120 protein-coding genes, 5 pseudogenes and 3 riboswitches (2 of these 128 cut by a window edge) are annotated in these 115,343 nt (G+C 34.9%); of the genes and pseudogenes, 112 read left to right on the forward strand and 13 right to left on the reverse strand.

The annotated features are described in order from the left end of the window. The 12 genes from RHP64_RS04475 to RHP64_RS04530 form a co-directional block, all read left to right on the forward strand. On the forward strand, positions 1-514 hold the final stretch of the coding sequence (locus tag RHP64_RS04475; RefSeq protein ID WP_025268039.1) for a TIGR03111 family XrtG-associated glycosyltransferase. The gene continues 833 nt to the left of window position 1, outside the view; the window shows 514 of its 1,347 coding nt (coding positions 834-1,347); its start codon lies beyond the left edge, outside the window; its stop codon occupies positions 512-514. Then, a complete protein-coding gene (locus RHP64_RS04480; RefSeq protein ID WP_010295278.1) occupies positions 511-891 on the forward strand; it encodes a 6-carboxytetrahydropterin synthase in 381 nt (126 codons plus the stop codon). The genes RHP64_RS04475 and RHP64_RS04480 overlap by 4 nt, the downstream gene beginning before the upstream one ends. Positions 892-894: 3 nt before the next feature. Continuing rightward, entirely contained in the window at positions 895-2,451 is a 1,557-nt protein-coding gene (locus RHP64_RS04485) for a TIGR03766 family XrtG-associated glycosyltransferase (protein WP_025268040.1), read from the forward strand. Positions 2,452-2,657: 206 nt separating this feature from the next. Continuing rightward, the gene (locus tag RHP64_RS04490; RefSeq protein WP_025268041.1) at positions 2,658-3,479 is read left to right on the forward strand and encodes an oxidoreductase; all 822 of its coding nucleotides are present in this window, start codon (positions 2,658-2,660) and stop codon (positions 3,477-3,479) included. A gap of 27 nt (positions 3,480-3,506) precedes the next feature. Continuing rightward, entirely contained in the window at positions 3,507-4,244 is a 738-nt protein-coding gene (locus RHP64_RS04495) for an NUDIX domain-containing protein (RefSeq protein WP_025268042.1), read from the forward strand. 65 nt (positions 4,245-4,309) lie between these two features. Further along, complete coding sequence (locus RHP64_RS04500) at positions 4,310-5,476, forward strand: MFS transporter (protein ID WP_011679673.1); 1,167 nt, start codon at positions 4,310-4,312, stop codon at positions 5,474-5,476. Between the two features lie 158 nt (positions 5,477-5,634). Then, positions 5,635-6,684: a 2,3-butanediol dehydrogenase gene (locus RHP64_RS04505; protein WP_025268043.1), complete on the forward strand. Its 1,050-nt coding sequence runs from the start codon at positions 5,635-5,637 to the stop codon at positions 6,682-6,684. A gap of 158 nt (positions 6,685-6,842) precedes the next feature. Next, on the forward strand, positions 6,843-7,604 hold the full coding sequence (locus tag RHP64_RS04510; RefSeq protein WP_025268044.1) for a hypothetical protein: 762 nt from the start codon (positions 6,843-6,845) through the stop codon (positions 7,602-7,604). A gap of 16 nt (positions 7,605-7,620) precedes the next feature. Further along, positions 7,621-8,208, forward strand: coding sequence for an ATP-binding cassette domain-containing protein (locus tag RHP64_RS04515; RefSeq protein ID WP_462785073.1), 588 nt, complete (start codon positions 7,621-7,623; stop codon positions 8,206-8,208). Between the two features lie 70 nt (positions 8,209-8,278). Next, positions 8,279-8,854 carry a uracil-DNA glycosylase family protein gene (locus tag RHP64_RS04520; RefSeq protein WP_025268045.1) on the forward strand — a complete coding sequence of 192 codons (576 nt, stop codon included), beginning with the start codon at positions 8,279-8,281 and terminating at the stop codon, positions 8,852-8,854. A 65-nt stretch (positions 8,855-8,919) separates the two neighbouring features. Beyond that, complete coding sequence (locus RHP64_RS04525; RefSeq protein WP_011679677.1) at positions 8,920-9,426, forward strand: ECF transporter S component; 507 nt, start codon at positions 8,920-8,922, stop codon at positions 9,424-9,426. Positions 9,427-9,787: 361 nt separating this feature from the next. Beyond that, positions 9,788-10,558, forward strand: a complete 771-nt coding sequence (locus tag RHP64_RS04530) for a Cof-type HAD-IIB family hydrolase (RefSeq protein WP_038534126.1) — start codon at positions 9,788-9,790, stop codon at positions 10,556-10,558. A 16-nt stretch (positions 10,559-10,574) separates the two neighbouring features. Here RHP64_RS04530 and RHP64_RS04535 read toward each other — a convergent pair whose 3' ends face one another. Then, positions 10,575-11,771 carry an MFS transporter gene (locus tag RHP64_RS04535; protein ID WP_223825251.1) on the reverse strand — a complete coding sequence of 399 codons (1,197 nt, stop codon included), beginning with the start codon at positions 11,769-11,771 and terminating at the stop codon, positions 10,575-10,577. Positions 11,772-11,902: 131 nt separating this feature from the next. After that, positions 11,903-12,409 carry a type 1 glutamine amidotransferase domain-containing protein gene (locus tag RHP64_RS04540; protein WP_025268049.1) on the reverse strand — a complete coding sequence of 169 codons (507 nt, stop codon included), beginning with the start codon at positions 12,407-12,409 and terminating at the stop codon, positions 11,903-11,905. Positions 12,410-12,707: 298 nt separating this feature from the next. Here RHP64_RS04540 and RHP64_RS04545 point away from each other — a divergent pair, with 298 nt between their 5' ends. From RHP64_RS04545 to RHP64_RS04570, 6 genes are all read left to right on the forward strand, one after another. Further along, on the forward strand, positions 12,708-13,106 hold the full coding sequence (locus RHP64_RS04545) for a pyridoxamine 5'-phosphate oxidase family protein (protein ID WP_025268050.1): 399 nt from the start codon (positions 12,708-12,710) through the stop codon (positions 13,104-13,106). Then, positions 13,099-14,325 carry a pyridoxal phosphate-dependent aminotransferase gene (locus RHP64_RS04550; protein ID WP_223319792.1) on the forward strand — a complete coding sequence of 409 codons (1,227 nt, stop codon included), beginning with the start codon at positions 13,099-13,101 and terminating at the stop codon, positions 14,323-14,325. Before RHP64_RS04545 ends, RHP64_RS04550 begins: the two co-directional genes overlap by 8 nt. Before the next feature lie 78 nt (positions 14,326-14,403). Continuing rightward, a complete protein-coding gene (locus tag RHP64_RS04555; RefSeq protein ID WP_025268052.1) occupies positions 14,404-15,174 on the forward strand; it encodes a glucose 1-dehydrogenase in 771 nt (256 codons plus the stop codon). Between the two features lie 27 nt (positions 15,175-15,201). Next, positions 15,202-16,536: a gluconate:H+ symporter gene (locus RHP64_RS04560; RefSeq protein WP_025268053.1), complete on the forward strand. Its 1,335-nt coding sequence runs from the start codon at positions 15,202-15,204 to the stop codon at positions 16,534-16,536. Between the two features lie 56 nt (positions 16,537-16,592). After that, on the forward strand, positions 16,593-18,020 hold the full coding sequence (gndA, locus tag RHP64_RS04565; RefSeq protein WP_025268054.1) for an NADP-dependent phosphogluconate dehydrogenase: 1,428 nt from the start codon (positions 16,593-16,595) through the stop codon (positions 18,018-18,020). 93 nt (positions 18,021-18,113) lie between these two features. Then, entirely contained in the window at positions 18,114-19,094 is a 981-nt protein-coding gene (locus RHP64_RS04570) for a S66 family peptidase (protein WP_025268055.1), read from the forward strand. A 463-nt stretch (positions 19,095-19,557) separates the two neighbouring features. On the opposite strand, the gene RHP64_RS04575 is transcribed toward RHP64_RS04570, so the two are convergent. Then, positions 19,558-20,064, reverse strand: coding sequence for a GNAT family N-acetyltransferase (locus tag RHP64_RS04575; RefSeq protein ID WP_025268056.1), 507 nt, complete (start codon positions 20,062-20,064; stop codon positions 19,558-19,560). Between the two features lie 201 nt (positions 20,065-20,265). Between RHP64_RS04575 and RHP64_RS04580 the strand changes: the two genes are divergently transcribed. The 18 genes from RHP64_RS04580 to RHP64_RS04665 all read left to right on the forward strand — a co-directional run bounded on the left by RHP64_RS04580 (position 20,266) and on the right by RHP64_RS04665 (position 37,317). After that, positions 20,266-21,702, forward strand: a complete 1,437-nt coding sequence (locus RHP64_RS04580; protein WP_025268057.1) for a 6-phospho-beta-glucosidase — start codon at positions 20,266-20,268, stop codon at positions 21,700-21,702. 14 nt (positions 21,703-21,716) lie between these two features. Continuing rightward, positions 21,717-22,034, forward strand: a complete 318-nt coding sequence (locus tag RHP64_RS04585; protein ID WP_010280592.1) for a PTS cellobiose transporter subunit IIB — start codon at positions 21,717-21,719, stop codon at positions 22,032-22,034. Positions 22,035-22,069: 35 nt separating this feature from the next. Continuing rightward, positions 22,070-24,061, forward strand: coding sequence for a BglG family transcription antiterminator (locus RHP64_RS04590; protein WP_014324664.1), 1,992 nt, complete (start codon positions 22,070-22,072; stop codon positions 24,059-24,061). Further along, positions 24,058-24,417, forward strand: a complete 360-nt coding sequence (locus RHP64_RS04595; RefSeq protein WP_010284241.1) for a PTS cellobiose transporter subunit IIA — start codon at positions 24,058-24,060, stop codon at positions 24,415-24,417. The genes RHP64_RS04590 and RHP64_RS04595 overlap by 4 nt, the downstream gene beginning before the upstream one ends. Beyond that, complete coding sequence (locus RHP64_RS04600) at positions 24,374-24,928, forward strand: hypothetical protein (protein WP_011679690.1); 555 nt, start codon at positions 24,374-24,376, stop codon at positions 24,926-24,928. Before RHP64_RS04595 ends, RHP64_RS04600 begins: the two co-directional genes overlap by 44 nt. A 17-nt stretch (positions 24,929-24,945) precedes the next feature. Then, positions 24,946-26,280 (forward strand): PTS cellobiose transporter subunit IIC, encoded by a 1,335-nt coding sequence (celB, locus tag RHP64_RS04605; protein ID WP_025268059.1) that lies wholly within the window; start codon positions 24,946-24,948, stop codon positions 26,278-26,280. A gap of 175 nt (positions 26,281-26,455) precedes the next feature. Further along, a riboswitch (TPP riboswitch) is annotated at positions 26,456-26,545 on the forward strand. Positions 26,546-26,627: 82 nt separating this feature from the next. Then, a riboswitch (TPP riboswitch) is annotated at positions 26,628-26,727 on the forward strand. A gap of 78 nt (positions 26,728-26,805) precedes the next feature. Continuing rightward, positions 26,806-28,092: a solute carrier family 23 protein gene (locus RHP64_RS04610; RefSeq protein WP_025268060.1), complete on the forward strand. Its 1,287-nt coding sequence runs from the start codon at positions 26,806-26,808 to the stop codon at positions 28,090-28,092. Continuing rightward, entirely contained in the window at positions 28,085-29,197 is a 1,113-nt protein-coding gene (locus RHP64_RS04615; protein WP_025268061.1) for a LuxE/PaaK family acyltransferase, read from the forward strand. Before RHP64_RS04610 ends, RHP64_RS04615 begins: the two co-directional genes overlap by 8 nt. Before the next feature lie 11 nt (positions 29,198-29,208). Further along, complete coding sequence (locus RHP64_RS04620) at positions 29,209-30,675, forward strand: acyl-CoA reductase (protein ID WP_025268062.1); 1,467 nt, start codon at positions 29,209-29,211, stop codon at positions 30,673-30,675. 12 nt (positions 30,676-30,687) lie between these two features. Then, complete coding sequence (locus tag RHP64_RS04625) at positions 30,688-31,455, forward strand: SDR family oxidoreductase (protein ID WP_025268063.1); 768 nt, start codon at positions 30,688-30,690, stop codon at positions 31,453-31,455. 60 nt (positions 31,456-31,515) lie between these two features. Further along, a complete protein-coding gene (gene thiW / locus RHP64_RS04630; protein WP_011679696.1) occupies positions 31,516-32,025 on the forward strand; it encodes an energy coupling factor transporter S component ThiW in 510 nt (169 codons plus the stop codon). Positions 32,026-32,032: 7 nt separating this feature from the next. Then, complete coding sequence (thiM, locus tag RHP64_RS04635) at positions 32,033-32,854, forward strand: hydroxyethylthiazole kinase (RefSeq protein ID WP_011679697.1); 822 nt, start codon at positions 32,033-32,035, stop codon at positions 32,852-32,854. A gap of 19 nt (positions 32,855-32,873) precedes the next feature. Beyond that, the gene (locus tag RHP64_RS04640; protein WP_014324673.1) at positions 32,874-33,179 is read left to right on the forward strand and encodes a PTS sugar transporter subunit IIB; all 306 of its coding nucleotides are present in this window, start codon (positions 32,874-32,876) and stop codon (positions 33,177-33,179) included. A 14-nt stretch (positions 33,180-33,193) separates the two neighbouring features. After that, entirely contained in the window at positions 33,194-34,432 is a 1,239-nt protein-coding gene (locus RHP64_RS04645; RefSeq protein ID WP_242490537.1) for a PTS sugar transporter subunit IIC, read from the forward strand. A gap of 5 nt (positions 34,433-34,437) precedes the next feature. Next, entirely contained in the window at positions 34,438-34,767 is a 330-nt protein-coding gene (locus RHP64_RS04650; protein ID WP_218925553.1) for a PTS sugar transporter subunit IIA, read from the forward strand. Continuing rightward, entirely contained in the window at positions 34,760-36,184 is a 1,425-nt protein-coding gene (locus RHP64_RS04655) for a glycoside hydrolase family 1 protein (RefSeq protein ID WP_025268065.1), read from the forward strand. The genes RHP64_RS04650 and RHP64_RS04655 overlap by 8 nt, the downstream gene beginning before the upstream one ends. Before the next feature lie 169 nt (positions 36,185-36,353). Further along, positions 36,354-36,458 (forward strand): putative holin-like toxin, encoded by a 105-nt coding sequence (locus RHP64_RS04660; protein WP_011679702.1) that lies wholly within the window; start codon positions 36,354-36,356, stop codon positions 36,456-36,458. Positions 36,459-36,750: 292 nt separating this feature from the next. Next, positions 36,751-37,317 carry an NADPH-dependent F420 reductase gene (locus RHP64_RS04665; RefSeq protein ID WP_025268066.1) on the forward strand — a complete coding sequence of 189 codons (567 nt, stop codon included), beginning with the start codon at positions 36,751-36,753 and terminating at the stop codon, positions 37,315-37,317. An 86-nt stretch (positions 37,318-37,403) separates the two neighbouring features. Here the strand turns inward: RHP64_RS04665 and RHP64_RS04670 are convergent, their stop codons facing one another. After that, positions 37,404-37,763: a winged helix-turn-helix transcriptional regulator gene (locus RHP64_RS04670; RefSeq protein WP_011679704.1), complete on the reverse strand. Its 360-nt coding sequence runs from the start codon at positions 37,761-37,763 to the stop codon at positions 37,404-37,406. 192 nt (positions 37,764-37,955) lie between these two features. Here RHP64_RS04670 and RHP64_RS04675 point away from each other — a divergent pair, with 192 nt between their 5' ends. Genes RHP64_RS04675 through RHP64_RS04690 form a run of 4 tightly spaced genes read left to right on the forward strand, consistent with a single transcriptional unit; the run spans position 37,956 to position 41,085 of the window. Continuing rightward, entirely contained in the window at positions 37,956-38,423 is a 468-nt protein-coding gene (locus RHP64_RS04675; RefSeq protein WP_011679705.1) for a MarR family winged helix-turn-helix transcriptional regulator, read from the forward strand. Next, positions 38,413-39,753 carry a dihydrolipoyl dehydrogenase family protein gene (locus RHP64_RS04680; protein WP_462785077.1) on the forward strand — a complete coding sequence of 447 codons (1,341 nt, stop codon included), beginning with the start codon at positions 38,413-38,415 and terminating at the stop codon, positions 39,751-39,753. The genes RHP64_RS04675 and RHP64_RS04680 overlap by 11 nt, the downstream gene beginning before the upstream one ends. A gap of 16 nt (positions 39,754-39,769) precedes the next feature. Continuing rightward, positions 39,770-40,708 carry an NADP-dependent oxidoreductase gene (locus RHP64_RS04685; protein ID WP_014324680.1) on the forward strand — a complete coding sequence of 313 codons (939 nt, stop codon included), beginning with the start codon at positions 39,770-39,772 and terminating at the stop codon, positions 40,706-40,708. A 17-nt stretch (positions 40,709-40,725) separates the two neighbouring features. Beyond that, positions 40,726-41,085 (forward strand): DUF1304 domain-containing protein, encoded by a 360-nt coding sequence (locus tag RHP64_RS04690; RefSeq protein WP_011679708.1) that lies wholly within the window; start codon positions 40,726-40,728, stop codon positions 41,083-41,085. A gap of 70 nt (positions 41,086-41,155) precedes the next feature. On the opposite strand, the gene RHP64_RS04695 is transcribed toward RHP64_RS04690, so the two are convergent. Beyond that, complete coding sequence (locus tag RHP64_RS04695; protein ID WP_038534127.1) at positions 41,156-41,980, reverse strand: glycosyltransferase family 8 protein; 825 nt, start codon at positions 41,978-41,980, stop codon at positions 41,156-41,158. 407 nt (positions 41,981-42,387) lie between these two features. On the opposite strand from RHP64_RS04695, the gene RHP64_RS04700 reads away from it, so the two are divergent. From RHP64_RS04700 to RHP64_RS04710, 3 genes are all read left to right on the forward strand, one after another. After that, positions 42,388-43,131 (forward strand): metal ABC transporter ATP-binding protein, encoded by a 744-nt coding sequence (locus tag RHP64_RS04700; protein WP_025268068.1) that lies wholly within the window; start codon positions 42,388-42,390, stop codon positions 43,129-43,131. Beyond that, the gene (locus RHP64_RS04705; protein ID WP_014324683.1) at positions 43,124-43,966 is read left to right on the forward strand and encodes a metal ABC transporter permease; all 843 of its coding nucleotides are present in this window, start codon (positions 43,124-43,126) and stop codon (positions 43,964-43,966) included. The genes RHP64_RS04700 and RHP64_RS04705 overlap by 8 nt, the downstream gene beginning before the upstream one ends. Before the next feature lie 82 nt (positions 43,967-44,048). Further along, on the forward strand, positions 44,049-44,987 hold the full coding sequence (locus RHP64_RS04710) for a metal ABC transporter substrate-binding protein (RefSeq protein WP_025268069.1): 939 nt from the start codon (positions 44,049-44,051) through the stop codon (positions 44,985-44,987). A gap of 87 nt (positions 44,988-45,074) precedes the next feature. On the opposite strand, the gene budA is transcribed toward RHP64_RS04710, so the two are convergent. Beyond that, a complete protein-coding gene (budA, locus tag RHP64_RS04715; protein ID WP_014324684.1) occupies positions 45,075-45,785 on the reverse strand; it encodes an acetolactate decarboxylase in 711 nt (236 codons plus the stop codon). Positions 45,786-45,924: 139 nt separating this feature from the next. Beyond that, positions 45,925-47,271 (reverse strand): hypothetical protein, encoded by a 1,347-nt coding sequence (locus RHP64_RS04720; protein ID WP_462785074.1) that lies wholly within the window; start codon positions 47,269-47,271, stop codon positions 45,925-45,927. A gap of 189 nt (positions 47,272-47,460) precedes the next feature. Here RHP64_RS04720 and RHP64_RS04725 point away from each other — a divergent pair, with 189 nt between their 5' ends. The 14 genes and pseudogenes from RHP64_RS04725 to RHP64_RS04790 all read left to right on the forward strand — a co-directional run bounded on the left by RHP64_RS04725 (position 47,461) and on the right by RHP64_RS04790 (position 60,830). After that, entirely contained in the window at positions 47,461-48,132 is a 672-nt protein-coding gene (locus tag RHP64_RS04725; protein WP_025268071.1) for a response regulator transcription factor, read from the forward strand. Continuing rightward, positions 48,133-49,200 carry a HAMP domain-containing sensor histidine kinase gene (locus RHP64_RS04730; protein ID WP_025268072.1) on the forward strand — a complete coding sequence of 356 codons (1,068 nt, stop codon included), beginning with the start codon at positions 48,133-48,135 and terminating at the stop codon, positions 49,198-49,200. Positions 49,201-49,285: 85 nt separating this feature from the next. Continuing rightward, positions 49,286-49,807 (forward strand): hypothetical protein, encoded by a 522-nt coding sequence (locus RHP64_RS04735; RefSeq protein ID WP_025268073.1) that lies wholly within the window; start codon positions 49,286-49,288, stop codon positions 49,805-49,807. 225 nt (positions 49,808-50,032) lie between these two features. Continuing rightward, positions 50,033-50,266: a hypothetical protein gene (locus RHP64_RS04740; RefSeq protein ID WP_011679717.1), complete on the forward strand. Its 234-nt coding sequence runs from the start codon at positions 50,033-50,035 to the stop codon at positions 50,264-50,266. Between the two features lie 180 nt (positions 50,267-50,446). Beyond that, positions 50,447-51,055, forward strand: a complete 609-nt coding sequence (locus tag RHP64_RS04745; protein ID WP_025268074.1) for a PepSY domain-containing protein — start codon at positions 50,447-50,449, stop codon at positions 51,053-51,055. A gap of 170 nt (positions 51,056-51,225) precedes the next feature. Further along, positions 51,226-52,458: an LCP family protein gene (locus RHP64_RS04750; protein WP_011679719.1), complete on the forward strand. Its 1,233-nt coding sequence runs from the start codon at positions 51,226-51,228 to the stop codon at positions 52,456-52,458. 349 nt (positions 52,459-52,807) lie between these two features. After that, the gene (locus tag RHP64_RS04755) at positions 52,808-53,251 is read left to right on the forward strand and encodes a MarR family winged helix-turn-helix transcriptional regulator (protein WP_025268075.1); all 444 of its coding nucleotides are present in this window, start codon (positions 52,808-52,810) and stop codon (positions 53,249-53,251) included. Continuing rightward, positions 53,241-54,590 (forward strand): MFS transporter, encoded by a 1,350-nt coding sequence (locus RHP64_RS04760; RefSeq protein WP_025268076.1) that lies wholly within the window; start codon positions 53,241-53,243, stop codon positions 54,588-54,590. The genes RHP64_RS04755 and RHP64_RS04760 overlap by 11 nt, the downstream gene beginning before the upstream one ends. Positions 54,591-54,787: 197 nt before the next feature. After that, a complete protein-coding gene (locus RHP64_RS04765) occupies positions 54,788-57,478 on the forward strand; it encodes an HAD-IC family P-type ATPase (protein ID WP_025268077.1) in 2,691 nt (896 codons plus the stop codon). 198 nt (positions 57,479-57,676) lie between these two features. Then, complete coding sequence (locus tag RHP64_RS04770; RefSeq protein ID WP_025268078.1) at positions 57,677-58,108, forward strand: hypothetical protein; 432 nt, start codon at positions 57,677-57,679, stop codon at positions 58,106-58,108. A 172-nt stretch (positions 58,109-58,280) separates the two neighbouring features. Further along, positions 58,281-59,159 (forward strand): annotated as a pseudogene (locus tag RHP64_RS04775) (aldo/keto reductase). Between the two features lie 20 nt (positions 59,160-59,179). Then, positions 59,180-59,566, forward strand: coding sequence for a MerR family transcriptional regulator (locus RHP64_RS04780; RefSeq protein WP_014324695.1), 387 nt, complete (start codon positions 59,180-59,182; stop codon positions 59,564-59,566). A 168-nt stretch (positions 59,567-59,734) separates the two neighbouring features. Continuing rightward, positions 59,735-60,199, forward strand: a complete 465-nt coding sequence (locus RHP64_RS04785; RefSeq protein ID WP_025268080.1) for a YbaK/EbsC family protein — start codon at positions 59,735-59,737, stop codon at positions 60,197-60,199. Between the two features lie 58 nt (positions 60,200-60,257). Further along, a complete protein-coding gene (locus tag RHP64_RS04790; RefSeq protein WP_014324697.1) occupies positions 60,258-60,830 on the forward strand; it encodes a LysE family translocator in 573 nt (190 codons plus the stop codon). Between the two features lie 39 nt (positions 60,831-60,869). Here the strand turns inward: RHP64_RS04790 and RHP64_RS04795 are convergent, their stop codons facing one another. After that, positions 60,870-61,829 (reverse strand): D-2-hydroxyacid dehydrogenase, encoded by a 960-nt coding sequence (locus RHP64_RS04795; protein WP_025268081.1) that lies wholly within the window; start codon positions 61,827-61,829, stop codon positions 60,870-60,872. 298 nt (positions 61,830-62,127) lie between these two features. On the opposite strand from RHP64_RS04795, the gene RHP64_RS04800 reads away from it, so the two are divergent. The 16 genes and pseudogenes from RHP64_RS04800 (at position 62,128) to RHP64_RS04875 (ending at position 77,723) form a co-directional block, all read left to right on the forward strand. Then, positions 62,128-62,991 (forward strand): oxidoreductase, encoded by an 864-nt coding sequence (locus RHP64_RS04800; RefSeq protein ID WP_025268082.1) that lies wholly within the window; start codon positions 62,128-62,130, stop codon positions 62,989-62,991. Between the two features lie 268 nt (positions 62,992-63,259). Then, entirely contained in the window at positions 63,260-64,651 is a 1,392-nt protein-coding gene (locus tag RHP64_RS04805) for a hypothetical protein (RefSeq protein ID WP_462785075.1), read from the forward strand. Then, on the forward strand, positions 64,632-66,302 hold the full coding sequence (locus RHP64_RS04810; RefSeq protein WP_014324700.1) for a lectin-like domain-containing protein: 1,671 nt from the start codon (positions 64,632-64,634) through the stop codon (positions 66,300-66,302). Before RHP64_RS04805 ends, RHP64_RS04810 begins: the two co-directional genes overlap by 20 nt. A 115-nt stretch (positions 66,303-66,417) precedes the next feature. Next, on the forward strand, positions 66,418-67,464 hold the full coding sequence (locus RHP64_RS04815) for an acyltransferase (RefSeq protein WP_111303367.1): 1,047 nt from the start codon (positions 66,418-66,420) through the stop codon (positions 67,462-67,464). Beyond that, a complete protein-coding gene (locus RHP64_RS04820; protein ID WP_174202637.1) occupies positions 67,461-68,672 on the forward strand; it encodes a glycosyltransferase family 2 protein in 1,212 nt (403 codons plus the stop codon). Before RHP64_RS04815 ends, RHP64_RS04820 begins: the two co-directional genes overlap by 4 nt. Positions 68,673-68,674: 2 nt before the next feature. Continuing rightward, positions 68,675-68,950 carry a hypothetical protein gene (locus RHP64_RS04825; protein ID WP_240742584.1) on the forward strand — a complete coding sequence of 92 codons (276 nt, stop codon included), beginning with the start codon at positions 68,675-68,677 and terminating at the stop codon, positions 68,948-68,950. Position 68,951: 1 nt separating this feature from the next. Continuing rightward, a complete protein-coding gene (locus RHP64_RS04830; protein WP_462785076.1) occupies positions 68,952-69,860 on the forward strand; it encodes a polysaccharide deacetylase family protein in 909 nt (302 codons plus the stop codon). Between the two features lie 472 nt (positions 69,861-70,332). Then, the gene (locus RHP64_RS04835) at positions 70,333-70,578 is read left to right on the forward strand and encodes a hypothetical protein (RefSeq protein ID WP_014324705.1); all 246 of its coding nucleotides are present in this window, start codon (positions 70,333-70,335) and stop codon (positions 70,576-70,578) included. Then, positions 70,562-71,346 (forward strand): annotated as a pseudogene (locus tag RHP64_RS04840) (alpha/beta hydrolase). The gene RHP64_RS04835 and the pseudogene RHP64_RS04840 overlap by 17 nt, the downstream one beginning before the upstream one ends. A 409-nt stretch (positions 71,347-71,755) precedes the next feature. Beyond that, positions 71,756-72,175: a Type 1 glutamine amidotransferase-like domain-containing protein gene (locus RHP64_RS04845; protein WP_242490539.1), complete on the forward strand. Its 420-nt coding sequence runs from the start codon at positions 71,756-71,758 to the stop codon at positions 72,173-72,175. A gap of 212 nt (positions 72,176-72,387) precedes the next feature. Further along, positions 72,388-73,038, forward strand: a complete 651-nt coding sequence (locus RHP64_RS04850; protein WP_025268087.1) for a YczE/YyaS/YitT family protein — start codon at positions 72,388-72,390, stop codon at positions 73,036-73,038. 103 nt (positions 73,039-73,141) lie between these two features. Further along, complete coding sequence (locus RHP64_RS04855; RefSeq protein ID WP_025268088.1) at positions 73,142-74,464, forward strand: Y-family DNA polymerase; 1,323 nt, start codon at positions 73,142-73,144, stop codon at positions 74,462-74,464. After that, positions 74,457-74,837, forward strand: a complete 381-nt coding sequence (locus RHP64_RS04860) for a hypothetical protein (protein ID WP_014324710.1) — start codon at positions 74,457-74,459, stop codon at positions 74,835-74,837. The genes RHP64_RS04855 and RHP64_RS04860 overlap by 8 nt, the downstream gene beginning before the upstream one ends. Further along, on the forward strand, positions 74,824-75,075 hold the full coding sequence (locus tag RHP64_RS04865; RefSeq protein ID WP_014324711.1) for a hypothetical protein: 252 nt from the start codon (positions 74,824-74,826) through the stop codon (positions 75,073-75,075). The genes RHP64_RS04860 and RHP64_RS04865 overlap by 14 nt, the downstream gene beginning before the upstream one ends. 252 nt (positions 75,076-75,327) lie before the next feature. Continuing rightward, positions 75,328-77,148, forward strand: coding sequence for a pyruvate oxidase (gene spxB, locus RHP64_RS04870; RefSeq protein ID WP_025268089.1), 1,821 nt, complete (start codon positions 75,328-75,330; stop codon positions 77,146-77,148). A 152-nt stretch (positions 77,149-77,300) separates the two neighbouring features. Beyond that, the gene (locus RHP64_RS04875; RefSeq protein WP_025268090.1) at positions 77,301-77,723 is read left to right on the forward strand and encodes an Hsp20/alpha crystallin family protein; all 423 of its coding nucleotides are present in this window, start codon (positions 77,301-77,303) and stop codon (positions 77,721-77,723) included. Between the two features lie 138 nt (positions 77,724-77,861). On the opposite strand, the gene RHP64_RS04880 is transcribed toward RHP64_RS04875, so the two are convergent. Next, the gene (locus tag RHP64_RS04880) at positions 77,862-78,497 is read right to left on the reverse strand and encodes an NAD(P)-binding oxidoreductase (protein WP_025268091.1); all 636 of its coding nucleotides are present in this window, start codon (positions 78,495-78,497) and stop codon (positions 77,862-77,864) included. 457 nt (positions 78,498-78,954) lie between these two features. Here RHP64_RS04880 and RHP64_RS04885 point away from each other — a divergent pair, with 457 nt between their 5' ends. The 3 genes from RHP64_RS04885 to tenA all read left to right on the forward strand — a co-directional run bounded on the left by RHP64_RS04885 (position 78,955) and on the right by tenA (position 81,724). Further along, complete coding sequence (locus RHP64_RS04885) at positions 78,955-79,467, forward strand: DUF6622 family protein (RefSeq protein ID WP_025268092.1); 513 nt, start codon at positions 78,955-78,957, stop codon at positions 79,465-79,467. Between the two features lie 143 nt (positions 79,468-79,610). After that, positions 79,611-79,699, forward strand: a riboswitch (TPP riboswitch). A gap of 88 nt (positions 79,700-79,787) precedes the next feature. After that, positions 79,788-81,053 (forward strand): acetylornithine deacetylase, encoded by a 1,266-nt coding sequence (locus RHP64_RS04890; protein ID WP_025268093.1) that lies wholly within the window; start codon positions 79,788-79,790, stop codon positions 81,051-81,053. Between the two features lie 2 nt (positions 81,054-81,055). Then, positions 81,056-81,724, forward strand: coding sequence for a thiaminase II (gene tenA / locus RHP64_RS04895; RefSeq protein ID WP_025268094.1), 669 nt, complete (start codon positions 81,056-81,058; stop codon positions 81,722-81,724). Between the two features lie 608 nt (positions 81,725-82,332). Here tenA and RHP64_RS04900 read toward each other — a convergent pair. Further along, a complete protein-coding gene (locus RHP64_RS04900; RefSeq protein WP_164907644.1) occupies positions 82,333-82,488 on the reverse strand; it encodes a hypothetical protein in 156 nt (51 codons plus the stop codon). A 50-nt stretch (positions 82,489-82,538) separates the two neighbouring features. Further along, positions 82,539-83,048: a Type 1 glutamine amidotransferase-like domain-containing protein gene (locus tag RHP64_RS04905; RefSeq protein ID WP_025268096.1), complete on the reverse strand. Its 510-nt coding sequence runs from the start codon at positions 83,046-83,048 to the stop codon at positions 82,539-82,541. Between the two features lie 139 nt (positions 83,049-83,187). Here RHP64_RS04905 and RHP64_RS04910 point away from each other — a divergent pair, with 139 nt between their 5' ends. The 3 genes from RHP64_RS04910 (at position 83,188) to RHP64_RS04920 (ending at position 86,067) form a co-directional block, all read left to right on the forward strand. Next, positions 83,188-83,598: a GNAT family N-acetyltransferase gene (locus RHP64_RS04910; RefSeq protein WP_038534130.1), complete on the forward strand. Its 411-nt coding sequence runs from the start codon at positions 83,188-83,190 to the stop codon at positions 83,596-83,598. A 226-nt stretch (positions 83,599-83,824) separates the two neighbouring features. Next, positions 83,825-84,676 carry a PhzF family phenazine biosynthesis protein gene (locus RHP64_RS04915; protein ID WP_025268098.1) on the forward strand — a complete coding sequence of 284 codons (852 nt, stop codon included), beginning with the start codon at positions 83,825-83,827 and terminating at the stop codon, positions 84,674-84,676. Between the two features lie 566 nt (positions 84,677-85,242). After that, a complete protein-coding gene (locus tag RHP64_RS04920) occupies positions 85,243-86,067 on the forward strand; it encodes an alpha/beta fold hydrolase (RefSeq protein ID WP_025268099.1) in 825 nt (274 codons plus the stop codon). A gap of 17 nt (positions 86,068-86,084) precedes the next feature. Here the strand turns inward: RHP64_RS04920 and cls are convergent, their stop codons facing one another. Further along, complete coding sequence (cls, locus tag RHP64_RS04925; RefSeq protein WP_051394927.1) at positions 86,085-87,530, reverse strand: cardiolipin synthase; 1,446 nt, start codon at positions 87,528-87,530, stop codon at positions 86,085-86,087. Between the two features lie 536 nt (positions 87,531-88,066). Here cls and RHP64_RS04930 point away from each other — a divergent pair. The 32 genes and pseudogenes from RHP64_RS04930 (at position 88,067) to mobP2 (ending at position 112,250) form a co-directional block, all read left to right on the forward strand. Beyond that, positions 88,067-88,501: an SRPBCC family protein gene (locus RHP64_RS04930; protein WP_025268101.1), complete on the forward strand. Its 435-nt coding sequence runs from the start codon at positions 88,067-88,069 to the stop codon at positions 88,499-88,501. Then, a complete protein-coding gene (locus RHP64_RS04935; protein ID WP_025268102.1) occupies positions 88,485-88,955 on the forward strand; it encodes a MarR family winged helix-turn-helix transcriptional regulator in 471 nt (156 codons plus the stop codon). The genes RHP64_RS04930 and RHP64_RS04935 overlap by 17 nt, the downstream gene beginning before the upstream one ends. Positions 88,956-89,155: 200 nt before the next feature. Next, positions 89,156-89,565: pseudogene (locus tag RHP64_RS04940) on the forward strand (hypothetical protein). A gap of 104 nt (positions 89,566-89,669) precedes the next feature. After that, the gene (locus RHP64_RS04945) at positions 89,670-90,833 is read left to right on the forward strand and encodes an IS30 family transposase (RefSeq protein ID WP_025268104.1); all 1,164 of its coding nucleotides are present in this window, start codon (positions 89,670-89,672) and stop codon (positions 90,831-90,833) included. 104 nt (positions 90,834-90,937) lie between these two features. Next, entirely contained in the window at positions 90,938-91,162 is a 225-nt protein-coding gene (locus RHP64_RS04950) for a helix-turn-helix transcriptional regulator (protein WP_025268105.1), read from the forward strand. Next, on the forward strand, positions 91,146-91,553 hold the full coding sequence (locus RHP64_RS04955; protein ID WP_025268106.1) for a hypothetical protein: 408 nt from the start codon (positions 91,146-91,148) through the stop codon (positions 91,551-91,553). The genes RHP64_RS04950 and RHP64_RS04955 overlap by 17 nt, the downstream gene beginning before the upstream one ends. Positions 91,554-91,655: 102 nt before the next feature. Continuing rightward, the gene (locus RHP64_RS04960) at positions 91,656-91,820 is read left to right on the forward strand and encodes a hypothetical protein (protein ID WP_155246462.1); all 165 of its coding nucleotides are present in this window, start codon (positions 91,656-91,658) and stop codon (positions 91,818-91,820) included. Positions 91,821-92,074: 254 nt separating this feature from the next. Beyond that, the gene (locus RHP64_RS04965; RefSeq protein WP_025268107.1) at positions 92,075-92,605 is read left to right on the forward strand and encodes an alpha/beta hydrolase; all 531 of its coding nucleotides are present in this window, start codon (positions 92,075-92,077) and stop codon (positions 92,603-92,605) included. 368 nt (positions 92,606-92,973) lie between these two features. Continuing rightward, positions 92,974-93,465 (forward strand): hypothetical protein, encoded by a 492-nt coding sequence (locus RHP64_RS04970; RefSeq protein WP_128739635.1) that lies wholly within the window; start codon positions 92,974-92,976, stop codon positions 93,463-93,465. Between the two features lie 717 nt (positions 93,466-94,182). Continuing rightward, positions 94,183-94,383 (forward strand): helix-turn-helix transcriptional regulator, encoded by a 201-nt coding sequence (locus tag RHP64_RS04975; RefSeq protein ID WP_025268109.1) that lies wholly within the window; start codon positions 94,183-94,185, stop codon positions 94,381-94,383. Further along, complete coding sequence (locus RHP64_RS04980; protein WP_025268110.1) at positions 94,373-94,888, forward strand: DUF3278 domain-containing protein; 516 nt, start codon at positions 94,373-94,375, stop codon at positions 94,886-94,888. The genes RHP64_RS04975 and RHP64_RS04980 overlap by 11 nt, the downstream gene beginning before the upstream one ends. A gap of 6 nt (positions 94,889-94,894) precedes the next feature. Beyond that, positions 94,895-95,497: a hypothetical protein gene (locus RHP64_RS04985; RefSeq protein WP_025268111.1), complete on the forward strand. Its 603-nt coding sequence runs from the start codon at positions 94,895-94,897 to the stop codon at positions 95,495-95,497. A gap of 829 nt (positions 95,498-96,326) precedes the next feature. After that, positions 96,327-96,827 (forward strand): GNAT family N-acetyltransferase, encoded by a 501-nt coding sequence (locus RHP64_RS04990; protein WP_025268113.1) that lies wholly within the window; start codon positions 96,327-96,329, stop codon positions 96,825-96,827. Between the two features lie 390 nt (positions 96,828-97,217). Then, positions 97,218-98,012, forward strand: coding sequence for a CPBP family intramembrane glutamic endopeptidase (locus tag RHP64_RS04995; RefSeq protein WP_025268115.1), 795 nt, complete (start codon positions 97,218-97,220; stop codon positions 98,010-98,012). A 255-nt stretch (positions 98,013-98,267) separates the two neighbouring features. Next, a complete protein-coding gene (locus tag RHP64_RS05000) occupies positions 98,268-100,229 on the forward strand; it encodes an aggregation substance precursor (RefSeq protein WP_242490540.1) in 1,962 nt (653 codons plus the stop codon). 316 nt (positions 100,230-100,545) lie between these two features. Further along, a pseudogene (locus RHP64_RS05005) lies at positions 100,546-100,707 on the forward strand (serine-rich aggregation substance UasX); the annotation flags it as partial. A gap of 242 nt (positions 100,708-100,949) precedes the next feature. After that, positions 100,950-102,131 carry a multidrug effflux MFS transporter gene (locus RHP64_RS05010; RefSeq protein ID WP_025268117.1) on the forward strand — a complete coding sequence of 394 codons (1,182 nt, stop codon included), beginning with the start codon at positions 100,950-100,952 and terminating at the stop codon, positions 102,129-102,131. A gap of 81 nt (positions 102,132-102,212) precedes the next feature. After that, positions 102,213-103,095: pseudogene (locus tag RHP64_RS05015) on the forward strand (conjugal transfer protein). Between the two features lie 11 nt (positions 103,096-103,106). Continuing rightward, complete coding sequence (locus tag RHP64_RS05020; RefSeq protein WP_025268121.1) at positions 103,107-103,430, forward strand: hypothetical protein; 324 nt, start codon at positions 103,107-103,109, stop codon at positions 103,428-103,430. Positions 103,431-103,736: 306 nt separating this feature from the next. After that, entirely contained in the window at positions 103,737-104,135 is a 399-nt protein-coding gene (locus RHP64_RS05025) for a hypothetical protein (protein ID WP_025268122.1), read from the forward strand. Beyond that, on the forward strand, positions 104,132-104,596 hold the full coding sequence (locus RHP64_RS05030) for a MarR family winged helix-turn-helix transcriptional regulator (RefSeq protein WP_025268123.1): 465 nt from the start codon (positions 104,132-104,134) through the stop codon (positions 104,594-104,596). Before RHP64_RS05025 ends, RHP64_RS05030 begins: the two co-directional genes overlap by 4 nt. Positions 104,597-105,151: 555 nt before the next feature. After that, on the forward strand, positions 105,152-105,385 hold the full coding sequence (locus tag RHP64_RS05035) for a helix-turn-helix transcriptional regulator (protein WP_106810515.1): 234 nt from the start codon (positions 105,152-105,154) through the stop codon (positions 105,383-105,385). Beyond that, positions 105,375-106,346 (forward strand): replication initiator protein A, encoded by a 972-nt coding sequence (locus RHP64_RS05040; protein WP_106810514.1) that lies wholly within the window; start codon positions 105,375-105,377, stop codon positions 106,344-106,346. The genes RHP64_RS05035 and RHP64_RS05040 overlap by 11 nt, the downstream gene beginning before the upstream one ends. Positions 106,347-106,373: 27 nt before the next feature. Beyond that, a complete protein-coding gene (locus RHP64_RS05045) occupies positions 106,374-106,649 on the forward strand; it encodes a hypothetical protein (RefSeq protein ID WP_106810513.1) in 276 nt (91 codons plus the stop codon). Further along, on the forward strand, positions 106,618-106,974 hold the full coding sequence (locus RHP64_RS05050; protein ID WP_106810512.1) for a hypothetical protein: 357 nt from the start codon (positions 106,618-106,620) through the stop codon (positions 106,972-106,974). The genes RHP64_RS05045 and RHP64_RS05050 overlap by 32 nt, the downstream gene beginning before the upstream one ends. Continuing rightward, positions 106,964-107,398, forward strand: a complete 435-nt coding sequence (locus tag RHP64_RS05055; protein ID WP_106810511.1) for a single-stranded DNA-binding protein — start codon at positions 106,964-106,966, stop codon at positions 107,396-107,398. Before RHP64_RS05050 ends, RHP64_RS05055 begins: the two co-directional genes overlap by 11 nt. Before the next feature lie 4 nt (positions 107,399-107,402). Next, the gene (locus RHP64_RS05060) at positions 107,403-108,371 is read left to right on the forward strand and encodes a coiled-coil domain-containing protein (protein ID WP_106810510.1); all 969 of its coding nucleotides are present in this window, start codon (positions 107,403-107,405) and stop codon (positions 108,369-108,371) included. Positions 108,372-108,576: 205 nt separating this feature from the next. After that, a complete protein-coding gene (locus tag RHP64_RS05065) occupies positions 108,577-108,954 on the forward strand; it encodes a ribbon-helix-helix protein, CopG family (protein ID WP_102753283.1) in 378 nt (125 codons plus the stop codon). A 15-nt stretch (positions 108,955-108,969) separates the two neighbouring features. Further along, the gene (locus tag RHP64_RS05070; RefSeq protein ID WP_420302064.1) at positions 108,970-109,764 is read left to right on the forward strand and encodes a DNA/RNA non-specific endonuclease; all 795 of its coding nucleotides are present in this window, start codon (positions 108,970-108,972) and stop codon (positions 109,762-109,764) included. Next, a complete protein-coding gene (locus tag RHP64_RS05075) occupies positions 109,765-110,478 on the forward strand; it encodes a hypothetical protein (protein WP_349531136.1) in 714 nt (237 codons plus the stop codon). Next, positions 110,468-110,806: a hypothetical protein gene (locus tag RHP64_RS05080; RefSeq protein ID WP_102753280.1), complete on the forward strand. Its 339-nt coding sequence runs from the start codon at positions 110,468-110,470 to the stop codon at positions 110,804-110,806. The genes RHP64_RS05075 and RHP64_RS05080 overlap by 11 nt, the downstream gene beginning before the upstream one ends. Further along, the gene (gene mobP2 / locus RHP64_RS05085) at positions 110,766-112,250 is read left to right on the forward strand and encodes a MobP2 family relaxase (RefSeq protein ID WP_102753279.1); all 1,485 of its coding nucleotides are present in this window, start codon (positions 110,766-110,768) and stop codon (positions 112,248-112,250) included. Before RHP64_RS05080 ends, mobP2 begins: the two co-directional genes overlap by 41 nt. A gap of 167 nt (positions 112,251-112,417) precedes the next feature. On the opposite strand, the gene RHP64_RS05090 is transcribed toward mobP2, so the two are convergent. Continuing rightward, complete coding sequence (locus tag RHP64_RS05090) at positions 112,418-113,431, reverse strand: LacI family DNA-binding transcriptional regulator (protein ID WP_102753278.1); 1,014 nt, start codon at positions 113,429-113,431, stop codon at positions 112,418-112,420. A gap of 212 nt (positions 113,432-113,643) precedes the next feature. Between RHP64_RS05090 and RHP64_RS05095 the strand changes: the two genes are divergently transcribed. After that, positions 113,644-115,343: the 5' portion of a beta-galactosidase gene (locus RHP64_RS05095; RefSeq protein ID WP_102753277.1), read on the forward strand. 352 nt of this gene lie beyond the right edge of the window; 1,700 of the gene's 2,052 nt are visible here — the first part of the coding sequence; it begins with the start codon at positions 113,644-113,646; the stop codon falls past the right edge of the window.

Genomic DNA, 115,343 nt, shown 5'->3' on the forward strand with positions numbered 1-115,343 from the left:
GAATAAATTATATACGCAACGACAACGTTGGCAGCGTGGCCAAATTGAAGTATCGCAAAAGTATTCTGGAAATCGTTTGGGATTAAAATCATTTTTCTCAAATTTTTTGGTGAGAAGACTAATCATTGATCACACATTTATGTTTCTAAAAACAATATGGCTCTTCGCAAGTATTGCGCTATTGTTTTTAAACTATTCACCATTATTGCTACTACTATCATATGTTGCCATTTATCTTCTGTATGTTTTTATGAGTACAATGGTTTTTGTTAATGTAAACATGATGCTAAAAAAATTTAGTGATGAGCGAACGTTTTATTTTTCGCTATTCGATTGTGTATTTTGGATGCCCATATATAATTTTATTTTGTCTTGGGTACGCTTAATTGGCGTAATTAATACAGAATATCTTTCTGCTAAGTGGGCTACGAAAAATTATCATGAAGAATTCAAAACAGTAGGAACAATTGTTAAGCAGGACTTTATTAAAATTAAAGGAGGTAGAAAAAAATGAATTTAGTAGGTACCTATCATCTGAAATATTACATCCATGCTAGCCATGCAATTAGATGGGAAAATGGCGAAGGTGACGAACACGCACATTCTTGGGAAATAGCGGTAGAGTTCCGTTCAACCAACGAAAACATGATTGTATTTGATAAAATTGAGAGCTCTCTAGATGATCTTTTTAAAGCATATTCTGGAAAATTTTTGAACACGGTTGAACCTTTTACCACAATAGATCCTACTTTAGAAAATATAACAAAGTTCTTTTTTACGTTAGTTGAGAAGCAAATTTTACCTATGCACGCACAATTAAACAAAATTGAGCTCGGTGAATCGCCAATGAGATTTTATTATGTGACCCGAGATGACATGAGTGGTGAATAGGATATGAAAAAGAAGATATTTTCTTTGGGAAATGCTACTATTCTGATTTTATTTTATTTACTTTTTGGTGTTACCTATCTTTCAGCGATTCTATCAGATAATTTTACTATCGGCGATAACTTAAAAAGAGGCACAACAACTACGTTGGGATTGCTTGTCTTTATTAGCATAATACTATTGTTCATAAGCCTAATTTATTTTTTACCTAAAATCAAAAAGGCTGTTGTATTTGTTTTTAAACAACATAAAAATATTACATCAATTGCGTTATTTGTATTGTTAGTTTTATTACAATTTTTGTTTGTAACAGTATTTCATCCTAAAATTGGCTGGGATCCTTCGGCATTAATTAATACACTAGATCATGTAGATGATGTAAATAATCGAGCATATTTTAGTTTGAATTCAAATAACTTGCCCATTCTGTTGTTTATGTCGTTTCTTTCAAATGTTTTTCAGTTGAAAACATGGTTGTTTTTTGATTATCTGACCATAGTCATGGTTGATCTATCGATTATTTTTTCGGTTGCCACCTCTTATATGATCGACAGACGTTACTTTGCAGTTTCTTTATATATTCATATATTAGTATTTGGTTTCTTTCCTTGGATAGTTATACCCTATACCGATACATGGGTCCTACCATTTGTATCAGCATTTTTATTTTTCTATTTCAGCGCAAAGAAAGTATCTAAACTATGGCAAAAAAATATATTAATGACACTCTTTGCTTTACTTGTGTGTGGAACGTATTTCATTAAACCATCCGCAATTATTCCCGCTATCGCAATCGGTTTAATTGAGGCACTTAGCTTGTTTAAAGAAAAACGTGTGTTATTACCCGAAGTACTCAAAAAAACCAGTACAGTTTTGATAGTTATGTTTTCTTTTATTTGTTTATACACGATAACTCAAAATAAAATTGAGCATCAAACATTAATTCACGTCAATCGAGAGCGGGCTATCCCAGCGGTGCACTTTATGAACATGGGTATTTCTGGTGATGGTGGATATAATGCGCAGGATACTTTAAAAATGGGTGAGTTAGCAACTAAGTCCGAAAAAATTGAGTATTCGAAACAAATGTATGTTAAACGATTAAAAAAGTTAGGTGTCATTGGCTATTTTTATTTTATAATTCAAAAGCAAATAAACAATACGGCCGATGGCTCGTTTGCATGGGGAAAGGAGGGGCATTTTATTCAGGGAGACCAAATTCCAAAATCCCATGGATTAAAAGGGGTGCTGGAAAATCATCTGTATATATATGGGAAAAATGTGGCCAACTTTCGGTTTATTGCCCAATTCATTTGGTTGATTATCTTAAGCTGTATATTTTTTGGTTGGCATAATAAATCACAGACAACACAAACAATCAGATTAGGTATCACGGGAGCCTTTCTGTTTCTTCTTTTGTTTGAAGGAGGTAGAAGTAGGTATATTATCCAATTTTTACCACTATTTTTATTGGGCGCCAGTCTCTTGGTTAATGATTCGAAACAAATTATTAAAAAAATTATTGATGCTACGTTATTAAAACGAACAAACTACGAATCATAATAATTACAATTTTGATAGTATGATGTCACTGGTAACAGTGGCTTTTTAATTATGAAAGCGTGAAAATTAAGGTTATAATTATTTTGTTGGAAAACACAGTACGCAGTAAAGTTAACAGATTAATAAGTTTGTTAATTGTCAAATCATATTTTGAAACTTTACGTCAATATATGAGTCATCGAACGAAAAATGGAGAACATAAACTTATGACCAAACAAAAGATAGTATTAATAACTGGTGCTAGCAGCGGTATTGGGTATCAAGCAGCAGAAAAACTAAGCGCGTATGGCTTCAAAGTTTATGGTGCAGCACGCCGAATTGAAAAAATGAGTCCACTGTCTTCATTAGGAATTATTCCTCTTAAGATGGATTTAACTGATGAACATTCAATTAAATCAGCTGTAGCACACGTTATGAGTCAAGAGGGTCAGATTGATATTTTAATTAATAATGCTGGATATGGTTCATATGGTGCTATTGAAAATGTCCCCATAGAAGAAGCTAAAAAGCAATTTGAAACTAATTTGTTTGGCCTTGCAACTCTTGTTCAACTGGTTTTACCACATATGCGTCATCAAAAATATGGCCGTATTGTTAACATTTCATCTATGGCAGGACGTATGACAACATATATGGGCGCTTGGTATCATGCCACTAAGTATGCTCTCGAAGGATTTAGCGATGCGCTACGCATGGAAGTCAAACCATTTGGCATTGATGTTATTCTTATTGAACCAGGTGGAATTAAAACTGACTGGGGTACTATTGCTGCAGAGAATCTTCGAAAAACTTCGGTTGATACACCTTATGCTGAACATGCTTTAGCAGCGTCCAAAAGAATGCATCAACTTTATACATCTAGCAGGCTAACAGATCCAGATATAGTTGCTTCAACAATAGTAAGGTCAGTGACTACTAAACGACCAAAGCCTAGATACTTAGTGGGTTATGGCGCAAAGATATTGGTTAGTTTGCATGCCATTTTACCTACACGAATGTTTGACAAATTAATTCAAAAGGTTGTTTAAATTTTAGTCAACTACAAGGAGGTAGTTATGGATTCATTTCCTTTGGAAAGACCTTACATCACTATTACTAATGTCATCTGGAGCTTTGATTATGACACGCAACAGGTCAAAGTACTATTAATCAAGCGTGCCGATGAGCCATTTAAAAATTTTTGGGCGTTACCAGAAATATTGTTGCGAGAAGACGAAAGTGCACACGAAGCATCCTTACGGCTAATAAAAGAGAAAATAGGATTATCGCTTTCTGATGTTCATGCAGAGCAACTAGCAACGTTTACAGCACCAGATAGAAATCCTGATTTTCGGGCGCTGTCGCTGAGTTACATGATATTTTTGCCAAAATACGTGAATCTTGTTCCTGGATCTGGTGCAATCGAAGCAGAATGGTTTACGCTAGAAAAGATTAAAAACAATTATTTTGGCCTAAAAAAGGGTGATTTGTTTTTTAAAACGTTAGCTGAAAATGAGTACGTAACAGAACTAGATTCTCAAAAGCGATTGGCCTTTGATCATAATTGGATTTTAACTGTGGCTTGCCACCGGATAGTCAACAAACTGAACTACCAGCCGACTATTTTATTAACATTGGGATCTTCCTTTACGCTGAAAACAGCTCGGCACGTCTATGGTATTTTTGGACAAGATGAGACTGATAATTCTAATTTCTTACAAAACAACAAAAAAATATTTGAATTAGTTGGAGAAGTTGATAAAAAAGGGCCGGGGAGGCCAGCAAAAAAGTTTCGCTTGCTAATTTCATTTTAAAGATGTAGAATCTCTTTATAAATAATAAAAGTAAAAAATACTTTTATAAGGAAGAGGTTCTTTTTATGGATAAAAAGAGACACTTATTGTTCATTATTGGCACGGCATGGATGATTGACGCATTGGATGTTGCTTTGCTATCGTTTATCATGCCATTGATTAAAAATGAGTGGGACGTCGGTAGTACAGAATTAGGATTGGCCGCCGCTGTCACATCGATTGGCATGATTGTTGGGTCAATTGTTTGCGGTAAATTAGCTGATAAATATGGTCGTAAAAATATTATCATCGGAACGCTACTCATTTTTTCATTGGGTAATTTGGCGTTAATATTTGCGCCAAACATCTTGTGGTTTATGGTGATTCGTTTTATAACAGGCATTGGATTAGGTGGGGAGTTACCAGTAGCAGCAACGATTATTGCTGACAACTACACTGGTACAAAGCGATCACAAATGCTGTTATTAGCTGATAGTTTTTGGGCCTATGGTTGGATTTTAGCATCTTTGATTTCTTTTCTAATTATTCCTCGTTTTGGCTGGCGCGCTGCCGTTGCCCTTGCGGCTTTGTTTGCTTTTTATGCCCTAGCATTGCGTAAGCACTTACCAAATGAACCAATCAATAAGAAAAGTCACGAAGGCACTTTTAAAGAGCTTCTTTCCAGCAAACATCGATCACGGTTAATTGTTTTAAGTATAATGTGGTTTATTGTGATGTTGACCTATTATGGGATCTTTTTGTGGCTTCCTACTGTCCTAACCATGCGTGGTTTTTCAATCGTTAATTCATTAGGATACACGCTTATCATGAGTATAGCTCAGTTGCCTGGGTATTATTTAGCTGCCTACTTAATGAATAAGATGAGTCGGAAAAAGATTTTGGCAATTTATCTGTTGGGCACGTTGATTTCGAGTTTCGTTTTTGGCTTTGGTACTAATATAGCTTTAATACTAGTGGCCGGTGCCTTTATGTCTTTCTTTGACTTAGGTGCATGGGGGACATTAATCTCCTTGACTCCCGCACAATTTCCTGAGAAAATACGGGGTACAGCCATGGGTACCGCACAAGCAGTTGGGCGTGTTGGTGCCACGGTTGGACCATTCCTTGTCGGTTGGTTATTTGATTTCAAATTAGGCATTAGTGTCATATTTAGTGTCTTTGCAGTATTGCTGATTATTGCGATAGTGGTGTTATTGATAGGTGTAAAAGACAATCTAGAGGACGAGTATTGATTGTTACCATAGTATTACTTAGTTGTGTTGTACAAATTCATATGTTTTATACAAAAAACAATGAAATTTATATACACAAATTGTAAGCGTTGACATATAATATAATAAAGATAATTTATGTCTTTCAAAATTTAAACTGATAGTCAGAAGGAGAAAAAATGAAAGCAGCTGTATGGCATGGCGTTAAAGATGTTCGTGTGGAGGATGTTGAACTCAAACCAACAAAATCTAATGAGGTAGTAGTGCGTGTTGCTTATGCTGGGATTTGTGGCAGCGACTTACACGAGTACCTTGAGGGTCCTGTATTTATTCCCGTTGATCAACCAGATGAATTGACTGGCGGTCAAGCACCATTAACGATGGGGCATGAGTTTTCTGGCGTTATCGAAAAAGTAGGTCCTGATGTGGCTAATTTTAAAGTTGGGGATCACGTTTCAATTAATCCAACTGTCACAAAGGGAATTTCTTCTGATGATTTGGATGTTTACGATGGCTATAGCTTTATTGGTTTAAGCACGGATGGTGGCTTTACATCATACGTGAATGTACCAGAAGATAACTTATATCATTTACCTGAAGAATTCTCATTGAAATTAGCAGCTACTATTGAGCCAACTGCAGTTGCGGTCCAAGCTATCAAAGAGGCTGATCTTCGATTTGGCGAAAAAGTTGTGATTTTTGGTGCTGGACCAATAGGTGTATTAGTTGCTGCTGCTGCGAAGGCGGCAGGGGCTACTAAAATCGTGGCTGTAGATTTGTCAGAAGTTCGCTTGAGAAAAGCGCTTGAAATGGGCGCAACAGACGTGATTAATCCAAGTCAAGTGCCAGACACTATTGCAGCTATTAAGAACATTATTCCTGGTGGAGCGGATGCATCATTTGAAGTTGCCGGGGTACAACCAACCTTTGAACAAGCAATAGATGCAACACGTCCGCGCGGAAGTGTCGTTATTGTTTCAATTTTTGCAAAGCCAATCAGCTTTAACCCAATGCAATTGATGAATGCAGGTGTTAAACTGACCACAACAATTGCTTATTCAAAAGAAACTTTCCAACAAACTGTTGATCTTGTTAGCAGTGGGCAAATTAATGTAGAACCAGTTATTACGGATACAATTTCATTGGACAGTATTGTTTCTGATGGTTTTGAGTCATTAACAAGCGATAAATCGCAGGCCAAGATTTTAATTGATTTAAGTAAAGATTAACTACTTTAAAATATCGAAGCATACAAGTTGCTACTATTCTTACTTTTGTTTAGGATAGCGGTAGCTTTTTATTATGATTTACACATTTAGCTAATTAATATATAATGAAAAGAGTTTAACTTGTTTTTTAGAATTTATAACAGTTATGGGGAAGAGTAATGGACGATGTTAAAAACTTATCCAGCGTATATTGGGTTAATATGCTGAGCAACAAATTTGTTTTTATTTTTAATTTGGTTATTCCGACTATTTATTTTCTATATATAAATATCAATTCTTTCATGCGTGACAGCGTGACGTTTAACCACGAAACTTTCAAGGTCATTGGTTATTTTTGGGCTTACATCATTTTAGTCACAATTTTAAATAATGTGATTGTTGGGATGATATCTCAAAGGGAAAGCGGATTTTACAAACAAACTTTCTTCATTGTCGGATCTAAATACAAAATACTGGGTGCTAATTTTCTTGTCCAGTTATTAGTGTTGAATATTGAATTACTGATCTTTAATTTTGTGGTCATGTTTACTGCTCATTATTGGAGCATAAAGCTATTATTAGCTGGCATAATGGCTTCTATCGTTGTTTCATTACCGATTGCTTTTGCTGGTAGCATATTATTTATGCTTAAAATTAAAATAGAGTCAATAAATATCCTGGTGAGTATGTTATTATTTGGTCTATTTATTGGGATGCATGTTCCAAACAATAGGGAAAACTTAATTACTACCTTTACTTCGCTAATTAATCCGCTTTCATATATTACTGAAGTGAGCTATCAAGTGCTATTATTTTTATTTAATGCTAAATTGTATTATTCGGAGATTGTCGTTTGTCTATTAGTCACACTTATTTATGTTTTAATTGGTTGGTACTCTATTTCAAAATTATCAGTAAACGCAGTGGCCGATCGAGTCTAAGCGGGGAGAGTAAGTTATGCAAATAAAAAAATATTCACTCCATTTTGGGAAAAGGATTCTTGCAAAAAATCTTGATGTTATATTAGCCGAAGATAAAATAAATATTATCTCCGGTGGTAACGGTGTTGGAAAAACTACTTTTTTAGATTTTCTTGCTGGTGTCGGGCCCAAGACAGCGACTGGAGAAAAAATTTGTGTTCCTGCCCAACGCGATATTGCTTACCAACTTCAGAACATACATTTTTTTCCAACACTAACCGTCAAACAAACTATTGAAATGTATCGTCGATTCGGTAATTCGTTGTTAGAAGATAATGAAAGCTTTAAAGAAATTAAGCAGACAGTTTTAGACAGTATCTGGCATTTAAAAGTTGGCCAACTTTCTGGCGGAGAAAGAAAAATTGTGTTGACTTATGGACAGTGTCTACTCAATAAAAAATTGTATATTTTTGATGAACCGACAAGCGGGGTAGATACTACAAACGCTAAAATTATATTAAAGCTTATTGCAGCTTTAGTTGTAAATAATGAAAAAACAGTGGTTATGACATCGCACAATTTGGACCAATTAGACGGCCTCCCATTTTCTAAAATAGATTTTTAACACAGTTGGATGCTATTAATATGGTAATATAAAGTTAGATTATGTAATTCATAACAAATGGGAGAAATACATGACTATCTTTGAGGACATTAAAGCAGATAAGGATAATTTAACTTACACAGAAAAAGGCTTAAATCCTGTATTTTACACACCTCAGAGCGCGAAAATTCTGATTATTGGTCAGGCTCCTGGTAAAAAAGTGCAAGAAACAGAAATCATGTGGAATGATGCTTCTGGAGATAGACTACGCGAATGGTTGGATGTTGATAGAAAACAATTTTACGATTCTGGTAATTTTGGATTTATTTCGATGGACTTTTATTACCCGGGGAAAGCAAAATCAGGTGATAAGCCACCGCGTGGTAGTATAGCAAAAAAGTGGCATCCAAAGCTTATTGCTTCAATGCCTAATTTGCAGTTAATTGTTTTAATCGGGTCATATGCTCAAAAATACTATCTACACTTGGCTCGCACAGAGAAAATAACTGATGTTGTTAAAAATTATAAATCTTATTTGCCAAAATATTTTCCTATCATTCACCCATCGCCAAGGAATAATATTTGGCTTAATCGTAATCCTTGGTTTGAAAAAGAGGTAGTACCTCGCTTGCAAGCCAAAGTTAGTGACACAATTAAAGAAAAGTGAAATTGTGCGACTATCTGACTGAAGTATAAAAAGATATTTATTTAAAATAAAAGGAAACAAACAATATGATAGAACAAAAAAATCATACAAAGCAGATCACTATTTTAGCAACCATCATTGCTTTCAATATTGCATTATCTTATATTGTTAAGATACCTGTCCCAGCGACAAATGGATTTGTTAACTTGGTTGAAGCTGGGATATTTTTAGCTGCCCTGCTTGGTGGTGCACGTAGTGGATTGATCGTCGGTGGCTTAAGCGGTCTGCTGTTAGATTTGCTTGCTGGTTATCCACAGTGGATGATTTTTTCTTTAATTATTCATGGGATAGAAGGATTAATCGTGGGCTATTTTGGCTATAAGAAACATATTACCAGCCAAGTCATTGGCTTAATTATTGGATCATTTATTATGGTGGTTGGGTACATGTTAGCTGGTGCTATGTTGTATAATTGGACAGCGGGATTGGCGTCAATTATCGGGAATATCGCACAAGCAGTGATGGGATTAATCGTTGCATTAGTTCTTGTTCCAGTATTTAAAAAGCTACCACAGGTTGATTTGAAAATTTAAGCTTTTTTGGTTAGCTATTGCTTTTTCCGGTTGATTGAAGACCTTGTATAAGAAGAACAACAAAAGTTACATTTATATGATATAATTACAAACGAACTGGAAAACTGGAGCTAGGGTTCCGCAATATGGTCAGTGACCGAGGGCTCCATCTTTTGAAATATTCAAAAGGCACCTATTGATATAAAAAATCCGAGGGGAAAGGTTTAGCGTTTTTACTGTACGCTGATTCTTTCCTCTTTTTTGTTGTTTTTGATTTCGACAGAGTAATAGCTGAAAAATAACGTAAAATTCAAAACTCAATATTTTTGTTATATTGAAAAGTGCAATAAAAAAACATTAAGAGAATACGAAGAGGTAAAAGATGATGAGAAAAATTGCTTTTTTTGATTTAGATGGGACGCTTTGTTCAGGTGGCGATTTACATGTCTCTTTGGAGATCAAACAAGCGTTTCAAAGCATGCGTGAGAATGAAATTGAACCTGTTATAGCAACGGGCAGAAGTTTTTACGAGGTACAGCATTTACTGACGTTTTTAGAAGTAGAAAATTACATTCTGTCTAATGGTTGCTATGTCAAATTCAAAGGAAAGCTAATTCAAAATGCGACTATGTCGATTGTTGAAATTCAGCATATATTAGCAATAGCCAATGAGTACAATATTGGTACAGGTTTTTTTAACCAGAACGGTTTTGCTCTAACAATGGATAATCCTATCGTGCAACAACATATGAGAAGTATGGGCAGTATGGATATCGAGTTCAATGAGAAGTTTTTTGTAGAACAACCTGTTAACTTTATGAATTTATATTTAAACGCCAAAACCGAGAGGGTCATTAGAGAGAAAATTATTGCAGTTTCAGATATTGAACGCTATGCGCCGTTGGCCATCGATATCCTACCTAAAGGAGTTTCTAAGGGGCAAGCAATTAATTTGTTGCTAGAAAAGGTTAGTGACAGTAGGGTGACAACTTATGCATTTGGTAATCAAAACAATGATATTTCCATGTTCAAAACGGTGAATTATGGGATGTCTATGAAAGAGTCTACAGCGGAATTAAAGCAGTTATCTAGCTATATTGCAAAAACAGATAATGGCGTTTTGGAAGGCTTAAAACATTTTAAGTTAATATAAAAAAACTTTCGAATAATCATTCAAAAATTTTACGGTTAAAAAAATAAATGAGGCCGAACAGTGATAAAGTTAAACTACCTAAAACACTGTAGGTCCAACTACCCCAAGTGCTTACAAAAAAGCCAAAAACAAATGAACCTACCGGTTGAATGCCATCAAAAAATAGAAATGTTAGTCCAAAAATTCTCCCCAAAAATGAGATGTCCGTTTCTTCTTGAATAAAAGTAATCATACTGCCAAAGAAACGTGATTGTATCAAACCATATACTAGTGCAATGGTAATCCAACTATATATCGAAAATTTTAGGCTACCTAGAATAAGAATAATACCATAACAGATTTGTTCAGCAAAAATACGATTTGAAGAAATTTTTTGTTTTTGTACTGTTAACCACAGACCGCCTACCAGACCACCGACAGCTGCACAGATCAAAAACAAACTATAACTAGAAGTGATTTTGGAAAAGTAGTGGCTACTTATATAAGGTGTGGTGAGTAGGAAGCCAGCGCACACAAAGTTAAAAATACCCATAGAAGTCATATATAGAAGTAATTTTTTGTGTTCGAGCACATATTTGAACCCGCTAATGGTACTTATTAAAAAAGATTCAGATTGATGGTTCTTAACTGATGGTGTTGGCTGGTAAGTTATTAATAAATTAAAAAATAGTGCTATAAAATATGAAGCAGCATTAATTAAAATAAATTCACTAAAATCAATGCCATTTATTGCCAATAAAACGCCACCAATAACTGGGGCGATAATATTTGCAAGACCAAAGAAGGTATTTGAAAGTGCGTTGAATTTTTGCAAATAATTCCCGTTGATTACTTCAGGTACAATTGATTTAGCGGCTGGATAGTTCAGGGCCAGCATTACATTTAGTATAAAAGTAATCAAAATTAAAAGCCATATTTGGGGAGTGTTATTATTAATTAGAAAACTACTGACGACACAAACCAAAGTAGCAATAATATCAGTCCATATTAAAACATATTTTCGATTGTGTTGATCTACTAGTAAACCGACTAATAAATCGCCGATCAAGAACGCAAAGCCACCAATTCCCTCGATGATACCCAGTAGTTGCGTAGTGCCAGTAGATTTTACTATTAGCCAGTTTAGCCCTAAAACATATATAGCTGAGCCGATTTGTGAAAAAAATGGGCTTAACATTAATGAAACGTGGGTTCTTTTCAAATGATTTGTCATAATAAAATCCATTTTAAACAAATACTTTCAGTAAAACAATATAAATTAGATATGTTCTCTTTATGCAAATAAAAAAGACCATCTTTCCTCAGGAATTAATGATCAATGGTAAGATAATTTTTATTGTGTTTCTAATTTAAAGCATCAACTATAGCTTCATTAAATGATGGAATGTCTTTTGGTTCTCGGCTAGTGATGAGATTACCATCAATAACCACTGGCTTATTCTCTATACGGGCACCGGCGTAATAAAGATCTGGTTGTACTGTTCGATATGCTGTCATGGTTCGACCCAATACTAAGCCAGTAGGAATCATCAATTGTGGACCGTGGCAAATACTAAATAATGACTTATTGGTTGCCAAGAAATGTTTTGTAAAATTAACAAAGCGTTCATCGGCTCGCAACTGATCTGGAGAAAAGCCCCCGGGAATAAACAATGCGTCAAAATCAGATGGCGCTACATCGCCGATTGATTTATCAATGTCAATTTTGGTGCCATGTTTTCCTGTAACAGCTTCAGCACTAAAACTGATTGTTGTAACTGAGGCACCACTTTCTTTTAGTGCTTTGACGGGGTCAGTGAATTCAATATCTTCGACTAAGTCGGTTACGAGAACAGCAACTTTTTTACTCATGACTAATTCCTCCTTCTATAATTAATTCAATTGTAACGATAATTGATATAGAATGAAAACGATATGTCTTGTAAATAATGAATAAGTCATTATCTTTGTAAACGTTTTCTGTTGGTGGTATATTAACATCAACAAATTGAATGTGTCACTTTGTTGAGAAAAATTTCTTTTTTTTATATAGAATATTCAAATCGACTGCTAGCACAACAATTGCGTGTTGTGCTTTTTAATTTAAAAAATTTAAATTTTAAAGATATAGTAGTGAGCATTCGGCACGCACTCAAAAGGAGATGGAACAATGGCATTATTATCTGAAGAAATGAAAAAAATGATTGACCAACAGCTACCATTTTTAGCGACTACCGGAGGAGATGGATCGCCACAAGTCGGTCCTAAAGGATCAACTCGTGTGTATGATGATGAACATCTGATTTACTATGAACATACATTCAAACAAGCTTATGCAAATTTACAACAAAATGGTTATGCGGCAGTTGCAGTTGTGGATTCTAATGTAGAGAAAGGGTTCCGCTTTGAAGGAACGGCCGTTATTCATGAAGATGATGACTTTGCTAATGACATTTTAGCCAAAACAAGCATATTCGATCGTTTTCCAAGAGCGGCCGTCGTCTTGATAAGTATTGATCGCATCTATAAATTGGATAATACTCTGGAAGCTGGAGATCGCATTGCCTAATAGTCAAGAGAATATGGAAAAGGAAAATGTCATGACAAAGCCTATTAACCATCAAGTGATCAAAACAGAAGCCTCAGGAATTCGTCTTGTCTTGGACTTAGTAAAGAAACCTGCTGACCAAATGATTGAATTAACGGTCGGCGAAATCGATTTACCTACGCCCGCAGCAACTAAAGAAGCAGGTAAGCAAGCAATTAGTAATAACGTGACAAAGTATACCGAGAATATGGGATTCCTGTCGCTTAGAAGAGTGATATCTGATTACATTAAAAAGTTTTATGAAGTAAGTTATTCCCCAGAAAGCGAGATACTTGTGACTGTTGGTGCCAGTCAAGGTATTGACCTCACGGTTCGTGCGCTCATTAACGCCGGTGACGAAGTCCTTCTAATTGGGCCTGCCTATCCAGCTTATATACAAGCAGTAGTTCTAGCTGGGGCAATTCCTGTCGTGGTTGATACTCGTTCTACTCATTTTAGATTATCTCCAGAGCAACTTGAGTCAGCAATTTCAAGCAAAACAAAATTAGTTATTTTGAACTACCCAAACAATCCAACAGGTATTGTGTTGTCGAAAGAAGAATTGAGTTCACTAGCGTCAGTTATTCAACAAAACGATTTATATGTGCTGACAGATGATGTTTATCAAAGACTAACATATGATCAAGATTGTGCGCCATCAATTGCCAGCGCATCATTAATGAAAGAGAGAACAATAATAGTCAACGGTTTGTCGAAATCGCACAGCATGACAGGCTGGCGTATCGGCTATTTAGCTGGTCCTAAAGTACTAATTCAAGAAATCTATAAAATACAGCAAGCTAATGTTGGTTGTGCATCAAGCATCTCACAAATGGCTGCCCTAACAGCTTTAACCACCGATATTGAAGCACCAAAAACATATATTAGGGTGTTTAGAAAGCGTAGAGACTATGTTTTGCAGCGCTTAGATGAAATGTCCTTAAACTATACTAAACCTGATGGTGCTTTTTATGTGTTTATCGATGTAAAAGCATTTGGCATGTCGTCTTGGGATTTTGTTGCATTCACTATCAACGAATCTGATCTTGTTTTAGTACACGGTTCTGCTTTTACGGAGGCCGGTGAAGGATACGTGCGGCTATCTTTTGCAAATGAAATGCAAGTACTCGTTGAAGCGATGAATCGTTTAGAGAAAACTGTAGATGTTTTAACGACAAAAAAATCCGCTCATTTAAGTTGACAAAATAAATACAAAAGACTATCATTGTAAGCGGTTACACGTAGTGGTTTATCGGTACACTAAGAAAGGAAGAAAATGATGGATAGTCTATCTAATTTATTTGATCTTACAGGTCGAGTTGCGATAGTTACGGGTGGTGCTTCAGGATTGGGAAAATATTATTCTCAAGCTCTATTAGATGCAGGAGCTGATGTTTTTATAGTTAGCAGAAGTGAAAGAGGCTGGCCAGAGTTAACGCAGTTTGCTGAAAATCGTAATCGAAAAGTGCGATTTATGAGCATCGACATAACTGAAAGTGGCGCGGCAGAAAAAATTGTCAAAAATTGTGTTACAACTTTTGGTCAATTAGATATTTTAGTTAACAACGCTGGTATCCAGATTAGAAATAACGTGCTGGATTATAAGGATGAGGATTGGCGTAAAGTTATTGATATCAACCTAAACGCATTATACTTTTTGTCACATGAAGCCGCAAAATTCATGACAAAACAAAAATCTGGGAAAATAATTAATATTGGATCAATGCAATCGTTTCGAGCTGGAAAGTTTATTTTTCCTTACGCTGCCAGTAAACATGCAGTAGTCGGACTAACAAAAGCTTATGCAGATGCTTTAGCGCCCTATGGGGTTCAAGTCAATGCGCTGGCTCCCGGATATATTGATACTGAAATGACAAAGGCTCTCCAAAATGATCCAGAAAGAAATACCGAAATTCTAAACCACATTCCGGCAGGACATTGGGCAAAGCCATCGGAATTAATGGGTACGGTTATTTATTTAGCTAGTGATGCTTCAAATTATGTGAATGGCGCAACAATCCCTGTTGATGGCGGCTATTTACTAAGGTAAGGTTCGTATTTAAAAGGAGAATTAATTATGCCATTGTTAACAGTTTTGATTGGTGTCATTTTACTCGTATTCTTGATTACTAAATTTAAGTTGAACACTTTTTTATCGTTAGTCATTACAGCGTTTGTTGTCGGCTTAATTTTAGGTATTCCAGTTTCTGATATTTCAACAAGTATTGAGACAGGAATAGGTGGTCAGTTAGGCCACTTAGCGATTATATTTGGATTTGGATCGATGCTTGGAAAGTTAATTTCCGACGCGGGTGGTGGCTTTCGAATTGCGCACCAGCTCATTGCGACTTTTGGAAAAAAACGCATTCAAATTGCTGTTATTATTACGTCGTTTATTATTGGTTTGGCTTTGTTTTTTGAAGTTGGATTAGTCGTGTTATTGCCAATTATCTTCGTCATTGCGCGTGAAGTAAATATGCCTCTTTTGTACCTTGGTATTCCAATGGCTGCGACATTAAATGTTGCACACGGTTTCTTACCACCGCATCCTGCACCGACTGCTGTATCACAGGTGTTGAATGCGCCTTTGGGGCACGTTTTACTAATTGGTATTTTAGTGTCAATTCCCACGATCATTATTTCTGGTCCGGTGTTCAACTATTTTTTGCATCGAGTATATCCGCAAGTTTATAAAAAAGATATTAATATTTCTGTTTTAGGTGAGTACAAAGAATTCGAGTTGAAAGATACACCAAAGTTTGGTATTAGTGTTTTGACAGCATTATTACCAGTAATATTGATTAGTATTGCAACCATCTTATCATTTGTTTTGCCAGCTAAGTCAGTTATTTATCAAATCGTCACATTTATCGGTGCACCTGATGTAGCTATGCTCATATCATTAATTGTTGCGATTTTCACCATGGGTATTTTCCGTGGATTGAATATCAAAGAAATTGGTGACGCAATGTCTGAATCGGTTAAACAAATTGCTATGATGTTGTTAATCATTGGTGGTGGTGGTGCCTTCAAACAAGTATTAGTTGATGGTGGTGTTTCTAAGTATATTGGCGATTTATTCGGACAAACTAATTTGTCCCCAATTCTTGTTGCTTGGTTAATCGCTGCCTTACTTCGCGTCAGCCTAGGATCATCTACTGTTGCTTCGATAACAGCAGCCAGTTTAGTTACTTCAGTTGTGTCCAACTCAAGTGTGAGTTCTGTATTAGTAGTTTTGGCAATTGGTGCTGGAAGTATATTTGCTGATCATGTTAATGATGCTGGATTCTGGATGATAAAAGAATATTTTGGTTTAACATTGAAAGAAACGTTCTTATCTTGGACGACATTAACCAGTGTCATCTCCGTTTCGGGTCTGTTATCGATTCTACTCGTGTCATGTTTTATGTAGTGCAGTAAATTAATTATGTATGAAATAAGTTTAAATTAAGGAAAGTGGGTAATAAAATGGAACAAGCAGATTTTGGTGTTGTTGGATTAGCTGTAATGGGACGTAATTTAGCGCTCAATATTGAATCCCGGGGTTATCGAGTTGCTGTTTATAATCGTTCTCGCGAACGAACTGATGATTTAGTCCAAAAGCATGAAGATAAGGCATTTATCCCAAGCTATACTACAGAGGAATTTGTGGAGGCTATCAAAAAACCTCGCCGAATTTTGCTGATGGTAAAAGCTGGAAAGGGTACGGATGCTGTTATTGATGAATTATTACCACATCTAGAAAAGGGCGATATGCTGATTGATGGCGGTAATACTTACTTCGAAGATACGATACGCCGCTCAGATAAATTAGCTCAAGAAGGCATTAACTTTATTGGTATGGGTGTATCAGGTGGTGAATTGGGTGCACTGCAAGGACCGTCATTAATGCCAGGTGGTCAACGCGAAGCATATGATTTGGTAGCTCCTATTTTGACGCAAATTGCAGCAAAAGCCCCAGAAGATGGTAAACCAACCGTTACGTATATTGGCCCTAATGGCGCAGGACATTATGTGAAAATGGTGCATAATGGCATCGAATATGGTGATATGCAATTAATTGCAGAGTCCTATGATATTTTGAAGCGTGTCTTACATCTCAATCAAGAGCAGTTATCTCAAACTTTTTCTGGTTGGAATGAAGGAGAACTGAACTCTTATTTGGTTGAAATAACTGCTGATATTTTAACTCGAAAGGATGATTTAGGTACTGACAAGCCAATTGTTGATGTTATCTTAGACCGGGCCGGAAACAAGGGCACAGGCAAGTGGTCTTCTCAATCAGCGCTTGAAGTTGGAGCGCCACAGTCATTAATAACTGAATCAGTTTATGCACGTTATATATCAGCAATGAAAGATGATCGTGTTGCGGCTGCAAAAACATTGCAAGGACCAGACTATTCGTTTTCTGGTGATGAGCAAAGTAGCGTAGAGGATATTCGAAAAGCTTTGTATTTTGGAAAGATCATGTCATATGCACAAGGATTTGATCAACTTCGTATGGCATCAGAGCACTATGATTGGCATTTACCATTTGGAGAATTAGCACAATTATGGCGTGCAGGGGCGATTATCCGTGCCCAATTCTTACAACGCATTACGGACGCTTTTACAACGCAAGCGGATCTGCATAATTTGCTCTTAGATCCTTACTTCCAACATATTGCTGAAGAATACCAAAATGCTGCTCGTCGTGTAGTAGCACTAGCTGTTACCGCTGGTGTGCCAACGCCTTCATTGTCTGCTGCTGTAGCTTACTACGATTCATATCGTTCAGCTGTTCTACCTGCTAATCTCACACAAGCACAACGTGACTATTTTGGTGCGCATACCTATGAGAGAACGGATAAGCCTGCTGGAGAAATGTACCATTATCCTTGGTATGATGAAGCATGAAAAAAACCGTCCAAGACGGTTTTTTATTTGAATGTACTTTCTTATTGAAAATGTGCTACAATTCTCTACAAATATGATTTGTGGGGTGAAATAATGGAAACAATTTTTCCTAAAAAAATACAAAAAGACGATGAAATAAGGATAATATCACCAAGTTCTTCAATCAAGCGAGTTGGTGGGTTTGACCAAAATTTAGTGGCCAAGGAAAGATTGGAAAAATTAGGCTATAAAGTAACATTTGGGGATCATATACTTGAGAATGATCTGTTTTATTCTAGCTCAATTACTGCGCGTATTCAGGATTTACACCAGGCCTTTATTGATGATAACGTGTCAGTAGTGATGACGACCATTGGTGGCTTGAATTCAAATGAATTGCTGCCTTATATTGATTGGGAGATAATTAGAAGCCATCCAAAAGTGTTTATTGGCTATTCGGATATAACAAGCTTACACAATGCTATTCGTGCCCAGACAGGATTAGTAACATATTATGGGCCATGTTACTCATCTTTCAAAATGAATGAATTACAGAAGTATCAAACAAACGAATGGATAAAAGCATTAGGTCAGTCAGAGTATGATTTACAACCAAGTAGGCTTTGGACAAGCGATATGTGGTTTGATCCTAATATACCAAGAAAGCCAATGCCTAATTCGTGGCAAGTATATAACTCGGGCCAAGCAACGGGGATAAGCACTGGTGGTAATATACAAACGTATGGGCTCCAAGCTGGGACAAAGTTTTTGCCCGCCGTCACAAAACCTATTATATTTATTGAACAAGCTGAGGGCGGAGAACCACTTGAATTTTCTAGAGAATTATCTCAAATGCTACAAATTCATCCAGATATTGCCGCATTAATTATTGGAAGGTTCCCAGTTGAAAATAAAATGTCAGAACCCAATCTTCACAGCATATTAGCTAAATTTCCTGTTCTCAATACTATTCCGGTGGTTTATCATGTTGATTTTGGTCACACTCAGCCTATATTCACTTTCCCTCTTGGTGGCATGATTACTGTTCGTGCTAAGAATAATGCCGATGTTACGATAGAAGTGTTAAAAGGATAGCATTTATGCCAGAAACAAAAATGATGACGATGTAAACATGGTATAATTATAGAAATAATATATTTTGTGGGGAACTCGACTACATTGATTAATGACAGTTAAGTTGAAAAAATATATTATTTTATTCTTAATTCAGGGGGTATTGATTATTGAGCGGGAATAATCAAAAAGTCTCTAACACATTTATTTATTTAACTTTCATTATTTGTGTTTGGCTTATTTATTTTATATTTACGGTTGCTATATTAGTTTTATTCTGCAATTTTAGTCGAGCAATCTTTCTTGCTATGATAATATCTAGCATCCTAACATTATTGTTTGTCATAATACAGACTTCATTTAAACATTTGAATTCAATCAATAACGAAGATGATTAAATTTAAAAAGCTGCCTTAACAGGGCAGCTTTTTTTGTCGTATTTTTCAAGAAATAAAAACAACTTTCTGGATGATAATATTTATTACTAACTATTCAAATCAATCCAGTATCGACAAAATAATTTTCCTGTGCTGGGTTCTTTGATGATATTTTCAAGGACGCCACCATTGGATTCAATTGTTTTGCGGCTAGCGATATTCCATTTTTCAGCGGCAATCAAGACAGGTGAAATTTTACGTTGCTGATAAATGTTTAGTGTTAATTCTAACATTTTCTTAGCTATTCCCTGTTGACGCCAGGCAGGGGCAACGCCGTATCCTATATGGCCTCCAAAATTAAGCAAGTGGTCATTTAACTGCCAGCGAGCTGATACGCCGCCTTTTATCAAACCATCCTCAATAAAAAAATAATTGCTGGCGGGAACAAAATTATTAATACTATTATTTTTCATTTGCTCTAGATTAGCTAAATGTTCAGCGAAACTGCCGGTAATGGGTTTGGCTACAGAAACAATTACTGATTCAGTGGTCCAACTTTTTATCCAGTCGTTAAAAATTTTTTCATCTGATTGTTTTAATTCTCTAAAAGTCATTTGTTTCCCCTGATGTGACCATAATCATTGAATGTATTTACCAATAATTTTATCATAGTAATTTATGTGGTTTTATATATTTTTAATAATCACCATAAAAATTACTCTTGTAAGGTAATTTCCGCAAGTATGAGGAAAACAATTCAATGGCAATGTAAGCGCTTACTTGATAAAATGTGAGTAGTTAAAGGAGGACTAAATATGTCTAAACGTTTATCTGAAGATTTTCTTTGGGGTGGTGCTGTTGCAGCTCACCAATTAGAAGGTGCGTGGCAAGAAGGAGGTAAAGGAGTTAGTGTCGCTGACGTCATGACGGTTGGTGGACCAGACAAAGAGCGAAACATTACGAAAGGAGTTGTTTCAGGAGAATATTATCCTAATCATGAAGCGATTGATTTTTATCACCGTTACAAAGCAGACATTGCCTTATTTAAAGAAATGGGATTTAAATGTTTTCGAACTTCAATTGCATGGACAAGAATTTATCCTACTGGTGAGGAAAGCGAGCCAAATGAGGCAGGTTTAAAATTTTATGATGACTTATTTGATGAACTTATCAAAAATAATATTGAACCAGTCATCACGTTATCTCATTTCGAATTACCGTACCACTTGGTTACAAAATATGGTGGTTTCCGTAATCGAAAAGTAATCGATTTATTCGTTAAGTTTGCAACGACTTGTTTAAAGCGATACAAAGACAAGGTCAAATATTGGATGACGTTTAACGAGATTAACAATCAGGCTAACTATGATAATGATTTTCTGGTTTTCACAAATTCTGGGCTGCATTTTAACCCTGGTGAAAATCGTGAGGAGGGTATGTATCAAGCTGCTCATAATGAATTAGTAGCTAGCGCACGTGTTGTTAAAATGGGTCATGACATCAATCCCAATTTTCAAATTGGCTGTATGATTGCTATGGGACCAATTTATCCAGCATCTATGAATCCAGATGATGTTCTGGCAGCTCAAAAGAGCATGGAAAAAAATTATTTCTTTGCAGACGTGCATGTCAATGGTCAATATCCAGCATTTTTAACAAAATATTGGACTCGGAAGGGATTTAACATTGATGTTACCCAAGAAGACCTGGCAGACTTACAAGCTGGTACCGTTGATTATATTGGTTTTAGTTACTACATGTCACATGCAGTTAAAAAGCCAGAAGGTTTAAACTTTGATGACATGACACCAGAAAATAGCCAAGTACGTAATACCTATTTAGCAGCAAGTGATTGGGGATGGCAAATTGATCCTAAGGGGCTGCGTTACGCCCTGAACTGGTTTACAGATAAATATCATTTACCATTATTTATTGTTGAGAATGGATTTGGCGCATACGATAAAGTTGAAGAAGATGGTACAATACATGATTCTTATCGCATTGCATATTTACAAGAACACATTCGGGAAATGAAGTTGGCGGTAGTTGAAGACGGCGTTGATTTGATTGGATATACACCTTGGGGATGTATTGACTTGGTTTCAGCCGGGACTGGAGAAATGGACAAACGATACGGATTTATCCATGTAGACAAAAATAACCAAAATGAGGGTTCATTGAAACGTAGCAAAAAGGATTCCTTTTATTGGTTTAAAGACGTTATCGCAACGAACGCTGAAAATATTAATTAAAAAGGAGAAACACGATGAAAAAAGCTTTAATTATTTGTGCAGCTGGTATGTCATCCTCCATGATGGCAAAAAAAACAACTGACTATTTCAAAAATAAAAATATAGATATTGAAGTGGATGCGATTACTGCTACAGAAGGAGAAGATGCTATTCGTAATAGTGATTTCGATCTATTTCTGGTCAGCCCACAGACAACAATGTATCTTGAAGGTTTTGAAAAGATTGGAGATGAGGTTGGTAAACCTGTTGTTTCTATTCCCTTTAAAGCCTATATACCCATACCAACAGGTATTGAGGGCATGGCGAACTTAGTACAGGAACATATTAGTTAGCAATTTGCATGGTAAAGGTTGTGTGAGGTGTGATGATGAGGAAAAAAGAGCGTGATTTACTAATCTATTTAGTAGATAATTCAGATCGTTTCGTAACCAGTGAAGAATTATCTACTCTTTTGTCACTGACGCCTAGAACAATTCGTAATTATATCAAAATTTTAAAAGAAACCTTAGTTTCACAAGGTGCCCTACTTGATGCAAAACCCAGTTTAGGTTATCGGTTGCACATATCTCATCCCGTTACATTTGACTTATTTTTAAATAAAAATTATGAATTATCCCAGTGGTTAATTAATGAGGACAGCAATAATATTTCGGACCGTCAAAAGTATATTTTGAACAAACTTATTATTGAAAATCAAAAATTTTTAATTGATGACTTGGCTGAAAAATTATTTGTTACAAGGACCACACTTTCAAAAGATTTATCGATCATTCGCAAAGTGTTAATGCCATATCGAATTAGTGTCGAAAGCAAAGCCAATATTGGTGTCTTCATTACGGGTTTAGAGCGCGATAAACGTCACTTTATTCTAGATTACTTTTTCAGTCATAGTGAAAATTCTATTCAACATTATATGAAAAATAAATCTTTCTTTAAGGCAATTAGTTTTGATCAAATTACGATTATTGTTCTTGATGAATGTCGAGAAGCTGGCATTCATTTAACGGACTTTACTATACAAAATATTGTTTTATACATTGCACTAAGCGTTCAACGATTGAAATGCGGCTTTGAATTACAGGCTGCTCCAGTTGACATTAATCCTGAAATCAGAAATGTTTGTGATGTTGCTAGAAAAATTTTTTCTCGTATTGAAAGTGGCTTAGCATTAAAATTTCCGGAAAGTGAAGTAGATTATTTAACCATTCAATTAATGGCACAAGGGAAAAATATTAATATACAAAATGATGGTCCCTTGCAACGGGATTTAGATATGATCTTGCAACGAATTGAATTAGAAACCGATTATCCAGTTACTAAGGATTATGCTCTCAAGAAAAATATCATTGAACATCTAAAACCCATGATAGTTCGGCTTGAGCAAGGTATTCAATTGAAAAATCCTTTGTTACAGGAAATAAAAACGAATTATTTAAGTGAGTTCATGGATACCAAGCGCTATATAAAATGGTCGCCTTATTTATCTCAGTTTGACATTAATGACGATGAAGTCGCTTATCTAGCACTTCATTTGATGGCAGCAGCAGAAAAATACAAAAATTTAAATAAACCAAGAGCCTTAATTATCTGCGCAACAGGGTATGGATCGGCACAGTTACTCAACAATCGTGTCGAAAAAGAATTTGGCATGTATTTAAACATTGTTGATATTAAAGGATATTATGAAGTTGATGACACTACTTTAAGTAATGTTAATCTCATTATCAGTGCTATTGATCTGTCAACACGTGTTTTCAAGGTTCCAGTCATACAGGTAAGTATTTTTTTAACCGAAGCAGATGTTCAAAAAATAAATGAATTTTTAGATAATGAGCAAGTCCGAAATAAATATATTGCTGTAGAGAAAAAGCAACCAATTAATAGTGTTTTAAATCATTTTGATCAATTTATTGATCAGTCAAGTTTTAAAATATGGCAGGTATCGCCTCATCGAAAGGAATTACTACAAGAGTTAACTAATATGCTGATGTCCAATGAACCTACCGAATTAAAACATGAATTTTTGGAACAAATCGATCAACGTGAACAACTGAGCTCAATCGTTTTTAGTGATACTATCGCCGTTCCACATCCTGCTATGCCGATGAGTCGAGTACCCAAAATTGCTATTGGAATTATACCAAATGGTGTCAGATGGTCTGACGAGCATCCAAACATTCAGCTAGTTTTCCTGCTATCACCATCCTATCGGAGCAATAAGGGTTTGACAGAAACGACGCAGGCAATTGTAAAATTTACAGAAAATACTGAAGAACAGGGTCGGTTGGTTGCCTCAAGAAATTTTTCAGAATTTCGGCATAATTTTCTGTTAATGATGAAAGGAGGTAAGTATATATGAAATCAGAAGACATTCAAGTTGTCGCTTTTGAAATTATTTTACACAGTGGAAATGCGCGCACAATGGTTCATAAGGCTTTTGAAGCCATGAGAGAAAAAAACTTTAAGTTATCTAACGAAAATCTAAAATTATCAAATGACGAGTTACTATTAGCTCATAAATCGCAAACAAACTTGTTACAAGAATACGCTGAGGGTAGTCATATTGATATGGAAATTATATTAGTCCATGCACAAGACCACTTAATGACAACGATGACTTTACGTGAGATGGCTATTGAAATGCAGACTCTTTATGAGGAGGTACAAGACATTGAAAAAAGGAATCAAACGAGGGCCAAAAAAGCCACAGGATAAACAGCACGGTTTAGAGGTCGCAATCGAAAAAAATCGTACGGAAATGAGCCTTAAAAGCATGCAGTTTAATCGATTCATGTTAATCCGTTATGCCACGGCATTCTTTCTGTTCGTAAACTTGTATTGGGCCATAATTATGTGGCAGACCCTAGTGGCACTAATACCTGTTGCTTTAATGTTTATCGCTTCGCTAGCAATTATTGAACAAATTAAGTTATTTGGACATCATACGAACCAACTGATTTATTCAAAAGTGTTCTTCAGATCACAGCTTATCGTGAATATCATTTTAATGGTGAGCATCCCAACATCGTTATTTACATTTTTTTACCAATTTATACAAAATACTGGTAGTAACCGCTTAGTGGTACTAATCCTGTTATTACTCAGTAGTAGCATACTTCTCATAGTTAACAAAAGGTTAGGCTTGATTGCAACAAATCACGATAAATATTACGCACGTTTGACAGCCTATCAGTCCGTTCTTAAAAATAATAAGGAGATGAAATAGTTATGGAAAATGGACCTATGTTTAACTTCCTACAAAAAGTGCTTTTGAAACCAATGACCAAAGTTTCCCAATATAGAATTGTGAGAGCTATCATGGCTGCTGGTATGGCTTCAATTCCTTTTACAATTGTGGGATCTATGATATTAGTTTTGAATATATTACCGACAGTATTTCCGTTCTTAAATGATTTTTTCGACGCAACATTCTTTAAGTTTAGCGATTTGTACATGATTGCCAACACAGCAACCATGGGTATCTTAGCCATGTATTTTAGTTTAGCAATTGGTTTTGAATTAACTCGTATTATTCAAACAGAAGATAAACTAAAAGTAGCGCCATTAAATGGTGCCTTCTTATCACTATTTGCATTCTTTATGTGCTTGCCAGAATTGGTTTTAAAAGGCGGAAAAATTGTTCTGCTAAATACTATATCCAAGGACGAGACAGTTATCAACGGATTTAGAATGACTAGCACAATCGACCGTGTTGGAACAAGTGGTATTTTCACAGCGATTATTATGGCTATTTTAGCAGTTTGGTTGTATTCATTCTGTGTGAAACATAACTGGACGATTAAAATGCCGGATGCTGTACCGGAAGGTGTATCAAGATCATTTACGGCATTGATTCCAACTTTCGTTATTGCTTTTGTTGTACTGGGTATTAATGGTTCCTTAGTGTTACTCGGTACTGACATTTTCAAAATGATTGCAATACCATTTAGCTTCGTTACAAGCATGACTAGCACCTGGCTAGGAATTATGGTGATTGAGTTCTTGATTCATGCCTTGTGGATTGTTGGTATTCATGGCGCTAACATTATTTCCGCATTTATTACGCCTATCTTCTTAGCAAATATGGTAGCAAATTCAAATGGGGCTAACATACCGTTTGCTGGAGAATTTAATAATGCCTTTGCTATCTTAGGTGGCTCTGGTGCGACACTTGGATTATGCATATTTATTACTTTACTAGCACGTTCCGAACAACTAAAAGTTTTAGGCCGAGCTTCAATCGTACCATCACTTTTTAATATTAACGAGCCGTTAATATTTGGATTACCAATTGTTTATAATCCTTATCTAGCTATTCCATTTTTCTTGGCACCAATGGCAACAGCTTCCGTTGCTTATGCAGCCATTAACTTCCATATCATTCGGCCAATTGTTATTCAAGCACCATGGCCATCCCCAGCCGGAATCGGTGCATTTATTAGTACCGTTGATTGGAAAGCAGCAGTCTTAGCAATAATCTGTGTTGTAATAGCTTTCATTATTTACTTACCATTTATCAAAATATATGATACTAAGTTGTACAATGATGAGCAGGGGAAAACACAAGTACAGCCTTAATGACGAGGCATCAAAATACTGGTCTGTGTTTAGTAACAGACTGGTATTTTTTATATACTCGACTGGCTGATTTGTGAAAGGTAAATTTCATCAGTAAGGATATCACTTAATGACAAACTTATGTGAAAAATAGAATGAATTACTTACATTTAATAGAAAATTTATGATACAATAATGCTTGTGCTAGGGGCGCCAAAATGGCTGAGAAGAACCCTTCGAACCTGAACTGATTAACATCAGCGTAGGAAAGTGCTACATTTTTTAACGTAGCATTTTTCTCTAGGTGAGAAAAATGTTTTTTTATTGCATAAAATGACTTGTTGAGAGGATTTTTTTGAAAAATGAATAATAATCACTAGGGGCGTCGCAAAGACTGAGATGATGTATATCGGTCCCTTTGAACCTGATCTAGTTAATACTAGCGTAGGAAAGTGACCAATATTTGATAACGACATGTACTGTTGTCAAAAGTGTCCTTTTTTATGTATTTAAGGGCACTTTTTTTATTGGAAAAGGAATTTAATTATGATGACACCAAAACATAATCGAATCATGGATCATGGCCTAGCTGGAATACAGCACGTGTTTGTTTCTAACGTATGGTTAGATCCAATTTATGTTGCCGCTGCCGCAGGGCTCTCACTGAACTTATCAACTAATCTTGTGAACACGATTTTTATTGTTTCAGGATTAGTCACGCTTACACAGGCAACAAAATTAGCGAAGCTGCCTATTGTTCAAGGGCCGTCAGCTGCTTTTGACGCGTTAATGATTAATGCTGGTAAAGCTGGTCAGTTAGCAACGGCGAGTGGTTCAATTTTACTGAGTGCACTCATTGTATTTTTATTGTCCGTTACAGGACTTATCAATAAACTAATCAAATTATTGACACCAGCAATTACCGGAACACTAATATTTTTGGTTGGTATTTCTTTATCTGGATTCACACTATCTGAATTCTTAGGTGGTTATCCAGGTGATAAAGGTTTCTCTTCACCAACAACACTTATTTTGTCTGTTACTACAGCAACTATTGTCATTCTATTGTCGATATTTGGTAAGGGATTTTGGAAGCGTTTTTCCTTTTTAATCGCGCTAATTGTTGGTGATATTCTAGCAGTTTCGTTAGGTGTCGTAGATTACAGCGTATTATCAACAAAATCATGGTTTGGCATGCCTCATTTATTGCCTTATGGATCGCTAAAGTTTAATTGGGTCATGTTTTTGACATTCTTTGTTGCCTATGTGGTTGCAGTGGTAGAGGCTTTAGGTGTCTATCAGGCAGCTGGCGATACTTTAAAAGAAAATATTTCACCAAGGCGCATTCAAAATGGTCTAATTGGCGAATCTGCGGGATCAATGTTTTCATCCTTGTTCGGAGCCTTTCCAACAACTGCTTTTGCGCAGAATGTAGGGATTTTAAACTTAACTGGTAATGTTTCGAGAATACCAGTAATTATTGCAGGAATTTTGTTTGTCGTACTAGGTTTTGTTCCTAAAATTGGTGCGTTTTTGGCAATAACGCCTAGTCCAGTGATTGGGGGCATATTTTTGCCCGCAGCAACAACTTTAATTCTGACTGGATTCAACATTTTGAAAAGAGCGCCTGACAACAATGAAAATAACATGATTATTGGATTGTCTATCATACTAGCGATTGCTCTGCCCAACTATGCAACCGGCTGGTCAGGTGTTACAGGTGAATTATTATCTAATAGCATATTAGTCGGTGCGTTGTCTGCCATCATCTTACAGTTTGCCTTGGTTAACTTACCACGAATGATAAAAAATATAAGAGGATCTCATGATTGAAAAATCTAAAAAAATTCAAAGCGACATTTTAACTTTCATTAATAAATACAAGGATCATCAAACAGAGCGATATGAATCGGACTTCAATCAGCTAGCTATGCGCATTTTTGCTTATCAATTTCAAAACAATTTACCATATAAAAAATTTGCCCAATTACGACATAAAAACCTCTTGACCGTAAAAAACTGGCGCGAGGTTCCGCTAATTCCGATTCAAGCGTACAAAGAATTAATTCTGTCAACCGAAGATATTAATCAAGCTGCGGATGTTTTTTATTCGAGTGGCACAACAAATATTAATCATAGAAGCAAACATTATATCTCGAATTTAAATATTTGGGAAGAATCTATGCGGGCAGGATTCAAGAAAAACGTTTTGCCTAATACGGATAAAATTAGAATACTTTCTTTGTTTCCGGGTATGGCAGATAACCCTAACTCTTCTTTATCTCGCTATATATCAACCGCTATACGAGAATTTGGTACTGAAAATAGCCATATCTTTTTTGAAAATAACCAACTAAACTATTCGGAACTAATCGTTGCTCTTCAAGAAGCAGAAAAAAATCATGAGTCCATATTACTTTTGGGTGCTTCGTTTTCTTATGTTCATCTATTGGCATACTTACAGCAACATCATCAATCCTTTAATCTGGCAAAAGAAAGCATTATTTTTGATACTGGTGGATTTAAGGGCAAGTCAAAAGAAGTGAGTATGACTGACTTATATGCTGATTTGGAGAGCACATTTAAGGTGACACGCGAACAAATTATAAATATGTACGGCATGACAGAGATTAGTTCTCAATGTTACGATCGAAATTTAATGGATCATTCAGAAAATAAAACAGTTTATTTTGATAAAATAGCACCTGCTTGGGTAAAAACTCAGGTCTTGGATACTGAAACGTTACAGCCTGTTGCACAGGGTCAACGTGGCCTATTGGCATACTATGACTTAGCTAATTGGGATTCCTGCGTATCAATTCTAACTGAAGACATTGTTATCAAAAACAATCATGGATTCACAATCATTGGTAGAGCAAAAGGATCGGTGGCTAAGGGTTGTTCCATCACCGCTGATGAGCTTTTACAACTGCAATAAAGGTGTCAATAATGTCTAATAAAGAAATGACAAAAATTAATATTTTTTACACGCCAGACAGCATTATCCTTGGTGATTTAACCGAAAAGGTAGTTGAAAATGAAACACATCATCTTGTATTGTGTTATCCCAAAATAACCGAACAAGAAATAAAAGAGATTACAAAAATAATAACGCATAACCGTAATCATTATTTAAAGCATCTTACAGTGAATGAAATTATTGATATTATTGCTCGGGCAGCAGAAAAATGGACTAACCCATCGTATCATCTTCGGAAAATAGCAGAAAAAGCAGTCCCCGCGGTAACTGGTTATGACGCTGATCAATTTAGTTTAGAGCTCAAAAACTTTATTCGCTTATTTCGAAAGAAAGAATTAAAACGATTTGTGAATACCGAACTTGGACAATCAGGTGCAATGTTGGATGATTTTCAACCAAACCTTTCCGGTGGATTTTCAAAATTTTACGGGCCAGATTTAATATTCCAAATATTTTCCGGCAACGTGCCAGGCATACAACTGTGGACACTCATCATGGGACTACTTGTAAAATCGCCAACACTGGGGAAAACATCTTTTGCAGAGCCTATTATGCCAGCTTTGTTTGTTCAGACGTTAGCTGAAATTGATCCAAAATTGGCAAATACGATTACCATTCTACCATGGCATAGTGGTGAAAAATTCGAGGCGCACTGTCTTAATTTGGCCGATACTATTGTTGTGTGTGGTGGTAAAGAAGCGGTTGCATCTGTAAAAAGCAAAACACCATTAAATAAGAAGATTTTAAGTTATGGATACAAAATCGGTTTGGCAATAGTTGGTAGGGAGACGTTGACACCAGAGTATTATGCTCAAGTCATTAAAGACTTAGCTGAGGACATTGCCACCTATGATCAGCAAAGCTGTCTAGCTCCGCAGTCAATTTTCATTGAAAGAGGCGGGGCAATAACGCCTCAAGAGTTTGCGAGTATCCTGTCCAATGAGTTAAATAACTATCAAATCAAATATCCTCGTGCACCGATACACGAATCAGATAAAATCGCTATTGAAAAAATGCGGCAAGAAGCTGAGATAACGTCTATAAAAAACGGAGCAACCTCAGTATTTCGAAGTGACAATAGTACCGCATGGACTATTATTTTACATAATAATATCGGATTTAGCGCCTCGCCTTTGAATCGTTCAATTCATATTTTTGTTGTTAATGATTTGACTGATTTACCACCTGTACTCATACCGCATCAGCAATATTTACAGTCAGCAGGAATTGCGATTTCTCCGAATCGTTTGTTCTCGTTGGCAGATATGTTAGGGAAAGTGGGTGTTAATCGAATGAGTGCGCTGGGAAAGATGAATCACGTTTCCAGTGGCTGGCACCATGATGGACGCTTTAACTTATTGGATTTAGTTCGTGTTACAGACATTGAGCAGAGCTTAGAATTCTCTAGTGAGAAGTTTGATCCGGATGTGGAGTGAGGAGAATAAAAAATGCTATTAAAAAATAAAGTTGCACTGGTGACGGGAGCCAGTCGAGGAATTGGGGCAGCCATTGCCAAAGAGTATGCCAAACAAGGTGCCTTTGTCATTATCAATTACCTGGAAAATACTAAAAAGGCCGATGAAGTTGTTGCAGAAATTATTTCAGATGGTGGTCAAGCAATTGCCATAGCATGTGACGTACGTGATGAAAAACAAGTGAAAAACATGCTATACGATATTTTTGAAAATTTTGGTACGATCGATATCATTGTAAACAATGCATTAAGTCAATATCAATTTGATCCTAAGCATCGAAAAATGTTAGACCAACTGAAATGGAGTGACTACCAAAATCAAATCGACGGTAGTTTGAAAGCAGTTTTAAATGTTACTCAAGGTGCTTTATCAAGATTAAAAACAAATAACAGCAGTCGCATCATTAATATAACCAGTAATTTGATAAGGTCTCCAGCAATCCCTTATCATGATTACATTGTCGGAAAATCTGCTGTTCTTGGGTTGACACGTACAATGGCTAGTGAGTTAGGTGCTTTTGGTATCCGAGTAAATGCTATCGCACCAGGATTGACGTACCCAACAGCTTCTAGTAAGTACACGCATCGTGATATTCGGGAAGCACTTATTGCGCAAACACCGACTAAACGTTTAACTACTCCTGAGGATGTGGCAGGTTCAGCCGTATTTCTGGCCTCAGAGCTTTCGAATAATATGACCGGCCAATGTCTGTTCATAGATGGTGGTTTAACTATGCTCTAATCGAAATCAACACAATAATTAAAATATAAAACACAATGGAATATTAAAAAGGAAATCATAATGAATAAAAATGTTAAGTTGACAAAAATAATGGTCGTTACAATTATGATAGCGCTAGATATCGTGTTATCTCCAATTTTTAGAATTGAAGGTATGGCGCCAATGTCCAGTGTCATGAATATTATTGCTGGTGTAATTCTAGGACCAGTATATGCAGTTGTTATGGCAGTAGTCACTGGAATAATAAGAATGCTAATGTTAGGTATACCCCCATTGGCTTTGACTGGTTCAATTTTTGGTGCTTTCGGTGCAGGTATCTTGTATAAGTATGGCCGCAATATGTATTGGTCAATGTTTGGTGAATTTCTTGGGACCGGAATTGTAGGATCGTTAATTTCAGTTCCGGTGATGGTCTGGTTTACTGGACAACAACAAAACTTGTACTGGTTTGTGTATACACCTCGTTTTGTGGGTGCAACCATAATTGGATCAGTAATCGCTTATTTTGTTTTAGTAAATTTGCTAAAAATAAATTCTTTTAAAGAAATTCAGAGAATGTTTGTTGGGTAGCATAGCTATGAAAAATGAATTAATAAAAATTAAATCAATTTTACCTTTGCAAAAGGCACCGTTAGTACATTGCATAACCAATGATATTACGTTAGAAACGGTGGCTAATACTATATTGTATCTTGGTGGTAAACCTATCATGAGTAGTGATACCCGTGAATTTTCGTCATTATTTCAGTCAACAGACGCACTACTACTAAACATGGGCCGACTTAATGAGTCACACGAACAAAGTCTCAGTCAAGCTAGCTCTTTAGCAGATATGACTAAAAAACCGACTGTTGTGGATCTGGTAGGCTATGGTATTACTAATGAACGAACAAAGTTAGGAATGGCTATGGCGCGTAATCATCCAACAGTTATCAAAGGAAATACTTCAGAAATCAGAAGATTTGTCGGCTTACCATCATTAGCAAAAGGTATTGATGGTGCTAGCTCTGATCAGCATGATCAGGCGTTAAAAGATCTCATTTTGTCTTTGAAACAAATAACAACTGAGTATGCCGATACTGTGTTTGTGGCAACAGGGAAAAAGGATGTCATTGTTCAAAATGATAAACACCTTATTTTGAGCAATGGCGTCGATGAATTGGATAAGTTTGTTGGGACAGGAGACATGGTTGGCGCAATTATAACTACACTTCTCGCGGTCGGTGAAGATCCGTGGGTTGCTAGTCAATTTGCAATTAGCTACCTCAATGTAGCTGCTGAAAAAGCATTGTCATTAACAAACGGCATGGAAAACTTTAGACGAGAAGTTCTTAACCAAATTGATTTGCTAGGGAGAAATCAACAGTGGGCAACGAAAATTAAGTATTCGAATTTTTGAATCTAGGAAGAAAAAAATAATGGCAACCAAAAATATTCTGTTGATATGTAATACAGGTGCTTCAAGCAGCTTTATGGCTCAAAAAATTCGTCAAGCATCAAATGAAAATCAGCAAGCTTGTCAAGTTCATGCGGCAAGTATGACTCAAATTGATGAATACATTGATCGTATCGATTATTTATTAATTTCACCACAATTAAAGTATGCAGAAAGTGAAATACGATTTTCAGTAGCGAACAGTAATATAAAAATTGCTGTGATTCCCTCAAAAGTTTATGGACTCTTAGACGGCAACGCAGTCCTAAACCAAATACAAAAAATGTAAAATTTGAAAGAATAATGATGAATAATATTTTAAATAGTCAGTTTATTAAAAAGGTAAACGAAGTTACCTCAAATTCATGGATACAAGGTATTCAGAAATCCATTACGTTGATTTTATCCTTTATAATCATTGGGTCGTTAATTACTGTAATTAGTTTAATAAATAATATTAAAGCTAATCTAATCCCTGATTTAGGCTACATGTCAACCTTTACATTTGGAATGGTGGGACTTTTTGTCGCCTTCCTTATTCCCTATAATATTCTTCAACAAAAAAAGAACGATAAAAAGATGTTAGCGAGTTTTACATCATTGGCATTATACTTAATGCTCATCAAACCAAAATTTGATGGTTCAGGCAATCATGTAACGTTTGAACTCAGCCGCTTTGGTTCTGCAGGACTATTTTTGTCCATTATCGCAGGAATAGTAGTAACTGCAATAATACTATTCACTAGCAGATATTCTTTTTTTAAAAAAGATACATTAATGCCAGAGTTTATCGTCAATCTATTTGACTCTTTGATACCAATAACATTTATCATATTCATAGGGTGGTTAGGCTTAACCGCTAAAAATATTGACCCATTTAAAATTGTTACTTCACTTTTTTCACCATTATCAATCATTGGTCAAAGCTACATAGGCTTTATTGTGATTGGATTTGTATATAGTTTATTTTATTCGTTTGGTATTAGTACGTGGACATTATCACCAATTATTTTACCTATTATGCTTAGCGGTATCGCAGAGAATGAGCGACTAGCTGCCCATGGCTTAAAAGCAGTGAATATCACAACCCAAGAAGTTTTTTATACGGGATTTATTGCAGCAGGAGGAATTGGATTTACGATTACTTTAGCAATTATGATGCTATTTCTCTCAAAATCACAACAACTAAAAGCAGTTGGTCGAGCAACTTTTCCTGCTTCTATTCTCAATATTAATGAGCCCTTAGTTTATGGAGCCCCTATTGCATTTAATCCTTTGTTAATGATACCGATGTGGTTGAATGGTATTCTAATTCCAGCAGTTGCTGGTGCAGCGATGCGTTTAAATATTGTTCCAATTCCCGATAAAGTCTTCTGGATTTGGTATTTGCCATTCCCAGTTTCAACGTACATCACCACTGGCATTAAGGGCGTATTATTATTTGTCATTTTGTTCATACTTTCTTGGACAATATATTATCCATTCTTTAAGTACTATGATGCCCAGCTGTTAACTAATGAGTTGGAGAATAGAAAGAACTAGTGGATATGAACAGCAAATATGATTTAACAAATGATGCCATGCAAATCATTGTATGGGCTGGAGATGCCAGGCAATTGATTATGACAGCACTAGAAAAAATCGCGCAGCATCAATTTTCTAAAACACGATCTTTATTAGATGAAGCTGAATCTCTATTAAATAATGCGCACAAAATACAAAGTCGTTATATGAGCTTAGAAGCGTCGGGAACACATATTCCATATTCTGTTTTATTTAATCATGCGCAAGATTCTTTGATGATTACAATGAGCGAGTTAAACATGGCCAAAAAAATGTCAATTATTATGAAAAGTGAAGTGAAAAATCATGAGTAAAAATCATTTCCCACAATCCTTTTTATGGGGTGGCTCATTTTCAGCGAATCAAGCCGAGGGCGGATACAAATCCGCGGGCAAAGGTGTATCGCAAACAGATCTTATTCCATTGAATAAGTCGTCTAAAATCACTTCTTCATTTGAACTGAATAACTGCTTAGCTGATGAAAACAGTTATTTTCCGAGGAGAATTGGTATCGACTTTTTTAACCGGTTTGATGAGGATTTGGCACTTATTTCAGAATTAGGCATTAACTCATTACGTATCTCCATTGCATGGTCTAGAATTTTTCCCAATGGGGATGAAACGACACCTAATGAACAGGGGCTAGCCTTTTATGAAAAAGTGATCGATAAGCTTAGTTTGTTAGGCATTGAACCAGTAATCACTATTTCACATTATGAAATGCCCGTTAAGCTAATTACAAATTATGGTGGTTGGAAAAATCGAAAATTGATTGATTTTTATACTAACTATGTGCAAACATTACTGCACGCATTTCCAGAAGTTAAATATTGGCTTACATTTAATCAAATCAATTCTGGGTTAACAGATCCATTTTCTGCGTTGGGATTACTAATAAATGATTATGCATCAAAAGAATTGTTCCAACACGACAAGTTTCAAGCCATGCACCACCAATTAGTGGCGACAGCAAAAGTTAAACAAATTGCACAACAAATGAATTCTAGTGTCTTAATTGGGGCTAGTGTTTACGATATGACATCTTATCCAAGATCCCCTGAACCAAATGATGTGTTGTCGAATCAAGAATCCATTTTGATATCAGATTTTTGTAGTGATGTACTGGTACGAGGAAGATATTCAAAATTTATTTTAAATTATTTCAAGAAAAATGGTGTTGATTTAGACATTACAGCGGAGGATCAACGGCTATTATTGCATAATACAATTGATTTTCTTGGAATTAGTTATTATGTAACCACGGTTGTTGATCAATCAACGCCATCCTTATTTGAAATAAATGACTGGAATATTCGCGATGAGACATCCAATAAACACTTAAAAGCTACGAAATGGGGATGGGGGATTGATCCAGTTGGCTTACGTATTGCATTGCGGAGGTATACAGACAAGTATCCATCTATGCCAATTATGATTTTAGAAAATGGATTGGGAGCAGAAGAAACATTATCTAGTAAAAAGAAAATTCATGATTCTTATCGAATTGATTATCTAAGAAAACACCTTTCTCAGTTACAATTATCAATACAGGAAGGCGTTAATGTCATTGGATACTTTTACTGGTCTCCGATTGATATTGTAAGTTCCGGATCTGGTCAAATGCACAAAAGATATGGACTAATTTATGTTGACTTAAATGATTTTGGTATTGGCAGCGGTAAGAGAATAAAAAAGGATAGTTTTTATTGGTACAAACAGTATATTGAATAGAAGCAGCATTGATTCTAGCTGATATCAGATGGTCAGTTTTCAAAAATTCACTCTGTGCGAATATGATATACTAGTATCAGCAAACAAGTTAAGATGGTGGCTATCCGAATGCAGGTGGTGCTTATGGTGTAAAAGCTAGAGGCCCAGATTCTAGGAAAGGAGATGCCTAGTGTCCGTTTCGGATGCTGTGCAACTAATGTTAGGCTTTGGAACTTTTGTTCTAATGCTTCTCGGATTAGTTGTTGAGCTGATAAAAAACAGCAATAAAAAATGACCATCTTAGCTTGGCAGAGCTGATGGTCATTCAAGATTATTAACTTTAGCCACCGTCTAAACGGGTTTGTTGGAGAGTCATAGTTTGCGCTATGGCTCTTTTCATGTTTATATTATACCACATAGTTATAGTATTATGGATTAACAGATAAAAAACTCCATAAACGCTTATTTATCAGTTAGTTACTTTTATATACTAAATAACTATAAACTGCCTACTATCAATTAGTTCGCAAATGTACTATAGTTATTGTAGTGAACAAAACAAATAATTATAGAAATGAGGTTTCATCATGAAAGTAACAATTTTTGGTAAAGGCAATATGGGACAGGCAATCGGAGCTAATTTTGAAAAATCTGGCAATGATGTCAACTATTTAACTTCAGAGGATACAGCGACAAGTCTTAGTGAATTAGTTATTTTGGCTGTGCCTTATCCTGCTTTAGATACAATCGCTCAACAATACAAACAAGAATTAAAAGGAAAAGTTGTTGTTGATATAACAAATCCCTTGAACTTTGAGACATGGAATGAATTAGTTGTTCCCGCTGATAGTTCAGCAGCAGAAGAACTACAAAATAAGTTACCAGATAGCATAGTACTTAAAGCATTTAATACAAATTTTGCTGCTACGCTACAAAGTGGAACGGTTGGTGGAAATACAACAACCGTTTTGGTGGCAGGAAATGAGGAAGGAAAGAAGCTATTTAACGACGCTTTGAATGATAGCGACTTAAATGTTCTCGATGCGGGTCAACTTAATCGAGCTCGTGAATTAGAAGCAACTGGTTTTCTACAGATGACCTTAGCAGCTAGTGAACAAATTGGCTGGACAGGTGGCTTTTCAGTCACTAAGTAAATTGCAAAATAAAAAGCAACTATCTTTAAAATAGTTGTTTTTTATTTTGCATATACACCCATCCGAACAATGTATATGCTTTAATTTTATTGTTCCAGCAAAGCTTTTCTTTTGTCTGGATTTTCGTCAAGATAGAAACTACCCCAGTCAGCCATCGAATCAATAACTGGACGCATACTTTGTCCCAAGGTTGATAAACTATACTCTACTTTAAGAGGTACTACAGCAAAGACCTGACGAACAACAAGACCGTCTTCTTCCATCTCTCTCAAACTTTGCGTTAACATTTTTTGACTAATACCGGCCACACTAATTTTTAATTCTGAAAAACGTTTTGTTCCAGGTAAAAGATCACGAATAATTAATACCTTCCATTTGCTGCTGAGCAGGTCAATAGTCGTTGCTACAGGGCAGATGCCATTTTGTTCTAATAATTTTCTAGACATAATGATTATCCTTTTTATTTTAAAAGATACTGAAAGTGCGTAGGTTACTTTTAGTATCTTTTAAGTATTATAGGCTTTCTTTGATGATATGGCAAATAACTACAACATATAATCAGTCATTTTTTTAAAGTTGAAGTGTACTATTTGCAATATATATCGTATGCGATATAATATTATTTAGGAGGTTACGATATGAATAAAGATGAACATCTTTACGACGAATTGTGCTTGTCAATATATAATACAAATCGTTATTTTCATCATCTGTACGGTTATGTACTAGAAAAATATGATTTATCATATTTGCAATATATGAGCTTACTGATTATTTATAAACAGAATTCGGTGAAATTAATGGATATCGGTGCCGAGCTTGAGTTGTCAAGTAATACATTGACACCTGTAATTGAGAAACTTGTCAATAAGTCTTGGATTATTAAGGTGCAAAGTTCACAGGACAGACGCGTCAAGGTTTTAAAAATGTCTGATCAGAAGGTAACTACTTTTGAACGCATTTTGTATGAAATCAGAATTATGCGTGACAACCTAATACATCAAAGTGGACGTCCAATTGAAGAGGTATTACGAGAAAATCAAGCGCTTAATCAGGTCTTAAAAAAGATGATACAAGAAAAAAAGAGGTATGAAGATGAATTATGATGTTATTTTTATTGGTAGTGGTCATGCTGCATGGCACGGGGCACAAACGTTAGCTCGCTCAGGAAAAAAAATAGCCTTAGTGGAAGAAAACAAGGTTGCTGGTACATGCACAAATTTTGGTTGTAATGCCAAAATACTGTTAGATGGCCCAGCTGAAATGATGCATCATTTGAATCATTACCATGGTATCGGAATTAATGACACGCCCAACATCATTTGGCCAGAATTAATGGCTTATAAGCACCAAGTGATTGATCCTTTATCAGGCGGTTTAGCACACATGCTGTCTGTTGATGGAATTGACATTATTAATGGGCACGCCAAATTTTTGAATAACGAAAAAATTGTTGTTGTTGATCAAGTTTATCAGGCTGAAAAATTTGTGATTGCTACTGGTCAACGACCTGCAAAACTACCAATTTCTGGTTCAGAGTTTATGAAGGACAGCACAGACTTTCTCGACTTACCTGATATGCCAAAGTCAATTCTATTCGTTGGCGCTGGTTATATTGCGATGGAATTTGCTTCAATTGCACATGCCGCTGGGAGTGATGTCACTTTAATTGAATACGGGAACCATGTTTTAAATGGATTTGATAAAGTCTATTCTCAAAAGGTCATCGAGGATATGACCGAAAAAGGCATCCATTTTACGTTTAACCAAGCTGTTTCAAGTGTATCGTTACTTGAAAATGGGCAATATCAAGTTGATACAGCGCAGGGAGAAACCTATTATGTTGACTACGTTATGGATACAACAGGTCGTGTGCCCAATATTGAAGGATTAGCCTTAGACGACATTAATGTTTTGTATGATAAGCAAGGTATTTTAGTTAACGATCATTTACAAACTTCTATTGACAATATTTACGCCAGCGGCGATGTAATCTCTAAAGCAATACCAAGATTAACACCAACTGCTACTTTTGAATCGAATTATATTGCTAGCGTATTATTAGGTAATCAGGAACCCATAAATTATCCTGTAGTGCCAACAATCGCTTTTACATTGCCTCGTGTAGCACAAATAGGGGTAACCATTGACGAAGCGGCTAAGGATGAGAACTTACAAGTTCATGAAATTCCTTATGGGAGAGTTATGCGATTTCAGACACTAAACGATGTTCACGCAGCAATTAAAATCGTAGTGAATAAAAACAAACAGCTGGTTGGTGCAGCTTTAATCGGTGATTTTGCCACAGAGGTTGTTAATGCACTGGTTCCTGTGATTAATCAGCAGTACACAAGTTCGGACATTAAGTCGCAAATTTATGCGTTTCCAACTGACTCAGGTATTATATTGCCAATGATTGCCAATTATTTAGCCTAAGTAAGGAGGCCTTATTATGAAAGCAGCAGTGATTAATCACTATGGTGGTAGAGAGCAGCTAGAGGTTATCGACATGCCTATTCCTAAAATAAAATCGGACGAGGTTTTAGTAGAAAATATGGCCACGAGTATTAATCCAATTGACTACAAAGCGCGAGAGGGATTATTAAAACGGATGTTTCCATGGCAATTCCCGGTCATTTTAGGTTGGGACATCGCTGGAATAGTTGCTTCTACTGGAGATGACGTAACAAGTTTTAAAGTTGGAGACCCAGTGTTTGCTCGGCCAGATATTGACACAAAAGGAGTGAATGGTTCGTATGCAGAATATACAGCTGTTAAAGCGGATAAACTAGCACTAAAACCAAATAACATTAGCTTTGTTGAGGCTGCAGCCGTTCCTTTAGCTGGGCTAACTGCCTTGCAAATGCTTAGAAAACTTCAGTTATCATCCAATCAGAAAATACTAATTCAAGCTGGTGCTGGTGGGGTAGGTATTTATGCAATTCAGCTGGCTAAAATGATTGGCGCATATGTAGTAACAACTGCTAGTCAAAATAATCATGAATTTGTAAAATCTTTAGGTGCGGATTCTGTAATTGATTATCACAAAAACAATATTCAAGATGTGTTGTCTGATTTCGATGCTGTGTTGGACACAGTTGGTGATGTTGATAATGGGATTGCCATCCTTAAATCCGGTGGCCATCTTGTCACTATTTCTAACGCGTTAACTGACCAACAGAAAAACACCTCAGACAAGACCGTGACAGAAGGGTGGCTAAACCCGAACGGGCAAGATTTAGCAATTTTAGCATCCTACATCGCAAAGGGTGAGCTTCAAATTGTTGTGGATTCTCTTTATCCATTAACTACAGAAGGTATTCAGTCAGCCCACGAGCGGAGTGAAACACACCACGCCCGAGGGAAAGTAGTAGTTCAAATTAAAGAGTAAATACAGAGGAGAAATAAATGTTCGCTTATATTATGGTTACATTAGTTAGTCTAGAGGCTATTGGTATTATGTTTGTAGAAATGTTTGGTACAGCTTCACAGCAGGCAAAAGCATTTGATCTTAAAGAATCTTTCGTTCAGATACCAGAGGTTAAAACGTTATTAGCAAATCAAGGAATCTATAATGGCTTATTCGGTGCGCTTGTAATTGGTACTATGTTGTTTCTATCAGGCCCTCAACAGGTTTTGATGTTACAGATGGAAATGCTATTTATTTTCTTGGCTGCAGTTTATGGTGCTTTAACAGCCACAAAAAAGATTATCCTGGTTCAGGGATTGCCGGCATTTATTGCAATAATTTTGCTATTTTTGAAGTAGTCTTTAACCAGCTAATATTACCAGATAAAAAAAGCGTAGCAACTGCTGCGTTTTTTTTTGCAAAAAAATATCAATTATAGTTTAATTCTAGTATGCGCTGGTAATGTTGATAAAGAATAGTGAAGCGATTAATGCTGTGTTTATCCCAAGGTTTCGGACGACCACAAAAATGTAAAATAGATGTATTGGCTATCACCCAGTTTGTATCGACCTGACCTCGGCTCTTAGCAAAGTGAACGATGTTAGCTCGCGTATCAAAATTCCAAATTTCTTCCGGTATACTCAAGATTTGATTACCATATAAATAATTCAAAATATCTTGATCAGGGAGTACGAGCTCTTTGGCATGATCCTTAATTAGGTCTAAAATATCACTTTTATTAACTTTTGCACGCATTTTGTTTAAATCTAAAAGCATCACACCAGAATTAAAGTATTCACTTTTAGTTCGCAATCTAACATTATTAATCGTCTGATTGATTCCCGTTAGACCTAAATGGCTTGCTGCCGCTATCATATTACCTTTTAAGTCTATCGACCATAGTGCTTCAATTGGGTTCAATATCAAAGTATCAGGGTCTAAGTAAATTATGCGTTCTAAATCTGCTGGCAGATATTCAGTGCAAAGCAATCGGTAATACATTTCCGTTGGATATTGTTTAAGCGTGGGGGCGGTTTGCCAATAAGTTGCGTCAATTTTTAATGGGTGAAAATCATAATCCAGTTTGTCTGTAAAGCCTCTCAAATGGTTTATTTCCGCTTCTGGTATCGAATCGTGTAGCAGCCAAATAGAAAATCTACAATCAACATTCGTTGCTTTCAGCGACAAGAGCATAACTTTTAAAGGTTTTATGTAGGACTTGTCTAAAGTGACTAAAATGTTTATTTCTTCCATTATTATGAGATCCTTTTTTTATATGTTAAGCAGTCTATTAATAAAATACTTTGCAACATAAATTATACAGCATCCATACTTTATTAGAAGTATTGAGAAAAAAGTGACTACATCTTCATCAATTAACATAAGCTTTTAATCACCATCAAGACTAATTGGTAGCCATTCTTAAGCAACCATGATATACTTAATTTGTAATTGGAAACTATCAACTAGCTGTGTCAGCCAAGAAGCGGCTAGTTGATAGTTCATCAATTCGAAAATAAACAATGTTACGACGCACTCATTTCAACTGTAGGTTTTAAACGCGCCTTTTTTGCGTGCACGAAAGTTTTGGCTGAGAACACTCTAAATTTAAAAACTCACACTCGAATTAATGCGAAGAACATTAGGAGAGTAAGAAAATTATGATTAAAGTCCGCGATTTGACGGTGGCCTATGATGGCACACCGGTTTTCACGAACCTATCAATTCAATTTGAGCCTGGTAAAATTACCGGTATTATCGGACCTAATGGTGCAGGGAAATCAACAATGATTAAAGGCATTTTAGGATTGATAAACAAGCAGAATGGTAAAGTTACGTTACACGACGAGCCAATCGCAAAGCAGTTAAAGAAAATAGCTTATGTGGAGCAACGTGCTGCTTTAGATTTAACTTTTCCAATCAATGTTTTTGATACTGTTTTAACAGGCACATACCCTAATTTGGGCCTGTTTAATGTTCCCGGCACAAAAGAAAAAGATGCCGCAAAGGAAGCATTAGAAGACGTTAAGTTATCTACCTTTAGCCAACGACAAATTGGCGAACTCTCTGGTGGACAATTGCAACGTGTTTTCGTTGCGCGTGCAATTGTTCAAAATGCTGATGTCATTATTTTAGATGAACCCTTTGTTGGTATAGATATGAAGTCTGAAGCCGATATTATGGCTATCTTAAAACAATGGCGCACTGCAGGAAAAACAATTATTGTTGTACATCACGATTTGAATAAAGTGACAACCTATTTTGATAATCTGGTGATTATTAATCACGGTATTACTGCATATGGGGCTACAGCCGATGTTTTCACAAAAGAAAATATCGCCTCTGCATTTAGTGGTGATCTATCATCGATCTTGTTTGAAGAAGAGGAGGATCAACATGCATAGTATTGAATTATTCATTGACGGACTAACAAAATATAATTTCTTGCAAACAGCATTAGTTACATCGATATTAGTTGGTATTATGTCAGGAATTATCGGGTCCTTCATCATATTACGAGGCATGTCTTTAATGGGTGATGCAATTTCGCATGCCGTATTACCTGGTGTTGCGGTTGCATACATGCTCGGGATTAATTTGTTACTCGGTGCTTCTGCCTTTGGTATTTTGGCAGCATTACTAATCGGTGTTGTCACGATGAAGTCAAAGTTGAAAAATGACACAGCCATAGGAATCGTATTTTCAGCTTTCTTCGCATTGGGATTTATTCTTATTTCATTGGCAGAGTCTGCTACTAATTTGCATCACATTTTATTTGGAAACGTCTTAGCTGTTTCTGACAGTGATTTAATTACTACTGCAATCGTGCTTTCTATAGTATTATTGTTTGTTGTTACCTTTTACAAAGAGTTACTTATCACATCATTTGACAATACTTTTGCTAAAGCCTATGGTCTTAAAACTCAAATTATGCATTACGCTCTAATGCTTGTTTTGACCTTAGTTACGGTGACAGCTTTGCAAACAGTCGGAATTATCTTAATTGTGGCCATGTTAATTACACCAGCAGCTACGGCTTACTTGTTAACAAATCGTATGTCTCATATGATGATTGTTGCTGCTATCTTTTCTGTAATATCATCAATTGTAGGCTTGTACCTGAGTTTCACATTTAACTGGGCGTCAGGTCCTGCAATTGTTCTTACAGCAGCAATTTTCTTTACATTGGCCTTTATCTTTTCACCAAAACAAGGCATTGTCTTCAAAAGAAAGTCTTAAAATTAAAGCAGTCTAAGTTAAATAGAGAGAATTATCAAAGCCAGCGTATGTTACGCAGAATATAGTGGAGAAATTAAAAATGATTAAACGTTTAAGTATTATCGTAGTGGCCGTTGTTGTCATATTGGGTGGTGTGCTGTGGTTTGTTAATAGTAGTCAAGGGGGAAAAACAAGCCAACATGATAAGTTGCAAGTTGTTGCGACAAACTCAATTATTGGTAACATGGTTGAAGAAGTTGCTGGTAATAAAGTCAACTTACACACAATTGTGCCACGTGGTACCGATCCACACGAATATGAACCACGACCACAAGATGTCTCAGCAGCCCAAGAGGCTGACGTACTCTTTCACAATGGATTAAACCTTGAAACTGGTGGTTCTGGCTGGTTCAAGAAAATGTATCAAAATGCTGGAAAGAAAACGAATAAGCAAGTGTTCGCCGTCTCAAAGGGGGTAGTGGCTAAGCATTTAACTGATAAGGGTAAAGAAAATGAATTAGACCCCCATGCTTGGTTAGATATGCAAAATGGTATTAAATATGTTAAAAACATTGAAAAAGTATTAATTGCTAAAGACCCAGACAATGCTAGCACATATAAGAAGCGCACAGCAGCATACGTTAAGAAATTATCTGCGTTAGATAAAAGTGCCAAAACTAAGTTCAATAATATTCCTGAAAATAAGAAATTATTAGTTACTTCTGAAGGCGCATTCAAATACTTCTCAGCAGCTTACGGTATCACACCAGCGTTTATTTGGGAAATCAATACAGAGTCTCAAGGTACACCTGAGCAGATGAAACAAGTATTGGAGAAAATTAAAGCTACTAACGTACCTTCATTATTCGTGGAAAGCTCAGTGTCTCCAAAGGCAATGGAAAAGGTTTCTAAAGAAACCGGTCTACCTATTTATTCAAAAATTTATACTGATTCTTTGGCTAAAAAAGGACAGGCAGCAGATACTTATTACGGTATGATGAAATGGAACCTAGATAAGATTTCGGAAGGTTTGTCAAAGTAAAACATAAATAGTGTAAACCTTATTCATAAAAACACCGCAACTATTCAAATAGTTACGGTGTTTTTATTGTTATTAAGTTTTAGTTGTTTATCTTTCTGCTACATCGATGGCTTCACGAATATTCAATATGTCGGCTTCATGATTATTGAAATCAGGATTATCAGTAGGCAAAGCGATGTTGAGTTCATTGAATAAATCAATTCTACCTAATACATCGCTCGCCTTGAAATCAAGAACATGGCCGCCAATCGTACGATCATCACTTAAAAAATGAAGATGCCACCCACTCGCCATAATGCCAGAATAAAGGTCAGGACCAAAATCACCAATTAAAGTACCAGAAACATTTTCATAATTAAACACTGGTTGTTTCAATGTTACATCAACGAAGGGTGGATAAGGCTTGATTTGCTTAGGAGCAACACGAACCTTCAGTTTCGAAAAACTAGCATTCATTTGAATACTAGCTGGTAAATTAGCCCAGCTCTGATGTTGTTTGGATATATTGTTTAAACTATCAAAAGTTAAAAATTTTTCTTGAAGAAAATAGTATAACTCTGATTGAGAATGGATGGAAGTAAAAGGTGTTTCCAACGATAAATCTGTGATTTCTTTAGTTACACCATTCGCTTTCGTTTGATATACGCTATTTTCTATGATTGTAACTTCACCATCAAGTTCATCCATTGTTCCAATGCCACTCGAACCATGATTCAATATTGACGACAACGGTGCCGTACCGTCATATAATCCTGACATAATTAATTCTAACGTTCCATGTTGATAAATTGTAGACATAATGACCTCTTTTTTAATTAAAGTGTTTTAGTTTTACTTACTAAAAGTAAACCATTTTAATATTTATTCAAGATTAAAAGCCACTGATTACAGTGGCTTTAGTTAACGGTAAAATGATGCAACAATTAGTTAGTCATGTTCATCGAGAGAGTTTATCATTAGGTACTTCGAATAACACGGTGTCATTGATTTTAAAATCGATATTATTAGCAGCTAAGATGTCTGTGAAATCTTTGACATATACATCGCTTTCAAAGCTTTGCAGAATATCTACTGAAATACCACCATTAATGGCTAGCATTTCAATAGATAACCCATTTGTTCCGCTCATATAGGTATGCATTTCATCAATATATTGTTCTAATTCTCCCAGTTTAGTTTGACCGGAATAACTAATGATGAAAGTATTGAGAAGAATATTTTCGAAGAAAGACAGCATTTGTTGCTTAGCTTCAATAGTGGGTAAGGAATCTAGTTTTTCAAACAGATTTGCCATTTGATTAACATTGGCCCTTAAGTTGCTGATTTGTTTGCTTTGTTTAATTAAGTTTCTAAATTCTGTGGCAACAGCTGTAAAATCTTCGTCATCAACAATAGGTTGATTAACTGGTAATGCAATGCTGCCAACACAGTTTCGGAAAGTGTTTTGATTAGTTACGCCTAAACGAAGATCACTTGCCATATGAGCAACAATAGGTAATTCAAAATCAGGATAGGCTTTTTGAATTGCCTGCGCCATAATAATTGCGACAGCGATAGCAGGTGTAGCATTATGTTTCTTAGCATATGTCATAAAACTTTCTTGATCTAAGACGATTTCATAGCGATAGCTACTTTTTGTTGCATCTTGACCCTTGGTTTCTAAAAGTTGGTATCCACGATGATTCAGATCAGGCATTTTATTAGTTTCTGAAATTGGTTGGGATTCTAGGTTCTCAAGTGGCTCTAACATTTCATCTTCTGACATAGTATCGTCGCTCAAATTAATATGTTCAATTTCTGGCCAAGTATTGCTTTTGTACCCTAAGTAGTAATAAAGTAACGTTTCAACAAATGGCATAATACCGCGTCCGTCTGCAATTGCATGATGATAAGCAATGAAAATAGTTTTTTCTGAGAAAGTAACATCGATGAGGTGTTGGTTCACCTCATCACTACCCAGAGCGCGTAGCTGATCTGTCTCAGCTATAATTAGCGGGAGATCATTTTTAGATAAATAATAGTTGGCATCTTTTTCAACTAATTGACTAGTCAAGTACGGATAGCGTTGCAAGGACTTATATACAGATTGTTGTAAATACGCTGTATCGATATCATCAGTTAATCTAATGTCGATTACCATGCTAGGCGCACCATTTTGGCGATACAAAAATGATTGCCCTGAAGTAATCTTTTCGAGTTTTGGTAATGCCGATAAGTAGGTTTTGCCGTTTTCTGTCTTAAAAATATCTTGATAAGTTGTATTTAATGTAGTTGATGTTGTCATGGTTGTTCTCCTTTAAGATGTTGAGTTATTAGCCATCAACTGATGACCATGACAATACTATAAAATTAAAATATTTATGTTGTATTTGAAAAATGTTTTCAAAGTGTTAATTGTAAAAAATGTTTGTTTAGTTTGTGACTTTGTCAGTTATAATTGAACTAACAAGATCATTATTAAAAGGAAATAAATATGGCTAATATTATTGTTGTTGAAGACGACCCGAATTTCAATCGAATTTTAAGTATCTATTTGTCTAACCATGGACACCAAGTTCAGAGTGCTCTTAGTGCGCAAGAGGCTTATGATAAGATGTATAACCAATTGTTTGATATGATTCTTTCAGATGTGATGATGCCTAACATTGACGGTTTTGAGTTCACTGAGACAGTCAGAAAAATCAATCCGAATATTCCTATTCTTTTTGTTACTGCCAAAGATGATATTCAATCGAAACAACGTGGTTTTTCATCTGGTATCGATGATTATATGGTTAAACCAATTGATATGTCCGAAATGCTAATGAGGGTGACTGCGCTACTACGACGAGCTCACGTAGCTAATGATAGAAAGCTAACAATCGGCAATACAGTACTTGATGCAGATTCTGTCAGTATTATGGTTGATTCACAGGAAATTTCAGTAACGGTGCGTGAATTCAACATTCTATTTAAATTACTGTCTTATCCGAATAAAACATTTTCACGTTCACAATTACTTGATGAGTTCTGGGGTGTTGATACAACGACAGGATTGCGGGCAGTTGATGTGTACATTACTAAACTGCGTGATAAATTTTCTGGAAGTGATGTCTTTGAAATAACGACAGTTCATGGGTTAGGATATAAAGCGGTTTTAAAGTAAATGAAGAAGATAAAAAAACACAAAATTACTTTTCAAAAAGTATCCATTAAAGAGCTTATTGCTGCTTATGTTATTTTTTTATTGTTTGCTACTATTCCAAATATAGTTTTAATGCATGGTGGCCAACTGGCATTATTTACGAACAGTAACTTTATTTGGTACTTGATATATTGGTTTATAGTAACATTAATTTTCATTGGCTTAATTTCATATCAAAAACATGTTCTTTTTGATCAACCAGTCAGCCAATTAAATGAAGCAACACGACAGGTTGCACAAGGAGATTTCTCCGTCTATTTAGAACCAGGTCATGCACGCGAGAAGTACAATGACTTAGATTATGTTTTTGAAAATTTTAACTTAATGATTGAAGAACTTGGTAGTACGGAAACTTTAAAGAATGACTTTATTGCCAATGTATCTCATGAATTTAAGGCGCCTCTAGCAGTAATTCGAAGTTATGCTGAAGCTTTAAAAAACGAAACAGATGAAGAGCAGCGCGACATGTATACTCAAATCATTGTTGACGAAACCGACAAAATGGCAACAATGGTCACCAATGTATTGAAATTAAGCAAGATTGAAAACCAAGCACTCCAGCCACATATTAAAAAATATAATGTGAGTCGTCAGCTAGTTGAAACATTACTTAACTTTGAAAAAATATGGGCATCTCACAACATTTCTTTAGATATTAATATTCCTGACGATATCGAAATTGCAGCAGATCCAGAAATGATGGAGTTAGTGTGGCAAAATCTACTTAGTAATGCGTTCAAATTTGTTCCTTCCGGCGGACAAGTCACATTAAGACTGCAACAAAACAATGAAGGAACAGAAATAACAGTCCGAGATAACGGTGAAGGAATGGATCATAACACATTAAATAGAATATTTGATAAATTTTATCAAGGTGAAACATCTCATACCAACCAAGGAAATGGATTGGGGTTGTCACTAGTGAATAGAATTATAACTTTAATGCAAGGATCTATTAGTGTGGAAAGTAAATTGGGCAAAGGAAGCGCTTTTACAGTTTGGTTACCATTACATCATTTAAACAATTAACATGGCTTTAACAATTATGTTTTAAGTATTTTGTATAATTGTAGTTGATAATAATAGTGGTGAACCTGATAAGGAGAAATATGTCGTGTACGAAAAACAGTTTATCGGCTACGAATACCAAGAAAGAGTAGTTGAAAAAAAATATGAGCCTGTCTACTTGGATGCATATCCGAATTTTGGCTGGGTGATCGATCAACATCATAAAAGTACTCAAAATCCCAATAATATCATGTTACATATGAAGCGCAATCGTGATCTTGTGAACCGTATTGAAGTTAAACGATTAGAAAATAAGTTTCAAGCTACTATGAATGAGATTATTAAAATCGAAAAACGCAACCAATTAATACCAACGATTCAAGCTTGTCTTGTTGGCCTTTTTGGGACTGCACTTATAGTGGGTGCGTTCTTTATACACAGTGTTAGTAGTCTTTATTTGTCACTCTTATTTGGTTTAGTCGGATTCATAGGATGGGTGTTGCCTTATTTTATTTACAAGACTCAGTTTGAAAAAAGAACACATCATAATCAGGATTCTGTTGAATCTAAATATGATGCTATTTACGATTTAACAAAAAGAGCACATCAATTGTGCTACATGGATTGAGAATTAAAAATGAACTTGCAAACCTGTTAGTGTTTGTAAGTTCATTTTTTTAATTTGAGTAATTAACATTTTTAAAACAATTCGTAAATATTTTTGAAATAAATCATGAATATGATATAACCAAGATAACTAACTATAGTTGAGTGAGGAAGACATGGTCGATAAAGTTAGCTATTAATATGTATTTCGCCAACATTCACAAGTAGACATGAAAAGGAGTTTATTATGAGCAAGTCAAAAATTGTTAAGGCAAACAAAAAGATAGAGGAGAAGGTTGTAAAAACTTATAAAACAATTGAAAATGGGGCAGTTGAAGGATTTGGTAATATTTCAGATAAGTTCGTCGATAAGTACTTAGCCAAAGATGGCGAGTCAGCTCAAGATGCTAAAAAGCGCATTGAAGCGGAACAAAATCAACGCGAAAAAACAAATATCGACATAATCAATAAACATCGTTAATGAATAAAAAGCAGTATGACCATTTTAAAAGTCATATTGCTTTTTATTTAGCAAAAGCTACAATTTGTTCAGCTATACAAAAATAAGACGTCATTTACTGATTTGGTTTAATGTCATGATACAATAAACCAAATACAATAGGTTGCGAATGCTGTCTGAAAAGCGAAAGGGAGAATTGTTTTGTTAAAAAAATGGTTAACTACTGTCTTGCTAATTATCATCACTTTGTTGTTGGTAACCATAGCATATTTACTATATTCAAATCACAACAATATTAATACTTCAAGAAGCACTGATTCTTCTTTCGATACCAGTTCTTCTAGTAAAAGCTCCTCCAATGATGATGATTTGCTTAGCTTGGCTAAAATAAGAAGTATATTTTATAAAAGATACCCTAACACTGCCATCACATCAATTGAATTAGAAAAAAATCTATTGTCGACGCATTATGATATTACAGGTGTAGATGACAATACAGAATATACACTAAAAATTCATGCTGATACCGGTAAAGTTATCACTCACAACAAAGAACAATTGGATGCCGATGAAAAGAATGGCACTGCCAAAAATAATGAAGCTATAGCATTTGATAACATCATATCTTTAGATAGTGCCGTAAATAAAGCTAAGGATGCGGCCGGCGATGGCTCCTTAAATGGGTGGTCTTTGGGAAAAGATGATGGTCGTACTTATTGGGAAATTTCATTAAAAGACGGAAACAATAATGTAGCAGTTAAACTTGATGCCAATAGTGGTCAAGTGATAGAAAAAGACGAAGATGATTAAATATTGCAAGCTTTTAGTATAGTTCACTTAATAATCTGCTAACTATGTGGTCCTTACAAAATAATAATAGTTGAAATCCGCAACATTCTTAATTAATTCTCAAAAACCCTTATGTTATAATGGATAGCGTCCAATAGACATTTGTCAAAATTTAGGGGTAACGGGGAATAATGGAGAAAAATAGGGATACAAATACGCCATCAGCTACTAAAAGCCGCATGGCGTTATTTCATAGTAAAAAACATAGTTCATTTAAATTGTATATCGTTTTAGCAGCTGTCATTGTATTACTATCCGCTTCTGGTTATGCTGCATACTATTTTTATAGTTTAAATAACACACTTAGTAAATCATTTTCATCAACAGGTCTTGATTCTGAAAAAAAAGCCACACAATTAATTCAGGATAAAAAGCCAGTATCTTTCTTAGTTTTAGGAACAGATATTGGCACAGAGGGTGGCTTTGGCACGAATCGTAGTCGCGTAGGATTAACTGACTCTATGATGGTTGTAACTGTTAATCCAAAAAATGAAACAACTACTTTAATTTCTATTCCACGAGATATCATGACTTCCATTTCTGGGTTTGAAAGTAGTTTCCCTCAGAAATTAAATGCTGCCTATGCGTTTAAGGCAGCTTCTGATAATAATGTTTCGTTGGGGGACGGTGTAAGCACAACAATAGATACCATACAAAAAATGTTTAACTTTCCAATCAATTATTTCGCTATGGTCAATATGAGTGGACTTGGCGATGTTGTCGAACAACTTGGTGGCGTGCAAGTCAAGTCACCCTTAACGTTCACCTTTAGCCAAGAAACTGCCCACGAAAGTGGCAAAGATCTGTATCAATTTACTGAGGGTTCTAGTACATTCAAATACGCTGCTGATGGTGAAACCTTTAAAAGCTATAGTAAAATGAATGGACAAGCAGCCTTAGCGTTTTCTCGAATGCGATATCAAGATCCAAAAGGTGATTATGGTCGAACTGAACGACAACGCTTATTATTGCAACAAATTATTAGTAAAGTTAAGAAAAATCCAGCTCAAGTAGTTAATTTAAAATTCATAAATTCGACGACTAAAAACATTGCTTCTAATCTAAAATCGGAAGATATGTTGAAATTAGGTACTAATTACATTAGTGCCTCAAAGCATATTGTTTCATATACTGTTCAAGGACAAGGTGAGACATTTGAAGGTATCTCATACCAACGTGTTACCACTGCACAGCGACAAGCAATAACAAATAAAGTTAGAAGCAGTTTGAACTTAGAAGCAGCTACAACTGGAAATGAATTTGGTAGTAATATTACAGAAAACAATTTAGCTCAAGTAGGTACCGCAGATCAATTGTATCCAGAAAACAATACTGACGAAAATATGCAGTTGCGTGAAGAGTAAATATAAAATTAGAAAAAGACATGTTAGGTAACATGTCTTTTTTTTATAAATATAATTAAAAAGCAGCCTTGGGAGAGACTGCTTTTCTGGGAGAGAAGAGAATATTATCTTATAGGGAGAAAGAAAATATATTCTTATATAAATAGTGGAGTATACCTCTGTTAAGGTATGTACTCATAATACCGCTAAAATGTTAAATGAATATAAAAATCAGGAAGAAATTGTTTTCCATTGAGCCACGAAATAAATTAAAGAAAGGTATTGATTTATGTTGATTATAAGTGGTAACATCATTGTTATAATGTTAGTTAGCTAACTAACATTTAATGATAAAGAAGGACAATTTGTAATGACATCTATAGGTAAATTATTCAAAATTGGGCAACGTAATCTTGTAAGAGATCTTGATACATTGGCCGTAACTCACGGGGTGACTGGTGCGCAATTGTCGGCAATTGACTTTATCGCTGACAATAAGTACGTCACACAAAAAGATATTGAACAAGAATTTCATATAAAAGCTTCATCTGTAGCAACTATGATAGACCGAATGGTAGAGAAAAAAATGGTTGCAAGAGTACCAAATGAAAAAGACAAAAGAGTTAATGAAATACACCTCACGGCGTCAGGAGCAAAAATTAATAAAATCGCTAAACAAATTATTAGCTCCCATGATGAAGATATTTTACGGCCTTTTTCAGAAGGTGAACGGAAAACTATAATTAAATTTTTAAAATATGTTGCAGAAGATAACAGTAATCACTCACTAGAAGGAGAAAAAAATGGAAAATAAAGTTTCAACTAAAAATGCAATGGCTATTATAGCAGTAGCGTTGGTTTCTTTTTCTGGCATTATGGCAGAAACAGCTATGAACGTTACATTTCCTGTTTTAACAGGGTACTTTAGCACATCGCTCAATTCGATACAGTGGGTAACGACCGCATACTTACTCTCTGTAACAATTATGATCACAACAAGTGCCTATCTGAATAAAAGGTATAATACCCGTTATTTATGGTTAGCCAGCCTTATTTTCTTTGCTACAGGAACTTTAGTGGGCGGGTTGGCCAGTAATTTACCAGTATTGTTAATTGGCCGTGTGTTAGAGGGTTTAGCAGCGGGTATATCAATGCCCCTCATGTTTAACTTGATCGTTCAACTAGTACCAAGATCGAAGATAGGCGTATGGATGGGTATCGGTTCTATGGTTGTCAGTTTAGCCCCTTCATTTGGTCCTACATACGGTGGTGCTTTGATTGATACTCTTGGTTGGCGATCAATATTTTTCATTCTTTTAATTGTGCCGATTATATCGTTGTTGTTGGGGTGGAGAACTATCGATAACAGTAAAGAAACACAAGCCAATGTTTCTTTTGACGTCCTTGCTTTCGGCTTATTATCTGTGTCATTAATTACGGCTTTGATATTAATTAATCAATTAGAAAATGGGACTGTCAATATATTACTTCTAGGGGTCACCATTGTTAGTTTAACAGGATTTGTAATTAGATCACTAACTTCAAAACAAACTTTTTTGAACATCAGATTACTCAGTAACAGTAAATTTCTATTCCTGCTAATTCCCGTTGTTTTATATATGTTTGCAAATTTGGGTATTAACCTTCTGCTGCCAAATTATTCGCAAAAAATCTTAAATACGTCAAGCTTTTGGGCAGGATTCTCTTTATTGCCTGGAACGTTACTAGGTGGGATCTTAAATCCTTATTTTGGCCATTTATATGATAAGCATGGAGATAAAACGCCACTTTTGGTAGGAAATACGATCTTTGGGATTAGTCTATTGGTCATGGCCTACTTCACTAAAAATCTTGGAATCATAGCGTTCATACTCATGTATATGATTTTCACATTTGGGCGTAATATGGCTTTTAGCATTGGAATGACAGCATCTATTGATGAATTGAGTAGAGATAAAAAGACGGATGCCACTGCTATTTTACAATCAGCGCAAATGTTTATGGGTGCATTAGGCACTACTGTTGCAGCTTTATATGGCGCACAAAAATCAGGCCTAGCTGTTGGGTTCCAACATTTCCTATGGTTGCTTTTCTTTATTTCACTTGTTATTTTCATTATGTTCTTTGCTCGACAAAAAACAGGGAACAAATGAAATCTCTATATTAGACAGTAAAAAAATAGCATGATACAATTGTATTATGAATTAATGTGTTTTCATATTTAACAACCTTGCGGGAGTAGCGGCGCATGTGCGTGGGAAACTGACTTACTAGATTATTTACAGTCTAGCGGCCAACCTTAAACAGCAAGACGCAAAGAATATTTTCTCTTAAAGGAGTGTATCAAAATATGAGCACAAAGTCGAAAGAGGTAGATGACGACGTTCCGTTATCGTTCTCAGCAAAGTTTCACCATCAGGAATGGTCTAAGATAGTTAATGATTTACATGCAAATTATCCTAGCGGACTATCAGACGAACAAGTAAATAATCGCTTACAAAAAAACGGCTATAATGAGGTTAATCCAAAAGTTATCCCGAAGTGGTTGATTTTTTTGCGGCAATTTAATAATGTTATTGTCTATATTTTAGTGGTAGCTGCGCTGTTAACGCTTTTTATGCAACATTATGCAGATTCAGTTGTTATTGCATTAGTTGTATTAATTAACGCGTTAATTGGCTATTTACAAGAAGTGAATGCCAGTAATGCGCTAGATAAAATAAAAAATATGTTGTCTGTTGAAGCCACTGTTATTCGAGATGGTGAACGATTTGATGTTCCAGCTCGAGAATTAGTACCTGGTGATTTAGTCTACCTAGAGGCCGGGGATAATGTCCCTGCTGATTTACGAATTATAGATGCTGATAACTTACGTATTCAAGAGTCGTCTCTAACAGGAGAAGCTGATTCTGTCCTCAAAAATGAAGCTATTTTATCCGAGCATGTGCCCCTAGCCGAGCGTAGTAACATGGCTTATGCATCAACAGCTGTGACTAACGGTAGTGCCACCGGAATCGTGGTAAACACTGGTGTTCATTCACAGATTGGCCAAATTTCTCAAAGTGTTGCTGATGTTTCAGATAAAAAATCACCACTAACACGAGAATTAGATAGTTTAGGCCATGGTATTTCTTGGTTAATTATCGTTGTGGCTATAGTCATGTTTGCCTTGGGTTGGTTTTTCAAAATATATGACATATCCACCTTGATTATGGCTATTATTGCAATGATTGTCGGTGCAATGCCGGAAGGATTACCAGCAGCTACGTCAATTATATTAGCAACCGGTGTTCAAAAGTTAACCAAAAAGAACGCAATTGTGAAAACATTACCTGCTGCTGAAACCCTAGGTGCAATAGACATTATTGCGTCTGACAAAACAGGGACATTAACAAAAAATGAAATGACCATTCAAGATATTGTCGTTGGTGAAAATCATTATACAGTCACTGGGACTGGATATGCACCCGATGGTGACATTTTTATAGGGAATAAGCTTGTCGATGCAACACAAGACAAAAACCTTGAAATGTTTTTAACAATGGGACATCAAGCAAATGATACTTTTTTGACCGAAGAAGCAGGTATCTGGACCATCAACGGCGAACCGACTGATGCTGCCTTTCTGTCGGCCTACTACAAGGCCTTTGGACAAAAAGTACCTAAATTAAAAGAGTTGGATCGTATTCCGTTTGATTCTGACTACCGATATATGGCACGTTTAGTTGAAAATAAGCATCAACAACGATTTGTCGCCATAAAGGGTGCGCCAGACAGATTATTCACACTAGCCCGGAAAGATTCAAATTTTGACTACGAGTATTGGACAAAGGTGTCAGCAAAGTTTGCCAAATCTGGAAAACGTGTAATTGCTGTTGGATATGTTGATGTGAATTCAGATACATCAGAAGTCCTTCACGAAACACTTGCAGCTGAAGGCGTGACATTCTTAGGATTAGCCGCTATTATTGACCCACCACGACCCGAGGTTGTTGATGCTATTAGCGACATGCGCGAGGCTGGTATTCGAGTCAAAATGATTACCGGCGATAGTCCAGATACGGCCAAAGCAATCGCTCAACAACTTGGTTTGGCCGACCAAATTGAAGCTGTTACTGGATCAGAAGTTGAAGCAATGACGGATAATCAGTTGGCTAAGGTTGTTACAAATTATGATGTCTTCGCACGAACTACACCACAAGATAAGTTACGTATTATATCTGCCTATCAAGCAAATGGATTAGTAACTGCCATGACTGGTGATGGTGTTAATGATGCGCCAGCATTAAAAAAAGCTGATATTGGTGTAGCAATGGGGATTAAAGGTACTGATGTTGCGAAAGATTCGGCGGATATGGTATTAGCTAACGATGATTTTTCAACGATTAAAGTGGCTATCGAGCAAGGCCGACGTTTATACGATAATATTAGAAAAACAATCTTATATTTGTTACCTACTAGTTTTGCTGAGGGGTTGATTGTTGTCTTTAGTATATTATTGCGCCAGCCAATGCCTTTAACTGCAACGCAATTATTATGGATTAACTTGGTTTCTGCTTTGACGTTGCAATTAGCGTTTATATTTGAACCAGCTGAACCAGGATTGATGAAACGCCCACCGCGTAAAACAACGGCCAAATTGATGAGTCGATACGATGTTTTCCAAATGGTTTATGTCAGTGTCATTATTGCAGCAGTGGCTCTTGTTGTTTTTGAACATTTAGATGATATCACAGGTTTTGCGGTAGCCAGTACAATGGCTGTTAACATACTTATTTTTGGTAAAATTTTCTATATGTTTAATATCAGAACAGCGGCTCCAGCGCTAAGTAAGACATTCTGGACAAACCCAATGGCATTCGTGGCTATCGGTGCTATGATTATTTTACAGTTACTATTTACGTATGTACCATTTATGCAAGGTGTATTCTCTACAGCTGCGTTATCGCTTTCTGATTGGTCTTTCATCATCTTAACAGGATTGATTGTTCTAATCGTAACAGAATTAGATAAGTATCGTCGGATGACTGTAAAACGATAGTATATAAATAAAGTTATTATTAAAAAAATGGCAATCACAACTTAACTGACCTGTGATTGTTATTTTTTTGTGATGAAAACCTTATAAAAAAATCACATTGAAGGAATGACTCTTTCTGAAAAAAACTTTTTAACTTAATTTAACCTGATATCGATATAATCAAGCTAGTAACTAAACTATAAAAGGCAGGATCAAGCTATGGTTAAAAATTCAACTACTGAGTATACTTTTATAAAAGCTCAAATTGATCTGGTTATTCATAATATTGTTAGTAATAAATACAATGAGGAACTGACATACTACGATGTTTTATGGCTTCCTGATAATTTAACCAACCCAGACAGCAAAGAGCTATGGCAATCATTTCAAGATAATTTAGAAAAAATTTCTTTTATAGCTATGAATACTGGTTTGCCGAACCCCAATGCCGATGTCGATTTGGTAATCGTTAAAATGAGTAGTGGTGAAATAAATCCAAATGCGATAAAATATTTTGAAGTAGGTAAGCGAAAAGATTATTTAGCGATGCAATACCCGCATATAATGGACAAAGACAACGACACTTTATTTAATGCTTGGGATGAGGCTAACAACTCGTATAATTCAAAGGAAACATCCGCAACCGTTTGAATTTTAAGTGACTATCTGATCGGAAATACCAGATTCAAATAAAAAAACAACTGTCACTGAATAGTTGTTTTTATTTACCAGCTATTTCAATTTCTATTCGAAAAAACTATTGACTTGAAGTCCACTCCAAGGGTTACACTTAATGTATTCACTAGTAAAAAAGGAGATTATCATGGATTACAAGACATTAGCTAGTGGCATTGAGATGCCCTTACTGGGATTTGGTGTTTTTCAAGTTCAAGAAAAAGGGGCTGCCAAACAAGCAGTACTCAATGCCATCAAAACAGGTTATCGATTAATTGATACAGCGGCCAGTTATGGTAATGAGCGAGAAGTTGGCGAAGCGATTTTGGAAGCAATCAATCAAGGCATAGTAAAACGTGAGGAATTATTCGTCACATCAAAGATGTGGGTTCAAGATGTTTCTGCACAGCAGGCAACTGCCGCCATCCAATCTTCATTACAACGTTTAAATTTAGATTACTTAGATTTATACTTGATACACCAACCTTATAATGACGTATTTGGTGCGTGGCGAGCAATGGAATCTGCGTATCGATCCGGCCAGTTAAAAGCTATCGGGGTCTCAAATTTTGATATTGCACAGTTAACTAACTTAGCAGAGTTTTCCGATATAAAACCGATGCTAAACCAAATCGAGGTAAACCCATTTCAGTAAAATAAGAAGGACATTACGTACTTTAGTCAATACGGTGTTCAGGTCGAAGCTTGGGCACCATTTGCAGAAGGTAAAAATGATCTGTTTTCAAATATTCTACTGCGGAAAATTGCTGACAAACATCATAAATCGATTGCACAAATTGTACTTCGTTGGCTAACACAACGAAATATTATAGTAGTTGCTAAATCTGTTAAGCCGGAAAGAATGGCGCAAAATCTTGACATTTTTGATTTTAAATTAACGCACCAAGAATTAGCAGAAATTGAAACATTAGATACGAATAGTAGCCAGTTTTTTAATCATGCAGATCCGGACATGATTAAATGGATGGCTAACCGTGAAATTAGTTATGATGTTACATTTGACTAGCTGAGCTGGAGGTGTTGCTAATGAATATCAAAAAAGTTGCTGAAATAACTAAACTATCAGCAGATACAATTCGGTATTACGAGCGTATTGGTATTATTGGTCCGGTACCTAGACAAGAAAATGGTATTAGAAATTTTAATGATCGTAGTTTAAATCAGTTAAAATTTGTAAAAATCATGAGAAACGCTGGTATGAGTATTGAGGCATTGAAGCAGTACATCGATTTAATATATGAAGACAATGATGCTACAATACCTGCCCGCAAAGCCATGTTAGTAGAAGCAGCTAATGAGATGACCGAAAAAATTAATAATTTAGTGACCGCTCGTAGTTATCTCACTAATAAGATAGATAACTATTACGGCCATATGCGTACAGTTGAAAACAAACTGTTTCACGATAAATGATGTTTACTATATATTAGCCAGAATGCGAGATAAAAGGGTTTGAAATTCCTGTTTTAATTAAGATATTTTAACACGTGAATATTGAAAAATATATGTAATAATTTGTTGCTTTACATACCGACCAGGCAGTATATACTAAAGATATCAATTATTCAAGGAGTACAAAAAATGTCTGTTGAAAACGTTCGTCAATTTTTCAAAAAATATCATTTAGAGAACCGAATCGTAGAACACGAGAACATTGGTGATACGGTTGAACACGCTGCCGAGTTGTTGAAGTGTGAGATAAAACAAATTGCCAAATCCATGACCTTCATCGTGGCAGAAAATTCAATTTTGATTGTTCTTGCAGGTGACAAAAAAGTAGATAATAGAAAATTCAAATCAACGTACAATTCACGACCAAAAATGATTCCTTTTGATCAGGTTGCGGACAGAATTGGACACATCCCTGGTGCGGTAACACCATTTGCAATCAAATCAGACGTAAAAGTATACTTAGACGTATCTCTAAAGAGATTTGAAACTGTTTTTGCTGCAGGCGGTAGTACAAATAGTACAATCGAATTATCAATAGATGAGCTTGAAAACTATGCTCATCCCCTAGACTGGGTAGATGTAGGGAAAGACTAGTGAACACACTTGCTAAACAAACCGTTTAGCGAGTGCGAACGGGAGGCAATCAATACGAATGACAGTAAATGATTGGATAACCTTTATATTAGCTAGTACCGTTATTATAATTTCCCCAGGTCCTTCTGTAATATATGTAACAACAAACAGTATGACTAATGAGATTAAAACAATGATGCCATTGATTATAGGACTCACTGCAGGATATTTTTGTGGTATGGGCATCTCTTTAATATTTATAAGTAGCTTACTCAAAATTTCATCCTACTCATTGGTCGTGTTAAAAATAATTGGTTCTGGCTATTTAACGTACTTAGCCATCCAAATGTGGACTCGTAAGCAGATTAATCAAGATAGCAGAAAACCAACATTCATACGAGGTGTGCTCATTGCTATCAGTAATCCTAAGGCACTATTATTTTATACAACTTTTTTCCCGCAATTTGGTCATACTCAAGTTGATATGGTATATCTAGCACTATGTTATGGCATATTAAGTTTTATAGTGGATTTTTCGAATATGCTAATTTCTCATTTTGTTAGCAGAGAAATTAGCATGAACTCTTTAATGTGGATTAATCGATCCGGAGCATTATTGCTATGGCTTACTACTTTAAAGATCTGGCTGTGAATAACCAGAAGTTAGTTCCAACTGTTTTTTTTAGCACATTTAACCAATAACGTTTTTGGCTTCTCCTGATAAATATGCATTTAAATTATCTACGGTTATGCGTAATAATCTTTCACGAGTCTCTAATGGTGCCCAAGCGATGTGAGGTGTAATAAAGCAATTTTTAGCTTTTAATAAAGGATTGTCTTTTTCAATTGGCTCTTTTTGGACAACATCTGTAGCTAAGGCATAAACTTTTTCATTATTTAGTGCCTCGGCTATGTCATTTTCACTAATAAGTTTTCCACGGGCTGTATTGATTAAAATCACACCATCTTTCATTTTTGAGATAGTAGTCTTGTTAATTAAATTAATCGTTTCTGGTGTTTGAACAACATGAAGACTAATAATATCCGCTTTTTGGAAAAGCTCATCTAAAGAAACTTGGTTGACCCATTTTTGGGTTGCAACAATAGGTCGATGATTATAAAAAATAACTTTCATTGAAAAAGCATTGGCTAATTCTGCCACTTTTTGAGCAATTCGACCATAACCAATGAGCCCTAATGTTTTACCTTTCAATTCAAATAGCGGTTTATCCCAAAATGTAAAATCATCGACACTAGACCATTTCCCATCATGGACCAATTGGTTATGTAATCCAACCTGACCAGTTATTTCTAGTAATAATGAAAAGGTAAATTGCGCGACAGCATCCGTAGCATAAGTAGGCACATTCGTCACAATAATGTTGTGGTTGTTTGCACTATCAATATCGACAACGTCATAACCTGTTCCCATAATGCCAATATATTTTAACTGTGAAGCACGACTGATTACACTATCATCTAGTGGGGTCTTATGTGTTATCACAACTTCCGCATCATCGATTCTCTGCAAAATTTCAGTGTCATTATCTACTGATGTACGGCTATAAAACTCAAAGTCGCCCAAATTTTTTAACGTTTCCCAATTTAAATCTTGATTGAGATCATAACCATCTAAAAGTACAATTTTCATAACTTATATCTCCGTTTTTTTGAGCCATTTGAATAAATCTTTTACTACAAGGATCTGAAAAGTAATTTAGTCATATTTTATCACTTATGACTAACCATGATTTTTAAACTTGAAGACTAAGAATAGGGGATTGTCGCAAGAATTATTTCGTGAATATCAACACCGCGGGGTTTTGAGTCCTTAACCGGCTCAATTAAAATAAAGTGGTAAAATGAAACAGATGAACGCTAATTGTTTGTTATCATATGATTTCAGACGGAGTTCCGGCGCGGATGCTTATCATATAGGAGGAAACTAAATGTCAAGGAATGAAGAAAAAATTTGGCTTGTAACGGGTGGATCAACTGGATTTGGACGTAAATTAATTGAAGAATTAATTGCAAAAAAGATTCCAGTCGTAGCTACCGCAAGAAATTTATCAGCATTTAATGATTTAGAAACGAATGAGGATGATTTGCTACTTAAAGTACAATTGGATGTCACAAACCAAGAACAAGTCAACAATGCTGTCCAGTCAGTGCTCAATAAGTTTGGAAAAATTGATGTTCTGGTTAATAACGCTGGCTACGGATACTCAGGTTCGATAGAAGAATCAGATGAAACTGCAGTCCGCCAAATGTTTGAAGCAAATTTTTGGGGAGCTAGTGCGATGATTCGTGCAGTGTTACCAGCTATGAGAAAAAACAGATCAGGATTAATTATCAATGTCACATCAATAGGTGGTTTACTAGCGTTACCCACCTATGGTTATTACAATGCAACCAAGCATGCCTTAGAGGGATTAGGTAAGGCACTATCATTAGAAGTTGAACCTTTTGGTATTAAGGTAACAAATGTCGAGCCTGGTCCCTTTAGAACTGATTGGGCAGGCAGATCACAATTTTCTGCCAAACATTCAATTAACGATTATGAAAATACGCCAGCAAGAACATCTGAGGAAGCTTCACATGCCAGATCAGGCGAACAAACTGGCTCTCCTGAACTAGCTGCAAAGGCATTTATTAAAATCGCTGCCTCTGACAATCCGCCTTTGCATTTTATTGCCGGTCAAAATGCTTTTAAACGTGAACAAGAAGAAATTTCTAATATTCAACATGATATGCAAAAATGGCAAGAGGATTCAACCCATCTGGACTATGGTGACGAGACCTATTGGCAATAGATGGGGGAATTTATGGGATCGTTTATTAAAAAATGACGCATACAATGATTATATTTTTTATTACCACTACTTTTCTTAGAGCTCTAAAACTAAGGCTAAGCGTTTCTTTTTAATACACTTGACATAGTTTCGAAAAGATAACTTAAGTATTTAATTTATCTTTTTTATTTTTTTATTTTTTTATTTTTTTAAAATTCTAAAAAAATTAAGTGATATGGTATGGTGTATAATCAGTTGGTTAACACTAGATAAAAAGGGGGAAATAATAATGAATTCGTTAGATACGTTTATTACTAAAAATGATTCACTAAAAATGGATTTAATGAATTATTTTTTAGAAACAGATCAAAGTTTATACACAATGAAAAGCATTGAAAATAACTTCGCATTATCGACATATATGTTGCGTGAAACAATAGAAGCCTTAAATATTGATATTAATAATTTATTTAAGTTTGATTGGCTGCTGATTAAAAAAGGTATTATCTATCAAAAGTATCGCGTCAGCAGGTATCATCTCTACAAATTGTCTCAATTTTATTTTAATTTGTCGCCTCTAAAAATACTTTTGGAAAAACGATCACTTTCAGGATCAATTCCCACCTACACAAATATTCAGTCAGAATATGGATGGAGTACTTCCTATTTTTTCACACAAAAAAATACCTTAAACAGTATGATTATGGATCAAAATCCTTTTGAATTTATTCAGGCAGGTTATGCAATTTACAACTACTTTGATGAGAAACCAGCTTTTTCTAATCGTATAAAATCTATTAGTCAAGACATTATAGATTTTTTATTAGATACATACCTTGTGAATGATATGAACCTTCAACAAAAAGAATTACTTATTAACTTTTATGTTTCGGAAATGATTAACAATGGACGTTACTGCTTAACAAACTATAGTGAACCAGTAATCTATACATTACAAAAATTACCAGATTCAATAGCACTACAAGTAAGTGGTGACACCACTATCTTTTTATCCAAATTGCTAGAAGTTTTAGATTTGTTTGATTTTCTACAAGAAAGTAATCTGTACTGGTTCTCTCCTGAAATTGAAGATAAAATTTTAAAAGTGCAACAAAAAATTACGCCGTTATTGTCACGTTATTTCAAGACTTTAAGTTTTTCAAAAATTAGTTTATTAGGTCATCAAATCTCAAAATATAGTCAACGATTTAGTATGAAAACGCAGTGGTTTTTCAAACCAGAAGGTGTTGTTAACCTAAAATACTTTCAGGATATTTATCCTTCAATTTTTACATTATTACCAGAAATAATTAAAATACTTAACGATCAACAAACTATAATCTTTGATAGTCGGCAAAATTTATTTGAATTTAATCTTATTGGAATTATGTTTAACGATATTGCAGCTATCAATCTTGACAAGATAGAAATCAGTGTTAATTTCACAGCCAAACAAATGACAAACAATATGATTATTACAATGTTAAAAAGTCATATTAATCACGCGAGCGTGTACTTCACACAAAACCAGACCAATGCGGATATTTATTTATCTGACACAATTGATGAAAAATCAAGAGGAGAGCAAGTAATTTGGAAAAAGCCGCCTACCTTAAGTGACTGGAGAGCATTGGGAGAACTAATTGTAAAGATAAAGAAAAATGAAAAGAAAAAAACTTAACATTAACAAACTAGTTTACACAAGCACCTTATCAATTTTATTGATATCAATTAACTCAACTTTGAGGCATCCTCTCATTACGGCTAACAAGATCACTTTAAGAGAGCTCATTAATAATGATAATACGTTAAATCAGCTAGTAATAAACGGAGATGCTTTTGTTGATAATAATATTATTACATTGACACCGGATAAACAGTCCATGTCTGGGACCGCTTATTTAAAAACACCGATTAACTTTTCTAATGATGTTTTGTTAAGTTTAAAAGTAAACGTTGGCGATAAATCTCAGCAAAGAAACGGTGGAGATGGCATTGCTGTTAGTTTTGTACCATATGATCAAATTAATTTACTAAATCAAAAACATGGCGGCGCTTTAGGGCTCGGAGGCATAAAAAATGTGTTTGGTTTTAAGGTAGACACATACTTTAACCAAGTTGGTGAGACAGGAATTTTTGATCCAGATCCTTCTAAATTTGGGTTTTCACAAGGTTCTGGTGTACCATTTGGTGCATTTTTTTCTGGAACAAGTGAAGGCGTCATTCAGACGTTATCTGAAGGAGCTCAATCTCTTGATCAAAAAATTTATGGCAATCAACTTGAAGACCTGACTATCTCTTATGATAGTAACAATCGTTTGTTTCAAATTAACTATCATGGAAAAACTTGGAATCATTCAATTAAAAATGCTAATGAACTAGACAAACCGATGTATTTAGTTTTTTCCTCTTCTACTGGGACAAACCATAATTTGCAACAAATATTACTTGATACCACAGACTTCAAACCTTACACGTCAACTGTAACTGTTAATTATTTAGATGAAAGTAATAAAAAAATTGCACCTTCAGAAACTTTGACAGGTACGCCTAATGAAAAATATACTACCAATGAGAAAAAAATTGAGGGTTATGAATTGATCGAGAAACCAAATAATAACTCAGGCATATTTTCAGGTAGTAGTTCAGAGGTTAATTATTACTACAAACCAATTACCCATCAAATTATTATCGATTATATGTATAACAATTATTCATTACGAAAAGAAATATTAACAGGTAATACTGGCGAGACTATTAACCATGCAAGTACTACTACGCTATCTGTTTTAAAAGACTACACAATTGATTCTTCCGATTGGCCAGGAAGTTTCTCCATTCCTAATAGTGACCAGAAAGCATGGCACTTTAAAATCTGGCTATCCAAAAAAGCTGCATCTGTTACTAAAAATAACGACAGTGTGAAGGTAGATGTGGAAAAGATAAATAGCACTAATATAGTGACAAAAGATCCAATTGTTACGAGCTATTTCTCTGAAAGGTATTCAAGTGAAATTATCAAAAAATACCTATTCCAAAAATTATTTACTAATACTTCTAAAAAATATGTACAAATAGAGCATCCGTCTATTGTTCTTGACAGGATAGCAGATAACTATTCAAACTTAGATAAGTATTTTGTTAGTATTAATAATCAAAAAGAAAAAACTACTGCTATAAGTACAACAGACCTTATGAATATTGATCAAGTAGCATTTCGTGATAATTTCATTAGTCGAAACATAAAGCCTAGCCCTTTTAGTGTAAAGGTAAGTGATTTTACAAAAGTATTAAATGTTATGGCATCGTACACAACTTTTACGGATAGATAAAAGCGTTATAATACGCTTTTTTATTTTTCATTTTTTGCAAAATAGAAAAGAATATATTAATGGGATAACTATATATAATAACTACTGGTCAAATATTTTATATATGGGAGTAATCATGGGAAAACGCATCTATCAAATTGACAGTATCAAGGTCTTTGCAATATTCTCTGTTGTATCAGTTCATTTTCTTCTTAATTCGGGGTTTTATGATATTGACATTGAGTCTTTATTAGCGTCAATTGGTACTGTTTTGAGATTAATTTTCATCACTGCGGTGCCACTGTTTATCATGTCAACAGGTTTTTTAATGGGAGAAAAAACTCTAGATGATACGTATGTTACAAAACTTGGTAAGGTATTGTTGATATACATTGTTGTATCATTGATTGATTGGATTGGACATATTTTAATTCTACATAATGACTTTTCATTTTCTGATGCCTTATTTGGACTATTGGATTATTCAACTGACAGCTATGGCTGGTATGTAGAAATGTATATTGGATTGTATTTAATTATTCCTCTGTTAAATGCTGCTTGGCATAATAGCGAGGATAAACGATATCATTTATATATTGTAGTAACATCGACTATATTATTCTTCTTACCTTCACTATTTAACATTTTTGGGAAAATATTACCAGATTGGTGGACAGCTGCTTATCCTATCGGATACTACTACCTTGGGCTCTATTTTAAAACTTACTTGGAACAAATAAAAACAATTCGTGTAAAATCATTACTTTTTTATTCTGGAACAGTGTTTATTTTTCTATCCATTTTGACGTTATTAAAAAATTATGGTGGGATCTTTTCTTGGACAACGCAAAATGATTATATGGGGTATCAACCATTTATTGTGTCAATCATTATTTTTTTATTATTTTTGAAATTGCCTTTTAAAGATGAAAAAAATGGCTCATTTCACTTTTTGTTGGTAAAGATATCAAATATGACATTAACCATTTATCTTTTTTCGGACTTAACTGACAGCATAGTGTATTACTATTTTAAGCAATTCGTGCCAAACATAGAAGCACGGTTTGTATGGGCACCAGTTATTGTTTGCATATCTTTTACTATGGCGCTTATGTTATCTTTTTCAGTTGAGATAATTTTATCAAAAACAATTTTCAATAGAATAAGAGGAGAAAAATCATGATTTTTTTGTCGAATGTTTTGCAATTCTACACATCGTATTATCCAATTATTATGACTATTGTTTGGTTACTGGGATCATGGATTTCTGGAATTCGAATTTCTAAAACAAAACAACAATGTGTGAAAAATGATAAAGTTACTATACTTTTATCAATGTTCAATGAAGAAGAAAATATTATTGAAACGTTACAGTCATTTACTCATTTAGAATATTCTAATTTTGATGTTGTTATTGTTGATGATAAAAGTAATGATCATTCTGTCAAAATTGTCAAAAAATGGTTAAATGACCAAGTAAAAATAACAGTTAATTTGATTGAATTATCTCAAAATATTGGTAAGGCGCAAGCACTAAATGAAGCAATCAAACAAATTGATTCACCGTACATCTTAGTAACAGATGCTGATTCTTTGTTAGCTAGTAATGCAATCAATAAATTATTGCAAGGTGTAACTAATGAAAGAGTTGCTGCTGTCACCGGTAAACCAATTGTCAGAAATCGAACAACATTACTTGGCAGATTACAAGCATTAGAGTATGTAGGTATCATTGATAGAATAAAACGAGCTCAGGACAATTTATATGGCGGTATCATGACCGTCGCAGGAGTTGTTGTATTGTACCGAAAAAAAGCGTTATTATCAGTAAATGGATTTGATCGTACAGCTATCACTGAAGATATTGATATTACTTGGCGATTAAGAAAAAATCAATGGCTCATTAGATATACACCTGAATCGTTAGCTTATATATTAGTACCCGAGACTTTTCAAGGATACTTTAAACAACGTATTCGTTGGTCAATAGGTGGACTGGAAGTATTTTTAAAAAACATAAAATGGGTAGTTAAGCAGGGAAGTACTTATCAAAGAATGTTGTTACTTGACATGTTTTTAAGTCACATTTGGGCCTGGTTGGCAGTCATAACATTGTGCCAATACGTTCTATTAACCGTTACAACCAAAACATTTTCATTGCCTGGTGGCATATTGATCCTATACATTTCTCTCTTTTTTATCATGTTTTTTCAAGGCCTAATTCAAGATAAAGGTCAATCAATGCTTACTGTACAGGATATCTTTGCGTTGCCATTTTATAGCACCTTTTACTGGTTCACATCACTAATAACAGCAATTATTTCACAGTTTAATATTGCCTTTTTTCACAAACAGAAAGGTTCTTGGAAAAGTCCAGATCGAGGGAGATAAAAATGATGTCAGAAATTATAATTCGTCGTAAAAATATGATAGGGAATACAATATCAAACATAATTACTTTGGTAGCTTGGGGGCTTAATTTGTTTATAATTTTGCTCGCCTTAATAACACAATGGGGGATTTACTCGGATAGCTTTGTGGTTGTTCAGCTATTATTAGGCCTGAATACACGTGTTATCAATGGAGGGTTACAAACAATTATGATTTGTATAACTTTAATACTATTACCAACACTCAGATCTTTATTATCAAAAAGAGAGGATATTTAAAGTGAAAAGAACAAGTCGAATGTCAGTGCTGATAGTTATATGTATTATGATTAGTCTCTTTTTTTTAATGACCTTTGTTGTTTTTAAACAAGAACATCAACAAGAAAAAATTGATCAGAAAGTTGATTATACATATCGTGATTTTGCACAAAAGAATAAGAATGTTAAGGATGGTGTAATTGTTTTAGCCTACCATCGTATTTTAAAAAATAATAAAACAGTTGACTTTGCAAAAAAAGTTTCCAAAAATCCGCAGTTGCAACAATACAATGTTGCTCAAAATGAATTTATTCGTCAAATGAAATGGTTGAAGAAAAATAATGTTAGCGTTTGGTCAACAGATGAACTAATCAAACATTCTAGAGAAAATAATATCAAAGGAAAACATGTTGTTTTAACATTTGACGATATTGATACGACATTACCGCGTAATGCAGCTCAGACAATGTTCAACTTCAGTTTTCCGTTTACTATTTTTGTAATCACAGGACAAGCGGGGAGAAATTTAGACGGTGAGCAAATGGCAACGTGGTCAGAAATTGCTAGATTGGCTGAACATAAGGAAGTTACAGTTGGTTTACACACCAATGATTTACATTATCAAGTTAATAATCATCCAATTTTATCAAGTGGTAAACTATCAAAACATACAATACTAGAAGACTATAAAAAATCACAACAAAAAATGAAGAAAGAAGTATCAGTCAATACGCATGTGTTTGCCTATCCTTATGGGAGTGAAAATAAGACACTGACAGAATATATGTACTTACACGGTATGAATGGTATTTTTCTTTTAGAACCTGGTGTTGTGACGAATGATATGACTGATATTTTAAAACGCATACCAAGGTTTATCGTAACAGATTCGAATTTTAATCAGTTGGGGAAATGGTTTAATTCAAGATAAAAAATTATAAAAATAATAATTTTAGTTGGTTGATAATATGATAACAAATTTTTCAGTTAATGTTTTTAAAAGAAAGTACAATACATTTCTTTCTAACTATTGTGTATCAGATGTAAAATGGATACATATAAATAACCACTTAGAAGTTTATTTTCTCGAAAGTAACGAGTATTCAGTTGAGCCAGTGCATATCCGCTGGCAAATTAAAAATGGTGTTGTACTGCATAATTCAAAAAGAGTATTACGATTTTGAATATTATTACTTATTGTCAGTTCAAATCACAGTATTTAGCGACGTCATTTTCGTTCTATAGGGCATAATCATCGTTATGGTGTAAAAGCATAACTATTTTTTTCAGATTTAGAATTAGTCTATTACTTTTAGCACTCGTTTCATGTTATATTGTTACGTAAATGTTCCAACACTTTACTGTTACTAATACAATAGTTCTAATAGAAAATATCACTTAGAATGACAGTAATTTCGAAAGATAAATTAGTTATTAGACCTTTAAAAATAAAAGATTACGGCAGTTGGTTTACTGGATTTTCTCCACGTAAGCCCACCCAGATCCATTTTGATGAGAGGTTGTTAGATATGAGTATTTGCACTCAAGAATGGTTTGGTAATTTACTTGGAAAACACCAAAAATTAAAAGACACTGATGATACATATATTTTGAAAGGTTTTAAAAAGCATAATGTCCGAAACAATTAATCAATCAAAACATTATTATGGTCGATCACAATCACAATTTGGCGATCTTTGTATTCCCGTACAAAGCAAAAAGGAGAAATTACCAATTGTTGTAACAATACATGGTGGCTTTTGGTTGAATCAATATGGCTTAGAAGAACTCAATCCAATTTGTACCAATCTTAATCAATTAGGTTTTGCTACTTGGAATATTGAACATAGACGTCTAGGTGAGCTAGACGGTGGGTTCCCAGCACCTACAATGATGTTATCAACAGCATTAACTTTGTTAAAAAGCTAGCTGAAAGGTATCCTATTGATATTTCGCGTGTTATCCTAATGGGGCACTCAGCGGGAGGTCACCTCGCACTTTGGAGTACTGCTACTATTTTTAATCAAAGCTTAAAAAACGATACTAAATTGATTCCTCTCGAAATAGCACCAACACTGGTTGTTTCACTCGCAGGTATTTCTATTTTAGAGGACGCAAAAAAACGTTTTGAAACTAAGGAGGGACCAAACTTAGTCACAAACATTATAGGATCAAGTGATATCAACTCGGTGTCACCCAATAAGCTTCTTCCCCTAGGCATTCCCATCATAATGGTTCATGGTTTGGATGACGCGGACGTTGATCCAAAAATGACCAAAAAATTTGGTTCTGAAGCTGAGAATTTAGGCGATGATGTATCCTATGTAATTATGGAATCAGCAAATCATTTCGACCTGATTGATCCGAAAACACCTATTTGGAAAAGTACAATTGCGACTATTCGTAACAAAATTTAGATCTTTAAATTTCAAATCATAAAAGTTAACCTAGTTGTCTTATCCTGATTATCAGGATTTTTTTATTTTACGAACAATTACATTTTTGTTGTTACAATGAATACTTTCTCCCATTCGATGGCCTCTTAGCGTCTGAAATGGTGCTATAATTACACTTAATATTATTTTTATGACATAATCATGGGTTAGAAAGCGTAAAACTGCAATGAATAAACTACTATTGACTGCTTACGGGTTCTCAACAGATAAAATCAAACGTGCTGCACTAGGATTGCTTAATATAGAACATTCTAGTAAAGCATGTATTATATCTACTTCTAGACCAGAAGAAAAAGAGAAGCATCCACAAATGCAATAAATCAGAAATGATTTATTAGAATTTAGACTAGATCAGGTTAATTTTCTTGATGTGCAGTTTGAAAGTGCAAAGAAACTATATGGCTATGACTTGATATTCTTGAATGGTGGTTATCCATTTTATCTACTACATTTCTTGAAAAAAAGTGGTGCTGACCATATTTTAAAAGACATTAGTAGGACTGGGGTTCCAATTTTTGGGCTAAGTGCTGGATCAATTGTAATGGGACCTTCCATCGAATATTTGCAATATCTTTATCCAGAGGATAACCAATTTAATGATACAGATTTAACAGGTTTGAACTTAACAAGTACTACAATTTTCCCGCACTTCAAAGAAATGTTAACGCGTGATGCTGATATTGACAAAAAACTAACTTCGTATGAAAATACAACTGGAGTTAAAATCATGAGGCTTAATAATGATCAAGCCTTATCGTGTCATTGCAAAGATAAAGTTCTGATTGATTAAATACCGAATTGGAAACCCTATATATCAAATAACGATTTAATCTCAAAATCCTAACTTTTCGCGTTATACTCAACTTCTTTTAAAGAATAGTGGAACAGGGGTTGTGCTGAAAAAATTACAGATACGCTCAATACAGAACTCGAATCATTAATTGACAATTCACTATCATCCATTTAAACTTTACTTATAAATAATAAGTTGAGGAAAAGAATTTGTTCAATAAAAAATTAAGATCGTATTCTTTTCGTCTTTGTTTGTCTATTGTTGGCACCATTATCATTGCCTTTGGGATTGTTTTATTCCGTTTGGCGAACATGGGCATTGATCCAGCAACAGCAGCAGATGTTGGTATATCAGATACCTTCCATTGGAATTTAGGGAACTATCAGCTTGCATTTAATGCGCTATTGTTCCTTGGCATTTTGTTTTTCGATCAAACACAGTTTGGCATCGGAACATTAATCAATATGTCGTTACCAGGATACATTATCGCTTATTTTACACCGAAGTTTGAACCTATAGTTGGGCGTTGGTTTGGATGCTTTTCTTATCTTGAAAACATATTTTTATTTGTCATTGGTATGTTTTTATTTTCATTAGGAATTGGCATATATACAAGTGTAAATCTTGGTGTTTCCCCGTACGATGCAGTTGCGCCATTGTTCAACAAAAAGAAATGGGCCAGTTATCGTCTGACAAGGTCTGTTCAAGATTTGTTCTTTTTTGTAGTTGCCATTATATTTGGTGGGCCACTGGGTATTGGAACTTTTTTGATTGCCACGTTAACTGGCTATATTGTACAATACTGGCGTCAGCTATTTAAAAAAATAAAACACCACATACAAAAAACGCACAGCTTTTAGTTGTGCGTTTCGTCATTCAAAAATTAAATACAATTTATCCTCTTGCCAAACAGAACGTTTGTTCGTATAATGAATTATACAGCTTTTGTTTTGGAGACAGCATATGGTAAACAAGCAGAAAATTGAATACAACTACACGCAAGAGGAACGACGTGTGATATTTATGATTGATTCTAAAAGCTTTTATGCCAGTGTTGAGTGTGTGGAACGTAACTACAATCCATTAAAAGCATTACTTGTTGTGATGTCAGAACAAGAAAATACCAACGGCGGCTTAGTCTTGGCATCTTCACCAATGGCCAAGAAAATACTGGGTATCACTAATGTTACCCGACAACGTGATATTCCTGTTTGTCCGGACTTAGTGATTGCTCATCCGAGAATGAACCTTTATATTCAAGAAAATCTACGTATTAATAACATCTATCGACAATACACTGATGATGCGCACTTATTGCCATATTCCATTGATGAATCCATCCTTGATATGACACATTCTTGGCAACTATTTGGTAAAACACCAGCAGAAGTTGCTTTCAAAATACAAAAGCAAGTTCGGGCAGAAACAGGTATCTATTTAACTGTTGGTATTGGTGATTCACCAGTCTTGGCCAAATTAGCGCTTGATATTGAAGCCAAACATGCTAAGAATCTGACAGGAATCTGGCATTATGAAGATGTGCCACGGAAGCTATGGCCAATTACTAAACTAACTGATGTTTGGAGTATTGGCTCGCGAACTGCGCGTAAGCTAAATTTGATGGGTATTCACTCAATGTATGACTTATCTCACCAAGATCCATATCTATTTCGTTCGAAACTGGGATTAATGGGTGAACAGTTGTTAGCTTTGTCTTGGGGTATTGACCGATCTGAGCTGACTGAAACAATCAGGCCCAAAAATAAATCATATAGTAATTCTCAAGTTTTACCACGTGATTACAGCCAACAAGCTGAGATTGAAATCGTGATTCGAGAAATGGCGGATCAAGTTGCCACAAGAATTCGTGCCCACCAAAAGCAAACTTGCTTAGTTAGCTTGTTTATTGGTTATTCTTTTTCTGAAAGTGAGAAACAAGAATCACATGGCTTTAGAAAACAATGTCGTATTAGTCCCACCAACGATACCAATGCATTAATGGCTGTTATGATCAACCTCTTCAGAAAGCACTGGCGAGGCGAGATTATTAGACACATCGGGATTGATTACGGTGGCCTAGTTGATGATACTGGAGTACAGCTTAATCTTTTTGAACAACCTGAACACATCCTTAAAACAAACAAAATTGATCAAGTTGTCGACGAAATTCGTCAACGCTTTGGTACTACAGCTTTGATGCGGGCTATGTCTAAAGAAGTCGGTGGAACAGCCATTAACCGAGCTAGTTTAGTTGGCGGACACAACGGAGGCAACAGTTATGACTGACAATGATGATTTCACTACGATAATCAATCGCTACTTCCAAAACGATTACCGAGAACGAGGGAAAATTAAATGGAACGGCTACTTTCTGTCCGACCACACTTCTTCTTTAACCAAAGAGGGCATTCAACGAAATACAATAACTAAGAAATTACCCGCAATATCACTAAATGATGCGCAAGATATTTTACGACACGCTTCTGCTAATTATCATGCCGTAACCGTTCAACAAAATATTAAAGATAACGAAGGAAATCTGATCCCTAATGTGACTGGTTTAATAAATGGTTTTTCCGAATTAGGTGTCTATATTGACCACCAATTCATAGCCTTTGAAGACATTAGAACAGTGGTAAGAAAAAATGAATCCAATTGAAAATATTATCGCAGAGATTAATTCTTTATTCACTAAACAACCTAATACTATTTATGAAGTACGATTGGTTAATCAACGATATGCTAAAAAAGTTAATGTGTTCTTTGAATATTATCGGATTGGACATGCGACTCATTCACAGCAGATTGCTCGTTTAAATGATGAATATCGATCTCAAATACCAGAGTTAGCGACAATGATTCATCAGGCTACTGGCCTGACGGTTAACACCAACTAATTTATTCGTGAATTAATTATCATCTAAAGTTGTTTTTAGATTCAATATGCTCTATACTATTCGTCTTATAAACACTTCAGCCTCGGTAGATAGGGTGATTACAATAATTAATTGAATAATGTTTGCTCCTTCAAATCCGAGTATTACTGTTAGCTACTTCACTAATTTGATATTCTATCCTAGTTGATATACAATTTAGTTATCATAATGAAAGCGCTTACAACGTTTTTGTTTTTAGGAGGCCAGGTTAGAATGTCAGATAAAAAAATATCAGCTGGGTTAGCAGCTTTGAAGGTCATGGAAGGATGGGCTGTTCATACTATATATGGTATTCCTTCCGGAACATTAAGCGGGTTGATGGATGCTATGGGACATCCTGAAAATAATATTAAGTTTTTGCAAGTTAAACATGAAGAAGTTGCTGCAATGGCTGCCGTGATGCAATGGAAATTCGGTGGAAAATTAGGCGTCGCTGTTGGATCAGGTGGTCCAGGGGCTACTCATTTGATTAATGGCTTATATGATGCAGCTATGGATAATACGCCTGTATTAGCAATTTTGGGGTCAAAGCCAGTTCGTGAATTAAACATGGATTCCTTCCAAGAATTAAATCAAAATCCAATGTATGAAAGTATCGCTGTTTACAATCGTCGCGTAGCTACTGCCGAACAATTGCCTCATTTGGTTGATGATGCAATCCGTACGGCGATTGCCAAGCGTGGTGTGGCTGTTCTTGAAGTACCTGCAGATTTTGGATTTTCACAAATTGATGCCAATTCGATTTATTCAACACCACTGTATTCATCAGGCCCAAAGTATAAAGAATACAAATCAGCACCTGTCGATAATGCTGATATTGATGCTGCTGTTGAACTATTAAACCAAGCAAAACAACCAGTTATTTATGCTGGTGTGGGTACCATGGGTCATGGCTCAGCTGTACAAGCATTATCTCGCAAAATAAAGGCGCCCATTATCACGACCGGTAAAAACTTTGAAACTTTTGACTGGGACTTTGAGGCCTTTGCAGGTTCAAATTTCCGAGTAGGGTGGAAGCCAGCCAACGAAGCTGTTCTCGAAGCTGACACTGTATTATTTGTTGGAACAAACTTCCCATTTTCAGAAGTTGAAGGGACATTCCGTAACGTTGACAAGTTTATCCAAATTGATAACAATCCTGCAATGCTAGGTAAACGCCATCAAAATGATGTTGCCATCCTCGGTGATGCTGGTGAAGCAATTGATGAAATACTTGCCAAGGTTTCCTCGGTTTCAGAATCATCTTGGTGGCAGGCTAACATTAAAAATATACAGAACTGGCGCGATTATATGACCAAACTTGAAAAAAAGACCGAGGGCGACCTACAAGCTTACCAAGTTTATAATGCAATTAATGAGCATGCAGCAGATAACGCTATTTTCTCAATTGATGTTGGTAACGTAACACAGCTATCAGTTCGTCATTTGCACATGACACCTAAAAATATGTGGCGCACGTCACCATTGTTTGCGTCAATGGGTATTGGTCTACCGGGAGGTATTGGTGCCAAGAACACTTATCCAGATCGTCAAGTTTGGAATTTGATAGGTGATGGTGCCTTTTCAATGACATATCCAGATGTTGTGACAAATGTTCGCTACAACTTACCAGTCATCAATGTTGTATTTACCAATACGGAATATGGCTTCATCAAAAATAAGTACGAAGATACTAACACCTACAACTTCGGCGTTGACTTTACAGATGTTGATTATGCCAAAATAGCCGAAGCCCAAGGGGCGATTGGATTGACAGTAAGTCGCATTGAAGATATTGATCGCGTCGTTCAGGAAGCGCTTAGCTATTATGGTAAAGGCCGTGTCGTGGTGATTGATGCAAAAATCACTAAGGATCGTCCAATCCCTGTTGAAACATTGAAGTTAGATAAAAGTTTGTATAGTGCAGAAACTGTTAATGCTTATAAAGAAAAATACGAAGCGCAGGAACTCGTCCCATTCCGTGAGTATTTGGAATCAGAGGGACTAACTTCAAAATATATTAAAGACAGTAATGACAATAAGTACAGTTTCTAACAAGATACGTTTTGATGTTTAAATGCATTTTGTTTATACCTTGCCACCACCAATCCAATCTATAATGCTAACTAGTATGTATCATTTGACAAAATTTATAGACGATACTATAACATAGTTGTAGACATAAAAATTTTGATGGAGGTGTAAATATGTCAAACAATTTAATGCAACGTTTTAGTTCTGATGATATTTTTGATTTTATGAATCAGGCTATGCATCCTTGGTCCGATCAACGTTTACTACCAAAGTCGATCAAGACTGATGTGATTGAGAAAGAGGATCGTTTCACCGTTACTGCAGAATTAGCTGGGGTAAACAAAGACGACATCAACATTGATTACAAGAATGACCAACTTTTGATTAGTGCTAAACGTGATGAATTCAAGGATCACACTGATCATGACGGTAATATTTTGCAGAGTGAACGGACATACGGATCTGTGTCCCGTGCTTACTATTTGCCAGGGGTGGACTCAAGCAAGATTACAGCAAAATTCGCAAATGGCGAATTGCGCGTTGAATTGCCTAAGCAAGCAACTGAACAATCAAGTACTAATATTAAGATTGACTGATCTATAATTCGGTGTTTCTATTAATTCGTCCTTTGTATTAGCCGTTGAGGCATTAATTGATACAAGTAAAAAAGCTCGTCCGGATGGATGAGCTTTTTTGTATTGGGCATCCACTTATATCAAAGACTTCATGACTTATTAGATGCTTTCTAAAGCTTCAAATATAGGTGTATCACCATCACTCATTTTTATAACTTGATTTATTGTTGAATTGTGATTCAAAATGTCCGCTAATGTTGCGCCAACATTTTGAATTGAATTCTTCGTTAGCGCCTTATCATTCAAGCTAATTTTATTGGTTCCTGGTATGTCTACGAGTGCAGTTGCTTGTAAAATCGTATAATTAAGTTTCGTTTGTTTCACAAGATAATTATCCGCAAAAAATTTAGCGATATTATAATTCATCAAATCAGCCATTGCTGGATTATGCCATTTATTAGGTTCAAGTGAATATGCTGAGCTCAGCATGATATATCTAGAAACACCATTCGATTCAGCTATATTCATTGACTTGACTGCACCAAAAGCATCTGTTTGTAACAAGTCTTTATTGCGCGATCCGGCTACAAAATAAATTGCGTCAATGTCTTCAACTTTTTGAGATAAGGTTTCAATATCATCATGTAAATCAAAATTGATCGCAGTGATATTTTTGTGTTTCATTGTCCTTTCGGGGTTTCGTGATCCAGCTATGATTTCGTGATGTTGATTAATCAGGTGCTTGATTAACTCTTGACCAACACGACCATTAGCACCAATAACAAATATTTTCATTTTTTATTTCCTCAAATTAGGCTCATTTTTGAACATACCTTACTATATGTGAGTTTAACATAATTTATATTTTTGTGTTGCTAAGCACTTTCATTTAGAAAATGAATAACTGGCTTAAGAATTAAATACGGTGTTCACTTTTGAAAGAACGATAAAAAGATTTTGTGAATGATTTTTGAGGACGAGACAATTGTATAATCCTTTGACTTTCCCCTCCAGATAGATGATGATTTTTTCCCTTACATATAAATGGTCACCACTTACATTTACACACTGACCCGTCGTCAAGTATTTTTACCTCTTGTCGTAATTCTTATCTCAACAGTTATATTTTTCAGTATGATATTGAGTGTTGAAAGATATTTCTAATGTAGAAATTTTGTTGATCCGGTTTGTTTGTTGTGTAAATTGTCATTTCACACTAACCAAAATTTATGTAAAGAAGGGAAGTATCATCATGGCTGATATACTAAAATTTATTTTCGAAATCATTAACAACACACCGTTCTGGGTATGGGTTGTTTTAATTATACTAATTAAACGAGGTACGTCATTAATAAATGACAGTCCTGCTTCTATTGGAAGATCAATCATAATGCCTTTTATTTTCGTTATTTGGGGTCTAAATACAGTAGTAAACAAATTTGCTTCTCCAAATACTTTGCTGAGTTTTTACCTGGTGGCATTGATTTTAGGATTTTTGTTCAGTTACTTACTTTATATGCGACGATCTTTTTATGTTGAAGATGGCCAATTAATTCAGGAGGGTAGTACCTTACCTTTAGTTATTATGCTAACCAATTTTCTAGTAAAATATATTCTAAACGTTATTCTCGCTATCCATCCAGTACTTTACACTCAGATGAATTTCAACATTTTTTATGGTATTGTTTCTGGGTTCACAGTTGGATTATTCTTTGGCGGCATTTATAAAACGCTTACGGCAAAGAAACAATTTTTGAAGTCATAGTGAAAGGAGATATTCCAGTTCCCAAGATCATGCTCAATTACACCATCGTAACCGTAAAACATAAACAAAGGTTCATGTAAGTAATTACGCGTGTCTTTTGACAGAGGTTTCAAAATAAGATATACTCGGTTAATAATTGAATAGTAAATAACTAGGGGCGCCAATTGGCTGAGAAGAACCCTTTGAACCTGAGATGGATAATGCCAGCGGAGGAAAGTGAATTGTGTGATGCAACAGTAACTTGTTAGCAATACATATTTAAAGCAATTTTTGAGCACTTTTGTCCGCTGACAAAAGTGCTTTTTTTGTGGAGGTAAAGCATGGATTTAACAAAAGTTACTCAACAAATTGCGTCGCAGCAAGATGATTTATTAGAATTGGTAAAGCAGTTGGTTGCTTTTGAGACCCCAGCGCCACCAGCGCGTAACACACGTGAGGCTCAAAATTTTGTTGCTGACTACTTACGGCCTTTAGGATTTGATATTGATCAATGGGCATTATATGACAACGATGACATTGTGGTTGGAACCAAAAACGGTGATTCGACATATCAGAGCTTGATTATTAATGGACATATTGACGTTGCCTCGTTAAACCCTGATGAGCAATGGTCTTTTTCACCTTTTGAGACTGTTATTCAGGATGATCGATTAATTGGTCGTGGTGTATCAGATATGAAGGGTGGACTAGCAGCGGCATTGTTCGCCTTAAAAACTTTACATGACCAAAACATTTCTTTACCAGGGAAAGTATTATTTGAATCCGTTATTGGTGAGGAAGTTGGTGAAGCTGGCACAAAATCAACCATTGATCATGGTTATACAGCAGACTTTGCACTCGTAACAGACTCAAGTGACTTAGAGGTTCAAGGGCAAGGCGGTGTTATCACGGGATGGATAACAATTAAAAGTGATCAAACGTATCACGATGGCTTACGTCGTAAAATGATTCATGCTGGTGGTGGTTTGCGAGCAGCAAGCGCTATTGAGAAGATGGCCAAGATAATTATTGGTTTACAAGAGCTAGAACGTGACTGGGCAATAAATAAGGTGTACCCAGGGTTTCCTGCTGGTACAAATACGATTAATCCAGCAGTGATTGAGGGTGGACGACATGCAGCCTTCGTAGCAGATGAAGCGCGTTTATGGATAACAGTCCATTTTTATCCCAATGAAACCTATCAATCTGTCACTAAAGAAATTGAATCCTTTGTAACTCGTTTAGCGCAAGCCGATCCATGGTTACAAAATCACTTACCTATTTTTGAATGGGGTGGGACTTCTATGATTGAAGATCGAGGTGAAATTTTCCCAGCACTAGAAATAGATGAAAACCACGCTGCAGTTCAATCACTATTAAAGTCACACCAGATTACATTTGGAACTAGGACTAACATCTCTTTTTCGACCAGTGTCACTGATGGTGGCTGGTTTGGTGATGCGCACATTCCGGCTGCCATTTATGGTCCGGGTGATTTAAATAATGCGCATGCTGTTGATGAAAGCATTTCAATTGAGCGTTTGGTGCGGTACAGTCAATCTTTAGCACATTTTATTGCGGAGTGGACACATACTAAAAAGGAGTAATAATGGTATTTAGTCAAGAAATTCTTACAGAACTTAGCGATGTTTGGCAAGCTAATTTAAAACATCCATTTGTTCAAGAAATTGGTGAGGGTACTTTACCCGTGGAGAAATTTAAATATTATATGATACAAGATTATGTTTATCTTATTCATTATGCCAAGATATTTGCTCTAGGTGCGCTTAAAAGTACAGACCTAGAGAGCATGACGCAATTTTCAACGATTCTTCATTCAACCTTAACGGATGAAATGGCGCTTCATCGGCAATATGCTGCCCAATTTAACATTAGTGAGGAAACTTTGGCATCAGCACAGCCAGCCCCAACAACTTTGGCGTATACAAATTATTTATTGTCAGTTTCTCAAACTGGCGGACAAGCAGAACTCTTGGCAGCATTGTTGCCTTGTATGTGGGGCTATGAAGCAATTGGCAAAAGCTTATCTCACTCGCCAGGTTCCAAACACGTACTTTATAGTCAATGGATCGAGATGTATAGCTCACCTGAATTTAGCGCACTGACTAAATGGCTAATTCAAAAGTTTGATAGTATGACAGCGAAACAAACTGTTGAACAACGAACACACTTAACGAGTATTTTTAAAAACGCTCTGCGATATGAAGTGCTTTTTTGGGAAATGGCTTATCAAGAAGAAAAATGGCTTGTGCAGTAAACAAAAACAGATAAAAAGCACAGCTTTGGTGGGCTGTGCTTTTTATAATTCGATCCTTTATTTATTAAAAGCCACTTACAGGGTCTAAATATCAACAATCATTATGTTCTGCTGAATCTAATGATTTGCGTACATGGAACAAAACCTGGTGTCAATAAAATAAAGTGATCACTGTGAATCATGTAAGAGAGACGATTAAAATAATAAGAACTAATGTAATAAGTAATCTTACAATATGATGTTTGAAATGAAACGACTTGTTTTGCAAACCGTTGAGAATAGCAGTTAATTGGAAAATAATTAGCCCAATAATAGTCACTATTTTAAACGATCCCAAACCTATGAAATTTGAATATAACATAGCCAGTCCGCTGGTAATATTCAATACATTCCCCCAAAAATTTTTCGATCTCAATCCTTTTACTGATGCAGTCATCATTAGCAGCGCATATGTTGAAATTACTATTTTTAAAATGACAATAAAAATCATTATTTGTTTCTCTTTTCCTTTTGATTTAAAAACGAATTAATATAGCATATTAAAGAGACTTTTACAGCCCAGTTTTAAAATAACTTGTCCCTTGGTCTCGATAAATATGTTGGTATACTTAAAAGTTGCCTGTTAAAAGTAATACAAAAAAGCCAACGATGACTAAAAAAATAAGTAATAACGTACCTTTGATGCTTATGAATGCAAATCTTTGTTCAGGATGAAATGTAGACTCAATTAAATGAGAGTCTTGTTCAAAATTTTCTTTATTCATTAAAAATGCTCCTATAGAATTGATATATTAGTCTAATTTTAGTTGGTCATCTAGTTTACTCTATAACCTGTATCAGTTACAATGATCGCTTCATGATTATTAATTAGTATTAAATTAAGTTTTTTTCGATAGGCGTTATAAGTTTCTTGTACTGTTTTTGTAAAGGGACGTTCAATATAGTGTGGCAAAGTATAAAAATCAGTAATTCCTAAACCACTATAATCAATCAAATATGAAGCCACTTTGGGACTATCCATAATTTTGTTATATTCAATACCAGGGGCTAAACTAATAGCTCCTGGTGATTCACCAATGTAGAGCGTACCGTTTTTAATTTTTTCAGTAAGCAAAGGTAATAAATTTTTATGTTTTAATTTCTGCAAAAGATAAAACGTGTTCCCACCGGTTATAAAAAGTATTTCAGCTTGTTCAATTTTATGGACAACGGTGTCCGTATCTTCATTAGGCACATATCGATATTGCTTATTATAACATTTTTCAAAACGCTGTATTTTGATTATCAACCTCGATGCATTGGCAGCATTTACTTTGAAGTCCATAAAATGCTGAACAAGAAAAGAATCTAACAAACACTAAATCAATAATTGATGTTGTAATACTTTTACGTTGAGGTGCTTTTTTTATAAAATATAGTAAAATATATATTATTATAAATAATAGTGAAAAAGGATGTTCGAAATGACAAATGAAATATATTTTTCTAATGAAAAGGCGATTACTGCGGAAGAACTATCTCGTATTTTTTTAGCGTCGGGCATTCAACATCGACCCGTCAGTGATTTAAAACGTTTAAATACGATGTTGGAGAACTCTAACATGCTTTGGACAGCGTGGGATGACTCAAAATTAATTGGGGTAGCTAGAGCATTGACTGACTACAGTTATGCTTGTTATCTATCTGATTTAGCTGTAGATGCATCCTATCAGAAACAAGGGATTGGACACACATTAATTCAGAAAGTTCGTGAAGAAATAGGACCAGATGTTTCGTTACTACTTCTATCTGCGCCCTCTGCAATAGCGTATTATCAAAAAAATCAATTTGAGCATGTTAATAATGCGTTTTTAATTAAACGCAGACCCTTTTAGATTTATTAATCAAGTTAACATTTTATTATAAATAAGAATAACAAAAAGTAACATTTGTATTAAGTAAAATATGCTTAAGTCCAGATCAACTAGAGCATTAGATATATATCCTCAGACTTGGAGCAGCGACTAGAAAAATTACAAAAGACTATTGTAATTAAATATTTTTATCTGTACAATCACTGAAACAAGTAATTATACAGATAAGTAAAGAAGGAAATGAAATATGGTTGAGGTTTATGTTGCAAGTGCTTTTAGCAAAGATAGCTCTGGTGGTAACAAAGCTGGAATAGTTTTTGATAGGCCCGATTTGATTTCAGTTCAAAAAATGGCAATTGCCAAAGAATTAGGGTATGCTGAAACAGCTTTCATAACAAAATCAAGTTTGGCTGACTTTCGTTTAGAATATTTTACGCCTACTGAAGAAGTGCCACTTTGTGGGCACGCTACAATAGGTACGTTTGCAATCTTAAACTTACTTAATAAATTAACTAAAAGTGAGTATACGATAGAAACAAAATCAGGTTTGTTATCAATAAATATTGACCCAGATGGGATGGTATTCATGGAACAAAAGACGCCAATATTCTTTAATGAAATAGCATCGGATGAATTTATTGGCTGTTTAGATACTGATTCAATTCTTGATACGCTACCAACTCAAATTGTTTCTACAGGTTTAAGAGATATTTTACTACCAATGAAATCAACTGTAGACCTAGAAAAATTAAATCCCAATTTCGCCATTATGACAGAATTGAGTAAACAACAGGACGTTATTGGTGTCCATGCGTTTGCACTAACGGGAAGAAAGAGCAGTATCACGGCAGTTTGTAGAAACTTCGCGCCTCTATACGATATTGATGAAGAGGCCGCAACAGGGACTTCCAACTGCGCATTGGCTTGCTACTTATTTAAATATGTTGAAAAAAAATCACAATATATTTTTGAACAAGGGTATCATTTGAATAGCCCATCACGCATAGTTGTTAATTTAAAAAGTCATGATGACATCATCGATTCCGTATTTGTTGGTGGTTATGGGTATTTAGTTGAAAAAAAATCTGTGTCAGTATAATCTTATACAATTTCAGGAATATAAATTAAAAGCATTGATAAGCACTGTCAATCAATCCCAGAAACCCAATCGGACTAGGATTAACTATTGTATTCACAGTTATATTGATTATTGTGTTTATTCAGGTACTAAGGTAATTTGCTATTTATAGAAGGAATGAAAAAGGCAAGCGATTGTCTTTTTTTGACCCATTGATTTGATTAAAAATGGAGTGATTTTATCATGTTATCGTCAAATTTTAACATAGCCTGGTTTGGAATAAAGCTAAAAACGAACACAAATAATCGATAGATTAACAAACTTAGGGAGGGTGTAGTCAAGAAACTAATTCGAACTATGTTGAACATGTTATAAAGTGAATTTCAACCAGTGTTTCGTGGCAATTAAACTTACAAGTCATTGCTAAAGTTATTGTAAGTTTAGAAGAAGCAACTATATAACCATTGGGAAAAACCGTTCAATAAAAATGAAAAATTTTGTTATAGTTGAATGTAGTATTTAAATTGTAAGTTAACAATGTTTATGTAATATAGATTATATTTGGACGTTTTAAATAAGGAGCATACATGACAAACGGATACGAACAACCCTACAAAGTTTTTAAAACTGTTTTTGGAGAAATTAAGTACAACGTGGTAGGTTCTGGAGAACCACTCATACTAGTGCACGGTACCCCTTGGTCATCATTTAATTGGCGTAAATTAATTCCTGCCTTGAGCCAATGGTTCACCGTGTATTATTACGATTTGTTAGGTTATGGTGAATCTGAAAAAAATGTAGGTGACGTATCTCTGGGTGTACAAAATGAAATTTTATCTTTGTTAGTAAAGCACTGGAAGCTTACTAATCCTAAAATTGTGGGGCATGATTTCGGCGGATCTACAGTTCTACGAACATACCTGCTGAATAAAATAGAATTTGATCAAATATTATTGATTGATCCAGTTGCTGTATCACCTTGGGGATCACCGTTTTTTTCTCATGTTGCTTTGAATGAGTCGGCTTTCAATGGCTTACCTAACTATATTCACGAAGCTGTACTTGAAAAATATGTTACTGGTGCTACTTATAGCGAAATGGATGTAGAAACTTTAAAAGGAATTAAAAAACCTTGGTTGAATGATGAAGGGAAAAAGGCCTTTTACCAGCAAATAGCTCAATCAAGTCAAAAATATACGGATGAAGTTGAAATATTGTACTCCAATATAAAAAAGCCAATTATTTTGTTATGGGGAGAAGAAGATAATTGGATACCCATAAAGCAAGGCAAAAAACTTAATAAAATGATACCAAGTTCTTCCTTAATTCCAATTGGGAATGCGGGACATTTAGTACAGGAAGATCAACCAGCTTTGGTTTTGTCTTATATTCTTAAGTATTTTAAAAATTGACTCAATATTATTTATTTTCAAAGTAACGGACTAAATGCTCGCAAAGTCAGATTAACTAATCGATGCGCTATACTTTGTTTTAGTTTGTCTTGTGTAACTAGACTAGAAACGGAGCAAGTTTGTTTAAAATCAGCAATCATGTCATTTAGTGTGGATTTATCTGTCAAAACCACGCCATTTTCGAAATGGTGTACGAGGCTACGATAATCTAAATTAACAGTACCGATAATAGCGACATTGTCATCTGAAATGTAATATTTTGAATGAATAAATCCTGGCGTATATTCATAAATTTTGATGCCTGAGCTCATCAGCCGATTATAATTTGCGCGTGTCATCGCGTAAATTATTTTTTTATCTGGAATACCTGGAGTGATGATGTTAACATCTACTCCTCGTAACGCTGCTGACTGAAAAGCATTGGCTAATTCATCATCTATAATTAAATAGGGACTAGTTATTAAAACGCGACGCTGTGATGTTGACAGTAATTGAATTAACGCAAGCTTAGAGACACGATAATTATAGATTGGACTTGGTCCATCGCCAAAAGGTAAAACAAAACCTTCAGATTCAACTGGTTTTGCTAATAAATATTGCTCAATATTAAGCGTACTTGACATATTATTAGTGTACCAGTCGACAAAAAACATTTTAGTCAACTCATTAGTAGCCGATCCATCTAGACGGATAGCTGTATCCTTCCAGTGTCCAAAACGATCGATAAGATTGACATATTCGTCAGCAATATTAATACCACCTGTATAGCTAATTTGACCATCAATAATCAACATTTTACGATGAGATCGATTATTAACATCACTATTTGCATCACCAGTAAAACGTGCAAAAGGTGTTATCTCGATGCCGCGTTGATCCATCAAGGTTTTAAAATCACTCGGTAATGTCTTAAAACTGCCAATATCATCATACATCACTCTAACTTCGATGCCTTCTGCTGCTTTTTTAGTTAAAATATCTAAAATGCTATCCCAAAATTGTCCTGTCTCTATGATAAAATAATTAACAAAAATAAATTTTTCAGCTGTCTCTAAATCAATTAGTAGCTGTGCCCACATTTTTTCTCCGAGCGGGAAGTAGGTTAATTTGGTATTTTGATACACTTGATTTCCAGAGGTTTTTTCAATTAACTTGACTAATGATTGTACTTTAAACTCAGTAGGCTGCCGTAGTGTTTTGCCTTCAGTATGTTGCAGCAACTGTTCGTTAGCTTCGTCCATTCGTTTTGTGTATTTTTTAGAAAGTTTTCGTTTACCAAAAATAAAATATATCATCATTCCCGAAATGGGGACTAAAATGACTAACAGCAGCCACGGGATTTTAAATTCAGGATTTTGGTCAGAACTTATAATTATTGCGACAACGATAAACTCTGATATTATAATTGCAACACTAAAATACGGCACATATTTAGTTAATAAAACAACAATAAGCAAAATCATAAAAGTCTCAAAGATGAGTTTCATAAGTGAAAAAATAAATCTATGTGGTAGGTTGTTTTTTAGCATAAGAAAATAACTTATCTCCAATTTTTATTATGGTTAATCCGACGATAATCCGTTCTGTTAAGAGTAGTTAAACATTTTAAATAGTTGCATTTATAATTTTATTGTTGTCTATTATCTAAGTTTGACTACTATTATATTTTATTAATTATAGCATGGTATACAAATGGTTTAGTTGATCATTCTTTAAACGAGGCATTTATTTAAAAGCACTAGTAAAGGGTGTAGTGCTTTTTTGTAATTTGGTTTTTTTAATCTAGTACTACGATAGATTTCAAGAACACTTATCAATATTGAAAAACAGTCTACTAGCATTAGCAACGAACTATGTCAAAAACAATTGAAGTTCATGATTGTTTGTCAAAAAGAACAAATTAAAAAGGGTATCGTGTGATATCTTGTATCGAAACTATTGACACAATATATAGTAATAGTTTATATTATATGTACACTTATAAAAAGGAAAAGAAAAAATGAAATATAGTTTTGAGCAGAAAGCAAACACTTCGGTTACAAATTTATGGGCATTATATGCTGACGTCAACAAATGGTTTACTTGGGAAAATGATTTAGAAGAGATTTCTTTAGATGGTTTGTTTGAAACTAATACTAAAGGCAGCATGAAATTAGTCAATATGCCAACAATGGTATTTGAACTAGTTAAAGTTATTCCTGAAGAAACTTTTATTGATAAAACGACTATTTCGAATGTAGGGGAAATCTATTTCATTCACGAATTGCGTGCTACCAATGCTAATGAAACATCAATAACGCACTCTGTTGAATTCATACCTTCAAACAGAAAACCCGAAATTAATGATTTACAATTCGTTTCAAAAATATTTGAAGATGTTCCAGCAAGTATTTTTGCACTTATTAAGGCTGCTACCAATGACTCAAAAATTTAATTCCGAATTTAAAGACAACGCGGTTGATTCCGTAGGCCTCTCATTTATAAAAGTTTATAACTTATGGCACACACGTATAAAAAATGAATTACGTAAATACAATTTAACTCACCCGCAATTTATTGTTTTGTCAACACTAGCTTATTTGACGCAATACAATGATGAAGTTAATCAAGTGAATATTGCAAAACATTCTGATATTGATGTTATGACGGTTTCAGTAATTATAAAAAATTTAGAAAAATTTAGTTTTGTTACACGTAAAGCTTCAAAAAAAGACACCAGATCAAAAGTTATAAAACTTACTCCAAAGGGGTTGGATATTGTCAATGAAACTTTACCGATAATTGAGAAAGTAGATCAAAGTTTCTTTTCTGTTCTAAAAACAGAGAAAAGTCAATTTAATAATATGTTACAATTACTAATAACCACTAATTCAATCACGGATAAGTAATAAAGTATTATTTATTAACCAAGAATAAAAAACACGGTTTAATATGACTAGTGTTTTTTTTAATATTAATTTGTAGCCATCGAGAGAATTTTCAAGGTTGCTTTAACTATTAATAAATTATGATGTATAAAGTAGTAAGTTGGCACAAATCAAATTGTGCTGACTTTTTTATTTATATTTAAATTTTGAAAGGATAAACAATGACACAAAAAATATGGTTAAAACCAGACCAACTAGAAAACTATATCGCTCAACTACAAGGATTTAGGAACACTTATCAATCATTATTGACCGTTCTAGCATCTGATCGTCAGAATTTTGAGTTTAAACCTGGCGCACCAAACTTCCAAAATACACTCCAGATGTCAATGAAGTTACATCGTTACATTCCATCAGGACATCACAAACCTTTTGCGATGTCCTGATTTTCGGTAAAGAACTAGATAAACAAGTACAAACTTTAATTGAAACCAGTATTGCTTTAACCTTTGAATACCGTGACTTGACCAACTTATTAAATGGTCATGATGTTAATAGTGAAAATGGTATAAATCTGGTTGAATCTAAACTAAAACAAGCGAAAAAACAATTTTATGAATCCTCACGATAGGTCATATTAGGCTATTAATTTTTAAAACGTTTATCATCTTGATGTTATAAACGTTTGTTAGTCTGAAATTGTAGTTTACTGATCAAAGGAGAATAAAAAATTAAATAACAGCAGAAGAACCAAAGAAAAGGAGACGACAACCTCGATTAAACGAAAATCAGCGCTACTTAATCGAACATTTGTGGAATAATGAACAACTCTCACAAACTGATATTGGTCGTCAATTAGGGTATGATCCGTCAGTGATTAGTCGTGAATTAGACCGTGGCAATGTCCTGGATTTCTCTAATCTAGACCGTCACACTTTATTAAGAATGAGCATTCATGCACGGATTAAGTATTCGGCGCAACGTGGTCAATACATTGTGACTAAAAAGCGCTTTCGCATGGGACAAGGGCTATTACTTACTCCGGAATTAAAGGAACTAATTGAGCACTGGATTAATGTAGAATATTGGAGGCCAGAACAGATTGCCGGCAACGTGCAAGATGTGGAAGTATCGTCCTCAACGATTCGAGATTGGTCAAAAAGAGGACTAATTAATATTCGTACCCATAAATATCACCGACAAGATGGTTCTCCCAAACAACGTGAGTTAGCTAAAAACCAACGGGCACGCCAACGAGAGATTGCTCGCTTACGAGAAAACTTACAAAAAAGTGGTGAGTTGGTACGTCATTCCATCTATGATCGTTCACCAGTTGTGGCTAAACGTAAACAATTTGGTCATTGGGAAATTGATTTAGTGTTACCAATGAAACAAAACAACGGTCAATATCAAGACCACTCCGCTATTATGACAGTCGTTGAACGAAAGACTAGATTCTACGCCTTGATTAAAGTTAAAAGTAAACAATCGAAAGATATGATTGAAGCGTTTAAACTATTTTATGAACGTTATGGCAAAGTGGTAAGAACGATTACGGCTGACAACGGGTCTGAATTTATCTCTTGGGATTTTTTAGAATACGTTCAAAAAGAGCTTAAAATTAAGCTCTATTACTGCACACCATCATCACCACATCAACGAGGTTCTAACGAAAACCGCAACGGTAAACTGCGTGATTGGTTTCCCAAAGGAACCAGTTTTAAGCCAGTGAAGCAACGACAACTAGATGAAGTGGCTGATAAAATGAATGCCATGCCAATGCGAATAGCATTACAAGGTAAGAGTCCAATTGAGTTGTTTGATAAGGAATATAAAACAATGCAAAGGTATCGTCGTGCGTATGAGAAAAGAAAATTAAAACAAAGCAAACAAAACTAATTCTCAGCAGTATGCAATAAATAATGTTTCAAGCTTGACTTTTTTAAATGGTAATATATAATTTACTTAAGTAATATATACATTACTTAAAAAGGATATTTGTGATGCTTACAAACAATGTCAAAAAATTTAGAGTTGAAGCTGAAATATCTCAAAGGGATCTGTCTTATATTGCTGGCGTTACTCGTCAAACAATGAGCTTAATTGAGAAAGGTGAGTATAATCCAACAATCAGCCTGTGTTTGAGAATTTGTTATGGACTGAATAAGACGCTTGATGAAGTTTTTTGGTTAAAACAGGGGGATTTTGAAAATGAAAAAAGTCGTTGATGAACGTTTAAAGATACAATTAATCAAAAATTTTAAAATAGCCTTTCTCGTTGAAAATGCCGTTATTATATTAATGTTAATTTATCAAAGCTTTAAAAATATGGACAAAGCAATTAGTGCCAGTAATCCGATCTGGACTGCGTTAATCGTCGGTACAATGACGCTATCATTTCTATCAGTTAATGTCACTGCAAGCATTGAAGATAAGCCAAAAAGGTCAAACTTAAAACTATTGTCTTATTTCATGCTTATATTTATTATTGGTAGCTTATTTTTTATGGTTATATTGCCAAAGCATATTTTACTGGCTTTTCTTTGCGGGACAGTAATCGCTGTATTTGTATCAGGTCTTTTAATTTATGAAAACCACTACCGATACCGAGATAATTAAATACTGCCAATTGCTTTTCAAGTCGATACACTATAATATTGTTATCTGTTCGATAATATGGTAAATTCAATGAATTACACGTCTTAATTTTTTGGAGGTATTATGACTGATCAAACGCAAATAATCATTATGGTTATTTTTCTCATGATTTATATTACAGGTGTGACTATCTATACAAAGTTACACTATAAACAAAGCATACGTAAAACTGGCGTTGATGTTTCAACTAAATCACCAAAAGAGTTACGTAATTTGTTCCTCAAGTAGTTCCTAATCAACTTAATTTTGCTAATTATTTGTTGTTTACCAATCTAATCATCTAATTAAAACACTATAAAAATACCTTAAACAACTAGCAATTGTTTAAAGGTTTTTTTATTTAACTATTTTTTCTTGCTAAACAGAACAATTGTTCGTATAATGAAATTACGGTTTTGTTGGGAAAAGATTAATGATTAATTAAATTACACGATAAATAATTTATTAATTTTTTGTTAGACTTAGATAAAGAGGAAAATTTAATGAACGCAATTATTTTTCATGGATCAGCACCACATGCTACGGTAGACAAATTCTGGTATCAAAATATCGCTCAGAGTTTAACTGATAGTGGGATTACTGCAGTTGTTGTTGATTTACCAAAACTTGATCAAGAATCCTTAACAGAAACATTAATTAGAATTAATGAAATGAATTTAGTAATTGATGAAAACACTATTTTGATTGGTCATTCAGCTGGAACAAATATTATCTTTGCTTTGTTGGAAAACATCAGCATTCAAGCTAAATCTGTCTATCTAATTGCTGGTTATAGTCAGCCAAATGGTATGCGACATACAACGTTAAAAAATTCTTATGACTGGAATAAGATTAAGAACAATTCAAAAGAATTCTATATACTTAATTCGTTTAATGATCCTTTTAATTGTGATGAAAAACAAGGTAAAATTTTGTTTGATCATTTGGGTGGTACTTTAATTTTGCGTAATGATGGCCATTTTACCAAAAAGAACCAACCATTATTGAAGCTATTGTTAAAACAATATACGTAATTTTTGTCATAACGGTTTGTCAAAATTACAATTCAAACATTTAAAAGTTGTAAATTATGAGTTAAGTCAATAATGTGATTAAATCAAAAAATACAGATACTCAGCAAAACAGATTGCATATTGGGTATCTGTATTTTTTTAGAAACTTAGTTGCGGAATCAAGATGTTAAACAACCTTAAAATAAGGATTAGAAACCAATGTATTTTCCGAGTTATTTGTTAATAATGTAAATAAGTATAGTTCATTATTCAATAATCAAGAATATTTTGAAACATATAATTTAGCTTTGATTGAGGACACACTGCCTTCAGAAACTAAAAACAAGTTATTTGTAATTGAAATCGAATCAATACTAAGACAATTTATCTTGCTTCAAAAAGAAAATAAAATTGATGTTAATAATTTAAAATACATGCACCAACCAAGATATGACAATATTCATTCATTTATAAAAAATAAATATTTAGAAATTAATCAGAATGTTGTATTTAAATATTTTCAAAATGACAATAAAATTTTGAAAATATTTAATTCTTTTAATTACGTTGAAGAAAAATTTTTATCAAAAACAACATTAAACAGCATATTGAAAGCAACTACCCATGTTACCAGATACTCAAATTTATTTTCTACAAGTGAATCTAATTATTTAAGTTATTGCCTTGATAATTCTCTATTTAGTGACGCACTTTCCTTAAGAAACATATATTTACATGGTGCGTCTAAACATTTTTCAGATGAAGATCATCGCATAAATTATCTTCGAATTTTAAATTGTATGTTAATTATTATTGCTAATATTAATGATGAATTGATTTATAAAATAGATACTCTAGAAAAGATTGAAACTAATAATTAAACAAAGCGCTCTAGTGTAATTAAAGTATCTTGTAAAAACGCATCAAGATGTTTAATTGAGCCATAGAAGTATAATTCAATAATTGTAAAAGTAAAAATTTATTTAGGAAAGGAGCATAGATGCCCAGAATTCCAAAACTCAAAATCAATTTTGAGTACGAAAAAAAAGAAGAAAGAAAAACCTATCAAAATTCCTAAAGTGCATACTTTGAACTTAGGTCGGGTTCGTTCGATTGTCCTATTAATATTAATAGGTTTTTTTTATTTACTTTAGTTATGTGCTACTTTTAGCAAATGAAACTGCGCATAAGAATAAAACCTTACAACAAACAGTTGCTACTTTGAATCAACGTATTAACCAAGAAAATGCTGGAACAACCAGTTATAATCCACTAGTGGATCAGTACATGACCTAGTTTTTAAAAATCCACTATTCACCATCAAATGGTGATTTAGATAATCCAACAATAACACATTGTGCGGGAAAAGATTATACCATTCAATATAGCCAGACAAGCCGAAAAACAAATATTAAAAAGTTTCACCAGTGATTTGGAAAATTAAATCGTATTACTACATGGTTGGTTCGATACTAAGACCCAAAAATTTATTCCTATCAAAATAAATACCACGAACTAATGTGTCATATATACTTGACACACTTGATGGAATATTTTAGACTAGTGTTAGTCACATATAAATGACACTGGAGTTCAGTATGAATCATATCAAAGAGTATCGCAAAGCAAAAAAAATGTCACAATACGAATTAGCACAAGCAATTGGGGTAGCGAGACAGACCATTAATTTGATTGAAAATGATAAGTATAATCCATCATTATCGCTTTGTTTGAAGTTAGCTCATGTGCTTGAAACTGATCTGAACACACTTTTCTGGGAGGAATATAATGAAGACTAAAGAAACACTAGCAACAAAACTACTCAAACGCTTTTATGGTGTTCAGGGGGTATTAGATGAATATCGGCGTAATGAAATTTATAAAATAGGAAATACCGGCTTTATAGCTATGTTTTACTATGCCTTATTTAGTAACTTTATTGTTTTATTGGTTTTTAGTCTCGATAACCATCGGCATACTGAAGATATCTTAATGTGGTACATTATAGCGAACATAATCTTTCTAATATGTGGTATTTGTGGGTATGTGCTGATTACAACACGTCGTCGTCATTTGTTAGAGAATGAAGTTCAAGATATTGAAACTCAAAAGAAACACCTTAAATACTTAGCCATACGTCAAGGAATTTTCTTTGGAGTGTTCAATTATTTATTTACCGTACTAATGTCTCCGGAATTTAGTGATCTTCGGTCTATACGTTCTTTATTTGGAGCAATTTTTGCTGGTACATTCTTTGGTGTAGCCATGTACTTATTTCAAAGAATGAATTTAAAGAAAGTATAGTAAATAATGATTAGACAAAAACATCTTAAGTTTTTCATGCTTATATTTTTGGGTGGTGTGATAGGTTATTTAATGCAAATGGCTCCGCATCTAAAATATCAATGGAGTCAAAACATAATCACCTTTATGGCTACTGATTTAGGTTCTTGGGCAGTTATTACTTTGATAATCTGTTCATATTCTGATAGTTGGCAAGAGTCAGCTATGAATACGGTGGCTTTTATGTGGAGCATGGTTATAACTTATTACGTTTTAAATCCATTAACTGCTACAGGTAACTTACACTGGATTGTTTTAGCAATTTTAATGTTACCCATTGGGGCGATAGGATATTTTTACAAAACTAAAATAAGTGTGGCGCTATTATTTATCATCGGTTGTCTGTTTGCTCTTACAATACAGATTATGACGATTATTAAAATGGTTACACTAAACCAAATGATTGTACAAAATCAAGCGGGCATATTAATCATTGTTCATCAAACCTGGTTTGCTTACACAAATCGTATACTACTTGCTTTGATAACTATATCTGGTATGTTTGCAGTGATAAACTATTGGCGAATTAAGTTGAGGAAGGGTAAACAGAGTAGAGTAATTAATAATTAAAAAAGGAATGCATCATAAAACAATGTCAGCTAACTGCTCGACTAATAAAAAGCAACCCCAAATTACCTTTTTTTAAATCATTTGGATCAAAAGATTTCCAGTATACGGAAGTATACGAATTTGCTCGCTATGCGTCCACTAAAAAATTGTCCTTTATTTATACATTGAGATTGTTTCAAAATATGTTGTCTCATATACCAGATAATGCTGTTATTGTTGCATGTATTGATAGTGATTTATATGACAAATTTTGTAGATTGGGTTTTCCTTTTGATAAAATAAGTGAGCCTATATTTTATCTAGGGTCACTGACAGTTCCAGTAAATGCTAAAGTGAAAAATATAGAAGATTGGCTCAATAAACACAAGAGAATTTGCAGTCAATAGTTTGAGTTGCTTATAAATACTCTTATACTAAAACAATGAGTAATTTTTATTTAGTCCGCTTAATTATAGGTGTATTTTTATATCAAGTGGTTATTCACAAGACCTTGAACCTGACAGAATATAAATGATTTATGAATCAACCCATTAAAGCGCTGTTCGTTCACTTCAACATGCACCTATGGTTTGCAAAAAAAGGGTCAAGAGACACGACCTGAAATGTTGAAACAAGAAGGAAAAGAAAAAGGCCAGCCAATTGGTGTATGCTGACACATTGATAGTTCTTGATGAAAAGACACTAGACAAGCCAGCATCAAATCAAAGTAAGAAAGCTACTAACCAAGCTGACAAAAATAAATAACAAGGCGGTCTTGCGACTATACAAAGGCAGTTTGCATTTAATCTAAACAAGATTATAATGAAAATAATTTCTGTGGAGGTTATATATGTATAGGGTAAGAAGATTTTTAAATACTGATGCTGAGTTAGTTGCTCAATTAATAGCTAAGACAATGAAAACAACTAATATAAAAGACTATTCAATGGAATACATTGAAAACGATTTAAAGTCACTACAAGCGAATGATGTAATTGAACGTGCAGAACAATTTCATTGTTATGTTATCGAAAATTCTGATAACTACCAAATTATAGGTGTCGGTTCGATTGGCCCCTTTTGGGGAAGCCAGTCTGAAAGTAGTCTATTTAATATTTTTGTTGACCCAGATTATCAAGGTCACGGTTTGGGCAGAAAAATAATTGAAACCTTGGAAACAGACGAATACTTTTTAAGAGCCTCACGTATTGAAATACCTGCATCTAAAACGGCGTTACATTTTTATCAGAAAATGGGCTACGATTTTAAAAATGGTATAGATGAAGTCGATTCCGAAGAGTTGTATCGTTTAGAAAAATTTAACCCTACTTCAAAACGTCAGACCAAGTAGCTCTGATTAATATAATGAGAAAGATTAAAGGCTGATTAAACAATCGGTCTTTTTTGGTTGTTACAATGGCACAGAACTTGATTTATTTTAGCTTTATAGCTGGGGTTTGGCTCGTCTATGTTGGATTTTTTTTCCCTACATTGTTGCTCTTTATGAGCTTAAGTCGCTCACTACATTTAGCTATGATAATTGCTAGTGTGATGACTATTTTATTTATTGTTGTACAGCAAACTTTTAGGGATTTGCATTTAATCAATCAATTACAAGAGAACATTTGAACAAAAATTTTTTTAAACAATATACTTACATGTGTAACGTTAAACAAGATAATATTGACTACGCCAGCTTACTTTGGTACATTATCTTTATTTGATAAATAAGGAGATAATAATGAATTGGAAAAAGTTTGCTTCAACAATAGGTGGTATGTGGTTAGCATACCTAGTATACAAAGTAATTACACTAATTCTTTTGTATACCTTTGATGGGTTACAATCAAAGCCGTATTATGAATTCATTTATTTTATTATTGTTGTTTCTATTACATTAGTAATTTTCAATTGGACAAAACGGTTTTTCAAACAGGAAATTATATTTAGCCCGAATATTGTTGCTTTAAAAAAACAATGGTCAATACTGATAGTCCCTCTATTCTTGTATGGCATCGATACATTTGCAATTCTCCCCAGTGCAACAGAATATTCTTTTTATATCGTTATGGCTTCTATTGCTAGTGCGTTAGGCGCAGCTATTTTTGAAGAAATGCGAGATCGAGGCTTTGGTGGTATCGGATTGGCATTATCTATTGAAAATAGTCAATGGAAACCGATGTTTATTGCAATCGTAACTTCTTTTATTTTTTCAATAACACATTATTTTAATTTACTAATGCCTAATGCACCTACACTTGTAGCTACAAATCAACAGGTAGTTTCCACATTCTTCTTGGGCATGACCTCGATTGTTTTATATATGCGAACTGGAAGCATATTCTATAGTATTTTAATTCATTTTTTGAATAATTTTACTTTCTGGACACCTACATCTGATTTATCTCAAGATGATGGTTGGGCATCTATGTTAATTTTTTACGCTCTTATTCCTGGGCTATATTCCTTGTGGTGCTTAAGACCCAAAAAATCAGAAATGAATTTAAAATATTTACCCGACAAACAATCAGACTAACTTATTGACAAACAGTTTCTCAAAATATGTAAGCCATCGAATACGATGTCAAGACTGATAGGAATTATCATTTTTTGAACAAAACAAAAGATAGATACTGTAAATTAATTAAAAAAATATTTGAGAGAAAGGATAAGAGCTGATAAACAGCTCTTTTTTATTTAAAAATTATGGAAAATTCAAAAAAGTATAAATTATAAAAATCGAGTAAGTTGTGAGTTGTCGGAGCCGTTACAGTTGCTGGTGTTACTGTGAGTGCTAACATATGTAAATGCTGATACAGTTTCAACGACTGATGCACAAGCTGTTAAAACAACTGATGCCACGCAAAACGACAAGCAAGTTCAATTAACTGCTTCATCAACTTGTATAGCTACGGACAAGGCGACAACTGATGATGCCACTAAATCTGCAACTGTTTCTTCAACTGCTGAAAAAAGCACAGTGCCAACAACTGCTGGTTCAAGTGTGACACAAGACCAAGCAAAAGATGCGGTCGATAAAGCACAAGATACCGTTAAGAGTGATGCGGACACCGCTTCAAAAGCTGGTGTTGATGTGACCACTGGTAAGACAACTGATGTCATAATCAATGATGACAACGCTTCATCAAAAACAAATGAAGTCTTATCTGATTTGAATAAGCAAGGTCAAGCAGATTTGGATAATGCCACATCAGACCTTGATAAACAAGTTGATACTAGTGAAAAAGCTGGTATTAAAGTCAACGTTGAAGTCGCACAATCTTCACCTGAATATAAGGACTTGTCTGGACTAGAGGGTCAAGATTTGTTAGATGCAATGGCTTATAACATTAACTTGTATAAGCAAGCAATCGCAGACGGTATGGCAAGTGAAAAAGCTGATACTGAAACATTGTCAAAGTTAACGGCTGAATACCAACAAAAGCAATCTGATTATGCTAAAGCTAACGCTGACCATGATGAAGCGGTTAAACAAGGCGAAACTGATTTGAATAATGCAACATCAGACCTTGATAAGCCAGTTGAAGCAAGCAAAAATGCTGGACTTGATGTTAGTGTTGAAGTTTCAAAAGTTTCGCCAAAGTACAAAGATTTGACTGGCTTAGAGGGTCAAGATTTATTAGATGCAATGGCTTATAACCTTGATTTGTACAACAAAGCAGTAGCTAGTGGTGTTGCTAGTGAAAAGGCTGACCAAGCAACACTCGTTAAATTGACGGCTGAATATCAAAAGCAAGTAGCGGACTATGAAGCACAAAAGGCAGCGGTTGATAAGGCAAATGCTGATAAAAAAGCAGCCTATGAAAAAGCACTTGAAGATTATATGAATGGGACTAACCATACGACAAGTATGACAGCCCAAACGCAAACTGATGCTTCATCTGGTCAATATCAAACCTTTATGAATGCCACTGTTGATCAAAAAACAGGTGAGTTTACGCTGGAACACGATATGAACGACGGTGTACACATCATTGGTCATGGTGTTTTGAAAGGTAAAGTCAATTGGAAGATTGTTTCAAATGGTGACGGCACAGAAACCGTGACGATTTCATCAATTGAATTGTATTCATATATGTATACCAATGCTTATCAAAACCAAGCGGTTAACCAAAATATCAATTTCCACGTCTATGACAATGACGGCAACGAACTATTTTCGGTTTACCATGACGGCAATACGACATTCTCAAAGACAATCAATAAGACTGCTCAAATTAACAAGACTTTCAAAATTTCACCAAATGAGACTAGTCCATTGACACAGGTATTGGTTGTTGATGATAACTGGATTTGGAATAAACACGGTCAAGTATCAACGCAAATTAAGAATACTAACGTAGCGCCAAAGGCACCAACTTATGAGCAAGACCCTGTGAAGCCTACGGCACCAAAAGCAACAGTACATCATGTACAAGTTGTCGCACCTGCTAAAGGTCAAGAGCCTGCTGTACCAGTTGCTAGTGTTAAAAAGGTAACGGTTTCGGATATGCCAAATGCTGATAAGCCACAACCACAAAAGGTTGCAGTGCATTATTACAACATTAAGAAAACACCAAAGGTTGAAAAGACAGCTACACCCGAAACGCCAAAGGCAGTTGAAACGGCAAGTATTTTGCCAACAACGCATGCTAATGAAAATCAGGGTGGCGTTTTGTTAAGTGCATTGGCAGGGTTAGCTAGTCTTGGTTTGGCTTTTGGTATCTCAAAAAAAGGTAAAAAGCAAAACTAATAAAAACAACTGATCTCGTGACGTTATCACAGAATATAACCAAATGGGGTGTGAAGCCCAATTGTAAAGGAGACTGTTATGTCAGTTATTGAAAATCGAGAAGTGAAGAAACGTCTCAATTATTTACAGTCACAATTAGACTTAGTGGACTCTGCTTGTTGGCACGCTACCAATTTTAGTCGCTAGCGTTGAAAATGAGCGTACGATGGCGCAATTTGATGAAGCAATGAGTCAATTTAAGACTGATTTACAGAAATTGTATCGTGACTTGTCAGTGTTTAATGATATTAAATTTTAAGAAATGGAAGTATAAGAAATGCAGAAACAACTTTTAATCGCAGGTTCAGTGCTTGGTGCTTTAGCATTAGGTCATCAAGCAGTCAACGCTGATACGGTACCAACCACAACTGATACTAGTACAGCACAATCAGTACAAGCAACTGCTAAGGTGTTGCCACAAGTTAAGAATGGCATCTTAGCATTGGCAATGTCTGGTTTAGTTGCTTTGGGTGGTTTGATTTACAAGCGTAAGCATTTGTGATTCTTAATCAGTTGTGACGGATATGTTATAATACTAGGATATTAATATTATATTGATTTTTTCAATACCTTAAAAATTGGAGGAGTAATAAAAATGCCTTACGTTATTTTTATTGCATTAGAGGCTGTAGTCAAATAAGGGTGTTCATTTAAAGAATAAATAAACTAAGAGGTTAAAAAATGGACACCCGAAAAAAATCTAAACTATCCGTAGCATTACTTTGCTTATTAATTGGTTTTCCGCAAATAAGCGAGTCAATATTTACACCAATATTGCCCACACTAAGCAAAGCATTGAAAGTTACTGATTCTAATATTCAATTGACCGTAAGTATTTATTTTATTGGATTCGCTCTAGGCGTATTGATTTGGGGTATACTATCTGATAAATACGGCAGAAAGCCAATCATGCTAATGGGAATTTTGATATACCTATTAGGCAATATCTCCTTACTGTATTCTAATAGCTTTTACTTAATTATGATGAGTCGTTTTATTCAAGCTTTTGGCGCTAGTGTAGGATCTGTTATCACACAAGCAATCATGCGTGAAAGTTACTCAGGTTCAAAAGCTACCAAAATTTTTGCGACTGTCGGCGCAGTTATCTCTATTGCACCGGCTATTGGGCCGATTATTGGCGCGCAACTAGTCACTCATTTTCATTACATGAGCGTATTTTTATTTCTAATAGTATTGGCCATAATATTATTGATACTCACTTCCGTTAAGCTACCTGAAACTAACTTGATGAAAGTTGATTATTCGCTTAAAGCATTAATAACCGTTGCGTTCAGGTTACTAAAAGACAAATTCGTTCTATTGAATGCTTTTGCCATTGCAGTTTTCAATGCAATATTGTTTAACTTCTATTCTGAAGCACCATTTATTTTTATTAATAATTTAAAACTTAGTACCAGTGCTTACGGCAATACAGGTATTTTAATTGCTCTAGGAACGATTACAGGTGCTTATGTTGTCAATAAATCAGCCGTGAAAACTAACAGTTTTAATGTTATTCGATTAGGAATCTGTATTGCTGTTGCCTGCTCAATTTTTTCAATTTGGGCTTTTTCTAGTGCCAATATTTTGATGATTTACATTGCAATCTTTGGTATATTCTTAGGCATCAATATTGCACTACCTGTTATTCTAAAAACCTCTTTAAATGCTTATGAAGAAGTTATCGGTATTGCTAGTGGGATTTTTGGTCTTATGTATTATTGTATGATTGGCATTTTGACTTTCATCATGAGTATCATTCATACTGGAAACATTCTAGTTTTTCCAATATATACTTTGGCATTGGCAATTGGCTTATCTATTCTGATTTTCGTCAATAAAAGTAGTTATAAAAATGTCTGATTAATTATTAAACTTCAAGAATCAATCATATTTTATGATTGATTTTTATTTTGCTAAAAATTATTGAAAGGGGGGTGTGAAATGCGTGGTCTCCCAAAACTCAAAGTGAATTTTTAGTATGAAAAAAACAAAAGGAAAAAGCAGTAAAAATACCTAAAGCTCATACAATGAATTTAGGTAAGGTACGTAAGATAGTTCTCCTATTTTCAATAGGACTTTTTATTTACTTTAGTTATGTATTGGTACTTGCTAATGCGATCGCTCAAAAGAATAAAACGTTGCGTGCAACGGTCACAACTTTAAGCAAAAAATTGGATAAAGCAAGTGCTGGTACAACAAGTTACAACCCTGTTGTCGGTCAATATCTTGCCAACTTTTTGACACTTTATTATGCTTCATCAGATAGTAACGCTGACAGTCGTTCGTTCCCAACAATTAAGCAAATATTTGGCAAATAATATCACACTACCTAACAACGTGGGTAATTCCAAAAGGAAGTTAGATAGTGCTAAATTAAATGGCATATTCACTATGTCAACGTACCGTATGCACCAGAAAATGAAAAACTAACCGTGATTGGTTTGCCTTATGTTGCGAACACGATTGATAGTGTTGGACACATTGGCAGTGCTATATTTTCAAAAACTGGTAAGACAATAAACAATAATGAAGTCACGACAAAAGTCGTTAAGTTTACCAAACAATTTGCACAAAATATGTATCATCTTCAACTAAATATATGTCAATGTTAATGTCCGACCCTGTGGGGTTAAATGGTGCAGTTGACCTTGTGACGTTAGATGATAGTAGTATCAAAGTAACTGGTATGAGTGAAAAACCAGTTGTGACAGCGACAATGACAGTTCAAGTTCATGGTACAAACATTTTGCAAGTACAGACAATTAGGTTAGATCTGAAGAAACAATCATCAACCTATTTCGTGACTAAATTTGTACAAGCATAGAAAGGAGTATTATGGATATTTATAACGCTTTGAAACCTGTGTTGCTTTTTGGTGTTGTTGTTATCGCTGGTGGTCGGGCAATCGGACATTATGGTAAGAACGAAACAAAAGATATGTGGGTTACAATCTTAATTGATGGTGTTTTGGCAATCACAACATTGATCAATGCCTTGATTATTTTTGTGTTCAAACTTTATACTGTGAATAATAGTACTTTAACATGGGGTTTTGCTTTATTGGTTGGCACACTAGTTGGCGTTTACCAATTAAACAAAGTATTCAAAGTTGATGATTTACCATTTGAGACAACTGTTAAATATGCCTTAACGCATTAATTTCGCAGCAACTTGCCACGTCCTTGTGTTTTTTGTAGAGACTGTGTTTTACGCTTGCGTCTTACAGACTCTTTATCATGCGATTGTGAAAGCGCCACAGAGCAGACGGAATTGAGTCTTTTGAACCCTCAATTAATTTTACAGGTGTGGTATAAACCACGCCTGTAAAATTAATGACTAGCGGGACTGGGGTAGACAATATTCTTTTGAATTTTACCTATTGATTGTTGACAATTAAATACTTTTAGATTAATATGTAACATGTTAACTAATAAAGGTTAACATGTTACATACTTGGAGGAACTTATGGAAAAGCAAGAAATGAAAACATTAATAGAAGATGCTTATGCAGATGTATTAAATAACCTCAAGGTAGAAAAAATAGAAAGATACTTTGATACGCAATATCTCCAAACAACAGATAGCGTAAACTCAACGTTCAACCAATTCAAACAACATATCGTGGCCCTACAAAAGGTAACACGAAAAATACAAGTAACCGAATTTCAAGAAGAAATGTTTGATGTAGAAAATCAGAAAATATTTCTTCATTATGTAGTTAACGTTACCAAAATTGATGGAAAAGTAGGCCATGTTGAAGTGTTTGCGGTATTTACAGTAAATGAAAATAAAATTGTTAGATGCGAAGAGCTCACGCGGGCGTTGGATGATAAAACTTTAAATGACTTAGGTAGTAAACAATGACGCAAAATTTACAGAATAGTATAATTAAAAAATTAATTAGATTGTACAGTGCTCAAGCACAAGTTCGAAATAAAAAAGACCATCTCAGTCAGTCAAACGATTTTCAAAGTCTTAATGAGGTGCTCTCATTAAGACAACTAGAAGCCTTGTCCTTAATCAATTCCAACACTCAGTGTGGTATTACAAAATTATCAAGCATGCTGTCTATTAGTAAACCTGCTGTTTCAAGGCTTATCAATAAACTTGAAATCAACCAATTAATTACCATCACTTTCGGTCAAGATAAAAGGCAAAAAATAGTTCAGCTAACTTCTCAAGGAAAAATATTGGCTGCACAACATGATCGCTTACATAGTCAAGCTGTTAAAGACTATTTAGATATTTTAGATAATTTTGATAATAATGAGTTACTAGCGATTGAAAAATTTATAGATGCACTGAATCAGAATGTAAAGTTATGATTCAGTGCTTTTTTATTAGGTTAGCCATAAAAGTTAGTAGCATGAGCCACATTGTCCATTTAATAATCAAGTGAATTGGTGCCCGAGTAGTAATAACCATGTTGTTGTTATTACTACTTTGATCATGCTAGAATGATGGCATTCTAGCATGGTACCAAATATTAGGAATGAAATCTTACTAGCAGTACTCAGAACACCAATTTAAATAGTGTATAATTTTAAATAGCTGCTTTTATTTTTCTTGACATCTCAATATAAACTCGTTCGTCTTTTAGTGTACCGTGCATAATCTAACGTAACAGAGGCTTGTTGACACGTTGGCGCACAAGGGATTACACAATTTACTAAAAATCCAAAGTCAATAATTTGAAATAGAGTAACGTTTTTGTAACATTCGTTATTTTAAAAGCTCATAAGTCCTGTGTGAGCTTATTTTTTTTGCTTAAAAACAGCCTAAATATTAAGAAACTGTTAAGAAACCGTCTTCATGACGGTTAATTATTGGTAATAAAATCAATGGAAATTGACAACTAAAACAAGGGAGAAAGAGACAAAATGAAACATTCTTTTGGATCAATTGTAAAAGCCTTTCGGGACCGAAAAAGACTAACACAATTGGAATTAGCTGTGAAATCAAAAGGGGAATTATCAACGGCTACAATTTCAAAAGCTGAAACGGATCCAAGTTACAATCCAAAGCTAACTACATTCATCAAGTTTTACAAAATTATGGATGTACCGTTTGAAGAGATTGTTGCGACATTAGAGGGGAATGCTGATGACAAATGACCAAGACACGCACAGGAAAATGGAACGAGTTAGCCGAGATCAAGTTGAAACTAACGAACGATTCTATAAGATTCCAAAAGCATTATTTGAAAATGAATTTTATGCTGAAATGAAACTCGAAACAAAAATGGCTTATGCCATTCTACGTGATCGTTTTCTGTTATCAATTAAAAATAATTGGATTGATAAAAATGGTGATGTCTACTTAATTTACAAGAATAGTGACCTGCAAACAATACTTAGTGTCGGTGAGAAAAAAGTCATTAGTTTAAAAAAGGAACTAGCAATTTTTGGCCTACTTGAGGAAGAACGTCAAGGCCTAAATAAACCAAACAGATTGTACGTTGGCAACATAAATGCTGATATTGAAGTTATTCACAGGACTAATCCATTGGGGGACAAGGAACTGTCAAAACGGCAGTTCCGGAACTGTCAAAATGACAGGTCAAGAACCGCTAAAACAACAGGTCAAGAACTGTCGAAAAGACAGTCAAGTGAGACTGAGAGTAGTGAGACTAATTTAAGTGAAACTAAAACCCCTTATTTGGATGAGGACGAAATAAATAATAATCATTGTTCAAATAATTTTCAACACTCGTTTATCGCAATCGGAAAAATAATCGAAAAAAATCCTGGGTTACGAAATGTTGTTCAATCTTTGATTCCAGACTTACTGCTGAATGAACCAAAACAGGCAGAAATTGTTGTCAATGCACTTGATTGTGGGTATAAATATTTGGCGGCTGAACTTGAAAAAGGTAATTCTGTTCTGACTTTACAAAGGCAATTACAAGGTGACGTCAGCAATGTATTATTTCTATCAGAAATTGGTTCTAAGCAATTGGAATATATGAGCGACCATTTGATTGATATTAACCAGTATGGCAATTACTTCGCAAGTGGCCTGGAAAATCGTTTGAGAATTGCTGTCACAACAAGCCAATCGGCATCAGGCTTTTAACTTTAAATTTGAGAGAGGAGAGAAAAAATGGCAAACCAATACAACATATTTATTGCAGTAGATTTCTTCAATGCAGATATACTTTTTGTGGCTAATTCATCAGGTGAACTCAGCCGAAAAGTTATCAAAGCAATTGAAAATCATGAATTAGAAAGTGATGGCGCAGTGAGGTTATACCGTACCTCTTATCAATCATTTAAAGCAATTCAAACACTGATGACACGCTATCATTTACCGTTCCATGAAGCCGCAAGACCGAAAGGGAGAGATTATGAAAGTCAGACAATTAACGCTGTTGGATGAGCAAAGTTTACACGAACTGCAACAAACCAAATATGTCGTCATTCTCGTTAAGGAATTAAAAGACAATCTCGTTCAACCAACCAAAAAACAAGCCTTTGTTTGCTTAAAACCAAGTGAGATGAAAGTCAAAGGTGAGCTGTTTGATGATTGTCTAGGAAATCATTACATCGGCTGTACAGTCCTAAAGGGCATTCATTATTCTGAATCTGGTGACCAAATTCCTGTGTTTAAACTACCAAATAATATTCAAGATTATTTAGTCAACCAATTGACACCAATTATTACTTTACTAGATCAAAGGAGGAGAAATTATTATGCAAATTAATCACCACATAGGACGTTTAGTTCGTGACGTAAACTTTAACGTAAGGGGCGAAAATGAAACTAAAATTGCCTATTTCAAATTAGCCATCAACGATCTTAAAGATGGCAAAGCCACTTACATTGATTATGTTGCTTTTAACAAAACGGCAGAATTAATTCGAGATTATGTGACTGATGTTGGTCAAGTAGTGGAGGTTGAATTTGTGATGCGCAATCACAATTACACCGATAAAAATACTGGTCAAAAAATATACGCCATGCAAAATCAAGTGACACAATTCCGCATCTATAAATCAAATCCGTCATCAAAGAAGCCTGATGTTCAAACACAGGTTACCGACACTCAGAAGACTGACATAGCTGATACGGATTTACCACCATACCCTGACTTTAGTAGTAACGCATTTGAATATGTAGAGGGGTAAGACAATGACAGCAATAATCACAATAGCTGATAAACTTAGAAATATCTTTCAAAGATTTAGTCGCTTTGGTACATGGTTTTTGGAACATCAACGACGTAATTTGATTGGCATATTTAGCCTATTTATTCTGATAGCTTTCGGGACAACTGTGATGGTTAACATTACACCTCGCCCTTCAAATTTGCCAAGTACGGAGTTAAATACACCAGTTTCATTTGGTACTTTGAACAAAACTGCTAGCCTGACAAAAAGTGTTTTTAATAAAAATAATGGTGTTTTGGAACTGCATTATACAATCTCTGACGGTGCTGTTTCTGACCAGGATTTGGTTGATATAAGCAAAATTAAAATTACTGCTATGACTGATCATGGTGGTAATCAGGTCACAGGTCGTGTCGTGCCAACTTCAAATAATACGCTCGTAGTGCAATTCAAAAACTTGAGTCACAGCTTCAATGCTGTAACGCTAACGGCTCATGATAAGAGCATCAACACGGCAACAGTTGAAGCACCAAGCAGCGTTAGTGCTGAAAGTTCAAGTACGAAGAAAACATCCGCAAACATCAATACAGCAAGCGGTAAATTCATCATCAACCGTGACAAAGTATCTAAATCAAATACGCTAACATTTACCACTCAAAAGGAACTCGAAATTAGCGAAAGTGAGGCTAAGATTTCAGCACAACAAAAACTGATTTCAAAGAATACGAACGCAATTGTTGAATATCAAAAAGCAATTGATCAACAACAATCTTCCATCAAAAAATACCAAAAAATACTCGCCCGGTCTGACGACTCAGACACACAAACTAGCATTGATAATGCGCGTGATGCTATCACACAAATACGAACACAAATTAGTGATGCACAAAAAAATATTCAACATGCCAAGACAAATATTAGTCAATATGAAAAGACTAAAAAGCAAGTTCAAGAAGGCGAATCATTGTTACCAAAACCAACCGATTTGTAATTCTAAATAGTTCAGAAATTCCCTATTGGGCTATTTTTTTGAATTAATTAAAGGTTTAAAAAGGTTTAAACGAGGGTTTAAAAGGGGTTTAACTGTAGAAAATGCTTACCGCCATTGGAATGCCCGCACGGCGGGGCTGAGGTACAGCGTACCGCCATTCCCCCTTAACCTGTTCCCAGTTATCAAAATATATTTAGGAGTTTTCATGGATACAGTTAGAAAAGATATACGTGGATTGAATCCAGACGTATTAGACGCAATCGAAAAACGTGCCAAACAAGAGGGCGTTACATCAAATGACTTGTTGAGAGAATTGATAACTAACTATGCGCGCCAGATTGAAGAAGATAGCGCAGCAAAAATATTGCATACTTATCTCGATGATTTAATCATGGCTAACAATAATGTTGTGCACGGATTAAATGACAATACAATTGCGATTGGTGAAATGTTTAAAACAATTCTAGCGCGTCTTGAAATGTATTTTCCAGACTTAAATGATGAGGTAGAACGGATTCAAAAAAACGCTCGCCCTCAGGAAAAAAATTTGCCAAAGTCAATCGACTTTGATGAGTTTGAATAAGCAGAGGAGTTTCAAATGAAAAATTATAAACGTGGTCGATTTGCGAGAAGAATTTTATTGGTCATTGTCATATTGATAGGTCTTGTGTATTTAAACCGTGTGTCGATTCTGCAAAAATTTGTATCCATTGGTTCGCAGTCACAGATTATTAAGATTATTAATATTGATAAACAAAGCAGCTCACAAACACAAAATGATGAGCTAGTTAACCTGAAATATACTGGTCAAACAGTTGTAGAGGTCAACCATAATCAACCAACATTTACACAAGATGATTTACAAATAAAAGAGGGTGGCTGGCAAAAATTGTCATCACTAGATTGGCTAGGTAGACCTCAGGTTGCTAACGCCTTATTAAATCAAAAATTGATGCCACCCTCTCAAAAGTATAAAGCGCGTGAGCGGTTAACAATAAAAGCACCAGGTTACCATGCCATTAAAACTGGGACGAATAATACAGACTGGTTATACAACCGAAGTCATCTGATTGGGTATCAGTTTACTGGACTAAACAACGAAGCCAAAAATCTGATCACGGGAACACGACAGTTGAACGCAGATAGCCGTGTCAATGCTAAAAGTATGGTGACCTACGAAACAGAAGTGGCCAACTATTTGCATCAGTCAGCAAACAATTATGTGCGATACCAGGTGACACCAATTTACAAAAATGTTGAGTTAGTGCCCCGTGGTGTTCACATGATGGCACAGTCAAATGACAATACTTTGAAATTTAATATCTATGTTTTTAATGTTCAGGATGGCTGGACAATCAGCCACATAAACGGTAATGCTGAAAGGGGCGAATAAATGAAAGATGCAATAGAATTCAAAACAAGTCAAATGAAGGCACTCATCAAAAGAAGAAATGTTTTGAATAAAAAATATGATACAACGCTACCCGAAGATATTCCTTTAGAGGTTAAATCAGAACTAAAGCTTATTGAAAATTTGTTAAATGAATTTGACATCAATCAATTAATTTTTGATGAAAGACCAACAATGATTGGAATTAAAAATTCACGAGATGAAGAATGGTATTTTCAACAAATGAAGCATTGGATAGAAAGACACCCAAATGCTCTTAATGCGAAGTTTAGTCGAAGTAGTGTCTATAAGTTTGCTTTGCATTTCTTCGTAGAAAATATTGCACTTAATGCTAACAATGCACGTCTCAATTACTTGGAACTAGCCCAGAAGGTAAATGATGCCAACTCCGCAAAAAGTGATTCAAAATTAACTGCGCAATTGGCAAATGTTGAAACTTTATTAGGTTTTCTTCTAACCATGCAGCAACGCCAACTTGAGTATATTCCAGAGGGTATCAATTTAGAAAACGGATTTGTCAAATATGCCATCAATCCAATAAATCCGACAGAGTTTCAACAATTTGGCGCGCCAACAGAACTCAATCCAAATAATGAGCTAGCACAATCTTATGAAGAATATAAAAAAATTCGGAGTCGTGATAAGCAGCTTATCAAGAAATATCATCAAACTGGAGGACAACTCGATGACGACTAAAAAGCATAGTAAAAGAAAAGCACAATTGACAAAGTATTTAGAACAACTTGATGAATTCAATTGGCACCATCCTACTCAAGTTAGTGAGATGGCTGACAGTCAACATGAACGCGATAATCGCACGTACTATTTGGCTCAGATAAGTTTAATTCTGTTTAATAACTATCAACAATCTTACATGCAAATTGCTCAAATGCTGAACATGTCTTCCAGAACAGCCCGCCGTTTGACAGTTGATTATGAACAAGATTTTGATAGTTTAGAAGAAATTATGGAGGCATTGCAAAATGGCGAAGACTGGTGGAATTGCTGCATTTGCCCTAGGTGAAAAAAAGACGGCAATGGTCAATTTACCAGCACAATTTGTCACGTCTAGTACAGCAGATATGAAGGGACAAAAATACGCAGATTTAGTTGACTATGCTAATAATTCGGAGAAGACAAGTGACCTTAATAATGAGTCTATAACCGATTTAATCGGCTTAAAGGAACAATTTGACAAGCGAGGTTATGCAAACCGAAATTCTGCTGTAACAGAAATGCATCCAATTTTTGGTAAGGACAAATTAAATTATGATGATCACGATATTTCATTACTCAGAAAAGACTTGGATGTGGCACAAGAAAATGGTAATAATATCCATGAACTTGCTTTTTCAATTCGAGGGGATTGGTTAGTTAAAAATAATCTCTATGACCCAGAAACACGTGTGATTGACCAAAACAAATTAAAACATGCAGAACAGGATGTTGCTAAGACATTAATTAACAAAGGATTTAATTTACCTTTGGGAGAAGATGAAAATGATGTTGTTTGGTTTGGTGTGATTCATCAAGATACTGACCACCTAAACATGCATCTGTGGTTTGCTAAAAAAAGCCAAGAAACACGGCCTGAGATGATCAAGCAAGAAGGTAAGTACAAAGGGCAGCCAATAGGTGTTATACCTTTAGAACTGATTGAACAAGCCAAGCGACAATTCAGAAACCAGTTAATGTCATCACGGGAACTAAGGCGGCATCAGGAAATATTAAAAGGTGTTGGTGGCTTTAAAAAAGAAATTGTTGAGACAGCATCCGAAAACCTATTAATTAACCGTCATGCCAAAGCCATCAAGCAAATTTATGATGCTTTACCTCAAGACATGAAAGGGCGGTGGCAGGTTGGTAACGCTCATTTAACAGATGGAAAAGGCAGGATGGCAAAAGCAAATCAATTAACCGATCAACTAATAGATGATTTGTTTGCCGAAGAGCTTAAACCTGAATATGAGGGTTTTAAGTTGCTGGCACAAGACTACGACGCCATTAATATTGAAGACCAGGGCGTGATGCATAAGGGGCAACGCAAGTGGTCTGAGAATAAGGAAGAGGAATTAAGGAAACGCTTAGCGAATCAACTGTATAAGCATTTAGCAAAAATTGAAGACACCTCAATAAATGATATTGACCAACAAATGTCTGAATTGCTGAGTCATGTTAAAAAACGTGATAAAGGCGGTAACGTAGATAGAACTAAAATTGCATCTAGCCCTCAGGAAAAAAAATCGGTACCCACGTCATTGGTCAACAATGTAAACCCAAATACAACAAAACATATAGGTGATCAGATGCCATTGCGGGGTGGTTCATTCAATAAAATTAGTCGCTTGTGGTGTCAGGACATCCGTGCTGACACAAACGCAGAACGTCGATTCTTAACACACCAAAAGATAGTTGAACAGTATAAGGCAGAAGAAGAGTTCACGACACAAGAAAAAAATAGATTGTAAAAAGGAGATTACATACCGATAAATTTATTTACCATCAAAAAGAACTGAATCTACTTTTTTGATCAGGTCAAATAGCTATTGTTATCGAAAAAATCTTGCTTCTATAAGGGATAATTCGTAAAAGGAATTTTTTATCAGTGTCGAGTGTTAAAAATCAAATACAAATATTATCGATTGTCAACTTCTTTTGGAAACGTTTCTCTATAGATTAATTCAGGTGATTTAAGAACTATTTCAGGGCGTGTTCTATTTGGATTGATTATTCTCTGATGTAGTAGATTTAACGCTTCGTCTATCATATCATCTATATCAATTTTAAAGGAGGTAAGCGATGGTGAGGAAAATTTGGCTACTTCGATATCATTAATACTTATGAAAGCTGTAGTATAAGGTACAGAAATTTTTTCTTCATTAAACGCTCTGAGTACTCCTATTGCCAGCGAGTCTGATCCAATCAAGAAAGCCTGTGGGAGTTCATTCTCAGAATACGTATTAAGAATTGTTTTACCAATTCTATAACCAGAGGAAGTTGAAAAATCAGTTCCTATAAATATGAATTCTTGGTTATATATCGATATTTCTTTTGCATAGCTTTCAAAATATCTTCTTCTTAAATCATCAAACTGAAAAGCGTTGTCGCCTTTGTTCCACAATTTACCTCCAATAAAACCAACTTTTGTAAAATTGCGAGATCGAAATTCATTCAACGCCCTTGTGATGGCAAATTCCAAGTTAGGCTGTACAGAAGTAAAAACACCAGGATTAGGATTTGAGTCAACAAACACACAGATAATTTCCTTCTTTATGATCTCATTTAAAGCATCTTGATTAAACTTTCCAATTAACAAAACACCTCTAACATTTTCAGATAATTCCATCACATTTTTATAAAAAATTATTTTTAGTCCACTTTTTTTGGCTGTTGCTTCAATAATCTGTCTCATTTTAACATAATAGACGTCTTCAAGCTCTTCATCAGGATTAATTGAAAATATTACCGCGAGATTAATATCTAAGAATTGATTAGATCCAACGGATATATAGTCAAGTTGTCGTGCAACCGTTTGCACGGTCTCTCGAGTACTATCAGTAACTGAAAAAGTTTGGTCATTATTTAGTATTCTGGAGACAGTTGCTGAAGAATATCCGGTTTTTAGGGCTATTTCCTTAATAGTAGTCATTTTTCACCTCTTCATTAATTATGTAGAAAGTACTGTTTATATAATTCATCGTAAAACAAACGGCAACATTTGACTAATGTAAATTTAGTAATGAAAGTAAACATCATTTACTAAATTTTACCACTATTACCTCTGTAAGCGCTTCCATTTACTATGATAATGAGTTATTATTTAGAAGTCAATTGATATAGAATTCAGAAAGGATACGCGTTATGACTGACACATTACAAATTTCAAAGTTTCTACATGGGGGCGACTATAATCCCGAACAATGGATTGATAATTCAGAAATCATTAATCGCGATTTTACATTGTTTAAGCAAGCCAAAATCAACACGTTCACAATAGGAATTTTTTCTTGGGCAAAAATTGAACCCAAAGAAGGAGTTTACGATTTTGAATGGTTAGATAATATTTTTGATAGGGTTGAACAACAAAACGGGAATATTATTTTAGCTACTCCAAGTGGCGCCAGACCTAGATGGATGTCTGAAAAATATCCGGAAGTTCTACGAACGAATGAACAAGGACAAAAACTTTTATTTGGGGAACGTCACAATCATTGTTTATCATCGCCTGTTTACCGCGCAAAGACGAAGTCAATCAATTACCAGCTTGCAAAGAGATATGGTCATCGCAAAAGTTTAATTCTTTGGCATATTTCTAATGAGTTGGGAGGTGATTGCCACTGTGAATTGTGCCAAGAAAAATTTCGTGAGTGGATGAAAAATAAATATAAGACGATTGATAACTTAAATAGGCTATATTGGTCATCATTTTGGAGTCATCAATATAATAATTGGGATGACATACATTCACCTTCGACACTGGGTGATACTACTTCTCTAATTCTGAATTTGGACTGGAAACGTTTTGTGACGGACCAAACAATTGATGTCTTTGAAAATGAAGTCAAACCATTACGGGAAGTGACTCCAAATATTCCTGTTACAACAAATTTTATGGGGGGAAATCCCCCAGAATCAAGCATTTTTATGGATTTAGATTACCAAAGATTTTCTAAACATGTAGATGTGATTAGTTGGGATTCATATCCTAATTGGTCCAATGATTATGAAACTACGGAAACCTTAGCTATGAAAACGGCTCTAATGAATGATGTTATGAGGGGGTTGAAGCACGATTCTTACCTCATAATGGAGAGTACTCCTTCTCAGGTCAATTGGCACCCTTTCAATAAATCAAAGCGGCCAGGAATGCATGAGATGGGCAGTCTGCAACAGATAGCACATGGAGCAAACTCAGTACTTTATTTTCAGTTACACCAATCACGGGGATCTTCAGAAATGTTTCACGGCGCTGTTGTGACACATAGTTTGAGCAATCGTACACGAGTTTTCAAAGATGTAAGTTTAGTAGGAAAAGATCTAGAAAAATTGCAACCGTTACTCAAATCTAAATACACACACCCCAAAATTGCAATTGTATTCGACTATGACAATGTATGGGCATTAGATGATGCAAGAAATTATTCGGATCAAACAAAGAAATATTGGCATACTATTCAGAGTCACTATAGTGTTTTTTGGCAGAATAATATACCCGTTGATATTATCTCTGCTCAAGATGATTTATCCCATTATACACTTGTGATAGATCCAATGCATTTCATGATGGACATCGAGTATATGGAAAAAATTGAAAAATATGTGAGTTCGGGAGGCAATCTTGTTGGTACTTATATGACAGGCATGGTTGATAAAAATTATTTAGCATATTTAGGTGGGTGGCCAGAAAGACTGCAAAGAATTTATGGTTTGTCTTATGTTGAAACTGACACCCTTTACCCAAAACAAACTAATACCATCATATGGGAAGACAACGAATATAAAGTACTCGACTATGCCGATGTTTTTGAACAGAAAGGCGCTACCTCACTCGCTTATTATGA

It is taken from the genome of Leuconostoc sp. XM4 (genome assembly GCF_055698815.1).

Coding starts and splice junctions, on each gene's coding strand:
- RHP64_RS04480 (WP_010295278.1), top strand. CDS start 511: ATGAATTTAGTAGGTACCTATCATCTGAAATATTACATCCATGCTAGC.
- RHP64_RS04485 (WP_025268040.1), top strand. CDS start 895: ATGAAAAAGAAGATATTTTCTTTGGGAAATGCTACTATTCTGATTTTA.
- RHP64_RS04490 (WP_025268041.1), top strand. CDS start 2,658: ATGACCAAACAAAAGATAGTATTAATAACTGGTGCTAGCAGCGGTATT.
- RHP64_RS04495 (WP_025268042.1), top strand. CDS start 3,507: ATGGATTCATTTCCTTTGGAAAGACCTTACATCACTATTACTAATGTC.
- RHP64_RS04500 (WP_011679673.1), top strand. CDS start 4,310: ATGGATAAAAAGAGACACTTATTGTTCATTATTGGCACGGCATGGATG.
- RHP64_RS04505 (WP_025268043.1), top strand. CDS start 5,635: ATGAAAGCAGCTGTATGGCATGGCGTTAAAGATGTTCGTGTGGAGGAT.
- RHP64_RS04510 (WP_025268044.1), top strand. CDS start 6,843: ATGGACGATGTTAAAAACTTATCCAGCGTATATTGGGTTAATATGCTG.
- RHP64_RS04515 (WP_462785073.1), top strand. CDS start 7,621: ATGCAAATAAAAAAATATTCACTCCATTTTGGGAAAAGGATTCTTGCA.
- RHP64_RS04520 (WP_025268045.1), top strand. CDS start 8,279: ATGACTATCTTTGAGGACATTAAAGCAGATAAGGATAATTTAACTTAC.
- RHP64_RS04525 (WP_011679677.1), top strand. CDS start 8,920: ATGATAGAACAAAAAAATCATACAAAGCAGATCACTATTTTAGCAACC.
- RHP64_RS04530 (WP_038534126.1), top strand. CDS start 9,788: ATGATGAGAAAAATTGCTTTTTTTGATTTAGATGGGACGCTTTGTTCA.
- RHP64_RS04535 (WP_223825251.1), bottom strand. CDS start 11,771: ATGACAAATCATTTGAAAAGAACCCACGTTTCATTAATGTTAAGCCCA.
- RHP64_RS04540 (WP_025268049.1), bottom strand. CDS start 12,409: ATGAGTAAAAAAGTTGCTGTTCTCGTAACCGACTTAGTCGAAGATATT.
- RHP64_RS04545 (WP_025268050.1), top strand. CDS start 12,708: ATGGCATTATTATCTGAAGAAATGAAAAAAATGATTGACCAACAGCTA.
- RHP64_RS04555 (WP_025268052.1), top strand. CDS start 14,404: ATGGATAGTCTATCTAATTTATTTGATCTTACAGGTCGAGTTGCGATA.
- RHP64_RS04560 (WP_025268053.1), top strand. CDS start 15,202: ATGCCATTGTTAACAGTTTTGATTGGTGTCATTTTACTCGTATTCTTG.
- gndA (WP_025268054.1), top strand. CDS start 16,593: ATGGAACAAGCAGATTTTGGTGTTGTTGGATTAGCTGTAATGGGACGT.
- RHP64_RS04570 (WP_025268055.1), top strand. CDS start 18,114: ATGGAAACAATTTTTCCTAAAAAAATACAAAAAGACGATGAAATAAGG.
- RHP64_RS04575 (WP_025268056.1), bottom strand. CDS start 20,064: ATGACTTTTAGAGAATTAAAACAATCAGATGAAAAAATTTTTAACGAC.
- RHP64_RS04580 (WP_025268057.1), top strand. CDS start 20,266: ATGTCTAAACGTTTATCTGAAGATTTTCTTTGGGGTGGTGCTGTTGCA.
- RHP64_RS04585 (WP_010280592.1), top strand. CDS start 21,717: ATGAAAAAAGCTTTAATTATTTGTGCAGCTGGTATGTCATCCTCCATG.
- RHP64_RS04590 (WP_014324664.1), top strand. CDS start 22,070: ATGAGGAAAAAAGAGCGTGATTTACTAATCTATTTAGTAGATAATTCA.
- RHP64_RS04595 (WP_010284241.1), top strand. CDS start 24,058: ATGAAATCAGAAGACATTCAAGTTGTCGCTTTTGAAATTATTTTACAC.
- celB (WP_025268059.1), top strand. CDS start 24,946: ATGTTTAACTTCCTACAAAAAGTGCTTTTGAAACCAATGACCAAAGTT.
- RHP64_RS04610 (WP_025268060.1), top strand. CDS start 26,806: ATGATGACACCAAAACATAATCGAATCATGGATCATGGCCTAGCTGGA.
- RHP64_RS04615 (WP_025268061.1), top strand. CDS start 28,085: ATGATTGAAAAATCTAAAAAAATTCAAAGCGACATTTTAACTTTCATT.
- RHP64_RS04620 (WP_025268062.1), top strand. CDS start 29,209: ATGTCTAATAAAGAAATGACAAAAATTAATATTTTTTACACGCCAGAC.
- RHP64_RS04625 (WP_025268063.1), top strand. CDS start 30,688: ATGCTATTAAAAAATAAAGTTGCACTGGTGACGGGAGCCAGTCGAGGA.
- thiW (WP_011679696.1), top strand. CDS start 31,516: ATGAATAAAAATGTTAAGTTGACAAAAATAATGGTCGTTACAATTATG.
- thiM (WP_011679697.1), top strand. CDS start 32,033: ATGAAAAATGAATTAATAAAAATTAAATCAATTTTACCTTTGCAAAAG.
- RHP64_RS04640 (WP_014324673.1), top strand. CDS start 32,874: ATGGCAACCAAAAATATTCTGTTGATATGTAATACAGGTGCTTCAAGC.
- RHP64_RS04645 (WP_242490537.1), top strand. CDS start 33,194: ATGATGAATAATATTTTAAATAGTCAGTTTATTAAAAAGGTAAACGAA.
- RHP64_RS04650 (WP_218925553.1), top strand. CDS start 34,438: ATGAACAGCAAATATGATTTAACAAATGATGCCATGCAAATCATTGTA.
- RHP64_RS04655 (WP_025268065.1), top strand. CDS start 34,760: ATGAGTAAAAATCATTTCCCACAATCCTTTTTATGGGGTGGCTCATTT.
- RHP64_RS04665 (WP_025268066.1), top strand. CDS start 36,751: ATGAAAGTAACAATTTTTGGTAAAGGCAATATGGGACAGGCAATCGGA.
- RHP64_RS04670 (WP_011679704.1), bottom strand. CDS start 37,763: ATGTCTAGAAAATTATTAGAACAAAATGGCATCTGCCCTGTAGCAACG.
- RHP64_RS04675 (WP_011679705.1), top strand. CDS start 37,956: ATGAATAAAGATGAACATCTTTACGACGAATTGTGCTTGTCAATATAT.
- RHP64_RS04680 (WP_462785077.1), top strand. CDS start 38,413: ATGAATTATGATGTTATTTTTATTGGTAGTGGTCATGCTGCATGGCAC.
- RHP64_RS04685 (WP_014324680.1), top strand. CDS start 39,770: ATGAAAGCAGCAGTGATTAATCACTATGGTGGTAGAGAGCAGCTAGAG.
- RHP64_RS04690 (WP_011679708.1), top strand. CDS start 40,726: ATGTTCGCTTATATTATGGTTACATTAGTTAGTCTAGAGGCTATTGGT.
- RHP64_RS04695 (WP_038534127.1), bottom strand. CDS start 41,980: ATGGAAGAAATAAACATTTTAGTCACTTTAGACAAGTCCTACATAAAA.
- RHP64_RS04700 (WP_025268068.1), top strand. CDS start 42,388: ATGATTAAAGTCCGCGATTTGACGGTGGCCTATGATGGCACACCGGTT.
- RHP64_RS04705 (WP_014324683.1), top strand. CDS start 43,124: ATGCATAGTATTGAATTATTCATTGACGGACTAACAAAATATAATTTC.
- budA (WP_014324684.1), bottom strand. CDS start 45,785: ATGTCTACAATTTATCAACATGGAACGTTAGAATTAATTATGTCAGGA.
- RHP64_RS04720 (WP_462785074.1), bottom strand. CDS start 47,271: ATGACAACATCAACTACATTAAATACAACTTATCAAGATATTTTTAAG.
- RHP64_RS04725 (WP_025268071.1), top strand. CDS start 47,461: ATGGCTAATATTATTGTTGTTGAAGACGACCCGAATTTCAATCGAATT.
- RHP64_RS04730 (WP_025268072.1), top strand. CDS start 48,133: ATGAAGAAGATAAAAAAACACAAAATTACTTTTCAAAAAGTATCCATT.
- RHP64_RS04740 (WP_011679717.1), top strand. CDS start 50,033: ATGAGCAAGTCAAAAATTGTTAAGGCAAACAAAAAGATAGAGGAGAAG.
- RHP64_RS04750 (WP_011679719.1), top strand. CDS start 51,226: ATGGAGAAAAATAGGGATACAAATACGCCATCAGCTACTAAAAGCCGC.
- RHP64_RS04755 (WP_025268075.1), top strand. CDS start 52,808: ATGACATCTATAGGTAAATTATTCAAAATTGGGCAACGTAATCTTGTA.
- RHP64_RS04760 (WP_025268076.1), top strand. CDS start 53,241: ATGGAAAATAAAGTTTCAACTAAAAATGCAATGGCTATTATAGCAGTA.
- RHP64_RS04765 (WP_025268077.1), top strand. CDS start 54,788: ATGAGCACAAAGTCGAAAGAGGTAGATGACGACGTTCCGTTATCGTTC.
- RHP64_RS04770 (WP_025268078.1), top strand. CDS start 57,677: ATGGTTAAAAATTCAACTACTGAGTATACTTTTATAAAAGCTCAAATT.
- RHP64_RS04780 (WP_014324695.1), top strand. CDS start 59,180: ATGAATATCAAAAAAGTTGCTGAAATAACTAAACTATCAGCAGATACA.
- RHP64_RS04785 (WP_025268080.1), top strand. CDS start 59,735: ATGTCTGTTGAAAACGTTCGTCAATTTTTCAAAAAATATCATTTAGAG.
- RHP64_RS04790 (WP_014324697.1), top strand. CDS start 60,258: ATGACAGTAAATGATTGGATAACCTTTATATTAGCTAGTACCGTTATT.
- RHP64_RS04795 (WP_025268081.1), bottom strand. CDS start 61,829: ATGAAAATTGTACTTTTAGATGGTTATGATCTCAATCAAGATTTAAAT.
- RHP64_RS04800 (WP_025268082.1), top strand. CDS start 62,128: ATGTCAAGGAATGAAGAAAAAATTTGGCTTGTAACGGGTGGATCAACT.
- RHP64_RS04805 (WP_462785075.1), top strand. CDS start 63,260: ATGAATTCGTTAGATACGTTTATTACTAAAAATGATTCACTAAAAATG.
- RHP64_RS04810 (WP_014324700.1), top strand. CDS start 64,632: ATGAAAAGAAAAAAACTTAACATTAACAAACTAGTTTACACAAGCACC.
- RHP64_RS04815 (WP_111303367.1), top strand. CDS start 66,418: ATGGGAAAACGCATCTATCAAATTGACAGTATCAAGGTCTTTGCAATA.
- RHP64_RS04820 (WP_174202637.1), top strand. CDS start 67,461: ATGATTTTTTTGTCGAATGTTTTGCAATTCTACACATCGTATTATCCA.
- RHP64_RS04825 (WP_240742584.1), top strand. CDS start 68,675: ATGATGTCAGAAATTATAATTCGTCGTAAAAATATGATAGGGAATACA.
- RHP64_RS04835 (WP_014324705.1), top strand. CDS start 70,333: ATGACAGTAATTTCGAAAGATAAATTAGTTATTAGACCTTTAAAAATA.
- RHP64_RS04855 (WP_025268088.1), top strand. CDS start 73,142: ATGGTAAACAAGCAGAAAATTGAATACAACTACACGCAAGAGGAACGA.
- RHP64_RS04860 (WP_014324710.1), top strand. CDS start 74,457: ATGACTGACAATGATGATTTCACTACGATAATCAATCGCTACTTCCAA.
- RHP64_RS04865 (WP_014324711.1), top strand. CDS start 74,824: ATGAATCCAATTGAAAATATTATCGCAGAGATTAATTCTTTATTCACT.
- spxB (WP_025268089.1), top strand. CDS start 75,328: ATGTCAGATAAAAAAATATCAGCTGGGTTAGCAGCTTTGAAGGTCATG.
- RHP64_RS04875 (WP_025268090.1), top strand. CDS start 77,301: ATGTCAAACAATTTAATGCAACGTTTTAGTTCTGATGATATTTTTGAT.
- RHP64_RS04880 (WP_025268091.1), bottom strand. CDS start 78,497: ATGAAAATATTTGTTATTGGTGCTAATGGTCGTGTTGGTCAAGAGTTA.
- RHP64_RS04885 (WP_025268092.1), top strand. CDS start 78,955: ATGGCTGATATACTAAAATTTATTTTCGAAATCATTAACAACACACCG.
- RHP64_RS04890 (WP_025268093.1), top strand. CDS start 79,788: ATGGATTTAACAAAAGTTACTCAACAAATTGCGTCGCAGCAAGATGAT.
- tenA (WP_025268094.1), top strand. CDS start 81,056: ATGGTATTTAGTCAAGAAATTCTTACAGAACTTAGCGATGTTTGGCAA.
- RHP64_RS04900 (WP_164907644.1), bottom strand. CDS start 82,488: ATGAATAAAGAAAATTTTGAACAAGACTCTCATTTAATTGAGTCTACA.
- RHP64_RS04905 (WP_025268096.1), bottom strand. CDS start 83,048: ATGGACTTCAAAGTAAATGCTGCCAATGCATCGAGGTTGATAATCAAA.
- RHP64_RS04910 (WP_038534130.1), top strand. CDS start 83,188: ATGACAAATGAAATATATTTTTCTAATGAAAAGGCGATTACTGCGGAA.
- RHP64_RS04915 (WP_025268098.1), top strand. CDS start 83,825: ATGGTTGAGGTTTATGTTGCAAGTGCTTTTAGCAAAGATAGCTCTGGT.
- RHP64_RS04920 (WP_025268099.1), top strand. CDS start 85,243: ATGACAAACGGATACGAACAACCCTACAAAGTTTTTAAAACTGTTTTT.
- cls (WP_051394927.1), bottom strand. CDS start 87,530: ATGATTTTGCTTATTGTTGTTTTATTAACTAAATATGTGCCGTATTTT.
- RHP64_RS04930 (WP_025268101.1), top strand. CDS start 88,067: ATGAAATATAGTTTTGAGCAGAAAGCAAACACTTCGGTTACAAATTTA.
- RHP64_RS04935 (WP_025268102.1), top strand. CDS start 88,485: ATGACTCAAAAATTTAATTCCGAATTTAAAGACAACGCGGTTGATTCC.
- RHP64_RS04950 (WP_025268105.1), top strand. CDS start 90,938: ATGCTTACAAACAATGTCAAAAAATTTAGAGTTGAAGCTGAAATATCT.
- RHP64_RS04955 (WP_025268106.1), top strand. CDS start 91,146: ATGAAAAAAGTCGTTGATGAACGTTTAAAGATACAATTAATCAAAAAT.
- RHP64_RS04960 (WP_155246462.1), top strand. CDS start 91,656: ATGACTGATCAAACGCAAATAATCATTATGGTTATTTTTCTCATGATT.
- RHP64_RS04965 (WP_025268107.1), top strand. CDS start 92,075: ATGAACGCAATTATTTTTCATGGATCAGCACCACATGCTACGGTAGAC.
- RHP64_RS04975 (WP_025268109.1), top strand. CDS start 94,183: ATGAATCATATCAAAGAGTATCGCAAAGCAAAAAAAATGTCACAATAC.
- RHP64_RS04980 (WP_025268110.1), top strand. CDS start 94,373: ATGAAGACTAAAGAAACACTAGCAACAAAACTACTCAAACGCTTTTAT.
- RHP64_RS04985 (WP_025268111.1), top strand. CDS start 94,895: ATGATTAGACAAAAACATCTTAAGTTTTTCATGCTTATATTTTTGGGT.
- RHP64_RS04990 (WP_025268113.1), top strand. CDS start 96,327: ATGTATAGGGTAAGAAGATTTTTAAATACTGATGCTGAGTTAGTTGCT.
- RHP64_RS04995 (WP_025268115.1), top strand. CDS start 97,218: ATGAATTGGAAAAAGTTTGCTTCAACAATAGGTGGTATGTGGTTAGCA.
- RHP64_RS05010 (WP_025268117.1), top strand. CDS start 100,950: ATGGACACCCGAAAAAAATCTAAACTATCCGTAGCATTACTTTGCTTA.
- RHP64_RS05020 (WP_025268121.1), top strand. CDS start 103,107: ATGGATATTTATAACGCTTTGAAACCTGTGTTGCTTTTTGGTGTTGTT.
- RHP64_RS05025 (WP_025268122.1), top strand. CDS start 103,737: ATGGAAAAGCAAGAAATGAAAACATTAATAGAAGATGCTTATGCAGAT.
- RHP64_RS05030 (WP_025268123.1), top strand. CDS start 104,132: ATGACGCAAAATTTACAGAATAGTATAATTAAAAAATTAATTAGATTG.
- RHP64_RS05035 (WP_106810515.1), top strand. CDS start 105,152: ATGAAACATTCTTTTGGATCAATTGTAAAAGCCTTTCGGGACCGAAAA.
- RHP64_RS05040 (WP_106810514.1), top strand. CDS start 105,375: ATGACAAATGACCAAGACACGCACAGGAAAATGGAACGAGTTAGCCGA.
- RHP64_RS05045 (WP_106810513.1), top strand. CDS start 106,374: ATGGCAAACCAATACAACATATTTATTGCAGTAGATTTCTTCAATGCA.
- RHP64_RS05050 (WP_106810512.1), top strand. CDS start 106,618: ATGAAAGTCAGACAATTAACGCTGTTGGATGAGCAAAGTTTACACGAA.
- RHP64_RS05055 (WP_106810511.1), top strand. CDS start 106,964: ATGCAAATTAATCACCACATAGGACGTTTAGTTCGTGACGTAAACTTT.
- RHP64_RS05060 (WP_106810510.1), top strand. CDS start 107,403: ATGACAGCAATAATCACAATAGCTGATAAACTTAGAAATATCTTTCAA.
- RHP64_RS05065 (WP_102753283.1), top strand. CDS start 108,577: ATGGATACAGTTAGAAAAGATATACGTGGATTGAATCCAGACGTATTA.
- RHP64_RS05070 (WP_420302064.1), top strand. CDS start 108,970: ATGAAAAATTATAAACGTGGTCGATTTGCGAGAAGAATTTTATTGGTC.
- RHP64_RS05075 (WP_349531136.1), top strand. CDS start 109,765: ATGAAAGATGCAATAGAATTCAAAACAAGTCAAATGAAGGCACTCATC.
- RHP64_RS05080 (WP_102753280.1), top strand. CDS start 110,468: ATGACGACTAAAAAGCATAGTAAAAGAAAAGCACAATTGACAAAGTAT.
- mobP2 (WP_102753279.1), top strand. CDS start 110,766: ATGGCGAAGACTGGTGGAATTGCTGCATTTGCCCTAGGTGAAAAAAAG.
- RHP64_RS05090 (WP_102753278.1), bottom strand. CDS start 113,431: ATGACTACTATTAAGGAAATAGCCCTAAAAACCGGATATTCTTCAGCA.